Genomic DNA, 115,343 nt, shown 5'->3' with positions numbered 1-115,343 from the left:
CAGCAGTAAGCTCTTCATCCATACCTGGTGATAACACAGAAGCTAACGCCATGCCATCAGGGGTAATGATAATTACACCTTCAACTTCAGCGCTACCAGAGACAAACTTGTGTAACTCATCTTGAAGCATTGAAATTGCGGTCGCGTTTTTTTCCTCAAATATTTCTGATTGAGGGGCTCGAGCATCTTCCGTAAAGGATTGTAAATCTGAGACAGTAGCTGCACTGAGTTCTGTATTTTCCACAGTAGTGGTTGAGGGCAACTCTTCCGTGGTTTGCAATTCGTCTGTTACTTTTGCAGGCTTGGCTGATATTCTTTCAAGTGCTACTAACAGTAGATTGAGAATTTTGCCCAAAGGCATGAGTATAATTCGTAATTCGTAATTCGTAATTCGTAATTCAAGTTATAATTATTACAAATTCCGAGTGGTTTGATCAAGCCTTACTCTTTAAGAAACCAACTAGATTTTGCAAAAACGAAGTAGTGAATTTGAGCGTTTCCGATTCCTTCGATTTTTGGCGTTTTAATTCAGCATCGTCAATTAAGTCCCAATTCAGAGAGTCATCATTTAAATCTGATGTTGATGTCATTTTGGGAACTTCTTCCACCAAGCCCGCAAGCATCAACCGGAAAGTAGCTTGTTGGACTAAAGCAAGAGGTTGATTGATCTGCGTTGCGATCGCATCCAAAGAAACAATACCGTTAGCAAATTCCCACACTTGCCACTCACAAGCGTGCAAGCGAATATGGGGTTTAGCGTGAGAAATACTTTTGACAGCCGAACTGGGATTTGGGAGGATATCTACTAGTGCTTTCCAGTTTTTTAATGCTCTTAAAGCCATAAGAGCCACTTCCGTTGCTCTCAGGCTTAAGCCAGTCATTTCTTCTAAAGGCAAAGCAGCTTTGCTATCAAGTTTAAATACACCTTGTTGAATTTCAAAAAGTTCGCGAACTTGTTGTAATTGATTTGCGAAGAGCAGGTTGAGTTGCTCGGTAGTCAACAGGCTTTCAGTTTTCAACAGTAACCCAAGAGGTATAGCTGTAGGAGTATCAGTACAAACTTTTTCTATAACTTTCAAATTTGCCCAACCTCGCTTGACCATTTTAGAAATTAACTCCTGACCGTGCAGGTGATGGGCAGCAGCTACTACTTTACCTTGTCTAAACCAGATGTAGAAATACTGAGATTTAGACTTAGGAGATTGTAAATCTGGTAAGGTACAAACTGTTAAACAACCAGATTTCCGTCCTTGGTCAATCAGTTGGAACAATTCAGCTAAGGAAAAATCCGTAAAAGAACTAGATAGACTCATTAGTGCAAGTACTCTTTCGATGATTAATTTATATAAACTTGCACCCCGATCGATACTTCGGCTTGTTAAACATCCTGATTAGAAGGATAGATACCCATCTTTAACTTTAAAAAGAGTAATATTACTGATAGAAAATTTTCAGCTGCATATAAATTAGTGATTTTACTTAAACTTATAAAAAAAGAAGTATATTTTATATCTAAAAACTTCCTGCGGGTCGCAGTAGTCACTGCCCACCGTCCTTTATTGGTAAGCACTGTCTGTCCCCGTGCTATCGATTTATGTGTACACCATAGAAAGAGAGCTATGCGTCAATCCCATGACTAAGAAACAGATGTTTGTATTTAGTTTTTTTATGCTTTGGTTAAATTTCATGATAAAAAAGTAACCTAAGTATTTATTAAATGAGTTATCACTCAAATAAAATTAAAATAATTTAACACATAGTAGTCACAATTGTAAAAAACAAAATCCCCGACAACTCCTGCGGATACAGCTAGTCAATGGAGAGACAGACCCCCTCATTGGTACTCTCTCAATCCGGTGGTTATACCTGGGAACGAGGTGGGGGGTCAGATCCTTCATTCTCGACTCTGTATTCTCTAAGAAATTGGGGATTTAAGTCTTTACAATACTCAAAAATACTTTTATGAGAATCATTTGGGCTTGTTGCTTAGTTCTGTTATGTCTTTTCTGGGGTGGAGAAGCAGAAGCTGGAGAATTGTCTCAAAGATTGGCAAATTTCGAGGGTTGGGAAAAACTAACATCAGTACAACCAGCTGTAGGTGATTTAGTTTACCCAGAATGGATGGAGGGTGATTGGGAGGTGAAAAGCACGCTTTCCGATTTGGCTGCACCTTTAGCACCAGACATCGTTACACCCGGATTTGAAAGCAATCGTCAGTACCTCAATAAACCCATAAGTTTCAAAGTGCGATTTGTCAAGTCAAAAGTGCCTGTAACAGCGCTCAAAGCCCTTCCCGTAATCAATAGCAAGTCAGTAGCAGTCATAGCGGATAGAGCTTTCAACGGTTTAAATTTGGCACGGGCTTATCTGAATGATGCCGTGTTATCTGTCAAAGTAGATCCAAAGACTCCCAATCGTCAAATCACCTTTTTACGTGGCGAACGCCAGCTTGTTTCCATAATCAGTGGACGCGCCACAGAAACAACAAGTGATGGTAAATTCATTGGAACGGAAGTATTTCAACAAATATTTAAAGGTGGTGGGCGTCCTTATTTCAACATTGTTGAATCCACCACTGCATATCAGAAATTAGATGGACACAACCCTGTGAGTCCTGCGATAGAAGCAGATCAAGTCACTGCTGTTTACCTGTCACCGCAAGATCCAAATTACTTCCGTGCTGGTTCTCGACCGGTTGCACTTTATCGCTATCGTCTGGAATTTTTTGATGACTGGGGACTGGGGACAAGGGGGACAAGGGAGACAAGGGAGACAAGGGAGACAAGGGGGACAAGGTAGAATAACTCATCCAAAATCCAAAATCCAAAATCCAAAATCCAAAATTTCCTACTCCCTAAGAAAGATTTACATAGCTAACCATTGACTCTTATGTAGTATGTATGTAGTATTAAACTTCGGTTACGGGTTCGCGCTCTAAGAGTAGGTGCATAATGGCTAATTTTAGAGATCTTCTCAACTACTTTCGTCCCTACTGGGGAGTTGGCGCTTTTAGTATCGCCGCCACCAGTATGTATGAGGTCATCGATCTGGTGGTACCTTACGCTATAGGGCAGATTTTAAACGTTTTGTCCAACCAACCACTAGATAAAACACTTCAAGACGCGATCGCCAATCTATCAAACCTGATCGATTACCCAGTAAGCAAACCTTTAGAGTTAGGAGCATTACTGGGTTTAATTTTTCTCGCCACAGTGGTGAGAGCACCAACGCAGCCTTGGTTGAGCAATTGGTTTCACTGGGACATTGCTTTAAGGGCGCGTCAAGCTCAGAGCCAAACAGCCATAGAAAAGATTCTTACCTTACCTTTAGAATTTTATGACGAAAACAACCCCGGACGTATTGCCGGACGAGTAGCAAGAGGAATTGCCAACCACACTTGGACTTACCCTGAAATTTCCGGACAGTTACTTCCCAAGCTGTTTAGGGTGTTGGCTATCTTTGTGTTTATCTGGTTTGTTGAGTGGCGAATCGCACTTCTGTATCTGATTTCTTTTATCTTTATCTTAGGGTTCAGCCTGAAGGAAATACAGAGGTTGATTTGGCACGATAACCTCTTAGATAAGTACATGGAAGATACAGAAAGCCGTACTTCAGAGATTATCAGCAATATCAAAACAGTTAAAGCTTTTGCAACTGAAGCACAGGAGTTAAAGCGGCAAAATGTACGGTTATCACGCGAATTAAAACTCGTTGAATACCGCATTCACAAGGGTTATGTCAGACTGCAAACTTGGCAAAGAAGTGTCATTCAATTTTGTGTATTTACACTCTTGGGTTTGACTTTAGCCGCGACAATTAATGGGAGAATTAGTCTCGGTCACTTTGTCATGACACTCACGCTGTCTAGCATGGCATACGCTGAGTTGGAACCTATCTGCACCCTAGCGGAGATTTTTGCTCGCCGCTATACGTCGATGATACGGTTTCATGATTTTCTGAAAGAACCTTCTGGAGTTGATTCAGAGGGTTTGTTAGAAGAGCAAAATGTTGCAGACAATCCCTATAGATTTACCGGGAAACTGGAGTTTTGCCATGTCAACTTTGCTTACAATCGCGATCGCCCAGTTTTACAAGACATCAATCTCTTGATTGAGCCATATCAAACAGTCGCATTGGTAGGGCGTTCTGGTTCTGGTAAATCGACATTAGTGAAATTGTTACTGCGGTATTTTGAACCTCAAGAAGGTAAGATTCTCATTGACGGTGAAGATATACGCACTCTGAATGTAGGTAACTATAGGCGGAGACTGGCGATCGTTCACCAAGAAGTAGATATTTTCAACGGAACCTTATTGGATAACCTAATTTATGGAAATCCCAATGCGAGTTTTGAGCAAGTTGAAGAAGCCTGCAAAATAGCCAGATTGGATGAAGTTGTACAGCAACTTCCCAAAGGATATTACACAGTTGTAGGCGAGAGAGGCGTGAGACTCTCAGGTGGACAGAGACAGCGTGTGGGGATTGCGAGAGCGTTGATAGTAGAACCAGACGTGCTGGTGTTTGACGAAGCCACCTCCAGCTTGGACTATGAGTCAGAGCGATCGATTCAGTTAGCGATGCGCTCAATTTTAGGAACCCGCACCACAATCATTATTGCCCACCGACTGAGTACAGTACGGGAAGCAGATAAGATTGTAGTTTTGGACAAAGGCAAAATTGTGGAAGTCGGAAACCACCACGAACTCCTGCATCGTCAAGGAATTTACCATCGCTTGCACTCCCTGCAAGAGACTGGGGAATTGGTTGGTTAATGGATAGTGGTTAGTGGTTAGTGGATAGTGGTTAGTGGTTAGTGGATAGTGGTTAGTAGTTAGTGGTTAGTAGTTTTCCTACTAACAACCAACAAACAACCACCAACCACCAACCACCAACCACCAACAATTAACCACTAACAACCAACAACTAACACCCAACAAAAATTTTTTCCAAACCCCCTTGCATTTCCAAAAGCTTGTGCTAACATTAGTAATCGTGGGTCACAAGGGTCGGTGTCCGAGTGGTTAATGGAGGCGGACTGTAAATCCGCTGGCTTACGCCTACGCTAGTTCGAATCTAGCCCGGCCCACCTTCGAGAGAGTTAAGAGGGATGAGCAATAAACAAAACTCCGATCTCCTAACTCTTAACCTCCAAGTAAAATTTGCCCGTGTAGCTCAGTGGTAGAGCACACCCTTGGTAAGGGTGAGGTCATGAGTTCAATCCCCATCACGGGCTTTGTGAAATCGTAGAAAAATCAATGGTTTCGCGCAAGTTGCATAAGTTGGCTTTACTCTACCAGTATCGCTTGAGACATATCTAGTTGCATAGAACTTGCATAACAGGATTGCTTATCAATTAACATCATTGTATAAACTACTTTTATAGAAAAGTACTCGTTTTTTGGCTCGTAGTGAGTACTGAATGAGAACTCGCGCTACATCAGCCTGTAACCCCTCTATTTTGAGTTTCAGGAATGACCGCGATAGAACTTTGTTTGGTCTAAAGACGAGGAGCTTTCATGCTCCCGTTAAATTTTTGACTTGACGCTTCACGGTAACATTGTCATCAAGTCGATCGCCTGTATTATTTACGTAATCCAAAGCGCCCAGATCGCCAAGTGTATAAGCCCGCAAAAACAGAGCACTCCAACGACCTATGGTTTCAATCGCTTTATCCTGTGACAAAGTCGGGGTATTTGGGTCTGGTCTAGCCCCAAGGGGATTGTTGTTATCGGTAATGCCATAATGATTGACACCATCAACGGTAATTAATGCTTTGGGAGGTTCTTGGATCAAATCGTAATCTGTTTGTGTTACTTGTGGACTTATTAACCCATCTTGGCTTCCTACTACTAAAGCTATTGGAATACCTTGATTTCTAATAGGTATAAACCGCCCCGCTCCTACAGATGTACTAGTACCAAAGAAAGCAGCTGCTTGTAGCTGTTTGGGACGTTGAAATTGACCCTCACAAAGTGGATAAATACACGAATTATCGATAGCAGCAAGACCGACTGCACCGCCAAAAGAGTGCCCTACTAATACCAATTTCTCTGTATCAATAGTGCCAACAATAGGTGAATCTTGATGGGAATTTTCTGCTACCATAAAAGCTAGGACATCGTTAATTTGTGATGCTTCTGGTAGCAATCCAGTAAATCCGAAAGCTGGTAAAGAACGAATACGTTCAGGAACAACTACTGTAAATCCATAACTAGCTACAATACCAGCAAAACGAGAATATTGCGATGTGTCAACGCGAGAGCCTGGTAAAAACAAAGCGATAGGAGATTTGTGCTGGTTGATATTTGAATTTGTCATGACAGGAAAGTAAATATCCGCAGAATCTCCATTGTTAGTCATAGTAGTTTTATAGCTATCGACTAATGGAAATAGAGGGTCTGGACTAAAACCAACTGCAAGTGTCATTTCTCCATGTACTAGAACCACTAATAACTTTGAGGGTAACATATAGGGCAAACGCATTAAAATTTGTCAAAAATGAACTTGACAAAAGAGGATGGATCGGACGTACAGAATGTATCGACTCAATAAATAGCGGTAGCCAAGCAAAGTTAAAATAATCTACGTCCCCGTTACAGGCTTTGTGAAGTGTAAAAAATAAATACTTTCAATCTATGGGATACTTAGAAAGTTGACTAACTGGGTATCATATTGATGCAGCACATAAATTTAGATACCCAACGGTTATATGGAGTAAAAGAAGCAATGTCAAAGGACAAACCTTTAGCTATTGACTCGACCGTTGAAAATTCACTTTCAAAAATTCTTCCTCATCAAGCCATCCTCTCTAGCTACGGAAAAGGGTGGAATGAGATTAATATTGAGCATCATTCCCAACCAACTCACGAAACTCCCGAACACTTTCACAAGCAGCACATTTTGGTAGTTATAACTAAGTGCGACAAACTGAAAGTAGAGCGGAAGCTAGATGGCAAATTTCATTGTTCCTATATGAACTGTGGTGAAGCTTTTCTGCTTCCGGCTCAAGTTCATCATAGGGTGTGGATACATGGAGAAGCTGAGTATGCTCTTGTCGCCCTCAAACCTGCATTGATGACTCGCATTGCTGAAGAATCGACTAGTAAAGACAGCATTGAACTTGTGCCTCTACATCAAATATCCGACCCTCTAATTCACAGTCTTGGGCTGGCGTTACTGTTAGAACTTGCTTCTCATGAAATACGAAATCGCCTTTACGTTGAATCAGCAGCCAACTTGCTAGCAGTTCATCTACTACAACGGTATTCAACTCAAAAACCAACAACTTGGAAACACAACAACGGGCTTCCCAAAACTAAATTACAACAAATTATTGAATATATTAACGAACACTTGACAGACGATATCTCATTGCAGGCAATGGCAAGCCAAATTGGGATGAGTAAGTATCACTTCTCCCGCTTATTCAAGCAATCTACCGGGCTTACACCCTGGCAGTATGTCTCTCAACGTCGCCTTGAAATAGCAAAGCAATTACTTGCAAAGCAGGAGTTATCGATCGCCGAGATTAGCAATCGCTTGGGGTTTACCAATCAACAACAACTAACAACATTTTTCCGCAAACGTATGGGCATGGCACCCTTTGTCTACCGACAATTACTCTAAGTTATGTTTTGGGGATGGTAATAAATCTATCCCTAGGGGGATTTTATTGGTAAATGCGCCAGATAGCAAGATAGGAGAAATTTTAGCAAGATTTGAGAAAGACAAAGTAAGCCGCGATCGCTACTATTTGTGGGAGTAGTCAATAACTTTCACCTAACAGTCAAACTGACTGGCACAACGCGACTTGCCCAGTCGTAAAAGCTAAGTCAGCAATAGTTGGACTATAGAAAAGAAAATTACATTAACGGGAGACGTGGCATGACTTATGAGATGTTGGATAGCAATAATGCCTGTGCTTTGCTCATCGACCACCAAGCAGGGCTAATGCTTTTTACAGGAGACATTGACCCTATTCATCTACGCAATAACTCGATCGCTCTTGCTAAGGTACTCAAGCTACACAATATTCCCGTTGTTCTTACAGCAGCAGCAATGGGTCCGGCTGGTCCTTTAGGTCCAATTATCCCAGAAATTCAAGAACTCTTCCCAGATGTACAACCCATTTACCGCACTAAGATTAATTCCTGGCATGATGAACGGATTCGGGGAGCGATCGAAGCCACAGGTCGCAAAAAGGTGATTGCGGCTGGTATTACTGCAGATTTTTGTATTGGCATCCCAGCCAAATCAATGGCGAGTGAGGGTTATGACGTGCGTTTGGTGATTGATGCATCAGGTAACTATTCTAACATCGTTTTGCACTCCTCGATCGCCAACCTAACACAGCACGGTGTGAAAGTAACAAACTGGCTGAGTGTTGCTTGTGAATTACAACAAGACTGGGCCATTGAACACACAGCGAAGGGATTGCTAGCAATTTATCAACAACACCTACCTCAATGGGGTATGTTAGAAGTTACTCAATCTACTTGGAAATCTATACAAAATCAACAACATAGTGCTGCCAACCGATAAAGGTTCACCTTACTCACAAAATGCCAAAATGTAGAGATGCGTCATGGCGCGTCTTTACAGAATTTATACGTATCGCGGTCTGGTAATCTTAGCAAGTAAATTTGTCTGCACTGATGCACTTCTAGCGATCGCACCTAAATCGACATCAGGCTTGTTGCGACGTGCTAGAGTTGCTGGTAGTGGGAGAGGATTTTTCCGGATGGGATTGTTTGTAGTCATATATTTTTTCAGGATCTGTAAATTCCAAATTCTTGTGTTCAACTAGCAAACATTACTACAGAGAAATTTTAGAGCGCTACGTAAAATTCTGTTTGTAATATAAGACTCTTTTAAGATAAAGATAATCAGCAAGATTTATCACTTCGAGCCTATCATATTTACAGATAAAGGTTGCTAATAATACCTGCTAAATGCATCATCTGTTTCCACGTGTTAGCACCAATCGTTCCATCTACCAATAATTCTTTTTCTTCTTGGAATGCTTTTACGGCTTGTTCGGTTTTTACACCAAATTTGCCATCAGTAGCCCCGAAGTAATAACCGTTAAAACCCATGTAATCTTGAACGATGGGACTAAATTTAAGAACATTTTGAACCATAGCAACATCCTTACTATAGCTACCGTAACGCAATAGTGGTAAGTTTAGGCGTTCACCCAGGTCAAGAGCCTGCCACGTTTTTAAACCGACAATACCATCATCGTCTAGAAAAACGCGAAACTGGAAAACTTTGACAGCAACTTCAGTCGTTTTGCAAAAGATACCGTTAACATCTAAGTAATCGATACAATCAAGAATAGGAACTCTTTTCTTCAGAAGTTCTTGTAACTCTTCCACTGCTAAACCAGTAGAACCTCGTTTTAAGATAGGTCGGTTAATATAATTTAGGGTTTGCACTGTAAAGCCTCCTTGAAGAATGCTTAATTAATCACAACTTCAAGGAAATTGTAAAGAAATCCGCATTCTTACCAGTACCCCAAGGAGTAATTTTTGAGTTGTAGAAATTTTTTATACTTTTCTAAATGTGACATACTTAGGGTCCCAGAAGTTTTTTGATTCAGGCGGCAATTCCTCATCTTCACTCTCTGCGCTCTCAGCGCCTCTGCAGTTCAAAAGTATGCTTTTTAACCGCCCAGCCGCAGAGTACGCAGAGGTAAGAGAAGAGAGAGTTATTAGGTTTTAGCCGCAATTGCTTCTTTACTCATTCATATTTTTGAGTGTTGCCACTGCTGAAGGTGATATCTGATTCAGATAGCGGAAAACCCAATACTTGAAGATAGTATCCAGAATTACAGGAAATGTTGCAATGAAAAGGAAAATAATATTTCTATCTGCAGGAATACCTAAATGACTTGCCATGCTTTCTAGAATGACTTCCCATCCATGTGGTGAATGGAATCCCACAAAAATATCTGTAAATAAAATAATGATGAAAGTAGGTAGATTAAATTTTATTTAAGTTTCAAATAGAAGATAAAATTCTAACAAGGTTTGGATTAAGCTTTACTCTATTTGTCTACCTACTCAAAAAAATATAAATTCTCTGGAAGATTACCTAGCTTGCAAACAAGCCAAAGGATCGGGAACGGGAAATGGATCGGAACTCAGAGGAACAAACTTACGATTATCAGCATCGTAAGCAACTATTTGTCCTGTTTCTATTTCATAAACCCAAGCATGAAGAGATAACTGACCTGCGTGTAATTTAGAACGAATCACGGGATAAGTTTCTAAATTTTCAATCTGACGGAAAATCCTATCAAGAAAGAGCCTGTTTTGCTCAATTCTTTAATTCTTCTAGCAGCAACTAATCCCATGTCAAGTAAAAAGAATGTCAGCGCACCATAGAAAATTCCTTGAGTGAACGGTTGTAGCTTTTCCCAACCTTTGTCCCCCGTGAGCAATCCCACTATCAAACTACCAACGAGTAGAAAAACAGATCCATTTAAAAAAGCCTCGTGCAGAACTTTACCCCAAGAGAATTCTTCTTCACCTTGTGTTTTATGGGCAAAGGCTCTCACGAGAATTAAGCCAACAATAATCGCCGGGGATTCCATAAGGGCTAATGCTGCAACCATATGCCCTCCGTAAGAAATGTGCAATTTTTCAAGAAACGAGCTAGCAGTAATAAAAGTGACTGCACTGATAGAACCATAAGTGGCTGCGATCGCAGCTGCATTATAGTAGTCAAGCTTGAGTCTCAGGATAAAGAAGGTATATACTGGGACGATTGAAGCCATGACAATAGAGGCTATGAGAGTGAGTGATATTTGCAAGTTAATTCCACTGTCTGCAAGTTCATGTCCCCCTTTAAACCCAATCGCCAAAAGTAAATAAAGAGAAAATAATTTGGGTAAGGGTTGAGGGATTTCTAAGTCAGATTTCAACAAAACCGCCAACATTCCCATAAAGAAGAATAAAACTGGCGGATTGAGAATGTTGAATAGGATTAAACTACCATCCATTGCTTTTTTTTCCTTTCTTAAAAGTTGTAAAACTTGATGAACTGATATACAAGGCAATACGATTAGCCGCAGAACGTTAAACTACTAGTACACTAAGTTTCCAGTACCACGTAGCTGACGTAGAGAATTTATACAATACGGACAGTCACAACCAAATAATTGAATGGCAGAGTTGCTTTCCTCTTCAGTAAAGTCCAACATAGCTACATTCGAGTCTGATATTCCCACAGTAACGGTTGATGAATTGGTAGCAGATGCTTGCTGGCTCTGTGAAGCTTTAATGCAGACAAAAGAGGTGCTACCATGTGGATGACTGATACAAGTACGACCATCGTTAGTGTGGAGTAATCGCTGAGTTGTAGTAGCAGCATGGGCAGGATTAATGACTGCTAGCGTAGACATGAGTGATGTAAAAATTGTAGAACTAGAAAGCAAATTCAGTACAAGTTTTTTGTTCATATATTTCCTTGAAAAAAGTGTATGGTTCCTCCTAACAAAACCACGAAAAATCTTTAAGCTTTGCGGTTTTGTAGCTTCTTGTTCTTCAGCATCTTCAAAAATAGGAAGGAATTGTAAAGAACTTGGGAATATTTTGTGTGGATCGTTTTGAATTCTTTCGAGAATTATACATAGCAGTCCTAAATGATTTACAAACACCTCTTCCTTGTCCTCCTTGTCCTCCTTGTCTTCCTTGTCCTCCTTGTCTCCCTTGTTTGGATCTCAAATAAGATTGCTATAGCCTATTAACTAGCTAAATAGCCGCGCACCAGATCGCCTTGTAGTTGTAACCGCTTCAAAGCTTGTTTTTCTATCTGTCGTACTCGTTCTCGACTAATGCCCATTCGTCGGCAAATCTGCTCTAGAGAAAATTCATGCCCATCTGCTAAACCAAAACGTAAGGTTAATATTTCTCGTTGTTGGGGAGTCAGTTTTGATAATAACTTTTGCAAGTCTTGGCGAAGAGATTCTTGAGCCGCATAGTTTTCTGGGGAAGGTCCTTTATACTCTAGTAGCTCCTGGAATTCTGTATTTTGTTCCTCTCCAATTGGTAAATCTAGAGAAATTGGTTGACGTGCAGAGAGTAAATAGTCACGAATTTGGTTTGGTGGTAAATTCAATGCTAAGGCAATTTCAGTGAAGGTAGGAATGCGACCTAGTTTTTGAAATAACTCGCTCTGAACACGCTTGATTTTGTTGAGTTTCTCGGTTATGTGAATAGGCAATCGGACTGTGCGTCCTTTATCTGCGATCGCTCTTGTAATTCCCTGACGAATCCACCAGTAAATATACGTGGAAAGTTTATACCCACGGGTTGGATCGAATTTCTCAATTCCTCTTTCTAAACCCAAAGTTCCTTCTTGAACTAAGTCAAGAAAATCTAAATTGCGCCTTTGATACTTTTTAGCGATCGCTACCACAAATCTCAGATTAGCCTGAATGATTTTCTCCTTAGCTTGTTGTCCTTCACTAAGACATTCTAGCAGCCCTGACTCACTCACCCGAGCTGAAATAGCCCACTCTGAAAGTGTCGGTTCTCGTTTTAATTGAACAGTCAGTTCTTTTTTCACGGACTGCAAAGCTATCAAAAGCTGAACCTGCTTGCTTAAATTAATTTCTTGTTCGTAGGTGAGTAAAGGAATGCGTCCTATCTCTCGAAGAAAAGTGCCTACTATATCGGTTTTGTGAGAAAATGAATTTTGTGTGGCGTGGTGAGTAGAACTTGGTTGTGATGTTGAGATAGACATGCTTAAGTAAACCTTTATTGAAGAAATTTATGCTAAATTATCCAAACTTAATGTTTAGAGCATACACACCTAATTGCTATGACTCAATCTATCCTTCTTGCTGAGTATTGGGTAACGCACCTGGTTTGATACCAAGATTGAGAGTTTGACCGTTACGCCGAATTTCTAATTGTAGATTGCTACCAATAGATGTCTCTTCTACAGTTTGTTGCAGCTTGTCCGCTTTATTTATAGATTCATTATTTACCTTCACAATTACATCACCTGCACGAATTCCGCCTTTGGCTGCAGGAGATTCAGGAACAACTTTAACGACTAAAACACCTTGAGATTCGTCAACACTCAGAGGAGCATTAGGATTGTTGTTAATTTGTTGTTTTAACTCTGGTGTTAACGTAACCATTTGAACACCCAAATAAGCGTGTTCGACTTTACCTTTAGCGATTAATTGATTGGCAATATGTTTGGCAGTATTGATTGGGATTGCAAAGCCCAAACCTTGAGCATTTTGAATAATAGCCGTGTTTATACCGATGGCTTGTCCTTGGGAATTGAGCAAGGGTCCGCCTGAATTACCGGGATTAATTGCTGCATCAGTTTGAATAAAGTTAACTCGCTCGCTCGGAACTCCTACTTGAGAACTAGAGCGACCCGTAGCACTAATTATACCTTCCGTGACCGTATTATCCAAACCCAAAGGGTTGCCAATAGCTATAGCCCATTCTCCTGGTTTGAGTTGCTCGGAGTTCCCTAAAGGGATTGTAGGTAAGTTATTAGATTTAATTTTAACAACAGCAACATCCGTAACAGGATCGGCTCCCATCACCTGACCTTTAAAACTACGCCCATCCTTCAAGGTGACTGTGACTGTATCTGCGCCATTAACCACATGAGCGTTGGTTAAAACTTCACCATTAGAATTCAAGATGAAACCAGAACCAACTCCTTGAACAATTTCTTTGGATGGTGGAGAGGGGACTTCAGAACCAAAAAATTCCCGAAAGAAGGGATCGTTAAAAATATCAGATGTGGGATGCTTGACTGTGTGAGTTGAATCAATCCGTACTACCGCAGGACCAACGCGATCGACAACTTCTGTAATAAAGTTAGAAGATCGAGCGGTTGCTAAGTTATCTGGTGGATTTTGAGTCACTGCTAGTGCCGCTTGTGGTGCTTGCAGTGGGTGCATACCTGTAACTGTAATTGCTGTTCCGGCTACAACCAATGCTAAACCCAGGTAAGTCATCGGTTTTTTCCTGTTACGTCCATTCACATGGTTATTTGCGGTAGAGCCAATGTTCGATTTCAAGCGATCTTGAAAATTATGCTTTGAAGTTTTCATAAGCTAAAAATGTCTGGGTTTTACAGTTCTTCATCTTGTAAATTTGCGTCTCTAACAATAAGAAGCAATTGTAAAGAACTTGGAAAGATTGCTGAAAGTGGCAAAATTAGGGTTCGGGGACCCTGCCAACGTTTCTGCCTCTTTTATCGCGTCATCAACTTGTTGGATATGAAGTTGAAGACAAATACTGGTTACTTCTTCAGTTGGAGAATTTTTGGATGGTCGTCCTCGTCCGATATAACGAGTTTGTTGAATGATTTGTTCTGTAATTCTGGTCTGGAAAAAATCTTTGACACGATAGCGCTCAAGTATGTTTTCTACTTTATGCGCTAGTGCTTGTGGATCTGCTCCTGGTTTGGCTGCTAATTTATTGAGAGCCGTTTGAGCATTATTGATGCGTTGCTGTTGACCACGGATAGCAGATGCTGCAAGGCTAGCAGAATAAACTACCAAATAGCGTTCATGCCAACGTACCCACTTGTTAGTTTCTTCGTTGAACCAAAACTTACCTAACTCCACTTCAAAACCCTTGGACGCTGCAGGTTCTTCTTCATCGTGCCCTTGGTAAACGAATCTCCACATTTTCTGTAGGTGGATCTAGTACCCATTGCTGAAGATATTGAGGGTGTTGTCCACTCATGGGAACAGGGAAGCAGTAAATACCTCCATTTGCTGCAATTTGAGCGCGAGTTGCAATCGAACCTGCTTTGCAATCGGCAATAAAGACGAACTTTTTATGCCCAATCACTTTCACCATTTTTTCCCAAGTGGGAAAATATAATGGGTCATCGGCTCCATTCCCTTCAAGGGTAGCGCTAACCAATGGCATTCCCATTGGGTCGAGGGTTGCTAATAATTGACGATACTGTAACAAGTCTGGGCGAAAGTCTTTGGAATAGCCATAACGCAGTAGGTTTTCTTCAACTGAATCTCCTGGAGTATGATTCACACTAAAACTACTTGTATCCGCTCGTGCTACAACAGTTGGCAATTCGTAGGCACGAATTAGATGCCGTCCTAGCTTTATCTCAATTTCCACTCTTGCGTGTGACTGCTTCCCTAGCTCAACGACATCCCTTGCCAATCGGTCATCAGTAGTATCTTTTTCTCCTATTGACCACCCTGTAGTTAACTCTAAAATCCTTCGATGTGTTTGCACCCAAGGTTCCACGGCACTCAACCGATGGTCTGACTGGGTAATGATGTATGTTAATAACAATACACCCAATTGACCGTAACTCAGCCCTTTGTGATTGACCTGTGGTTCACTCAGTTTTTGGTCAATACATTTGGCTAGATCCATCTGTTTGAGCCACTCCACTATCACAGGAATATCGTCAATACGCAAGAGAAGTTATTTCCATTATTTTTTCTGCGCTAATCATGTTGGCAAATACGGATTGTTACGTATACTAGCTTGAGAGTGCCGCAATAAAATAATTGAGGGCTTTCAGTGCTGCTTTATAGCTAGGAGCTTGCTTACCTAATTTTAATTGTCGTAAAACTTGGTCACGTAAAGTTAAGAGTGTTGCTTCCTGCCGTGGCGTAGTCGCAAGTTCAACAACAGTAGCTTTGGCTTGATCTATCGGTTCTTTCTCCCGTGTATTACTTGGATTGACATTACCCTTAATTACCTTTTCCAAGTAATCCGCTCTACTCATACCCAAGCACTCAGCAGCAATCCCCAAAGCCTTCCAGGTTTCATCAGTTAATCTGACTGAGCGCACTTGACGATAGTCATCGTCATGAAGTGCAAACTTGCCTTGAATGTCCCGCTTCAACATGACTCTGATTCGGTGTATTACACCGTAAGTTTAACGTGAAATTGGTGAAGAATAGAATGTAACTTGTGTCTTACACTATAGGTATATTTACAACCAATCCTTACCGTGTATTACATGGAAGGAAGGAAATTAGGTGATTCCATGTAATACACGAATTGGGTTTTAGTAGATTCACAATCGTATTGAAACCTTACCCAGTCAGACATTAATTCCTCTCACCCTTCAAAAATGAGCGAACGTACAGTGATAAATCTTAAATGTAAAACAAAAGCATGACTGAGTTGAGGTAGTAAAATATTGGAGATGATCGTGGAATTGTAAATATCTATTATGTTTTCTTTGCTAATCGGTGTAAAATGAGATAGATTCATGAGAAAAAATCAAATTTATACAGTCAAAGCAGTATGAACACAGGAGGTGATAATAGCGTGGCACTCAGAAAACAGAAGGGACATTTCTTGATTAATGAAGCCATGGTCGGTGTAATTGAAACAAAACACCCTGGTTATGTAGAGGCAACACAAAAGCTATTTAATTCAGTTGTGATGTTTTATGTGAAGGTGATGGGAGTAGATGTAGAAAAATGCCTGAGTGTATCCGTATCAGATTTATACCAAGTCTATGAATCTCTAACTATTACAAATAAAAAACGGGCTGAGGTGCCACATCCGATACCTTTTAAAGATGTTCCCAAAGATTTCAGACGTGCTGCCATCAAAAAAGCGTTCGGCATTGTTAAATCTCATGATAGTAATTTAAAACGTTGGCAACAACGCATTGAGAGAGCAAATCAAGCTAAAACACTCAAGAAAAAAACTCGACTCAAAAAGAAAGCAGGAAAACCGCCAACATTACCGACATCAACTAACTTCCCGACACAGTTTTACTCTTCGATGTTTGGGCAAGATACAGGCGACTCTATAGTTGTAAAGCTGTGGACTGGATCAAGTTGGGTGAAAGAAAAATTCCTCTACAAGTGTCGAGAATTACCATCGGGGTATCAAAAAAGTACAATGTCACTGATGATATCAAATGGGAAACTTAACATATGTTGGGTGATTCAAAAACTCACTCCAAGTCAGGGGAAATTAGATGAGCAGATTCAAGCTTATGGCAAACTCCGAGTTCTCAGCATCGATTTAAATTTATCCGACCCAATCGTCGTTGCCAAGGTGCTAGAAGGGTACGAAGATACGGGCGTTGTTGAAGAAATAACCACTCTTCGCCTTCAAGGAAACAATCGCTTATCTCATCTTAGGAAGCGCTACCTAGGACTAATTGCCAAAGCTAAAAAGCTCACGAATACGCATACAGAGTTAGGGAATTCACCGCCAAAGCGAATGTGTGCGACTTTGTGGGAGCGAATCAAAAATCTTGAGAAAGATTTGATTGAAAAAATCTCAAATACTCTTGTAGAGTTCGCTCTAAAATATCAGTGTCAGTTAATCGTTTTTGAAAACTTAAAAAGTTTAAAAGCTCTCAAAGGTAAATACTCACATCGGAGTAATATCAAGCGTTCAAACTGGATAGCAAAGAAAATTCAAAAACGAACTGAACACAAAGCGCTGGCACGTTATTCGATTTATACAACACGCATTAACCCTGCTTACACTTCAATCACTGATGCGTTTCTGGGTGGGAAATGCCTACGTGGTTCTCAAGTCGGAAGTTTAAACTTATATTTGTGGAGCGAGAGAGGTTTAGGAAAGTTGGTCAAGACTCCAGAGGGGAAAATTTATGACTCTGGGGATAACGCCGCTAGAAACATCGCCTTAAAATATCTAGTCGGCAAGTTTAAAAAGCCTGTGGTACTAAAACACCCTGGTTTGGCATCGGGTTGTGTGGCGTGGTTGCCGTTGCCTGATGCCAAGGGAACTGTGCTGATTCCCAGTTGGTGTGCGCTGTAGTCTAGCTAATTGCTACTAGATACCCAATCAATATAGTAGCCGCCAGTTCGGTCGTCTATGCTTGGGTGTATCAGAAAGGCCAATTAAGATGAAATATTTGATAAGGTTTGTCAACTTTGTTAGGTATTTTTACAGCACTGGTGCAGAGGGATTTGCGTACTTGGTTGTGAGAAACATATTCTCAAGCTTGTCCGTCTCTTGAAGCAAAGGAGGAGCTAGATGACTGTACTCCGTAGCTGAAGAAGCTATCTCAAGACGGTTTATCAACCCATCGAACTTGTGTGTTTGAGCAATTCCTCCACGAACTAAAATCGCAGGACGTACTGTGTACCAAGTACGACGCATATGATTGGCAGTTTTATGCAACCAAGCTTTGTTCCCTGTCGGTGCCCAAATTTCTAACTCGTGAGCGTAGTAGTTGAGTTGTGTTACCTCAATGGGAACTTTTTGCTGAAAGTGTGTAGCGATCGCACCAGCAATCAGAGTTATTTGATTGGCATGATGCATTGCCGCTAAGTGATTTTTATCCGTAATAGTAGCTTTCAGGGACGCAATTTTGGTATTTAGCGTTGGGAGCAGTAATTTTTCACCGTTGATTTCGGTATTCAAACCCTGTGCTGCATCTTCTAACAAAAAGATATTATCTGTAGCGTTTTCCCAATCTTTTGCTTTAACAATAGTGTATATTATTTCACTGTATTTACTTACCTTCCTTAAAGAAACAGGCAGAGGGGAGTTGTTGGGTTCAAGTTTGGTTTTTCTGAATGAATATGGTTTTTCTGCAACCTCGTTGAGATAGGATGTGCTAGCTCTATTTTGAGCAGTTAAGAAACTACGATCGTGTTGGGGCATAATGGCAACAGGTTGTGGAGGCTTGCTTGCATCATTCGTTCTTAATAACTCACCTATGCCTAAACCAACCAACAATGAAGCTGTGAGAAGAGTTTTGATTGAAGTGCTCATGGTGATGACTGTTTGGGTAAAAGCCCCAAGATATACAAAATTTGTCAAGAACTTGGGAAGATTTTGAGTGGAGTGTCAAATAGCAACCAAAACGAGGGATATAAAAAATTTGGGATTTGCCATTCAATCTTTCCGATTTCTTCACTTTTACCTTCTACATTAAGCATATCAAGACAACAAACCCAGATGACGGAGAAGTTTTGAGAACCATGAAAAGTACAACTAGAAATGTTTTGGTTCTAGGTTTAATGAGTCTTTTGAGTCTTAACGTAATGTCACAAGGTGCTTTTGCTGCTCAAGCTCAAACCCCAACCTCAAAAAACGACAAAACAAGTACAGCAGTCAATGCTGTTCATAAAAATACACAACAGTCCCTAAAGAAAAAGACATCTCAACAAAACTCTAAAAAACCTGCAAGTCATATCCAATCTCGCAAGCCGACAAATCTCAAACAAACAACTACCAAAGGAGCATCAGATAATAATGTAGTAGCAAAACCAACCACTCCTATCAAGAAGTAAATTTAGTAATTATATCAATTTTTTCTAATGAAGTAAAAAATAGCTTGGTTTCATGACCTCGGTTGATTCTCCTCTTGCTAGAGAAGTTTCTCTATTATAGAGAACTTCTCGTCCCACATGTTATTTAGGTTGGGTTTCTTCTCTTGATTAAACCCAACTTTTTTTATTCAAATGAAAATAAAAAATCTTCATCTGTGGCATCTCTCCTTACCCCCCTTAATCCCCCTTATAAAGGGGGAAACTAGATTTCTTGTTCCCTCCCCAATCCATCGGGGAGGGCTAGGGTGGGGTAATTTCGACTTGTGTGTACACCGTAGAATGCATCGGGGAGGTTAGGAGGGGTAAAAATAATGTGCAGCTTCATATTAAATTGGTATAAACTCCACTAGCCGGAAGGCGAACTGTAAAACAGCTACCAACACCTAGCTGACTTGTAACAGCAATTGAACCTCCATGATTTTCGACAATTGCTCGGACAATAGATAATCCCAATCCAGAGCCACCGGAATGATACGAGCGGGAACTATCAGCTCGCCAAAACCGCTCGAAAATTTTTTCAAGGTTCTCAGGTGCAATTCCTACACCTGTATCCTGCACTTTTACCAAGATATGAGAACCTGTAAGGTTAGCTCTAATCTCTATTTTTCCTCCATTAGGCGTGTAATGCAGTGCATTTGCAACTAAATTGGTAAACAATCGCATCAGTTGTATGCCATCACCTAACAAGTATAAATGATTACCTATTGCACATTGTAAATGAATTTGTTTAGTCTCGGCTTCAGGTTTATATTGCAGTACTAAGTTCTCTAAAATTTCCGCTAAATTCACTAGCTCCCTTTTTTGATTTGGAATTTTGTCAGTCCGTGCTAAAAATAGTAAATCTTCTGTGAGACTGGACATTTGTTGAGTAGCACTAACAATTGCTTGAAATTTATCAACATCTGCTTCTCGCATCCCTTCTGGATATTTAAGTGCTACCGTTGCATTACTTTTAATTGCCATTAAAGGACTGCGGAGTTCATGAGAAGCATCAGCAGTAAATTGTTTGAGTCGTTGAAAACTATCTTCAATTGGTTGCATTGCCTGACGAGTTAACAAAATTCCCCCAACACCGCTTAAAACCATTGCAATAAGAATTCCTCCACTTAATCCCCAATCTAATTTATGTAAAGTTGCATAAAAATCATTGAGAGACTGGCTTGCTCTTACATACCCAATTAGTTTTCCATCATCACTTCCAATAATGGGTAAAGTCACTGCTTGAATATTTTTTTTATCTGTTTGAATGTTTATGGTTTTATGCTCAACAATAGGTAAATTGAGAACATCATCTCCCTGTTGATCGATTAAATGACCTTGTGGATCGAACCACTGTAATGCTTGTTTTCGAGCGATAATGTTGAGGATAGGAAATTCATTTTCTATTTTTACATGACCATTTTCAAATCGTGCATTAGCAGCAGCGCCCTCTCCTAAATCAATCAGTTTTTCTGTGAATTCTTGATTTAAACTTCGAGTAAAAACAACACGAACTGCTAAGGCAAAACATCCCAGAATTAAGGCAAAAACTCCCATGTAAGATAACAATAAACGATATCTTATTTCTCTAAACATAAATACTTATCAGACTGCTATTGAAACCTCGCTCGCTAATTCACATTACCTTTTTTTTACGTCAGATAAACGATATCCAATACCATATACTGTTTCAATCAAGCTTTCAGAACCTCCCGCATCTTTCAACTTTTTTCGCAAATTCTTTATGTGAGTCTTCACTGTATCTTCTCCTGAAAATTTGTCGAAATTCCACAACTTGTTTAAAATCACCGAACGAGTTAAAACTTGACTGGTATTTCTCATAAAACATTCTAATATCATATATTCTTTAGGTGTTAGTGAGAGTAAGTTATCTAGATAAGTCGCAGTACAGTTACTGGGATCGAGTTGTAGATTTCCATGAACTAATATTGGTTGACGAGTTTCGGGAATTCTACGAAATAAAGCGCGGATTCGTGCTGCTAATTCTTCTAATTCAAATGGCTTAACTAAATAATCATCAGCCCCTGCATCCAACCCAATCACTTTATCTGTAGTTGTATCTCGTGCTGTCATCATCAAGATAAGAGAATTGGATTTGGCAGCACGTAAACGCTTACATAAGCTAATTCCATCTAATTTAGGTAACATCAAATCTAATAAAATAAGGTCATATTGAGTAGATTGCGCGTATTCCCAACCCTCTATTCCATCACAGGCGACATCTACTACGTAATACTGATGTTTTAAATCTTCTGCAACAGGCTTGGCAATGCGATCGTCGTCTTCCACAATTAAAATTCTCATTTTATTACCCTACTTTGGGTATATATCAACAAATAATCAGTATAGTTGTTCTTGAATTGTATCTGCACAAATGCTATCTTCTCATCGTTTGTTTGGGATGTTTGTAGCGAATGACTGGACTTCCACTTGTAGTGCTATTTTTCCTTTCTCGTTCCCAGGCTCCGCCTGGGAACGCACATAGCGAGGCTCCGCCTGGGAACGCACATAGCGAGGCTCCGCCTGGGAACGCACATAGCGAGGCTCCGCCTCGCACTCTATGCTAGAGCAGAGGAGGCGGAGCCTCCCGTAAGGCATTCCCAGGCTCCGCCTGGGAACGAGGTGACACCGCCTACTCCGATAAGTCATCTTCTGACGCTTCGGAAGTAGCAACATCAGCTATGAGACAATGAATTGAGCAGTTCCTTTGAGATTGATTGTCGTATAGGTTTTCTCTGCACCAGGCCCAGGACCTGCAATAGTGGTCTGAGTCGTGGTTGTAATACCAGGGACTTGAATGCGAACCCTTTCAGACGCAGTACTCGGCTTGACCAATGGTAGGATTAAGGTAAACGTAACTGTTCGTAAATCGGGGATTGCTTCCAAAGTGACTGTAATTAACTGACCGAGCTCGGTCTCCTGAACGCGAATTTCCTCTCCGATGAAGGTACGATTGATATTATTGTCACGATAGTTTAATCGCGGACCTCCTAGAACACTTGTGTCAGAGTAACTTACCTCAACAGAAGCCCCACTAAGTTCAAAGACATTGGCTCTACTGGAATTTGTGGACTTGGAGGCAAAATTTTCAATTGTAAGAAACAATTCCTCATCAGCCATCTGGTAGCTGTAATCTATATTAATTTGAGTTGGGTAGCCAAAAGCGGGGTCATATTTCACCTTAAGGCTATCTGCACGACGTGCAATTGCATCTGCGATCGCATCAAAGAGTTTGGGAATCGTATCGTACTTATCAAAAAATTCCCGATTGACGGACTGACCAGTACTTACAGAAGTCACAGAAGTGGTATTCCCATTACTTACCTCTATGACAACAGGTCCTCTAGCATCAGGTGGACAAAAACAACTCTTGGTAAGCGTGTAGCTGTAGTTGAGAACTCCTTGTGTGTTCCATAATTTTTGATTTCTTGCGAGTTCTTCTGAGTTGTTTGCATTTTGTTGATTGGAATTTTTCACTGTTTGTACAAGTTGTACTTGTGCGTCTGTCGGGGTAAGAGCCATAACAAGTACATTCCATCCCAGAAGTAGCGCTAAGCAAGTGCTCATAATCAGTAATAAGCGCATACTTTTTCTGGATAGTATTTTCTGATACATGAAAGGAAATTGAATTTAATCGTTGTCAACCATGATTTATCGTTGATATCTTATGGGTTTACGCAGAATTTTTAAAATATTTACATTTCTTAACAATTTAAACTTGGCAATCGTTTACACCCCAACTAGAAGACCTTCTATGTGTAGAGACTAGCATGGCTAGTCTCTAGGTTTTTGGTATTATTGTACCGATGCTCTAGATATTTTTACGCAGTCATTAAAGACCGGTATATCGAGAATTAACGGTAGTTCTGATTCCTTCGATCGTCATAATACTCTTGGTCAGCTGGGTCGCCATATGGGTCTTGACTTGCGGGAATCACATTACCATACTGCCCGTAAACATCAGCTGGGTCGCCATATGGGTCTTGACTTGCTGGGATAGGGCTGCCGTAATACTCTTGGTCAGCTGGATCGCCGTAAGGGTCTTGGCTTGCTGGGATAGCATTACCATACTGCCCGTAAACATCAGCTGGGTCGCCGTATGGGTCTTGACTTGCTGGGATAGCGTTGCCATATTGCCCGTATTGGTCACCGTAAGGGTCTTGATTTACTGGATTATTTCCATAATATTCTTGGTCAGCTGGATCGCCGTATGGGTCTTCATTAGCAGGACGTACCTGACGGTTATCTTCATCCGATCCAACAAACAAATCCTTTGCTCTTTTTAAAAAGTCGTCTACCATGATGACCTATCTCCTTTTCATTTCTATGGTTGATGATGAAGAATCTACTGATTGAAAATCCCTTAATAAACTTCCTGTGGAACTACGTCAGTTAAAGTGCGACCCGTATTGCGTCCGTTGTAGCCTTGAAAATCCCGATACCGTTCGGCTTCAGACGCCGGAACTCGAATTCCTTCAGATGGAGGTGTTACCCAATGAGCGCGACCTTGAGCATCACGGTAGTAAACACGCCCGTTTTTAGATATATAGTATTTGCCTTGGGGTCCTGTTCCCTGTGCATTCTTGCGCTGGTTGTAGAGGTAGTAAAGAGCAGCTGCACCAGCCAGAATCGCTACTTTCTGTCCTGTTGATAATCCCCTTCTTGCTTCTTGTGGTGGATTTGCTTGACCTGGATAATTCACATTTCTACCGTTAACGGTATCATCAATGGGTGGCGCACTAGTTTGAGGGCTTCCACCACCGCAGCTACTAAGAACTGGGACTGTTAGTAATGCCGAAAGGAAAACAGCAACTGGAAAAGAAGTAAGTTTGCGCCCTGAGAAATTTATGTTCATAGTGTTTTTTCAATTGTCCTGCATTTGCTAAATGCCCTGCTGTTGCAACAACAGTATTGAATTCCTGCTGCTTCCAATGGCATAGTGTAAGAACAATTGCCGCTCCGTCTACAACAGCACAGGTAAACAGTATGAGTGCAATGATGATGTAATTTCTTAAGAGATCCATCTTGCCTTTGAAAGAAGCTGTTTTCGTCCACAGGAAATATACAGAACTCTACGTAAGTAACTTCAGGTAATAGGTAAGAAACTACTTGAGATTTTTCAGTATTTCCCCAACAGTGAAAAGCTTAGAGTCAAAACTATACTGGTTCTGGCGAAGATAATCATTGATTGACAGTCACAAAGCTTACAACTTATGGAAACTCAAGCAACTACTCGTCTCCTTCTCGCATTGTGGGATTTAGGTGGAGCAAAGCAAGAAGTGAAGAAAGGCGAACTCACTAAGCGTATTGTATCAAAAACCAAGAAAGTAGCAGACTATCAGGGTGTTTTTAACGAATTGCAACAACAGGGTGCGATCGCTATCTCGAAAACAGGCTTTTCTCTAGTATCTCCCAAAGGTTTAGAGGTTTTGGGTGAAGGTCTAAAAAGCCCGAATTTCAAATTTGAAGGTACTATTGTCGGAACTTGGACAGCGAATGCACTACTGAAGTGGATAAGTCAGACAAACAGTGTGGTTAGTTTTCAAGCTGCATTGACTAATGGGGTGAAAAGTGCAAACCCTAATGTTGGTAAAGCGATCGCATCTTACGACGAGTTTAAGCTAGTAACGCTAAAAGTTTACGAGCAGCTTAACCGTGACTATAACTTGAATCATTTAGTGCCAATTTATCGGATAAGACGAGAGATTGGCGATCGCATTAGCCGTTCTGATTTTAACGAATGGTTGCTGGAAATGCAGGAAAAGGACATTTTGCAGCTTATGGCAGGAGAAATGCGAGATATTACTCCGGATAAACGTGAGGACTCAATCATCGTCCCCGGTGGTGGATTGCGTTACTACGCTAAGCTTTTAAATTCCTAATTTGTTCTAAATCCTTATGTAGTTCCTTACCTCAGACTGAAACAATATGGACAGTTCTGCTATTTCGCCAATAGAAACAATCAACATCGCTATCCAAAGTCACAATCCATTTCTTAATGTTGGTATAGTCAAAGAACAGGATGTCTGGGGAAAAGGGTTCCCCGATTTACCTACTTTGAATGCTCACGCTTCTGATGCAGTTTTTCAAGCTATTGAATTGTTGCGTACTAGTCAATCTAGTCAAGACAAGGTGACATCAATAGCCATAACTGCTGCACAGGGAGTGGGTAAAACTCATATTCTGAGTCGCATTCGCCATCAACTGAAAGCCAATGGAAGTGCTTTATTCGTTTATGCAGGCGTAAATAATTATACAGATTTAAATTTGGTTAAATACCAATTTCAACAAACTTTGGCAGATAGTCTCAGCAACACTGGTAGCCAAGGGGTAATGCAGTGGCAGCAAGTGGCAGCAGCAATGGCAAATGAAGGTTTCAAAGCTATTAATGCTGATGCTCCTAATCTTTCTGCCAAGCATCTGCTTGAACGTTTTGACAAAGTATGCGCTACTTGGTCAGCTAGGAACAAAAATTTAATGGATAGGCTGACCAAAGAGGTACTTAGAATAAAACCCAATGCAGATCCTTATATTGTCCGGGCAATTTTATGGACGCTTTCAGAAACTCAAGCATCTTTTGCCATCAAATGGCTATCTGGGAATGAGCTAGCAAACTCTCATGCCGACGCTTTGGGATTACCAAATCCCAGTAAAACCAATCAAGATAGAGAAGCTGAAGCCCTAAAATCTGTTCAGCAAATATTGAATTTAGTGAGTTATTATAACCCTATCGTTATTTGTTTTGACGAAATAGATGTAGAAAACAACTGTAATGCTGATGGGTTTACAACTCCACAAGTAATTGCTGATTTAGTTAAGCGTCTACATGATACTCTCGAACACTCAGAACTTGGTCGAGGGGTGGTCATTCTTACAGTTATGATGCCTGATACATGGACTAATAAGGTTGATTTGATGACTGCTGGCATACCAGACAGAATTTCAAAATATACTCAACGCAAACCCATAGATTTAAAATCTCTTAGTGGCGATTCTATGGTTGAATTAGTCACCTTGTGGCTCAAAGAGTTTTACGATGTCAAAAATTTAACACCTCCCAATCCTTTTTACCCATTTGAAGAAGAGGAATTGAGAAAATATGGTAAAAATAAACTGACCGTAAGGGAAGCTTTGAAATGGTGTGCAGAGAACTTTAAGGTTTCTGAGGAGAGATTACCAGAAGACCCATATGAGCGATTTAAGCTTGCATTGCAAAGGGAAATGGCAGTTGAACGTGTAAATTTCCTAGAGGATAATTCATTAATCGCTAATGTATTACTCTTTAGTTTTCAGACCTTAAAAGGAGAAAAATTTGAGGGAGAGACTTTCACTGGTGAAAAGTTAAATGGAATAAAAATTGAAGATGTTGTTGAAGTATATCCAAAAGCGCCTAATAATGGCTATATCAATTTCAAAATTCTTGCTAAAGAACAAGATAAAGATGTCAGAATCGGAATAGCCGTACTTCAACCATCAAAATCTCTACTATCAGGATTAAATCGATTAACTGAATATCAAAAGTTTGACATAACTCGTGGTTGCTTGCTTCGATCTAAGTCTAAAAAACTGAAAACGAAAGGAGAATCTTACAAGTTGCTAGAACACTTTATATCAAATTTAGGAGGAGAATGGGTAGATTTAAGAGAGGAGGAAATCAGACAACTCATTGACATCTATTTTGTTTATCAAAAGCGTAAATATTATCAACTTGACGATGAGCAACTCCTGAGCTTATCCCAACCAATAACTCGAGAAAATTCTTTACTACTAGAAATTTTAAGTGCTCCTTCAGGTCAAATAGATATAGAGACTATTGAGGGAGAGGAACTATTAAACGACTTCCTCAACCCTTCTAGTACTGAGGACGCAGAAAACTTAGAGGATCTGAGTGAGTTGTTGAACTAACCATGAGTCAATCCATTTTGCTTCAAACGGCTCTGTGTTTACCTGTTCTTGATGTTGAAGCATTAATTGAAGGGCAAATGATTGCTGCAATGCCTCGGAATTTTATCAATCCGGGGCAGCAATTCGCTCTATATCCAGTTAATGTTTCGATTAACTTATTATCTCCTGAGCAATACTACCGAGCAGGTTTTTTACCAACTGCCCAAAAAGTTTTTATTAATTTAGAGTCTGAAAAAGTTGTGATTAAAGCTTGGGCTAAATGCGAAGGTTGCAAAATGCATCTTCCTGAATCATTTGAGGCTTTGTCACAATTAACGGTTTGGACAAAAGAAGCATTACAGCAAGCGCTGGGACAACGACCTCATATTTTTTTGGCTTATTTGCGCGTTTACCAGTTACTTGAACCACGTGAAATTTTAGGGCAATTTCAAGGTCGCCAATTTGCACCTTTACCTAATTCTCTCATTATATCTGAAGCCAATCCTGTATTGAGCGATCGCATCTTTGCCCTTCGCAAACAACAACTAGAGAAACTTCAACCACCGCAACATCCTGAATTAGAGGAATTGCAGGCTGCATTAGCCGCCCTTACTATAACTAACCCAGCTACTCAACAGTTAGACAAAGAAGTCAAAGTATTATTAGGCTGGGCTAGTGAAGACAATACTTTGCAAAAGAACCCAGATTTAACTTGGATAAACAATATTGCAGCACTAGGCGATCGCAGCATAGAGCAGGATGAAGGCAAAAGCAACTATCAAGCAGGGACAGACTTTGAAAACATAGTCCGTAAAAGCTTGGAATTCTTGGGATTTACAGTAGATTATTTTCATAAAGGCGGTGCTGGAGGTGTAGATGTCTTTTGTTCAAAACCCTATCCTCTTGTTGGAGAATGTAAAGCAGGTAAAAAAATCCCCAATCCTACTGCAGTACAATTACTCAATTTGGGAACCCTACGTTTAAAAAGTCAAGAACTATTTAAGCAATCAGCTAAATTAATCATCGGTTCCGGAGAACCTACTACTCAATTAAAAGATGCAGCAACAATACAAGGTATGGCAATTATTAATCCAAAAACTTTAGAACAATTAGTAAAGTTGCAAAGTAATTACCGTGGTTCGGTAGATTTATTTAAGCTTAAAGAATATCTCAAACCCGGTTCTGCTGATGATGAAGTAGAAAAATATATTCAACTAGTATATAAAACCATTAAATTGCGATCGCATCTCGTACAACTTGTCAAAAAACACCAAGAAAACACGGGTGATAACAATGTTGAGGTTGCAACTCTCTTTGGAGCTTATGGTTACTCCAACCCACCTCAAAGTATAAGTCGTGAAGAAATGCACGAAATTTTGCTTGAACTTTCCTCACCATTAACAGGGTATTTAGGACGAATAAAAGGCAGTGATTGGAAAAGCGATCGCTTTTATTTCCTTCGAGACTTACCAATAGTTTAACTGCTCACAAATCTGTGATTAACCTTGCTTTTCTCAACAGATATTGCAGTACTGTTTCTTCTTTGGAAAGAAGATCGGCTGTAGCAGCCATTCCAGCTTGAAGATGGCATTTATATTCGCTAGCTCCGAAGGTAAGTGTTTCCGGTTTGATTGTGACTTCAAAATAGTATCGTTTACGCATCCGGCAGTTGCGCCTCTAGCAGCCGTAGAGGTGGGTATAGATAGCCCGCAATTGTTGTTAGCATAGTGAGCATTCCCATCACAACAAATAATAAGGCAATGCCATGTCCTCGCCCTACACCGATAATCCGTCCAATGCTTGCAGCCAGTGGTCCTCCGACAGCAAGCAATGGCTCGAAGACTCGATCGGCTAACGGTCCAGCAATAAGATAGGCGAGCGGTAGAGATGCCCAGGAGAGCATACGCCGCACGGCAAACACTCGTCCCTGCACAGCAGGAGCAACTTTACTTTGCCAAATCGCCCGATCGCAGCCGTTGATAACTGCCAAGCCGAAGAAGTAAATAAAGATAGCAGCAAAGAAGACAGGAACTGAGGGCATAAGCCCAGCAAGTAGTATGCACAGCCCGCCTAACAGCGTGAAACCGAACACACCATAGATGCGGTTATTTGGACCACCCCAGGTGCTTATCGCCAGACTGCCAACCAGCATACCGCCCCCACCAATGGACAGCACGCTGCCGAGCACAGTAGTCGAAGCGAAGGCCAGCACCAGCGGTGTAACTAGCACGCTGACAACTCCTATGAAGAAATTGCGGACTGCGTAAAACATTAACAATCCGAATAGTGCAGGTCGAGCAGTGATGTATGTCCAACCATAAATGATTTCGTGCAACAGCGAGTTCTTCTGTACTTTATTTTCTAAGGTAATTTGCGGTTTGGGGAATCGGACGAGCAGCCGCGTAATGAGGGCAAAAAGAAATGTAACGCAATCGAGCAGAATCACGCCCTGAATCTGAATAGTTACAACTAGCGCACCTGCTAGTATTGGTGAGATCAGCCGTGAAGTCGCCTCTGCCATCTCCACCATACCGCTGGCGCGACTAAGGTGTCGCTTGGGAACAAGCAGCGTAGTGGTCGCGGAAAAAGCTGGCCACTGGAAAGCACTGAAAATCGATCTTAGCGCTACAGCAAGGTAAATGTGCCAGACTTCAAGCCGATTGGCAATGAGCAACAGCGCAATAGTCAATGCACTCAGTCCTCCCCCTGCATCCCCAAGAAGCATAGCCCAGCGTCGATCCCAGCGATCCACAACTGCACCAGCCAAAGGTGATATCAAAATGCCCGGCAGCATACCGAACACAGAAATCAGTGCGAATTGGGTGACTGTCCCAGTAACTTGGTATACCCAGACACCTAGCGCGAATCTAGTGAGACCGGAGCCGATCTGCGAAACAAGTTGACCAAACCAGATCGGAATAAATACTTGCATTTACTATAAGACCTTAGTGGACAGAATTAGTTTAGACATTGTGTTGTTGCCAGCTGGATGGTAAATGTCTGTGAAAGGCTTCGACTGCCTTTGCTACTCCGTCCTCTGCTTGAATGCGTTTGCCTATTGCCGCAGCACGCTCTTTCATTGTTGTGTCGTTGATGGCAGTTCTAATAGCAGCAACCATTTTCTCTACTGAAGGCTGTTCTTGCACAATCGGCGATGGACCTAAACCTAACTGGGCTACTCTACGCGCCCAGAGAAACTGGTCCCCGTTGTAGGGGATGGTAACTGTAGGAACGCCAGCACGTATACCATTTAACGTTGTACCATGACCACCTTGATGCATTACCGCTGCCATTTGCGGAAAAAGCCAATCGTGGGGCACGGATTTGATAGTAAATACCTCATCCTCTGGAAAATGGGCATCCCGAAGACCACCTCTTACGGTTCGCACAATAGCTCGTTGCTTTGTCTGTGATAGGACTTTCCGAACTGTCTCTACTCCGATTTTCTCATGCCAGGTTTCAATGTAAATTGGCGGTGGTCCAGCAGCCAGAAATTGTATCAAGTCGCTGGGCGGCTGCCAGTTCGACGGACGTCTAAGAAACCAGTAGCCAGTGACGTACACCCAGCCAGGCCAGTCATAAGGTTTAGGGAGAAAAGAAGGACTACAGCTGTAAAGACATGGTATTTTTTGTTGCTGCATTCGCCCCAACACACCTGACAAAGAGGGAAGAGGAGGCAAGTTTAAAGTTTCCTGTCGCCACTGGTTAATCGGTTGCCGAACAGATTGCCAGAGGAGTTGATCGAACAAGGAGTAGGTCAGCCAGTTGTAGATGCCTATCTTACGCGGAACAGTTGGTGGGTGTATGTGAGGAAAATGAAAATAAGGAAAAACATGGGTTTGGTGGTGGGGTTGGGCACAGGCGGCGTAGCAAGGTATGCCTAATTTTTCAGCAATGTTATAGCATACAAACGTATTTTGGTTAAAAACAATTGCGTCTGCATCTTGACAAAGTTGCCAGAGTACAGGTAGCAGACTCTCGTTGAGTGGTCGCAGCAAATTGCCAATATTGCGGATCAAACGAAAGGGGTTGTTGCCGAAAGGTGTTGGACTTCTCTTTTTCAAGTTATTACACTCTACAGGTGCAAAGTCCAATCCCCAGCTGCTAACCAACTCTTGTAAGAAAGGAAAGGTAGCTATTTGTACTGAATGACCAGCCTGTTGCAATCCTAGCCCAAGGGCGACGTAAGCTCGGGTGCCGCCAATTGAATCCAATGCCACAATTTTTATACGCATACTTCCTGTGCTGTTATCTTTGAGTTGTAGAATCAGGTTGTTGTTTAAGCCATGACGCCTGTCAATTTATTCACTACTACAATGTAACTTTATATGTTTAGGACTACTGACTCCTGGGTTGTGTACCCCAAACCGAATCAAAGAGCGAGCTTGCGTCTATTCTGCTTTCCCTATGCTGGTCGTGGAGCCTCAATTTTCTATGATTGGTCAGAAAGCCTTCCAATGACTGTTGAGGTCTGTTCCCTTCAGTTTCCTGGAAGAGAAAGTCGGATTAAGGAGGCTCCTTTTACCCAGTTTACTCCCCTCGTCCAAGCAATTACTCAAGTTCTACTTCCACACCTTGATAGACAATTCGCCTTCTTTGGTCACAGCATGGGTGCATTAGTATGCTTTGAAGTTGCCCGTCAACTACGCAAACAGTATGATGTAAGCCCAGTTCACCTATTCGTTTCTGGTAGTGGCGCTCCTCAAACCCATAAGCCTTCCTCTCTCATCCATAATCTGCCAGAATTAGAGTTTATAGAAGAACTGTGCAGACTTAACGGCATACCTAAGGAGGTAATGGAGTATACCGAACTGATGCAGTTGATGCTCCCGATCCTGCGGGCAGATTTGGCAGTCTACGGAAGCTATGTTTACTCAAATGAGCCTCCCTTTGACTTTCCCATCTCGGTCTTCGGTGGCTTACAGGATAAGATAACCCGCGATCGCCTTGAGGCATGGCGTGACCAGACGATCGCTTCCTTCTCATTACAAATGTTTCCTGGTGACCACTTTTTCCTGCATACGACCCAGGTGCTCCTGCTTCAAAACATTTCTCAAAAGTTGTCTCAACAATAGAGTTATTCATACTACATCTTTTTTGTCAACCTTTATTTTTTCACCTTTGTACCACCTCGTTCCCAGGCTCCGCCTTGCAGTCTGCATTCCTAGCCTCTGGCTAGGAACGAGAGAGGAAAAATCGTTTCACCCCTCAAAATTAATGTGGCAAACCACTAGACAATACTGAGACCAGAGATCTGATAGTGGGGTATTCAAACAACTTCACAACGGCAATCTTGTTGTGAAAAATTTCCTGTAACTTCCTGTGAATTCTAACTATGTGTACCGAATTTCCGCCTAAGTCAAAGAAGTTGTCGTGAACACCCACCTTGTCAATCTGCAACACCTCTTGCCAGACAGCAGCGATAATCCGCTCGACCTCGTTTTGCGGTTCTACATACACTACCTCCGATTGGACTACAATTTCCTCCGGCTCAGGCAGGGCTTTGCGGTCTACCTTGCCGTTATGAGTCAACGGTAAAGCATCTAGCAGCACAAATGCCGAAGGTACCATGTATTCGGGCAGCTTTTCTTTCAGATAAATTTTGAGTTCTGCGCTAAGATTGCTGCTTCCTTGGGATTGGCTGTATTGCAACTTCTCAGAGGACAAGACTGGGGATGGATTTTCAAGGAACATCTTATTTTTTGTCTCCTGTGCTCGACCACCAAGGAGGCTGTAAAGATACTCGTGGCTCTCATCAAGGGCAAATAGATGGCGCACCCGCTCGAAATCAAAGCCTCCAATCTGGCATAACCCAATTTTATAATTAGGAGCCGAGGTCTCAAGAAGTTGGCTAATCAATCCAGCCTCAATCAGACAAAAGTCTCTTGCTTTGTTACCGTACATGGGAGTAATGGCGTTAAGTTGTGCGATGAGGAAAAGAGAAAATGCTGATTCATCAAAGGTGGTGCGATTGGTCAACCCATGGATATTGCCGTTGATTTTAGCCCCGGCTGATAGTAATATTAATCGGTGCTGCTGCGGATGGTAATAATATGTCCCGCCAGCAAGCCCTTCTACCCGCTCGGGCTTGATGTAAAGGTAGATCTGAACCGGGTATAGTCCGCTAGCAGAGCCATAACGGTACTTTGGTAACACTGCACTGTCCAATTTGAGTTGCACTAGACAGCTCAGAAACTGACTGAACTGCTCAAAACCAATTGGCTCTTGTACAAATCTCCGATGGCTGCGCCGCTGGGTATAGGTTTCTCGCAGGCTCTCATCAAGCTTGGGTTTGATAAGTTGGGTGAAAGGTTGGTTGCTTAGATCTGCTCGCAGCCCAGGTTTTTTAAGCTTGAACTCCAAACGCTGGTAGCGGTCAATTAGAACTCCGTCCAATTGCTGGAATGGGACATCGCCCTCTGCAACTTTGTTGGATGCCAAATCTTGGTCACAAACCAGGTAAGCCACCAAGCGTCTGTTGTTTGCCGACTTACCTACAGCAACAACCACTGCTGAGCGTACTGCTGGGTGCTGTGCTAAAACTGACTCGATTTCCCCTAGTTCAATGCGGTGACCCTGGAGCTTAACTTGGAAGTCCTCCCGACCCAGAAACTCGATATTGCCATCAGGAAGATAGCGACCAAGATCCCCTGTACGGTACAAACGCTCCTTCGTTCTAGGATGAGTCAGGAAGCTAACGCGGGTTTTGTCCTGGTTTTGCCAGTAGCCCTTGGCTAGTCCGACTCCTCCAATGTAGAGTTCACCAGGAACCCATACAGGGCAGGGATTTAGCGCCTCATTAAGCACATAAAAGCGCTGGTTCCTTAAAGGCTTGCCGTAAGGAATGCTCTTCCAGGCAGGGTCAACAGTCTCAATGGGGTAGAGGATAGACCAGATAGAAGCTTCGGTGGCACCTCCCAAGCTCACCACTTGAATGGTTGGCCACAGTGCTTTCATTTGGTCTGGTAAACTCACCGGCAACCAATCACCACTCAGCAGGGCCAAACGTAACGATGGAGGTACTTTTTCCGGGGACGATACCACATATTCGACCAGCATCTGCATAAAAGCTGGTACTGAGTTCCAAAGAGTGACTTGGTGTTGTGCCATTAACTCTGCCCAGCGAGCTGGGTCTTTTGTCCCTTCCATCTCCGGCACAACTATAGTTCCTCCAGCCGCCAAAGTACCAAAAATGTCGTAAACCGACAGGTCAAAGCTCAAAGCCGACAGCGCCAACACCCGGTCTTGTGGGCCAACGTCAAAGCGCTGGTTGATGTCAAGGATGGTATTAACTGCACCTCGATGATCGATCGTTACCCCCTTGGGCAGACCTGTGGAGCCGGAGGTGTAGATGACGTAGGCTAAATCCTCTGGACTCTGCACTGACTCCAAGGGACTGTTGTCTACAGTTACTAACTCCTTGTTATTTAAACATAACAGCTGAATGTTTGATGGCCATTCCAGGTTTTCTTTTAATTTAACTAAAGTAAGAACTAATTTGACTTCCCCTTGTTTTAACAGATGCCATCGGCGCTGAGTCGGCAGTTCTGGGTCAATAGGCAAATACGCAGCGCCTGACATCAATACTCCCAGTACGGCAACGACTTGTTCCCAACCCTTCTCCATCACAACAGCTACCAACTGATTGGGAGTTGCTCCCAACTGCCGCAATCTGCGACCTACTTGATTCACTAGTGCGGATAACTCTAGGTAAGTCAATGTTCGATTCGGTGAAATCAGAGCACACTCATTAGCTCGCACTTCTATTTGTGCTGCAAACAGCGTGTGCAACATCTGCTGAGAAATTGGTGCGGCTTTGGTATTGATAGCAGAGCGCTGGTTTAGCTGATTGGGAGGCACTAATTGCCTAGTTGGCTCTAACCAGACCGATTCCTCCGTGGCTAGTTGCTTTAGGAAACGGTTGTAGGCATCAAACATATCGTCGAGCAGACCCTCAGGAAAGAGGTCTTCTACCGCATCCCAATTGAATACTAGTCCCCCGTCTTGCTCGGTGACTTGATGATCCAGCCAAACTTGGGGAGTTTGGCTAATGCCGTAGACTACATCGCCAAATCGATTCACCCCCGCCGCCTCACTAACTGTACTCAAGCCCAAAGTGCTGGTAAAGACGACTGGCATAAGCGCTCTTTGAGTACCTCCTTGTCTGCAAACCAGTTCTCGTAGCACGCGTACTCCACTGAAATAGCGGTGGTCTAAATCCTGCCACATTTGCTGCTGTATTCGTCGAGCACGGGTAGTAAATGCCTCAGATGCTGAGTTGTCTATAGCCAAAAGAGTTAGGGAGGTGAAGTCCCCAACGATGTCATTCACTTGGGGGTGGAGCGGCAGACGATTGAACAGGGTAAGATTAATGGTAAACTGGGGATTCTTGCTCCATACGGTTAAAATTTCAGCAAAAGCCGCGAGCAATATTCCAGAGGCGGTCAGATTTGCTTTGGTGCTTCGTTGCTGCAATTGCTGCCAGAGTTCTCGGTCTAGATGTCCACTGCGACGTTGAAACTGAGGTTGTTTCAGGGAACCGGGATGCTTCACTAGGGGCAACTCTGGAGCAGGTGGTAGCGTGTCTAGACGGCTGAACCAGTAGTCCTGCGATCGCTGGTACAACTCTGTTGCTTGCAGCCGTTGCTCTGTCAGGACATAGTCCCGGAATGACAGTTCCAGTGGCGGCAATGATAGATCGAGATTCTGGTAAAGTTGAACCCATTCTTTGACAAGACAACGCTTACTCCAGGCATCAGCCAACAGAGCATCAAAGCTAATATGCAATCGGAGGCGCTGCTCGTCTAAACGAGTTGCTCGGATCTCAAACAGGGGCCACTTGTCTGTAGGTAATACCTGATGAGACATCTGTTGGCGAATCGACGAAAGTTTGGCATTGACGGCTTCATCATCCTGTCCGCGCAGGTCAAGAACTTCTATCTGATAAGGAGGCACAAGTGAGAGAATCTGCTGCTGACCATCTGGTAACACCACCGCCCGCAACATATCGTGACGCTCAATTAATTTCTGCCAGACGAGGTTGAGCCGTTCCAGATTTAAATCATGGCTTTCTATCTCAAAGTAGCTGTGGGTAGCAACATTGCCTAGCTCGAAAGCTTCAGAACGACCTACCCAGTAAGCTTGTTGGATGTCAGTCAGGGGGAAGGGGTAGTAGCGCTGTTCTGGGGCGGGTACGATAACTGGTAAAGGAACGACAGATGCTTCATCTCCCTGTTGGTTTTTTTCAATGTGCTCGGCTAGCTCGGCGACAGTTGGGAATTCAAACAAACAGCGCAGGGGCAACTCAACACAAAAGGTCGATCGCAACTGAGCTATGACTTGAATCGCCAGTAAAGAATGTCCCCCTAGTTCAAAGAAATTGTCATAAATGCCCACTTGCTCCAGTCCCAGTCCTTTAGCCCAAATAGCAGCTAAACTCTTTTCCGTAGGGGTGCGTGGAACACAGTTAACTTCTAGACTTCTCTGGGATATATCCGGTGCAGGCAATAAGCGCTGGTCTACCTTGCCATTGGGTGTCACTGGCAAAGCGTCTAAGAACACAAAGGCACTAGGTACCATGTATTCGGGCAGTTTTTGCTTGAGAAAGTGGCGCAGTTCGCTAATTGTTGGTATTGACTCCTGATTTGGTACAACGTAAGCGACTAAACGCTTATCGCCCGCAACCTCACCTCGTGCCACAACGACCGCCTCCTTCACCCCTGGAATTTCTAGAAGCCGTGTCTGGATTTCGCTCAGTTCGATTCTATAGCCTCTAATCTTGACCTGAAAATCTTTTCTGCCGACAAATTCGATGCTACCATCTGGTAGTAAACGACCCAAATCTCCGGAGCAGTATATCCGCCGATTCGACCGTTGCGGATCGTTGAGGAATACCGCCTGTGTCATTTCTGGCTTTTGCCAATAGCCCAGTGCCAAATAAGGGCAAGCGATCGCTATTTCCCCAATCCCATAAACTGCAACTTGTTCCCCTGCTTGATTGAGCAATAAAATTTCGGTGTCATTAACTGGGTAGCCAACAGGAACTAAATTCCGCGTGATTTCTGTCTGCTGATTTAAGAAATACTGCAAGCTGAGAGTTGATTCTGTCGGTCCGAGTCCGTTGACCAAAATACACTCGGAGTCAAAATATTTTTTGTACAGTTCAATATCTTGTTTAAAAACCTCTTCTCCGCCAAGGACAACTAAACGCAGTTTGGGAAATTTATCTTTTAGGGTCAGAGTGTTGACAAAATATCGATAAACACTGGGAGTGGAATGGTAAATTGTAATTCCTTGCTGGATTAACCATTCAGATAAGTTAACCATTCCTTCTTCTTTGATATTGATTGGATACAGTGTCGCTCCGCTTAACAAAGCGCCAAAAATATCCATAACCGCCGCATCAAAGCTATAGGAAGAAAAGAGTGTGAGTTTATCTTGTGAACTGATATGGAGATTATTCACATAAGTTCTGATGTGATGTAGGACGTTCCGATGGTTTTGGAAAACACCTTTTGGCTGTCCTGTAGAACCAGAAGTATAGAGAATATAGGCAACTGTATCCGCCATTGCCAAATTTGTATCACCGGACGCATTGACAACGACTTCGTCAATATTAATGAGATAGAAAGTATCTTGATTTAATGCTTGAGCTAAAGTTAGATTCACGTTGTTGGTAAGAATAATACTCGCCTGTGAATCTGCCAGCATATACGCCAGTCTTTCCTGAGGATAAGAGGGATCTAACGGCACATAAGTTTTGCCAGCCTTCAAGATTCCGAGAATAGCAGCTATTGCAGGCGCATCATGTTCAAACAACAATGCCACCCTTTCAATACCACTTCCGGTGATGCTCAAGACGGTTTGCGCTACTTGATTTGCTGCTGCATTCAATTCCTCATAAGTCCACTCATACTTCTTTGTTTTGACAGCAATGTTTTTCGGGTATTTCTTGACCTGCTGTTCAAAACGAGCACAAATCGATAGCTCAATTTCCTCAAAGTTAAATTCGATAAAGGGTTGGGTGAGACGGATGAGGTTGCATCGGGTAGAGCGTTGATAACGTTCTGCTTCAGTTAAGAGTGGCAATGTCGTTATAGACTGTTCTGGATTGGCAATGATGTTCTCTAGCAACGTAGAAAAATGCCCCAACATCTCAACTATTTGAGCTTGTTCAAAGAGATCGGTGTTGTAAACGAGTTTCAGATGAATTATTTCATTCTGTTTTACAGCATACAGAGTTAAGTCAAACTTTGATGCCAGTTCTTCTGGCGCGGAGAGATTCTTTACCGTCAACCCCGGTAGTTCGATTCGTTCTTCTGCAAAGTTAAGCAGATTAAACATCACTTGAAAGAGCGGGTTACGGCTTAAGTCTCGCGTTGGCTGCAATTCTTCTACCAGCAACTCAAACGGCAAGTCTTGATGAGCATAAGCGCCCAGAGCCACTTCCCGGACTCGACTCAGTAATTCCCGAAAACTGGGATTGCCTGACATATTAGTACGCAACACTAAGGTATTCACGAAAAACCCTATTAACCCTTCGATTTGGGAGTGATTGCGGTTAGCAATGGGCGTGCCCACTAGGATGTCTGATTGCCCAGTGTAGCGATAAAGCAACGTTCCAAATACCGCCAACAGCGTCATGAACAAGGTGACTCCTTCACGCTGACTCAGGCTGGCGATCGCTTTGCTGAGTTCTTTGGAAAGTACTAAAGATTGATGCGCCCCCCGGAAGGTTTGAACAGCAGGTCTTGGTCGGTCACCGGGCAGTTCCAAGAAAGTTGGTGCGCCGTCGAGTTGTTGCTTCCAGTAAGCGAGTTGAGACTTTAGCACCTCTCCCTGCAGCCATTGACGCTGCCAAACAGCAAAGTCCGCGTACTGAATGGGCAGTTCAGGTAGCGTTGAGGAATGACCAGTGCAGAAGGTTGAGTAGAGTGTTGCTAGCTCCCGCACCAGTACGCCCATTGACCAACCATCGGATACAATGTGGTGCATCGTTAGCAGTAAGACGTGTTCTGCCTCTGCAAGCTGTAGCAATTTTGCTCGTACTAACAGATCGGTAGCTAGATCGAAAGGACGCACTGCTTCTTGGGTTGCTAATCGCTGGGCTGAGAATTCTTTTTCACTTTCTGGTAAAGTTCGCAAGTCCATGACTGGCAACATCAGGCTCCGGGTTTCAGCGATGACAGCAATCGGTTGTTCCTCTACTGTTATGAAGTTAGTGCGTAGGGCTTCGTGGCGGCTGATGATTGCATTGAGGCTGCGTTCTAGGGCAGCTTGGTCGATCTGCCCGCTCAGCTGCACAGCAACAGGGATGTTGTAAACAGCACTACCAGGCTCTAATTGCTCAAGGAACCACAATCGCTGCTGGGCAAAGGACAGTGGCAGATCCCCATCCCGCCGTGCAATGGTTAACACCGGCGGAGTTAACATAGCTTGCTCGAGCTTGAGATCTGTCTCAATGCACTCAGCTAGTCCGGCAACAGTCGGTTCTTCAAACAAGCTACGTAATGGTAATTCGACTGCAAAGGTGGCTCGTATTTGTGAGATGATTTGGGTTGCTAGTAAGGAATGTCCACCCAATTCAAAAAAGTTGTCATAAATGCCCAGTTGTTCAACTCTCAGGACATCTGCCCAGATGAGAGCTAACATCTCTTGGATGAGAGTTTGAGGGCTTACAAAGGTTTGTGTTAGTTCTGTTCGTAATTGGGGTGCAGGCAATAAGCGCTGGTCTACCTTGCCATTGGGTGTTACTGGCAAAGCGTCTAAGAACACAAAGGCACTAGGCACCATGTATTCGGGCAGTTTTTGCTTGAGAAAGTGGCGCAGTTCGCTAATTGTTGGTATTGACTCCTGATTTGGTACAACGTAAGCGACTAAACGCTTATCGCCCGCAACCTCACCTCGTGCCACAACGACCGCCTCCTTCACCTCTGGAATTTCTAGAAGCTGTGTCTGGATTTCGCTCAGTTCGATTCTATAGCCTCTAATCTTGACCTGAAAATCTTTTCTGCCAACAAATTCGATGCTACCATCTGGCAGTAAACGGCCCAAATCTCCGGAGCAGTATATCCGCCGATTCGACCGTTGCGAATCGTTGAGGAATACCGCCTGTGTCATTTCTGGCTTTCGCCAATAGCCCAGTGCCAAATAAGGGCAAGCGATCGCTATTTCCCCAATCCCATAAACTGCAACTTGTTCCCCTGCTTGATTGAGCAATAAAATTTCGGTGTCATTAACTGGGTAGCCAACAGGAACTAAATTCCGCGTGATTTCTGTCTGCTGATTTAAGAAATACTGCAAGCTGAGAGTTGATTCTGTCGGTCCGAGTCCGTTGACCAAAATACACTCGGAGTCAAAATATTTTTTGTACAGTTCAATATCTTGTTTAAAAACCTCTTCTCCGCCAAGGACAACTAAACGCAGTTTGGGAAATTTATCTTTTAGGGTCAGAGTGTTGACAAAATATCGATAAACACTGGGAGTGGAATGGTAAATTGTAATTCCTTGCTGGATTAACCATTCAGATAAGTTAACCATTCCTTCTTCTTTGATATTGATTGGATACAGTGTCGCTCCGCTTAACAAAGCGCCAAAAATATCCATAACCGCCGCATCAAAGCTATAGGAAGAAAAGAGTGTGAGTTTATCTTGTGAACTGATATGGAGATTATTCACATAAGTTCTGATGTGATGTAGGACGTTCCGATGGTTTTGGAAAACACCTTTTGGCTGTCCTGTAGAACCAGAAGTATAGAGAATATAGGCAACTGTATCCGCCATTGCCAAATTTGTATCACCGGACGCATTGACAACGACTTCGTCAATATTAATGAGATAGAGAGTATCTTGATTTAATGCTTGAGCTAAAGCCAGATTCACGTTGTTGGTAAGAATCACACTCGCCTGTGAATCTGCTAGTATATATGCTAATCTTTCCTGAGGATAAGAGGGATCTAACGGCACATAAGTTTTACCAGCCTTCAAGATTCCGAGAATAGCTGCTATTCCTGGCGCATCATGTTCAAATAACAATGCTACCCTTTCACTACCATTTCCGGTGATGCTGAAGACGGTTTGCGCTACTTGATTTGCTGCTGAATTCAATTCTTCATAAGTCCACTCATACTTCTTTGTTTTGACAGCAATGTTTTTCGGGTATTTCTTGACCTGCTGTTCAAAACGAGCACAAATCGATAGCTCAATTTCCTCAAAGTTAAATTCGACAAAGGGTTGGGTGAGACGGATGAGGTTGCATCGGGTTGACCGTTGGTAACGTTCTGCTTCAGTTAAAAGCGGTAGTGTAGCTATGGGTTGTTCTGGATTGGCAATGATGCTCTCTAGCAACGTAGAAAAATGCCCCAACATTTCAACTATTTGAGCTTGTTCAAATAGTCTACTGTTATAAACCAGTTTTAGTTGAATTGTTTCATTTTTTTGTGAAGCATATAGACTTAAATCAAATTTTGACGCAAATTCTTCAGATGAGGAGAGAGGCTCTACTGTCAACCCCGGTAGTTCAATTTGTACTTCCGCAAAGTTGAGCATATTAAACATCACCTGAAAGAGCGGATTACGGCTTAAGTCTCGCTCTGGCTGCAATGCTTCTACCAGCAACTCAAACGGCAGGTCTTGATGAGCATAAGCTTCCAGAGCCACTTTCCGAACTCTACCCAGTAGTTCCCGAAAACTGGGATTGTCACCAAGGTAAGTACGCAATACTAGGGTATTGACAAAAAAGCCAATCAGCCCTTCAATCTCCGCCTGGTTGCGGTTGGCAATTGGTGCGCCTACAAGAATGTCATCCTGATTAGTGTAACGGTAGAGCAACGTCTTAAATGCTGCCAGCAAGGTCATGAACAAAGTCACCCTCTCCTGACGACTCAGTGCCTTGAGCGCCTGCGTGAGGTGAATGGGTAGCGATAGAGATTGAGCCGCCCCACGGAAGCTCTGAATTGCAGGACGAGGACAGTCAGTGGGCAACTGTAGCACAGAAGGGGAGCCACTCAGTTGCTGCTGCCAATACGCTAACTGCGCTGCCAAAACTCCCTGTAGCCATTGACGCTGCCAAATGGCAAAATCGGCATACTGGATAGGGAGATCCGACAACGGTGAGGGCTTTCCACTACAGAAGGCTTTGTACAGCGTTACTATCTCCCGGATGAGAACCTCGACCGACCAGCCGTCGGAAACTATATGGTGTATTGTGAACAATAGTACGTATTCTGTTTGGCCTAACTGTAGCAAAGTCGTTTGCAACAATGGACCTTCAGCCAAATTGAAAGAACGCTGTTCTTCCTCAGTAGCCAGTCGTAGGACTTCGGCTTCGCGCTCTAGCTCAGACAAATCCTGTAAGTTCACTACAGGCAACGGCAGGTTTAAAGTGGGAGCAATTACCTGGGCTGCTTGCCCATTGATGGTTACAAAGGTTGTTCGTAAGACTTCGTGTCGCCGCACAATTTCATTAAAGCTCTGTGCCAGTGCAGTTATGTTGAGCGAGCCCTTCAAGCGCAGGGCAGTTTGTGCGTTGTAAAAAGGACTGTTAGGTTCTAACTGGCTGAGAAACCACAGCCTAGCTTGAGCAAAGGAGAGCTGGCAGGGGCTGGTCTCTGTCCTCTTAGGAATCGTTCCGATGTAGAGGGTATCATTTGGCATTTGCTTGACTCACTTATTTACTAATTTTGCACCAGTAAAAGCTACGCTTAGTAACAATTATTTAAACCATGCCCTGTTAAGGCTTACAACCAAAGGTGGAAAAGCCTGTAATGGCGCAAAAGAAACGACCAGCCTGACTTGCTTGCTCTAAATGACTTATCCAGTTGGCAGTCTCGTTTGTTGAGATTACACCTACTTGTTGCGCTCTTATAGCGGCACTAAGGACTCCCAAGTGTTTATCTGCTGAGGTACAATCGGTTAGCATCAAAGTATTGGTATCGACACCGATGTCCTTCAACCCAGTTTCCTTGAATAGAGCAGGTAATTGCCGTCCAATCCAGCCGTTACAAGAACTATCACAATGAAAGTTTAATATCTTACGGGTTAAGGTGCGATCGCTAGCATCTATTACCAGAGTTTCCCAATCAGGCTCAGAGATGACAATTCGCGCTCCTGAACGGACTACGCGCACTATTTCAGCTAAAGCTTTGCGAGGATTTTTCAAATGCTGGAAGGTTCGGTCAGCACGACAACAATCAAATGTATTATCGGGAAACTCAAGACTGTGAGCGTCGCATACGCGGTATTTAACTGGCAAACCTAACCCTTCGCTTCTTCTTTGGGCTTCTGTAACCATTGTCTCACTGTTGTCTACTCCCACAACATAACCAGTGTTTCCCACTTTTTGTCCTAGCCTTCGCACGTCATCACCCGTTCCACAGCCTACGTCAAGAATGTGATGACCTTCTTTTATCTCTAAACAAGTAAATGTCTTTTCTTTGTAAGCCTGCACAGATTTCAGCGCGCCGATCGCGTCTAGGTAAAACACAAAGCAGTCCGGGTTTGCTGTATCATCAAGGTTGCCAAAACCAGTTAGTTCTTGTTTTTTCATTCTTTTCATTATTTTAGTGACTTACGACTCACAATCTTCTTGCGTAAAAGCTTCTCCCATAGCCACCACAATCTTTCGTGTCCCCACAAATGGCTTTCGTCCATGTGCCACTAACATATTGTCAAGCAATAACACATCTCCTTCCTGCCAAGGGAAACTCATAGATGCTTGCTGATAAGCCTCACGAATTTCATCTAATACAGAGGTTTCTATGGGAAAGCCGTCACCATAATAAGTATTACGTGGGAGATCCTCCTCTTTAAACAGTTCTAACAGCGCTTCACGCACTTCTAATTCCAAGTTTGATATATGAAATAAGTGAGCTTGATTAAACCAAACCATTTCTTGTGTCTTTGGATGCCTTGCAACACTTGGACGCACTTGACGAGTTCTCAAACGATTGTCATCTTTCCACTCAAATTCCATTGGAGCTTTATGGCAATACTCCTCAACGAGTGACTTGTCTTTTGTCTGAAATGCTTCTTGCCAGGAAAGGTCTATACCACTACCGTAGTTTCGGACGTACATGACCTTTTGTTGTATAAATCGTTCTCTAATTTTTGGGTTAATTGCTTGAAAAACCTTCCGACAATCAGCGATAGGAGTTTCACCTCCCTGAGTAGCTGACTTAACACAGTGAAAACAAATTTTCATTGGCCAAGTGTAAGCATATGAAAATTCATTATGTAAGGCGATATGTTCGCGAGCAGGATATTCAGTTGAGGTATAAATATTGCTTTCAAGTTCTGTTCGAGGTGTTGAGCGTTCTCGGTATTCCAGTAGTTCTGGAGAAATCACTCGCATAAACTTTTCAAATACCAATAGGTCGTTAACATCAAAATTTCGGAAGAGAATTGCTCCGTGCTTTAAGATTTGTTTCTCTATGAATTCTATATTACTTTGAGTCCACGTAACCAGATCGAAATTTTGCCCCTTTGGTTGTATAACTAAAGGGAAGTACTTAAATGGCTGTAGATAGTCTATAGTATTTTCAGCTTCCATAGCTGAAGCTCCTTCTTGCTTGGGCATGCTTTTAAATACGTTTTTTGAAAAGCTTACTGAGTTATTCCTGACTCAACTCGGCTTCTGGGAAGTTTGTTGGTGTGAAACTTTCTGAATCAGTTGATTGGATAGGTATCACAGGAACCTCTTCCGGCTGTGGATCGCGTTCTCCCTCACGAAACAAAGTTGTATCCACAACTGTTGCCAACTCCGCAATTGTTGGATAATCAAAGATATCATTGATACTCAATTGGATACCTGCTTTAATAGCTTTGGCAGTGATTTTAATACTTTGAATTGAATCTCCTCCCAATTCTATAAAGTGATCGTGTATACCTACCTGCTTTAGCCCAAGTACTTGAGCCCAGATATTCGCCAGTGTCTCTTCAACAGGTGTGCGGGGTGCTACAACAGGTGCTTGTTGTTCTGTCGCTTCTTCCTTCATCAGCATTTCCAGAAGTTCACGCTTTTCTGGAGAAAGCTGAGCAAAACGTTTTAATAGATCGTCGCTCATTTTTCGTTTCCTTTGTTCTCAACAATAGTCATAAGTTTTAATTAACTGTTGGCTTCTTTTTAGAAAGCATTGCTCTGACTTCTTCTTCTGAAAGCTCCTCTAGCCTTTTTAAAATTTGAGCCATTGTTTCATCCTTAGACTGTGTCCTCTCAGGGGCTGGGAGGTTTTGGCGATCGACTTTACCGTTTGGCATTAATGGCAAGGCATTTAAAATCACAAAAGCAGTAGGTACCATGTACTCCGGTAGCTTTTGCCTCAAAAAGCTTCGCAATTCCTCAGTTTTAGGAACAGGCTTGCCTTTTGGCACTACATAGGCAATTAAGCGTTGGCTGTCCGACTTATCCTGCCGGATCGAAACAACAGCTTCTTTAATAATTGGGTTTTGGTGCAACATTGTTTCAATCGCCGTCAGTTCGATGCGGTACCCCCTGAGCTTGACTTGATGGTCGATGCGCCCGATAAACTCAATGTTGCCATCGCTCGTGTAACGTGCTAAATCTCCTGTTTTATATAAGCGTTCGCTTGGTTCTTTACTAAACGGATTGGGAATAAACTTTTCAGCAGTTAGTTCAGGGCGGTTGAAATACGCTCTAACCACACCAGGACCACCAATATGCAGTTCGCCGAGAACTCCTATTGGTACTGGTTGTCCATAAGAATTCAGCAAATATATTTGGGTGTTGGCGATTGGGCGACCGATAGGAACAGTATTCTTCAAATTATGGTTTTGACAATTATATACACTGCTCCAGACTGTTCCTTCTGTTGGACCATATTCATTGAATAAAGATGTATGCTGTAACAGATCCTGGTGACGTTTAACTAACTCAGGTGAACAAGATTCTCCAGCAACAATAACGGTGCGTAAAGAAGTAAGCTCAATAGGTTCTATGTGTGCTAAAAGAGCCGCATAAAGAGAAGGAACGCTTAACCAGTGTGAAACCTGATGTTTCTTGATTAGTTTTGCTATCTGCCAAATGTCTTTTTGCAAACCCTCCTTAAGCAGCACTAGAGTTCCTCCTTGACAAAGTGTCCAGAAGATGGTACCAACTGAACTATCAAAGGCGAACGAGGGAATTAATAAGAAATTAATAACAGACTCTAAATAATAAGTTATCCGAGCATTAGTGGAGTGGACTAAGTTCTGGTGGGTAACCTGCACTCCCTTGGGTTGACCCGTAGAGCCTGAGGTGTAAATTACGTAAGCAAGATTTTTTGTAGCAGTGTTACAAATGGGGTTGTCTGAGCTTTCTTGTGCTGGAATAGCACGCTCTGAGTCCAAGCATACGATCCGAGTTCCATGAGTAGAGAGTTCAGTGACCAACCGTGCCTGAGTTAGCAGAACTGGTGCCCGAGCATCCTCCAGCACAAAAGCGAGGTGAGCCTTTGGATAAGCTGGATCTATAGGAACGTAAACTCCACCTGCCTTGAGGACTCCAAGAATTCCTACAACCATCTCTAAAGAGCGCTCCACACAAAGAGCCACCGACACATCGGGACCAACTCCGATACGCCGTAAGTAATGTGCAAGTGCATTGGCTCGACAATTCAGCTCTTGATAGCTCAGTTGCTCATCTTCAAAAACCACAGCAATCGCATCGGGGGTTCGTTGTACCTGCAGCTCAAACTGTTGGTGGATACACAAGTCTTCCGGATATTCAGTTGCGGTGTCATTCCAATCGACTAGTAACCGATTTTGTTCCGAAACTGGGAGAAGACATTTATCTTCATGGTGTTCAAAAGGTTTTGCCGCCATTGCAGTCAAAGTTTCGATGTAATAGCTACCAATAGCCTCTAATTGTTCGCTGTTTATGTCCGCTAATTTGCACTCTAAGTCGAGTTGTATGCGATCTGAAACATGGTTTCGATTGAACTCTACTCTAAGGGTGAAATTGCTTTCTCCAAAACCCTGTCCCCCTAAAATTTCCACATCTTTCAAATCTTTAAGGTTCTGATAAACATGAAAATGAGTATAATTAAAAACAGTCTCAACAAGGGGCTGTCGGGGCTGACGTCCACCAAGCTTTTGCAAATCAGAGTAGGGATAGCGCCGGAAGGGTAACAGTTCTTGTTCAGCTGCAAAAACCTGTTGCACTAAGTCGATCCAAGTTCCGACCGTCAACTTTAGGCGAAGAGGCACAGTGTTAGTATGGGTTCCCAGTGTCTTTTCTCCATCAGCCTCCTCTAGCCGACTATTAGACTCAAGACCCGTCAGGACATCCGCTTCACTGCTAAGCAAACTCATGACTTTAAGGTGTGCAGCAAGCAAAACGTTTTTAAGTGGAACTTCTGCTCTACGTGCTAGTTTCTTGAGTCCATTGGAAACATCCGGGGAAATGGGGACATCTAGAACTCCAATTTCGGACTGGTCTGTTACAGATCGAGAAGAAGACCATCTCGGCAGTTTCGTCGTGATAGAACCCTTTAATTTTTGAGTCCAATAAGCCTTATGTTCTGGAGACTCAAGTATCGTGCGTTCTAAGGCAACAAAATCTCGGTATGAAATTGTCGGCGGTGATTCTATGGAATAGACTTCTGCCTTCAGAAAAGCACAATAACAGGGCAGCAATTCTGTGAGCAAAGAAGCTTTGCTCCATCCATCAAGAATAGAGTTGTGGCAGCTCAAAGTTAAATAAAAGGTGTCATCCGTGAGGCGATGAACGAAAAAGCGGATAAGTGGCGGGCTGGTTAAGTCGAAACGCTGGTTTTTTTCAGCTTCTATCCAGGTTGCGATCGCAACATTTTGTTGATTTGGTAATAAAGAGCGCAAATCCTCCACCTGCAAAGGGATACAAACCGTCTTATGGACTAGTTGCAGAGGTTCGGTGAAGTGGATCAAATCAAACGAGGTACGTAAGATAGGGTGGCGATTGACAAGCTGCTGCACAGCCCTTTGCAATAACTCAACGTCGAAACGGACGCGTAGATGGTATTGAAAGACGTCATGATACATCAATGAGTTAGGGCTGTACTGGCTGTGGAAGATTATACCAGTCTGGACTCTGCTTAAGGGATAGGCATCTTCTATATCACTGGGTAGTTTTTGCCGCTCAACTTCAGATATTAAGCTGAACGCCTCTGTTTTCCCAATTGAGAATGAACTGAGTTCAGCAAAAGTCAGTTCAAGAGCCAGTTTGTGAATCGTTTGATGCTGGAAAATTTGCTGAAGCGAGAAGACTAAACCTCTTGCAGTGGCTCTGGCTACCACTTGGATGCTACGGATAGAATCCCCTCCCAACTCAAAAAAGTTGTCGTGAATCCCTACCTGGTCAATACCAAGCACTTGGCTCCAAACTTCTGCTAATATTTTTTCTATTTTATTACTAGGAGCTACAAATGCTTTTTCCAGTTCAGGTCTGGCTTTACTGGGATCTGGTAGCGCGAGCCGATCTATCTTTCCATTTGGTGTCAACGGAAGTGCATCTACCATTATAAAAGCCGCAGGAATCATGTATTCAGGCAGTTTTTCTCCGAGAAAGCGGCGCAATTCCGAAGTGGTGGGTACTGGCTGATAGGTGACGCAATAAGCAACAAGTCGCTGGAGAGCAGGCTTCACCTCAAATTCAGTCAATTCCCCTTTTAAAAAGCGCCGCAAACTAGTGATGCCATTCGTCTGTTTGGTAAGCAGAGTGAACTCTCGGCGTTCTTCATTATAATTAGTTTCTTGCACAAGCAGAACGACTTCCCGCACGGCTGGGTGTTGACTCAAAACGGCTTCAATCTCCAACATTTCAATGCGGTAACCTCGAAGCTTGATTTGGTGGTCTCCTCGCCCAAGATACTCAATGGTGCCATCCGGTTGGTAGCGTGCCAAGTCACCCGTTTTATACAAGCGTGCTCCCAGTTCGTTACTAAAAGGATTGGGAATGAATTTCAGAGCCGTGAGTTCTGGTTGGTTGAGATAACCGCGTGCTAGACCTGCGCCACCGATATGCAGTTCTCCTTGGACGCCAATGGGAACTGGCTGTAAGTGAGCATCTAGCACATAAATCTGCGTGTTGGCAATGGGGCGACCAATGGGGACAGTGCGTTTGCGACTCTGTTGCTCGCAAGCCCAAAAAGTGACATCAACAGCAGCTTCCGTCGGTCCGTAAAGATTATGCAATTGTGCATTCAAACGTGCAAAAAAGCGCTCTTGCAGTTGGAAAGGTAGTGCTTCTCCACTACACATAACCTGCCTTAGACTGTTACACGTCTCAACATCCGATTCCTCTAAAAACAGTTGCAGCATGGAGGGGACAAAATGGACTGTTGTGACTTGTTGCTCTTGCACGAGCTTAACGAGGTAGTTACTATCTTGATGACCTCCTGGGCGAGCAACCACCAAACGCGCTCCAGTTATCAGTGGCCAAAAGAATTCCCAAATCGAGACGTCAAAGCTAAAAGGTGTTTTTTGCAACACCCCATCTACCGTTGTTAATTGGTAGGTATTTTGCATCCAAAGCAAACGATTACAGATTCCTCTGTGGGTGTTCATGACCCCCTTAGGCTTGCCGGTCGAGCCAGAGGTGTAGATGACATAAGCCAAATTGTTAGTCGTTACCGGGCTGACCGGGTTGTCCGCGTTTTCCAGGGCGTAAACCTCACCGTCTTTGTCCACGCAAACTACAGGTACTTTGTGCTCGGGCAATTCCTCAACAAACTTCTCGTGAGTCAACAGCACCGAAACCTGGGCATCCTCCTGCATAAAAGCCAAGCGTTCCTTAGGATAGGTGGGATCTAGAGGGACGTAAGCCCCACCTGCTTTGAGAATTCCCAAGATACTTACCACCATATCTAAAGAGCGCTCTAGGTAGACGCCAACCAAGACTTCCGGCTTCACTCCCAAAACTTGCAGATGGTGCGCCAACTGATTGGCTCGCTGATTGAGTTCCTGATAAGTCATTTGTTTTTCTTCAAACACCACCGCCACTGCATCCGGTGTCCGCTCTACTTGAGTCTCAAACAATTGATGAAGACAGGAATCTATATTATAATCTGCTAAAGTAGCATTCCACACCCGCAGTAGCTGGTGCTGCTCAGACTCAGTCAGGAGTGACAAAGCACAAACACGCTGCTGTGGAGCGGCGACAATACCTTCTAATAAAGTTTGAAAACAATCTGCCATTCGGGCAATGGTAGCAGCATCGAACAAGTCTGTATTGTATTGCCAAGAAGCAGATAGCGCTCCCTTTACCTCAGCCGTCATTAGGGTGAGATCGAACTGAGCAATCCGCTGTTCCAAGCCTAGGGACTCCAATTCAAGCTCCCCTAGTTTTATTCTTACCCCTGTTTCCCCTAGGGCTAAGGCTGCCAAACTTTCTTGCCCATGCAGGTGTGTTTTTTGCAAGACAAACATCACTTGAAATAGCGGTGACCGACTTGGATCTCGCATCGGCTGTAATTGCTCAACGAGTCGTGCAAAGGGGTAATCCTGGTGCTTGAAGGCATTGAGTACAGTGGAGCGCACTTGAACGAGAAACGCCTCAAACGTTGGGTTTCCAGAAAGAACTGCTCGCAGAACTACTGGATTAACAAAGTATCCCACTAGCTCAGCCAAATCAGCTAGATTTCTACCGATTGTAGGAGATCCCACCAGCAGATCTTCTTGACCTGTGTAGCGGTAAAGTAGCACTTGAAAGGCTGCTAGCAAAGTCATGTAGAGAGTAACTCCGCGATCGCGGCTGAAGTTTTTCAGCTTTTGGGTCAGTGCGGCGCTCAACTTGCAACTTATAGAAGCACCGCAATAGGTTTGGATGGGTGGTCGAGGTCGGTCAGTGGGTAGATTCAGCACTGGCAATTCCCCAGCCAGTTGGTTCTGCCAGTATGTCCGAAGCCTTTCACCTTCTGGGCTTTCCACCATAGCTTTCTGCCAGCAAACATACTCGGTGTACTGTAGCGCTGTTTGACTAAGAGTCGCTGTTGTACCAGCCTTATGCGCTTGATACAGTCTTCCCAGCTCGTGCATTAACACTGCACCAGACCAGAAGTCAGCGATAATGTGATGCAGTACTAGCAGTAAAGTATGTTCTTGTGGCGATCGCGCATGGCACGGCTCCTCTTGGAAGTATCGCGTGAATAAGCTGACCCGTAACAAAGGGTTCTGCTCTAAATTAAAGGGACGATGGGCTTCTTCAATTAGGCGATCGTTCAAGAATGCCTCGTTCCAGGTTGAAACATCTTCGTGCTGGAAACAAACTTCTAAATGTTCGTGAATCAGCTGAACGGGTTCCCCTGAGACACTGGTGAACGTGGTTCGTAATGTTGGATGACGATTCACCAAGCTTTGAAACGCACGACCCAATGCCGGAATATCTAAATCTCCCTGAAGGCGGATTGCACATACAATATTGTATGCTGGGCTTTCTGGTGCCAACTGGTGCAGAAAATATAAGGCTTGCTGACCGTAGGAAAGAGAATTTTCAGCATTTGCTTTGGAGGTTGGAACGAGAGCCGTTTGTTGGGGAAAGCTAGATGCCATTAACTGGGCAAGTACTTCGTTTGCAAGCTGGTCGATACTAGAACCCTGTAAGAAATCGGTTATGGATAAAACCCCACCCAGATTTGTTTCAATGTTGTTTTTGAGTTCAATAGCCATTAAGGAGTCAAGACCTAAAGTACTCAAGGGCTGCTGAAAATCCAACTGAAGCGGGGTTACCTTAAGAACCTGAGCCAAGAGCGCCTGGAGATAAGACGCTAGTTTTAGAAAACGCTCTTCAGGTTTCAGTGCCAAGAGGACTTCGCTCTTTAACGTTGTTGTGTTTCCTGGAGTATACGATTCAAAGACATTGCTTCCTACAACATTTAAACTTCCATTCATAAAGCCAGCTTTACAGGCATATCGTTGAATCTTGCCACTGGAAGTTTTTGGAATGCTTGCAGTTTTAAGCAGCAACACCCCGTAAACTTGTAGCTCGTGTTCTTCAGCCACCGCCTGACGAATGGCTTTAATGACTTCATCAACTTCCAGATTCCGGAGGTAATTGCGCTTCACTTCACCAGCCACTACCAACCGCTCAACACCTGCAACCTCAATTGAAAACGCCGCACAACCACCAGGTTGCAGTGCGGGGTGGCTTTGTTCTATCGTCCATTCAATATCTTGTGGGTAATAATTGCGACCTCGGATGACGATTAGGTCTTTAAGGCGACCAGTCACGAATAGTTCGCCCTCCCACAGAAATCCCAGGTCTCCAGTGCGTAAAAACGGACTTTCTCCTCTAAAGACGCTCTCGCAAACCCGACTCTCTGTTAGGTATGCTCGGAAAGTTTGCTCGGTTTGCTCGGTTCGGTTCCAGTAGCCACCAGTCACACTAGGACCCGCTACCCAAATCTCACCCACTTCATCCGGGGCGCAACGGAGCGCCGTATCGGGATGGGCAATAACAATCTGTAGATCTTGCAGGGGTTGACCGCAACCCACGAGCGTTTGAGCACCTACCTCCTTTGAAGTTACGGGAACAATCCGATTTTGCGCCAGTGCTGTTTGTTGGACAGACAGAATCACGGGTGGAGCCGCCTTGAAGCCACCAGAAACAATTAGAGTTGTTTCTGCCATGCCGTAACAAGAATAAAAAGCTTCGCGGCGAAACCCACAAGACTCAAAGGTTGTGGCAAAGCGATCGAGGGTTTGGGCACGGATATGCTCAGATCCGTTAAAAGCCACTTCCCAGCTGCTAAGGTCGAAAGACGCTCGCTCAGAGGGAGTTATCTTGCTGACACACAGGTCGTAGGCGAAATTGGGACCACCGCTTGTCGTCGCTTTGTATCGGGAAATAGCTTGTAGCCAGCGTCCGGGTTTTTGTAGAAAAGCCACGGGAGACATGAGAATGCACGGAATCCCCAAGTACAGGGGCTGAAGCATATTTCCGATTAAACCCATGTCATGAAAAAGGGGGAGCCAACCCACGAAGATTGTTTTCTCCGTGTGCTGCATGGCTTGTTGGATAATGCGTTCGTTATGCAGAATATTACCATGGCTTACCATCACGCCCTTTGGTGTCGCCGTGGAACCCGACGTGTACTGAAGAAAAGCTAAAGTATCTTTATTTACAGCAGTCTCCTGCCAGCTTTCTTCTAAACCGCTCGGAATACTGTCAATGGTTAGCCACTGTATATCATTGAGTTCTGGAGACTGGATCGACTGACGCTCCATTTCAACCAAAATCTTCGTGGTTGTGAGTGCTACAGTTGCTTGTGCATCTGCTGCGATCGCTTGGAGCCTGTAATGGTGCTGATTGCGTCGAGGCGGATAAGCAGGTACAGCAACCACCCCTGCATACAGACAGCCGAAAAACGCAGCAATGTATTCTAATCCCGCAGGGTAGAGCAGCAAGGCACGCTCTCCACTGACGACTCCACAACTTTGAAGCAAAGCACCAATTGCTCGAGCTTGACAATCGAGTTCACCGTATGTAATATGATTTCTTTCTACCTCGCCATCAATTAAAAAAGAATAGGCTTTCTGCTTAGGCTGCTCTTGCGCTCTCCAATGGAGAAGTTCGATCAACGTGGAAAACTGAACTGGTAGCTCGAAAAGGTGTTTGCTCATGGTTAATAAGAGTCTGTTGCGTACAACGTACCGGAAATAGAAATATTAAAGATAGCTAGAGAATTGAAAATATTTCTTGGGATATAACTGTAGCTAGTTACAAAGAACAGTTGGTCTTCAGCTTGAGAGAATTTAACCTATGAAGCAGCAGAAATGCGAGTTTCTACTGAAGGTTGAAAGAGCAACTTCACTGCACTAACTTATCTCCTAAAAGTACCATCCTACTATGTTTAAGTTAGAGATTAGAGAGAAATCAGTTATCCTTCATAAAAAGTATTGCCTTGACTATTTAAACTTCTTGCAGAATAACGCATAACAAGAATGATGAAAACTTGCTATCGAGTGATAAAGATATTAGAAAATCTCAAATTCTGGAAAAATTCAGCGATTTGTTATCTCACCGTTATTGTTAATGATGCTCCTGCAATAATATTTTCCTTTCAGAGAAAAATTACAAGGTCGAGATTTAAGGCTTTTTAGCAACCTTAATGATGGTATGACAGATTTCCTGTATTTAGCAATCTTTCATAGAGAATTGTTATCACTTTTTTAATTTTCATTTCTTTTTTTTATAAACAAGATAGTACGATCGACTAGAAACTCATAGCAAGTAAAGAAAAACCCTAGCCAGAGAAAACCTCAACAGCCAATATTGCTCCTCAAAGACGCTATACTCAAAATAACATCAAGTTTGACAGCTTGTCTTTTGACATAGACAACAGCTTAACTTATAATGAAATATTTTTTGCAACTAGGAATAGTTAAAAAAACTATTTGTTAGTAATGTCTTAGATTTCGTTCTAAAATTTTGATTGCTTGCTATTTGTTCTGTGAATTTCAAAGTTATGTAAAATAATTCTCATTCTGGGCAAGCGTGATATAAATATAGATTGAGTAACAGAGCACGCATTATATCTGTTAACGCCAACCAACTCCGTTTAGGGGTTGGATGTTCTTTTTTGTTCAAACAATTGTGGTGTGAGAACTTGATGAATCAATTGCATCTACTGAAGAATTTAGGGCTAGCTGTAGTCATAGTAGCGATCGCCAATCGGCAAGTTTTGGCAGGAGATAACATCGCAAAAACAAACAATAGAGCAGAATCTTTTGTTCCTATCACACAGATACGCCGTTTATCACATATCGAACATCCTTACAAGAGTGTTAAGGAGTGGGTAATAGCACAGCAACAAGCTCCAACAAGTCAGATTATTCAAGTGACAGGGGTGAGGCTGAAGCCAACTCAGAGCGGTTTAGAAGTGATTTTAGAAACGTCTATCTCTGACAAGCTGCAAACAACACTCAAAAGTGAAGGCAATACCCTGACTGCTCTGATCCCCAATGCTCAATTACAACTAGCTAGTGGTAATTTCTTACGTTCGGAAAAGCCAATTGCGGGAATTGCTGAAGTAACAATCAAAAATCAGGATGCTAATAGTATCTTGCTAACAATAACAGGTGAAACCAATTCACCAAAAGTTGAGTTGTATGACAGCGATGAAGGCTTCATCTTAGCGGTGATAGCATCTGCGTCCTCAGCACAGAAACCTACCCCTAGCCCCTCCCCACCTATAGAAAGAGACGAAGAAGAATCGCCTCAGCCAAGTAGTGAAACACCACCATCTAAACCATCGGCTTCTGGTGAAGAACCAATTGAACTGGTGGTGACAGGTGAGCAAGACGGATATCGACGTTCTACAGCGACAGCTGGTACAAGGATAGAAGTACCGTTGCGAGATCTTCCTTTATCCATTCAAGTCGTACCGCAACAGGTACTTCGAGACAGAGGATTGACACGCGTGGAAGACGCCATTGATAACGTGAGTGGTGTCAGGCGATTCGTTGGCTTTCCATTTTCAACTGGCTACCGAGTGCGCGGTTTCGCTCGGGGTTATAGGAATCTTCGCAATGGTCTTCCAGACGAAAGTACTCACGGCTTTGCAAATGTAGATCGCATAGAGGTTCTTAAAGGTCCCGCTTCCGTACTTTACGGCGGAAATATTCCCTTTAGTGGTGTGATAAATACAATTACAAAAAAGCCACTAGACGATCCGTTTTATGAGATTGGGTTCCAGGTTGGTAGTTATGATTTATATCGACCAACGCTGGATTTTGGCGGTCCTTTAACGAACGATCGCTCTGTGACTTACCGTCTGAATGCTTCTTTTGAATATTCCAATAGCTTTGTCGATTTTCTTTATAACAGAGATTATTTTATTGCGCCTGCAATTACTTGGCGTATAAGTCCGCAAACAACACTCTCCTTAGAGTACGAATACTATCAAACAACCAACAGACTCTTCTCTGCGGGGTACGGGGGGAGCATATCAGCACAGCCAGAGTATCTAGATTTACCCAGAAGCCGGAATTTTAGCGAACCAGATTTATCACCAAGTACGACGGTGACAAATTGGATTTCTTACAATTTTGAACACCGCTTCAGTGACAATTGGAAAATTCGGCAAGGGTTTGCTGCACTCATTTCTGACATCGATATTGGAGCAGAACGAATAAGTGGAGTTCTGCAACGGGATCGGCGAACGCTGAATCGTACATCTATACGAGGACCTCAGAAGAACGAACTGTACACCCTGCAAAATGACTTAATTGGCACATTTAATACAGGTTCAGTGAAGCACAATCTTCTATTTGGCGTGCAATTAAGCAAATTCTCTTATCCCTTTGAGAGAGAGGACGCTCGTCTTGCTCCCCTCAATATCTTCAATCCCGTCTACGGTGCTAGACCTGGTAACTATACCCTAACTACCGATTCAGAAAATCGTGACAGTAGTGTGGGCGTTTACTTGCAGGATTTCATCGAGCTGGCTCCTAACCTGAAACTGCTGGCTGGTATTCGTTTTGACTCTGCTCATCTTTTCAGTGTAAATCGACTGCCGGAGCCGGACGTGCGAAGAGAACAAACAGACACAAAGTTCTCTCCTCGCGTCGGTATCGTCTATCAACCAACAGATTCCACTTCCGTTTACTTCAACTACGCCCAGGGATTCTTTCCTGTTCGAGGGTTAAGCCGAACGGGAGATACTTTTCAACCGGAGATTGGAGAGCAGTTCGAGTTTGGCGTCAAACAGGATTTCGGCGAACAACTCTCAGCAACTTTAGCACTATACCAAATTACTAGACAGAATGTGTTGACACGTGACCCTGAAGATCCAACTGGAACTTTTAACATCCCAACGGGCGAACAACAAAGTCGCGGTGTTGAATTGGATATTGTAGGAGAAATTTTGCCAGGATGGAATATCATTGCTGCTTATGCTTATACAGATGCTAAAGTCACAAAAGACAATCGAATTCCCGTAGGCAGGCGTCTACCTGGCGTCCCGTATAACAGTGCTAGCCTCTGGACGACTTATAAACTTCAAAGCGGCAATTTAAAGGGATTGGGATTTGGATTGGGGCTGACGTATGCAGACGAAGTAGCTGTTAACTTGGTGGAGAATCAGTTCGATGCTCCTTCTTACCTGAGAACGGATGCAGCAATTTTTTATAATACAGACAACATTAGAGTTGGTTTGAATTTCAATAATATCACCAATGCCAAGTACTTTGATACAGATAACTCTTCTATAGTACCTAAGGCTCCCTTTACAGTTTTAGGCTCGGTAATCGTACAATTTTGATGCGAGAACAACTATGGAAGCAAACTCAAAGTTAATCTCTACTCTATTTGCCCTACTGTCAATGGGATTGGCTGGCTGTAGCGCCGTCTTGCAAGAACCATCAACAGTGCGAGCCAATCGTTCTAGCGGTCAAATTGTCGTGGATCTGGGATGGGATAAGTACGACGGGTTCCGAAGAGGTTTCGATCCCACACTCGGTTGGAGTTACTCGAATCCTCTTTTGTTTCAAAGTACATTACTCAGCCGCAATGAAAAATTAGAACTGGTTAACGATTTGGCACAGAGTTATTCCATCAGTCGCGATCGCAAAGTCTGGAAATTTACTCTTCGTAAAGACGCTCAATTTACAGATGGTCAACCCCTCACTGCAGAAGATGTTGCTTACACCTACAACAAGACAAAAGATAGCCCAGGAAACAGAGATTTACGGATTTTAGAGCGAGCCATAGCCACTAACAAGTATGAGGTCGAACTGCATCTCAAGCAACCTCAAATTACGTTCACACAGGAACTCACAACTTTGGGTATTGTTCCCAAACACGCTCACAACACAAACTATGCTCGCAATCCTATCGGTTCGGGACCTTACAAATTAGTGCAGTGGGTTGAAGGGGAACAGGTGGTAATCGAAGCAAATCCCAACTATTACGGCGAGAAGCCCAAGATTGAGCGCGTCGTCTTTCTCTTCAGTCGAGGTGATGCTACATTTGCTGCCGCCAGAGCAGGTCAGGTACACGTTGCTGATGTTCCCTACAGTTTAGCACCAAAGCCAATTGAGGGGATGACGCTCTATCAAAGCAAAAGTGTTGGTCATGCAGGGTTGATGTTTCCTTATCCTCCTAACACTGGGAAAAAGACTCCTCAGGGCTATCCCATTGGGAATGATGTGACCTCAGATTTGGCAATCCGACGAGCGGTTAACTACGCCATCAATCGCAAAGTCTTGGTCAACTCTATCTTAGAAGGAAATGGTTCTCCGGCGACGGGTCCTGCTGATGGAATGCCTTGGTCTGAACCCACAGCAGCCATTGGTGATGCTGATGTCGATAAAGCAAGGCAGATCTTAGCAGAAGCAGGATGGAAAGATACCAACAGTGATGGAATTTTAGACAAAGGCGGATTAAAAGCAGAATTTAAGCTTCTTTATGCAGCCCAAGATGCTCATCGCCAGGGATTGGCTCTAGCTGTCGCTCAAATGGTTAAACCAGTAGGTATCAGAATTATTCCCGAAGGGAGAAGTTGGGCAGAAATCGAACGACGAATGCAGAGCAATGTGGTTCTCTATATGACTAGCAATCGCGGACCACAGCAGTTGCATTTTTATTATAAAAGTACGGAGGCGCGAGGAAAATCTCAAAACCCTGGTTACTATGCCAATCCAGTTGTTGATGCAGCCATTGATTCGGCAATGACATCTCAATCCGAGCAACAAGCAAATGCATTCTGGAGACAAGTGCAGTGGAACGGGCAAACGGGTGTAACTACTAAAGGCGATGCAGCTTCTGCGTGGATGGTCAACTTCGACAAGACTTATTTTGTCAGTAACTGCCTGGATATTGGCAAAAACAAACAACAATCAAATCGTTATCGAGGGTCAATTTTTTCTAATCTTCCTCAATGGCAGTGGATTTGTCAATAAGAATTATTATGAAATTTTTCCTACGATTTATTCTCCAAAAATTCCTGCACCTGCTGTTGTTACTAGCAACGGTTTGTGTTTGCACATTCGTTTTGGTGAGTTTATCCCCTATCGATCCTATCAATGCTTACATTGGTGCTGATGTCTTTCACGTTGGCGAGGAGCAACGGCAATTAATTGCCGAGCGTTGGGGACTAGATCGGCCAATGACAACGCGCTTTTTTCTGTGGTTGGGACAGCTACTGCAAGGAAATTTAGGGACTTCGATAACTTATAATCAATCGGTGGCTGATACAATTGGCGATCGCTTCGCTGCATCTTTGTGGTTGATGGCGCTAGCATGGGTATTTTCTGGGATTTTGGGATTCGTGCTGGGCATTCTTGCGGGAATGAAAGAAGGGTCAGGGATAGATCGGGCAATTCGCCTTTATGCTTACACGCTAGCATCAGCTCCCGTTTTTTGGATAGCGTTACTATTGCTGGTTGTATTCTCAGTGAATTTACATATATTTCCTATCTGCTGCGCCTCGCCACCTGGAGTTCTCTTCAAAGATGTCACTATTTGGCAGCGACTGCATCATTTACTCTTACCTGCTCTTGCATTGAGCGCGATCGGGGTTTCTAGTATGACATTGCATACACGCGAAAAACTGATTGAAATTCTTAACAGTAACTACGCTCTTTTTGCTTTTGCTCAGGGAGAGACAAAGCTAGGATTTATTCTGCATCACGGTTTACGCAATATTGCCTTACCTGCTGTATCTCTACAATTCGCATCTCTTAGCGAACTGTTTGGCGGTTCTGTACTGGCTGAAAAAGTCTTTGGTTATCCCGGCTTGGGAGATGCTACAACTGAAGCGGCGCAAAGAAGTGATGTCCCTTTATTAGTGGGCATTGTTTTCTTCAGCGCTATCTTTGTTTTCACTGGCAATCTATTAGCTGATATCATTTATCAAATTGTCGATCCTCGCATCCGTATAGGAAAGACTCTCTCATGAAACTATCATTTCCTCAATCCTTACTTAAGCGATCGCTCGCTTTAGGCAATCGTAGAAGTCGCACGCTGATACTCATTGGTCTGTGTGTCATAGTTCTGAGTCTACTGCTACTGGGCACTCAAATTGCTGATAAAGTAGGATTGGAGATTAACTTGCTCTGGCAAAATCAGCCTCCTTCCTTGGCTCACCCATTTGGTACGGATTGGCTGGGAAGAGATTTGCTCACCCGTACCCTGCACGGGTTGAGTTTTAGTTTAACAATAGGACTGCTAACAGCACTACAAAGTGCTGTTATTGCTTTAGCCATTGGCACAATCTCTGCCACAATAGGAGGTAAAGTAGACGCTGTTATCACCTGGATAATAGATGTGTTTTTTAGCTTGCCTCATTTGGTATTGATTATTCTGATTGCCTTTGCAGTTGGAGGTGGTGTACCGGGAGTATTCATCTCCATCACTTTCACTCATTGGATGGGTTTAGCTCGATTGCTACGAGCAGAGGTGCTGCAAATAAAAAGCTCTGACTACGTGCAACTTTCAGCCAAACTGGGACATTCTCCACTCTGGATTGCTCGCCATCATATGCTTCCTCATCTAGTACCACAGTTTTTGGTGGGATTAGTCTTGTTGTTTCCCCATGCAATTCTCCATGAAGCAGGGCTGACCTTTTTAGGGCTGGGTCTTCCCCCAGAAACGCCTGCAATTGGAATTATACTCTCAGAAGCAATGCGCTATTTATCAGCCGGTTATTGGTGGCTAGCAGTACTACCTGGAGTCACTCTGCTAATTGCAGTACAGACTTTTGATATTCTAGGACAAAGTTTGCGTGCTTTGCTCGACCCTAAAACTAGCCAAGGATGAAGGAGAAATCAGAGATAAGGAATAACCTAGTAGTTAGTGAAAAAACAACCAACAACTAACCACTAACCACTAACAACCAACCACTAACAAATTATGCTATCAGTTCAAAACCTAAATGTTACCTTCACAATGTATGACGTGGGATTAACCCAGAAGCAACTCACTGCGATCGTCGATCTGGATTTGGAGGTTAATGCAGGTGAAGTTGTAGCTGTAGTCGGCTCTAGTGGTTCTGGAAAGAGTTTGCTAGCTCATGCAATAATGGGCATCTTACCTCACAACGCACAGGTTAGTGGCAGGATATTGTTCAAAGGCTCTCCACTGACGCCGCAACGTCAAGCAACGCTGCGTGGCAAGGAAATTGCTTTGATCCCGCAATCTGTGAGTTACCTCGACCCTTTGATGAGAGTGGGTACACAAGTGTATCGGGCTGCACAGTTAAGTGGGTTGTCTACAGCAGATGCAAGGCAAGCTGTTGACCAGGTTTTCTCCCGCTATGGGCTTGACTTACAGGTAAAACACCGTTACCCATTTCAAATTTCTGGGGGAATGGCAAGGCGAGTTTTGGTGGCAACAGCAGCAATTGGACGGGCTGATTTAGTCATTGCTGATGAACCCACTTCTAGCCTCAACCCCGAACTGATTGTAGAAACGCTCAACCATTTGCGTGAATTAGCTGCCTCTGGTAAAGGTGTCATTTTGATTACCCACAACCTAGAAGCCGCTTTACAAATTGCCGACAAGGTAGCAGTTTTTTATGCGGGAACTACCTTAGAAATCACCGCTCCTCGTAACTTTACTCAGGGTAATTTGTATCATCCTTACACTTACGCTTTATGGCGAAGTCTCCCGCAAAATGATTTTATCCCAGTACCAGGGGCACAGCCTAGCCCCGATGGGCTCCCAACTGGGTGTTTGTTTAGCGATCGCTGTGAGCTTGCAACTGATGATTGTCTTATAGCCCGTCCGCCACTTCGTCAAATACAGAATGCTCAAGTGAGGTGTATCCATGCTAAAGGGTGAACAATTATCGTTTCGGTATGGAATCAACAAACCTTGGATTCTGCGAGACTTTAACATAGAAATAGCCAAAGGCGAAATCGTGGGTTTGAGTGGGTCAAGCGGTCTTGGCAAAACAACTCTTGGCAAACTACTAACGGGGTATCTTCAACCTACAGAGGGTCGTATTACAGTAGAGGGACAGCCCTTACCGACTCGCGGTTATTGTCCAGTACAAATAATTTTCCAAAATCCTGAATTGGCTATGAATCCTCGTTGGCGGATTGAAAAAATCCTCTTTGAAGGGCAGACTCCATCTCTAGAACTCCTTCAAGCACTAAGCATTCATCAAAGCTGGCTCCATCGCTTTCCCCACGAGTTAAGCGGTGGTGAACTCCAACGGGTGGCGGTTGCTCGCTCTTTAGTACCAAGGACTCGCTACTTGATTGCTGATGAGATGACTGCCATGCTAGATGCAAACACTCAAGCACTGATTTGGCGTGCAGTTATTGACTACGCCAGCCAAGTAGGAATAGGCATTTTGGTTATCAGTCATGACTTTGGGCTGCTCAATCGTCTATGCGATCGTCGGATTGATTTAACAGTGAACAGGGAACAGTTACCAGTTGGTTTTGAGCAATAAGTACTAATAACTGAATAACTGTTTTAAAAGGGGTTACTCTATCAAAGTCTGGAATCCCGTCACGCACTGAGTTTCTCCAGAACGTACATCATCTGTTCGGCGTATCAAATTTGCGTTTAGTACTGAATAAAATAGAGTAGCTTGATTTTCTAGAATCACATTTGAGGTCTGCTTCCTAAGTTGCGTCGTGCTGGTAACTGGCTTGTAGTTTCTTTTCGACCAAACGCTAGACCCTTTCACGCTTTAGCTAGCACGTTGCTGAATCATTTAGAACCACAAACAAGTGGAGAAGCAAAGCTACAAAAAATCGAAAATTTGGCAGCCCGATTGCGGAAGGCAAATTCTTTACGGAACTTTGCAGGCGATATCGTTAAAAGAAATCCCATCTTTAGCCGTAAGGCTTGTGGCAGGGTGCAAGTGAGAGCGATTCTCTAAAGAAGTAAACTAATCTCAAGGCATCAGTAATCGTAGCAAATGTCTATGTAGAACCTCTTGATTCAATTAACTCTAAACTTACTATATTTTGACTATAATTAGCGACTAAGATAAATAATTTCAGCCATCGAGAACCTAGTAAAATTTCCTGAATTTCATCTCCAGCAAATACAGGAATTTCCCACTCTTGACTATCTATTATGACCCTACCACTATAAACATCAAATTCAGTTTCTCCTTGAGCAGTTCTTAATTTATTTTGACGCTAAAAAGACCAATCAAGACTTTGTACATCTTGTTTGTTCATAGCTAAAAATTCAGTGAATCCTGTATCTAACATTGTTTCTACAGGAAAGCTGAAGTTATCCCCTCCAATTAAATCAATTTCAAAGTAAACTTGTCCTTCATCTCCAAATCTCCCCTCAATCATATTCTGCCACTAACTCCGGTTTCATTAATGCCAAAAATATGATGAATCACATGAGGATATTTTTCTTTGGCCATTTTACTGGCTACCTCTTGATCCCGATCGATAAAATAATCACCACTATCAGGTTCAATGGCAATATACCAACCGTAATATTTATCTAGTATTTCTGGTTTTAAATGCTCAAAAATTAGCCAACAACGCTCATAAAATGCCTGTCTTCTGGCTTTTTCTTGAGCTTTCTGTGCTGGAGTCCATTGAATTTCCGGAAATACTCTCCCGCATCTGACAATTCTTTCTGGTGAAGAGTGTGTCATATTTTTGACATCCTGAAAATTTATTGTCCATATTTCATTATAAAATGCCAAATGGCAACCATTGGTTATATACACATTTATAAAAAAGTAAAACAACAACAACGTCTTGCTTGGCAACAGGCAGTAAAGCTTGCTGGTGGTAAAATTCCCTCTGGTCGTGATGCTTTGTCCGCTTGGATTCTGAGGAAGCCTGCCAATCCAATTATATTGATGTTGACCTAATTGTACAGACCGATCGATTAGCGCCTTTAAAGGACGTTGAAGTTCGTTTCATCACTAAAAGTCCTCCTCAAGTTATAATTACTGATGCTAATGGATACTCAAGGCTCCGAATTACCAGTAGGGGAGATGCAGATCTCATTATGAAAACACAAATTCCGGATTTGGATGACGGGCTAACGAAAGGTTGCTCTCAAGTGAGAGACTACCTTAAAAAATGTCACATCTAAGCCATAATCATTGTAGATGCCTGTTGCGATCGCCTTGAGTGAAATTCTGAACTTCCCCCTGCTTTCTTTATTCAAGGATGGAACTAATCCCATTTTTTGGGCAAAGGTATTGTAAATTAGGAAATACTTGTTTTACCCAAGAGAATCTGTTAATTCAATACCATTTGGGTTGTACTTCACCGATTGAACAAGCTCTTTTTTTGCACGAGCTGTAGATACATTACGTCCTTCAAGTTTATCGTGGTCTGTCCTGTCAACCCGGTAAACTTTCCAGTTCAATTCATCAGCAGTGAATTCCGCGATCGCATATCCATTAACCCGTGAATCATAATGTTCAATATGTGGGCTTAAACTCTTGATCGGACTGCCCGTAACAAACTTATGCTGCCAACTCTGTTGCTGATGCACACTATTGTCTGTAAAAAGAGCTAATTTTTCCAGGATTTTAGGAATATCTACAGGTAGCTTGCTTTCCAGTTTTTTGAGAATACCTTCTGAGATCCCTGGTGAAGTCACCGACGGAGTCATGAATTCCACACCAACTAATTTGCTGTAGTCATAATTAAAACTATTTTTTACTGTTTCTACAGCATTCTGTGCTGTTTCTATGGGATGTATTATTCCTGACCCTATCCCAGACAGTGCGTCTCCTCCTACCTTTAATGCTCCTAGACCCAAATTTAATGCTCCTTTACCCAAATTCAATGCTCCTTCACCCACATTTGTCGCCGCTCTTCCCAAATCCGCTGACAGCAAATTTAAAGCCCCTGATGCTAGCTTTGAAGCCCCTGATGCCACATCTGAAACCCCTGGTTGAAATTTATCCACAGCCCCAGATGCCAAATCACTCTGCAATGTTTCAGTTTCAGTCTTTAAATAGGCGACTAGAGATGTGTGCATATCTCCCGTAAAGACCACAAAACGACTGATTTGATCTGGTTTAAACTTCAATTTCTGAATATCTTTTTCAGTTTTATTGGTTTTCTTGTTCAATTCCTCAAGTTCTTTGGTATTCTTTAAGGTCTCGCTATCCTTAACGCGCTGCAATATCTCATAGCGTTCCGCCTTAAACCCATGCCAATCGTCAATTTCTCCTATCATCTCATTTGCCAATGCTGTAGCGAGGAAGGTTTGATTGCCCCACACCCTCCAAGAAGCATTTGACTTTTCGATGTCACCAATCAACGCGTTTTTTTGATTTTGGCCCAGCATACTTGCCTTCCACTCAGGCAGCTTCAAATCATTACGGGCTTTAGCGATCGCTCTAGCAATAGGGTAAGATTTCTGATATTCCTTGACTTTTTTCAAAATTTGTGAATTAGTTTCCAGTTCGGGTTTATCCCTAAAGCTACGGCTATCAGTCAAGAAGAAATCAACCAATGAACCAAACTGGAATTTTCTGTAGAGATCGTAACGGGGATCTTCGGATTTATTCAGTTTTTGGACTCGAGATGGAACATATTCTCTCCAAGCTTGAGTTGCATTTTTATAGAGATCGAGCATCGCCACCCTTGCGTCTTCTTTGGGCTTATCCTTAAGATTTTCATAAATGGGATGGGGTGGATCGTCAACACTTACGTCCATCTTGTTATCTTCGTAATTCCAATAGCAATTGTCAGCAATTTCGTGATCGTCGAGAGCAACGATCCAAGTATGATTTTCCATCGCCTTTTGCAGAGCAGGGTCTTGACGATATGTCTGATAAATATGCCGGAAATGTTCTAGTGAAGTGGCTCTGTCACAATTGGCTGGATCTTTATGTGGGTATTTGTTATTTTTTATAGTAAGGTCTGTACGAACAATATCGCCATAACCTGGTGGATACTGTAGATACTCGTAAATAAAGTCACCCAAGTGAATTACAAAATCCACATTTTCTTCGGCTAACTTATACAAGGCATTAAAGTAGCCTGTGCTGTAATCGTTGCACGTTAAAACTGCCAGAGAAAGTTTGTTCAGTTCTGTATTAGCATCTGGCAAAGTTTTGCAATGACCGATTGGACTATATACGTTCTTGTAGATAAAACGATATAAATAGGATTGATTGGGTTTGAGCTTGCCATTGAGGTCTACATGAACTGTATGGTCTTTTTCCGAATTAAACTGCGAGGCTTTTACCTCGTCTTCTAAGACGACTGAATTAAAACCAGAATCATCTTTATTAGTCACCTGATACTTAAGAGAAGTCGTATCGTCATAATCTTTTGGATTCACACGAGTCCAAAGAATGACACCAGTTGTAGTTGGATCGCCGGAGGCTACCGACCAGCTGAATATATCAGAAGATTTAGGGCTACTAGGTTGAACATCACTAGATGGAGTAGCCTTAGCAGGCTCTAAAATCCACGAGTCCCCAGCATTTTCCACCGTAGTTATATAACCCTGATACTTTGTATCAAGAGCTAATCTTTGATTATGGTAGGAGATGTTGGTGATGTGAACGCGCTCGCCATAAAAAATTGGGCCTGCATTGCCAGAAGCTTTAGTAATCCGCCAACCCTGTTTACCGTCATCATAGCCATCTTTCCAATAGTAACAATTATGGCTATCAGCAAAAGCCCCCAAAGTATCATTGTTGAACACTGCCTGTTCTGTCGTTTTGATTTTAATGTAACTGTTAGAAGTAACCTCTCCCTCACCTCCGTCTATTTTAAGTTCTACATGTCCTGTATTGCTCAACTGCGGCCAGTTGCGTCGTGAGGAATTAACATTAACGAGGTATTGTTTGCTACTCTCGTGTTTGAGATAAAAGGTATCACCAAATCTAACGATATCTTGATTAGCCATGAGGATGCTCTCCTGATTAATTACACAGTTGTGTTGCCAAAACTTATCGAGTTAATCGAATATGAACTAGCAATCTCCTCAATACAAATACTTAAAAGAGACTTGTAGGCATTGTGATTCGTGTCTGTGATGGAACTGAGTGCAGTGAGATAGAAGGGCAAAGTGTACAGTTCTACTAACACCGCTGTTTTGGCACCATTCTGGACAAGTTCCTTAGTCCATGTGTTTGTAGTAGTCATTGTCTCATGGTACTTAATGCTTTTTACTTGAGAGAACTTCATGTGAGAGATTTATCTGCAAAATTTGGGTGTTCAAGGACTATTAAGCTGTAAATCAGTTTAAAGGCTCCCTTTGCACCAGGTGGAAGTGTAAAAATGCTTTTCCAAACTACTATACACAGATTACAGTACTAAGTTCTAACACAGAAGAATCTTTAATAAAAATACAATTAGCTTTGATAAATTAAATCATTATAGCAGTCCTATTTGAGATCCAAACAAGGGAGACAAGGAAGACAAGGAAGACAAGGGAGAGGTGTTTGTAAATCATTTAGGAGGTTTATACAGGGCGGATGATGAAGCTTTCCCATAGTGGAATTGGTGGAGGTTCCACTAACAGTGAATTTGATGCTTGTCTGGGTAATTTTAATCGCCAACTAACTAATGCTCCTATCCCAGACCAAAACAAAATCCATAAGCTCTCCCATGTCTCAGACCAAGTCCGTAGCATTCCTCTTCCTTGCAGTGCTGCTGTTAATCTTTGGCTGGTAATATTAGCATGAATAAATACTCCTGCCATTTATTTTGATGACCAAAATAGCTGATTATTATAAGGTGTTTGAAATAAGTCATTAATACTTTCAGATGTTGCACTGCGATCTCATTAACAAAACTTCTCTTGCTGAAAACTCCTCAACCCAACCTACGTGTTTTCGTATTTTTAGTTTTCATCTTTTACAACACTTTCATGCCAGTTTTTTAATATAAAATCAGATAAAGCACTCAAGCCAATAAATATCAGGATACCTAACCCTGTTGTCAGAAATAATGCTGCAAACATCTTGGGAATTTGTAAATTATAACTAGAGATTAATATGCGATAAGCTATCCCCGCTTTTGCTCCGCCTGTCCCTGCAACAAATTCTGCTACAACTGCACCTATTAATGATAGTCCGCCACTGATTTTTAAACTGCCTAAAAAATAGGGCATAGCGCTAGGTAGGCGCAGATGTATTAATGTTTGCCAAGGAGATGCTTTATAAAGTTGGAAGAGGTTGAGTAAGTTTTTGTCTACGCTTTTAAGACCGATTGTGGTGTTGGAAACAATGGGGAAAAATGCCACAATCCAAGCACACACAATCAAAGCAGCAAAGGTGTTATTTTTGAACCAGAGGATGATGAGGGGAGCGATTGCAACAATAGGAGTTGTCTGTAAAATGACTGCGTATGGGAATAAACTTCTTTCAATCCATTTACTTTGAATAAATAATATTGCGATGAGTAAGCCAGAGATAGCCGCAGCGACAAACGCAACTACAGTAATTTGGAGTGTAATTAGCAATGATGGGAAAAGCTCGTTCCAGTCTGTTATTAGAGTCTTGAATACTAATATCGGTCTCGGAAATATATAAGGTGGTAAATTGCTGACTCTTACTAGAGTATCCCATAGTATTAATACACATATACCTACTACTATCGGTGCTAAAACATCAACATTAATGAGTTGATTCAGTAATTTTTGCAACTTCAATTTACGCTGAAACACGATTTTAATTCTTACTTGTTAATTGTGAACTGTCTCACCCATTGCTTCACTCAAACCTTTAGCAACTTCACGGCAATATTCGTTGTATTTTAAGGAATTACGAAATGCGTTGTTACGCGGGTATGGTGCGTCTATTTTGATTTCTGCTACTACACATCCGGGTTTTGCACTCATCACAAGTACGCGATTTGACAAGTATACAGCTTCATAAATATTGTGTGTAACAAAAACTACTGTCCAACAGTATTGATTGTATAAATCAAGTAACTCAATATGAAGCTTAGTGCGGGTAATTTCGTCTAGCGAGCCAAATGGTTCATCCATGAGTAACATATCGGGTTTTTGTACTAGCGCTCTGGCAATAGAAACCCGCATTTTCATCCCACCCGATAGTTGACGGGGGTAGTTATCCTCAAACTTCTCTAACCCGACTCGTGCAATTGCTTGCTTAACCTGTGGCATTGCATCTTTTCTTGGCACTCCCGCTAACTTCATCGGTAAGTATACATTTTCCATGACATTAGCCCAAGGCAGAAGTGCAGCATCCTGAAAGACAAACGCCAATTTCTGCTGTTTGCGATCGCGACTCCAATGAATACTGCCAGAGCTGAGGTGGACAAGTCCAGCAATGATACGCAGTACCGTGCTTTTACCACATCCAGAAGCACCCACACAACTGACAAATTCTGACTCTTGGATGTTTAAATTCAAGTTCTGTAAAGCAACTGTTCCATTAGCATATATTTTGCTTACATGACTGAGAGTAACAGCAGGAGGGTCATTTAGCATACTCAATTTAAATTTTAAGTTTATGATTTATAGTAAGCTAAGCCTTTATTAACAAAGTTTAGTGTAAAAGCATCTTTGTAATCAACACTGGTATCAAAGACACCAGCTTGCACCATGTTATTAAAAAAAGATTGCCAGCGTTCAGCAGTCATTGCCCCTATTCCCAATTTCTCTGCATCACCAGAAACGATCGCGCCATATTCTTTAAGCTTTTGCAAACCATATTTGATTTGCTCGTCCGTCATTTCTGGATTATCTTTTTTGATTAATTGATTGCCCGGTTCGGGATTTTGCAGATAACTATACCACCCTTTAATTGAAGCATCTACAAATCGCTTAACTAAATCGGGATTTTTGTCAACAAGTTCCTTCTTCGTTTCAATAGTAGTCGCATATGCAGTGTAATCATAATCTGCTAACAAAAACACTACTGGTTTGAAACCACCCTGTTTTTCAATTGCAAAGGGTTCGGAGGTTATGTAACCCTGTTGGGCTGATTGTTTATCAGCTAAAAAAGGACCTGAATTGAAGTTATAAGGACGCTTTTGCTCATCAGTAAACCCATACCTAGCTTTGAGGAGAGGCCAGTAGGTGACATTAGCTGAGACACTAACATAAATAGGTCTACCTTTGAGATCTGCCAGAGTTTTGACTCCCGTATTCGGATGGGCAATTATACATTGGGGATCTTTTTGAAAAATAGCCGCTACCGTAATTTTAGGGATTCCTTGCGCTATAGCATTAATTGCATCAATTCCTTGTCCCATAAAAAAATCGACTGCGCCCCCCAGTAATAACTGAGTACCGCTAGGAATTTGGGGACCACCCATTTTTATTGTCACATCTAAGCCATAATCATTGTAGATACCTGTTGCGATCGCTTGATAGAATCCCCCGTGTTCTGCTTGTGCTAGCCAATTTGTACCAAAGGTTATTTTATCCAGTTTTTTCGACTGTTTTTGATTTTCTGTTTCTCTACCCGACATTGCTGATGGTGTTTGACTTCCATGCGTACAAGCAGATACAATGCCACCTCCTAAAAATAACGAGCCATACTGAATAAATTGGCGACGTTTGAGCCTGTTCTTTATTGCTAGATATCTTTTTTCCATATATTGGCTTCGTATATTTACATACACTACAATTATGGGTATTCAATAAGTACATTATTTAAAGGGGCGATCGCAATAAAATTTTGCTTTACCACGGGTAGCAATGACTAGAATAATCTTCCTTGACCAGGTATGGCTTTTTGCACTCTTGATTTGCTCATAGTGTTGAAATACATTGCTCAATTTACTATCATAATAATCAATAGTATATTATTACGCGATCGCGCTAGAGCAAAATACTCTTATATTATTAAAATCACACCCAAGATTCTAGGGTAAATATTCTGACCTGTTGAATTCTTAAAAAATCGCTATCTCTAGAAACAACAGTTAGATTATTTTGCAGCGCAATAGCTGCTATCCAAATGTCGTTTTCATCAAAACCTAAATCAACAATTTTAGTTTTTCTTTGTTTGCTTTTATCTTTAGGTCTAAATTGATTAAATAAAGCTGCTTTTAACTGACCAGAAATAGTAGCAGTGGAGGCATCAATATTGTATATGTATATACCCAGAAGAAACCTGTGAATCAAGTCTAAGTTACTTTCCTTATATTGAGAACGTTCTGCCATGTCTACCAGTTCTCCTTGAACAATGACGCAGGTTGTAATTAAGCTGTTTTCTACTTCTGCAATGCGACGAAGTAGATTCGCATCGCCCAAAATGGCAGCACTACAATGATTTGTATCCAACAAGTACATTATTCAAAGGGGTTATCGTAATCAAATTTTGCTTTACCACGGGTAGCAATGACTAAGCGAAGACAATCTTGTAAATCATCACCTTCCCATTTTCCAATTGTTTTCAAATGTTCTAAGAGTGAGCGTCCTGTGGAATTTACTGGGATATGAACAGCAGATTCTGGGGCTTCTGGTTTCGCTTTTGTTACAGTTTCTTTTGTTTTTAAGCTGCGTAAAAAGTCTAGAGTTTCAGCCAGAATAGTATCTGGGCTAGATTCAATTTCCTGTAGCAGTTGTTCCTTGATTGTCATAGTTACTTCTGATTTCTAATTATTCCCTCCTTTATTGTATCAGGAAGTTTACGAATTGCTTGATAGAAAGCAAAAGGGAAACTCTTTCAAGGAAGAGACGCGGAGACTGTGGGACGCACCAGACGCGGGGACATCACGTAGGGGGATTGAACCCCCACTATTTAATGTTGTAGGGCATAGCCCCACCTACAAAAGCAATTAATTCAATTTCAAAAAATAGCTCTCCTTTGCTACCAAATGCTCGAAAATTATCCAACACCGTTGATAAAATTCTTCATTTTCTGCTTTACGTTTAGCTAATTCTTCTGGTGATATAGTGATTTCAGGAAAAATTCTGACTCTACGACGCGCAGGTTTTTGCGATGTTGTTTCAGTCATAGTTGGGTTTCGTTCCTCAACCCAACCTACGTTCTAATAATAATCTTTTTCCATTCTTGCGATCGCATTCACAAAATTTCTTCTACTGTGAACAAAGCTGTCCATTGTCTCCAAATTGACCCTGAATCATATTCTGATGGCATCTACGGGAAGATTTAATCCATTAGCTGTAATCAAATCTATCTCAAAAAATAACTCACCCTTAACGCCAAACTGACCATGAATCATATTCTGCCAGAAACTCCTGTTTCATTAATACCAAAAATGTGGTGAATAGCATTCGGATGCTTGTGACGTGCTTTGAGGAGCGCCACTTCTTTATCTACATCAATAAAATAATCTCCACTATCTGGTTCGATAGCAATGTACCAGCCATAGTATTTATCGATTATTTCTGGCTTGAGTCTCTCAAAAATTGCCCAACAGCGTTGACTAAATGCTTCTCCTTCAGCTTTATGTCTGGCAAGTTCTTCTGGAGATATAGTAATTTCAGGAAATATTCGTCCTCGACGACGTGCAGGTTTTTGTGATGTTGATTCACTCATAGTGTTCAATTCATTTATAATAACTGATTATTCCAATAGTAAACTAAAAGGCTCTCTAAATATCAAATTAACACTACAACGTTCTGCCTGTAGCTCCTGTTTCATTTAGGCAGAACATCAAGTGAACAAAGTTCAGATGCTGCTGACGAGCTTTTCTGGTAGCAATTTCTTTATCTTCATATACAAAATAATCTCGGCTATCTGGCTCAACAGCTATATACCAACCATAGTATCAATCTATAAGTTCGGAACGTAGATGGTCGCTTTGTGAATATGACGAAGAAGATGAAAGTATAAGCTTTACTTCAATTCCGTTTCAGATTTCCTTAGCAGATATTTACAACAAGGTTGAATTTCAAGCTTTGTAGGAACGTAAATTCTTTTTCCATTCTTGCGATCGCATAAACCAAATTTCTCCTACTGTGAACAAACAAGTAGATGCATTACCTGATTCAAACCCTTCTTTAGCCCAAAGTCAGTATTCCTGCTTGATAATTAGCTGTTAAAGGTAGAATCTTTAACCACTCTGAACCCAACAAAACCTCTGTCAGTACTTCACCTACAAAAACAGGTATTTCATACTCTTGTTCATCTAACAGTACCTTACCGTAGTAAATGTCAAAAAGGGTTTCGCCTTGTGCTGTTCGCATTTCTTCCTCACGAATAAAACCCCATCCAAGAGCATCTAGATCCTGTTTATTAATAGCGATAAAGCCTGTGAAGCCAGTATCTAACATAACATCCACAGGCAAATTTAATCCATCAGCAGTAATTAATTCAATTTCAAAAAATAGCTCTCCTTTGTCACCAAATTTACCCTGCATCATATTCTGCCAGTGGCTCCAATTTCATTTAAGCAAAACATACAGTGAACAGCATTTGGGTACTTTTGGCGTGCTTTCAGGCTTGCTGCTTCTTTATCTTCATCAATGAAATAATCACCACTATCTGGTTCAACAGCTATGTACCAGTCATAGTATTTATCAATCAGTTCCGGACGTACTCTTTCAAAAATTGCCCGACAACGTTTATGAAATACTTCTCGTTCAGCTTTTCTTCTAGCAAGTTCTTCTGGAGATAAAGTCCGTTCTGGGAATAATCTTCCTCGACGACGTGCAGGTTTTTGTGATGTCGGTTCATTCATAGTGTTAAATTCATTTTAGAGTAGTATTTTAATACTACTCTAAATGCTTGCAAACCTATAGCGTTTCCCAGTCTGCTGAGATACAAATTTATCGAAGAGACGCGGGGCGTAGAGACACACCAGACGCGGAGAGTTTGCACTCCGCCGGTCCGGGGCGACAGCCCCAAGCGGTTTAAACCGCCAATTTCTATAAGTTGACAACTAGGTTGGGGTTCAATCCTCATCTGAGATGTCTCCGCGTCAGAGCGTCCCACAGTCTCCGCGTCTCTTCCTTGAACTCCGTCCGTCTGCTACAGGCTGCGGTTAATTATTTCTTTTTGTACCCAGCATTAAATATTCTAAAGACTAGCCATGCTTGTCTCTACATTGATGAATACTTATGCCAAACTACTGACTTGTTTTCTCTCCTCTAAGTTTTTCAATGCTGCTTTTGCTGCTTCCAAATCGTAAGGAAATGGTCGCTTTTGTGGAATATAATCTCGTTCCACAGGTGGCTTGTGACGCAATAACGCATTCACCAAAACAACGGGTTCCGAACTGAGATTTATTGCTCCATGTAAAACACCTGGTGGAATGATGACCATAACAGGATGGTCTTCACTTAAAGGAAGATACTGATACTGCTTGTTAAGTAGGCTTACAATGACAAACTTACCTTTTACTACTAGTAGTTGGTCGGTATGTGTTTTGTGAACAAATAAATCATCTATAGTATTTGGTGGAATCTGTACCAGCATAGTTTCATCACTGGCTTGTGCTGTAAAAAAGTGCAACATTCCGCCTTTGCTGGACTCCAGCTTGCGGATTTCTATCCCCCGGTATTTACTCATATCAATATCCTAAAAGAGCATCTAAGATTGAAGCTTTATCTTCAATCTTAGATGCTCTACATTAAAAAAATGTTACTTTAACAACAAAAGATGCATGAGATGTGATATGTGATGCTTCTAATGTCAGTGAATGATGCTGGAGATGCAGTATTCTTTGTTTCTCGCTCCGGTGCTTCTTGCTGGGAATGCCTTGAGGGAGGCGGAGCCTCTAGATCTGCATTCCCAGGCTCCGCCTGGGAACGAGGTAACCGGAGGCGGAGCCTGGGAACGAGGTAAGGGGAGGTGAGTTCGGGATTGAGATGAACTTAGGCGATCGCAACTTTTAAACTGCTGGGTTGTCCAAGGTTTCCTTCTAGCACTACGCCACGCTGATTTGTGTGTAAATGTCGCAGAATCTTGTAAATCGCTTCAACTTGCTCGGATGCACCTGCTTTTGCTGCTATTTCTTCTATAGAAAGGGCTGCTTTTTCATTTTGCAGGACTTCCACAACTCGTTTTTGCAATTCAAGAATTGTAGCGGCTGCTTTTTTACCAGCTTCTACCCCTGGTTGATGGTAGGCGTTGATGCCAACTAGGCTGGCATAATAACCTACAGCGCGATCGTATAATGCAATCAATGCACCTACTGTACGGGAATTGACTTGGGGAATGGTGACTGTAATTGAATCCCTCTGGTTTTCATACAGTGCTTGGCGGGTTCCTTGGAGGAAACCGGATAAGTAATCGCCTGCTGTGATTCCGGGTTCTAATTCTGGAGATGCACCTTTGCGATCTTCCAAAACTTCAATAAAGGTGACAAAGAAGTTTGGTACACCGTCTCGCAGCTGCTGAACGTAAGCGTGTTGATCGGTTGAACCTTTGTTTCCGTAAACGGCTATTCCTTGGTGGACGATATTTCCTTCCAAGTCCTTTTCTTTACCCAAGGATTCCATCACTAGCTGTTGCAAGTAGCGACTGAATAAAAGCAAGCTGTCCTTATAAGGTAGGACAACCATGTCTTTTTCTCCGCGTCCATTGCCTGCAGCATACCAAGACAATGCTAACAATGCAGCTGGGTTCTTTTTCAAATCGGGAATTCGGGTGGCATCATCCATTTCTTTTGCCCCCTCTAGCATTGCTTGAATATCTATTCCTTGCAATGCTGCTGGTACAAGCCCTACTGCTGACATCTCGGAAGTTCTTCCTCCTACCCAGTCGAACATGGGGAATCTAGCCAACCAGTTTTCCGATTTTGCTTGTTCGTCTAGCTTACTCCCTGGCATGGTGATGGCGATCGCATACTGGGTAAAGTCCAAATTCTGTCCGGCGTAAGCTTTCTTAACTTCGAGCATGCCATTGCGGGGTTCTGGAGTTCCCCCAGATTTGGAAATCACCAGTACCAAAGTACTAGCTAGGCGATTTCTCACTTGAGTTAAGATGCGGTCAATTCCTGCTGGATCGGTATTATCGATAAAGTGAATTGCCAGTGGTGGGAAGTCTGGGGCTAAGGCTTCTGCAACGAATTCAGGACCCAAGGCAGAACCACCTATACCAATGGAGATAATATCGGTGAAGCGGGGAGCTTTTGGGGGATGAATTCCACCTGTGTGAATTTTATCAGCAAAATCCTCGATTTGCTCGATTGAATCGACAATTTCTTGGGTTAGCTCTGGATAAGGCGCTAAATCCGGATTTCTCAGCCAATAATGCCCAACCATCCGGTCTTCATCTGGATTGGCGATCGCACCCTTCTCAAGTTCCGCCATATCCGCAAAAGCTTTTTCAAACTTCGGCTGTAACTTCTCGACAAAGGCATCGTCAAAGCGCATCCGGCTAACATCTAAGTACAAGCCCAATCCTTCATGGAAATACAACCATTGCTGGTATCGCTGCCAAAGTGCCGTAGCGTCCATAGGGAAATCTCAAGTAAAGTGATTTTCACAAACAAGTTTAAGCCAAGGTGCTCTCGTTCCTCGGTCTCTCTTATACAGTTTTAAGTGTTTGCCCAACTCTATAGCTTAAACATCTGGCATAGGTATGACCCTGAGGAACTTGACAATTTCCCCTTTAACCTCTAAACCTATCAAATAATCATCTACGGTAAAACGGTAAAAAATCCCCTCGCTGTCAATCTGGCGCATCTCTGGCAAACCGTGCAGCAGCCCCTTCTTAGCAAATTCAATAAAAACAAAATCATAGACCCGCTGGTATGCCGCAGGTTCTAAACTCTTAAGATCTTTTAAAAAAGACCTCGCATAGCGCACTTCCATTCTCACAAATCATTACTCACTTGTCATTTGTCATTGGTCAAGTGTCATTGGTCAAGTGTCATTGGTCAAGTGTCATTGGTCAAGTGTCATTGGTCAAGTGTCAAGTGTCATTGGTAAATCACAAAGGACAAATGACTACGGACAAATGACAAACGACATTTTATGAAAAAATCAACAGTCGCAACGCTTCTTCATGGGTTAGAGTATCCCAAGGTTGCTGCGATCGCTTGACTTCTTGTATGGCTTTTAGCATATAAAAGTCACAATGCATTGCGTGTACCGAATTCCAAAAACTCTCCAAATCCTCATCAGCTAACTGCTCAATTAAATGATGTATCCTAATCCGCAGCAAATTCATACGTTTTACCCCAACCACAGTCCATTATAGTGTTCCCATAACAATGGCAATGTTTAACAAATTTGGTTAGTGGTTGGTGGTTAGTGGTTAGTGGTTAGTGGTTAATTGTTACAAAGTAATAATCGTTACTTTTTTTACGAACAACAACCTGCCAACCACTCACGATAACAGGCGTTTCGCCTGTCCTACACCACCAACTACCAACCACCAACCACTAACAACTAACAACTAACAACTAACAACTAACGTCCTATGGCAGAATACCTAATTTTTCTCACAATTTCTACGTCAATCTTTGCTTTGTTCAGTTTGGGACTGAACTTACAGTGGGGTTTTACAGGCTTAGTTAACTTTGGTCATGTCGCCTTTATGACACTGGGTGCTTACACCACTGTACTGTTAACCCTTATGGGCATCCCCATCATCCTCTCAATGCTGATTGGATCTGTTATTGCTGCAATTTTGGGACTCATCATCGGTTTCTCAACGCTGCGCTTGCGAGAAGATTACCTGGCAATTGTGACTATCGGTGTCGGCGAACTGATTCGACTGGTGGTTAATAACCAAGATTTACCTGTGGGCAACCAATGGAGATCGGGTGCTTTTGGCGTACAAAGTTATCCCATCCCTCTAGCAACTCTTGCACCAAATATATTTATCAAACTAGCAATGATTGCACTGTTAACTCTGCTCGCTGTTATCAGTTTATGGCAGTTATGGCGATGGATTCGCGCTTCCCAAGTCACACACCGCAATTCAAATAACAAAACAGTAAAAAAACAAGAATTTATCTCGCGTCTCATCATCGGAATTTTCTTGGCACTGTTAATAGCAGCAATTTATATTTCTGGTGTTATTAAATTGTATGATTATGACCCAAAAGCAGGTCTAATGCTGCTATCACTTATAGTTTTAGCTTTTGTATTCTGGCGGTTGGAAATTTTAGTGCGATCGCCTTGGGGTCGCATCCTAAAAGCGATCCGCGAAGATGAGGAGATTCCCAAAGCACTGGGAAAAAACGTTTTCTGGTATAAAGTACAATCCCTCATGTTAGGAGGTGCGATCGCAGGAATTTCCGGTGCTTTTATTGCATGGCAAATTGCAGCAATTTACCCCAATAATTTTGAACCACAAGAAACTTTTAACGCTTGGATTATGGTCATTCTCGGCGGTTCTGGGAACAATCTCGGTACAATCCTTGGCGCAGTCATTTACTTTATTTACTATGAAGGTAGCCGCAATTTAGACAAAATCATTCCCCTCAATTCAGACCAATTGAGTGCGCTTCGTATCATGATTATTGGTTTACTTTTGATGGTACTGATGATTTGGCGTCCTCAAGGTATCTTAGGGAAAAAGGAGGAACTTACCCTTGGTAAATAAAGAGCCATCTCAAATTCAATTACTATCAGCCACCGGGCTTTGTAAAAATTTTGGCGGTATTCGAGCAGTTGATAATGCTGAGATTCACGTAGCAGCTGGTGGTATCACTGGCTTAATTGGTCCTAACGGTGCTGGCAAAACAACTTTATTTAACTTACTCTCAAACTTTATCCGCCCAGATAAAGGACGGGTGATTTTTGATGGAGAACCCATTCAGCACTTACAGCCATATCAAATTGCTTGTGCTGGTATGGTACGAACTTTTCAGGTAGCCAGAACACTGTCGCGGTTGTCCGTGTTGGAAAATATGCTGTTAGCAGGGCAAAAACAAACGGGCGAAAACTTTTGGCAAGTGCAATTCCAACAACATAAAATCGCTCAAGAACAAAAAGAACTCAAAGAACGAGCCATGGTCTTGTTAGAATCTGTAGGGTTGGCACACAAAGCACAGGAATACGCAGGGGGTTTGTCCGGCGGACAACGCAAGCTTCTAGAAATGGGAAGAGCACTAATGACCAATCCCAAGTTAATTTTACTTGATGAACCAGCAGCTGGAGTGAATCCCAGATTGATAGATGAAATTTGCGCTCGCATCAACTCTTGGAATGAGACGGGGATGACATTTCTAATTATCGAGCATAACATGGATGTCATCATGTCCTTGTGCGATCGGGTTTGGGTGCTTGCAGAAGGGAAAAATCTTGCTGATGGAACACCAGAGGAAATTCAAAACAATTCAAAAGTTTTAGAAGCTTACTTGGGCAAATCGGCTTAGCTCGTTGCATTCGTTCCCAGGCGGAGCCTGGGAATGCCTTCTTTAGAGGCTCCGCCTCTATACAAGCCAAGCGAGACTTCGCCCTCGCATAGCTCATTCTCAACTCAATACTGTAAGGGCTCTCGGAAATTCTAGATTGGGCTAGAACACATAAACGAAACCCAACAAATGCTGATAAATGTTGGGTTTCGTTCCTCAACCCAACCTACTGTCCGCCAAACGCATTAATGTTACAGCGACAAGCATGAACTTCAAGCTTGCTCAAAACGCGCCAAGTTCGTGATTCAATCTTGCCATTACTAACCAAATAATTCTCTGATTGAAATGCCCGAACTGCGTTCTCAGTTTTCGCCTCAAAAACACCATCGACAGTTCCATAATAATAGCCGCCTGCTTTGAGTGCTTCTTGAACTGCTTTCACTACAGATCCGTGACTGCCAACACTAAGTTGTGGTAAGCTATCAGATCCTTTGTACAGGTAGTTCCACGTTTCTTCTCTGACAATTCCATCCACGGTTAAAAAAGCAAGGCACTGCAAATACTTCACAGCATTTTGAGTTTGTCGATCAAAGTAGCCTGTTGTAGAAACTGACATCGGACAAGCTGATACAGTGTCCAATTGAACCAGTCTTTGGTTTAAAGCTTTCTGCATTTCTTTGACAATTTGACCGAAAGCGCCAAACTGTAAAGTGGGTCGCTGAGTAGGGTAAGGAATGATAGCAGGCATAAGTAGAAGGTTTTTTATGTGAAGGAGATTTTTTAAGACTTATAAAACAGACTTCAGAGTTCCCTACAAGCAACACAGATAGAAAAGAGTACCTTCGAGGGTGATTTTTTTCAGGTTCAATCGTGCTAACCACCTGACAAATGACACTTGACAAATGACACTTGACACTTGACCAATGACACTTGACACTTGACCAATGACACTTGACACTTGACCAATGACAAATGACATTGCTCTTGTCATAAAATTTAACTAGAATTATCCAAAAATTTTCGAGGGAACTACCAAATTCACAGGCTATGATTTCTCATAAAGCTTCAAAAATTGTTCTCATTGTTTCCATCCTTTGGAGTTCCACTTCATTGACTCAGGTCGAAGCTAGCCCCAAACAAATAGATTCACCTCCTGAATTTGGGTGTCGTTCTACAACAACAGATACTCCTCTGTTTACACAACGCACAACGACATCACAGCAAATTGGCAGTGTTAATAAAGGTGGTCGAGTTTTGCTACAAGAATCCCCTCGAAAAGGACTTCAACTTATTGCAGTCTTTGAACCAGAATCAGAAAAATATGGATATATCCAAACCAAAGTACTGGATTTTTGCGATTCATCTAAAAAACCTAGTAACGGAAAGCCACCTATTGCCATAGCTTGCAGAAGAATCAGAGGAGTAGCAAACGTACAATATGAGGTTTATCCTGAACCCGATAAGAACTACACACCAATTGCAACAGTTAGAAGCGGACAAATTGTCATGGTGAGATTAAAACCAGATCGCAGTGTTAGTTCTTATCGGAATAGAGATTTAATCTGGATAGAAATTGACCTTTACAAAACCCCTATGCCTGAAAGATACGATTTTTCTTATGGGGAGACTGGATGGATCGAGAATCAAGACCAAATTGGTTATTGCGATCGCTAAACACTCGCTCGTAAAACATCAATATTCAAACTATCCCCAATAATTTCTGCCAAAATGTTCTTGGTTGAATCTTGGGGTAATAAATTCTTCTAACTGCTCTAAACTGGGCTGTTGCTAATTTTTTTGGTTCTAACTGAGCCAGATTGGGATGTATAATTTCGGGTAAATCTTTGTCTAAAGATTCTTGAACCTCTGGTTTGAGGATGAACAACAACTTACTACTATTAAAAGCACAGGAATCGTCGGGTTGCTCAGTTAAGCAAACTCTCGTTTGAGGAGCAAATGAATCACCATCAACTGCTGCAAGAAACTCCTTTCTTGCATTGTAGTGGTTTTGTAATGTTTGAGCAGCGCTCTCACAATCTTTGACGATATCCTTTGACACGATATACTTGCTGTTCCAATAAATCAATGGTTCTGGTTTCGGTTTTGCCTTGTTATAAATAACAATAGTTGGTATCTCTTGATTACTGTTACAACGGAAATTAACACTACTATCAGAGCTAGACTGGCTGAAAGTTGGGGTTGTAGTAAGTGCGATCGCCCCACCGGTCAAACCAAGCAAGCATAGTTGTTGGAATTTCATATAGCTTTACGAAACTAAATTATCCTAAATTTTACCTTGATTATTTGACCTCAGTGATTTTTCGTAGTATTTTTTTATAAAGTTACTGATGTCATCACCATCTAGCGGCTAATATGTATCAAATCATACCGAAAAACTTCCCTTTTTGGCTTGTTTGTAGTTCTTCCCTGTGCTTGTTGATGACAGTAAATTCCACAGTGGCGCAAATAGTTCCTGATAACACCCTTCCTATCAATTCAGTTGTCACACCTCAAGGGAATATCAACGTTATTGATGGGGGAACTGTTGCTGGAAGTCATTTATTCCACAGTTTTCAAGAATTTTCCGTCCCTACTGGTGGAACGGCTTTTTTTAACAATTCCCTCAACATTCAAAACATTCTAACCAGAGTTACAGGTAAGTCAGTTTCTAACATTAATGGTGTGCTCCAAGCCAACGGTAGCGCCAACTTATTTCTACTTAATCCTAATGGAATTATTTTTGGTCGCGACGCCGCATTAAACATTGGTGGATCGTTTGTCGCTAGTACAGCCAGTAGCATCAAATTTGCTGATGGTAGTGAATTCAGTGCTATTAATCCTCAAAACACGTCCCTGCTAAGTGTCACTGTTCCCTTAGGTTTGCAATTTCCAGGCATACCAGCAAACATTATCAATCGTTCTACAAACCTACAAACATTGCCTGAGAAAACCATAGCCTTGGTAGGTGGGGATATCACCTTAGAAGGTAGTCAGCTGACAGCAGCACAAGGACGAATTGAACTGGGCAGTGTAGGCAGTAACAATCTGGTCAGCTTAAACCCTACAGCCAGTGGTTGGACATTAGGATATAACAATATAAATGATTTTGGCAACATTCAATTACTGTCCCAGTCCACAGTCAGTGGTGCTGGTGGTGGGAGCATCCAAGTACAAGGTGGACGGGTGGCGCTTACAGATAGCTCGAACATTATTGCCGATACGTTAGGAAATCAAAACGGTGGTGAAATTTTTGTTCGAGCCAAAGATTTGAGTGTGACAAATGGTTCGGCAATTTCCGTACAAACTTCTAGTGTAGGGAACGCTGGTAGAATCAATTTGCAAGCTGATACGCTAGAAATTAGCGGTGCATCGGCAAAAGGTCAGTTCAGCACAATTGCAGCTACATCAAGAGGAAGTGGAAATTCTGGGAGCATAAATATTACAACCAATCGGTTAACTGTTAGAGATGGTGGCGATGTGTCGGTGACCACTTTTAACTTAGGACAAGGAGGAAACCTCACCGTTAACGCTTCTGAGATAGTAGAACTAATTGGTACTGGCACTAGTTTAGATGGTCAGAACTTCAGTCGTAGTGGTTTATTTGCCGCTACTGAGGGAACAGGAAAGGGCGGAGACGTAAGAATTGATACTCCCAAATTGCAAATACGTGACGGAGCGAGGGTTTCTGTTTCTACACGTGGTATAGGGCAGGGTGGCGTAAGAGGGGGTCAAGGCGGTAATTTGTTTGTCAAGGTAAGGGAGATAGACCTAAACGGTGTCAGTGCTGATGGTCGATTTTCTAGTGGCTTGTTTGCTTCTTCTGGAGAGGTAAGACCAGATATTCCGAATCCCAGCCAAGCCACAGGTAATGGAGGAGACATTAGAATAGAATCTGGGCAGTTAATTATTAGAGATGGAGCGCAAGTATCAGCTACGACTGAAGGTACGGGTCAGGCAGGAAATATTACTGTTGTGACTGATATCTTGAATGTCACTGGAGCATCAACTATTAATCAGCAGCTCAGTACTTTATCTGCCACCTCCCGTGGTACGGGTAACTCTGGTAACATCACAATTGATACCAAACATTTAAGAGTAACTGATGGAGCAGACATTTCGGTTACCGCTTTTGGAACTGGACGTTCGGGTAAGATTGATGTCAGCGCTTCGAGCTTCATAGAACTGATTGGATCTCGCATTAGTCCTGATGGTCAAAACTTCAGTCGTAGCGGTTTGTTTGCCGCTACTGACGGAACTGAAAAGGGCGGTGATATAACAATTAATACACCTAAGTTACGCGTACAGGACGGGGCAAGGGTGTCTGTTTCTACACGTGGTAGAGGACAGAATGTTCAACCAGGGGGTCAAGGCGGTAGTTTATTTATCCGTGCTGGAGAGATAGAACTAGGCGGTGTCGGTGTGGATAGTCGATTTCCCAGTGGCTTGTTTGCTTTATCTGGAGAGGAAAGACCAAATATTCCAAATCCCAGTCAAGCTACGGGTAATGGAGGAGATATCACAATTGTTGAAACCGGACAGTTAATTATCAGAGATGGGGCGCAAGTGTCAGCTGCTACCCTAGGTTCAGGTAAGGGAGGGAATATTACTGTACAAGCTGATGCGATAGAAATAACTGGAGCGTCATCTAACGGTCAGATTTTCAGTACTTTAGCTGCTACTTCCCGTGGTACAGGTGACTCAGGCGACATCACCATTAATACCAGACAGTTAAGAGTGACTGATGGAGCAGACATTTCGACCACCAGTTTTGGAACCGGGCGTTCAGGCGATCTCAGCATTAACGCTTCCAACCTAATAGAACTGATAGGGTTTCGCGTCAGTCCTGATGGTCAAAACTTCAGTCGTAGCGGTTTGTTTGCGGCTACTGAGGGCACTCAAGACGGTGGCTCGTTAACTGTCAACACAGCTAGGTTGGTGATTGGGGATGGTGCAAGGATTTCGGTATCTACTCGCGGTCGGGGTGAAAACGGTAATCCTGGAGGTAGGGGAGGTAACTTGATTGTAAATGCCTCAGATAGAATCGAATTGAGTGGTATCAGTGCTGATGGTCGGTTTCCCAGTGGTTTATTTGCATTGTCTGGAGAGGAAAGACCGAATATTCCCGATCCCAGCCAAGCTACAGGAGCAGGCGGTAACTTAGAAATTACCACTGGCTTATTGAGTATACGAGATAATGCTGAAGCGTCGGTGAGTGCCAGAGGTTTAGCCCCATCTGGTAACCTTCAAGCACAAGCTCGCTCAATCAGACTACAGAACGGCTCAATTACAGGGCGAACAGTACAAGGTAATGGTGCTAACATTACGCTACAGGTTCAGGACTCTTTGCAGCTGCGCGGTACCTCTCAAATATCCACCACCGCTGGTGCAAATGGGAATGGTGGCAACATTAGAATCACAGCCGATACAATTGCCATTATCGAAGGTAGCAGTATCAGAGCAGATGCTGGTTTACAAGGAGGGAATGTACAAATTGCAACCCAAGGACTTTTTGCTCGTCCCGGCACTATCTCTGCTAGTTCTGCCCTTGGGACTCAATTTGACGGGCTGATAGATATTGATATTCCAGATGTTGACTCGAACCAAGAACTAACCAACGTATCAGATGGCTTCCTCAATGCTGAAAACCAAGTAGCCCAAGCTTGTGCATCGGAACAAGGGAAAAATCGCAACCAATTTTTGATTACTGGACGGGGTGGACTACCACCCAGCCCGACTGAACCACTCAGCAGTGAAATTGTGAAGAAACATTCGACACTACCGCAATTAGAGAATTCACTTAGGAATGAGCAAGTTACAAAGCGCGCTCGAACTCTCTCAATAAAGTATCCACGTCCAGCCACAGGTTTAAGTGTTAATACCAAAGGTGAAGTCCTTCTTACGGCTAATGCATCCAATTTTATACAAAGTTCCCGCTTACCTGCGGCTAACTGTCATGTGCGTTAAACGTCCTTATAGCCTGTGGTTTTTTTGCAAGCCGTTGGTGGTAAGCCTGGGATTATGGACTATAAGTAGCGTATCTTTGCCAGCGCGATCGCAGTCCCCTCTCCCTGCTCAAAGTCCCTCTCCTGTGACTCCCAATCGTTCACAACCTCAGATTCCCGAGCTTCTGTCTCCTCAAGAATTTCTGCCAATTCCACCCTCTGCACCTACCTCACCCGAACAAATTCCAGATTTTGCCAGGGAACTAACTGTTAAACGGTTTGATTTTGTTGGCAACACAGAAGGAATATTCAGCCAAGATTATTTACGCAAACAATTGGGAGAGTTCACCAACAAATCTATTACTTTTGCACAACTGCTCCAAGCTGCTTCTAAAATCACCGAGCTTTACATCAAAGAGGGATATGTTACTTCCGGTGCTTACATTCCAGAACAAACCCTAAAAGATTGTCTTGTCCAAGCAAAACAGACTCTCAAAGGTTGTGTTGTCACAGTACAAATTATCGAGGGTTGGTTGCAAGATATTCGGATTACAAGAGAAGCGAAAAGTTCCAGAAGGCTGAATGATAATTATGTGCGATCGCGTTTGGAGTTAGCCAATACCAAACCTCTCAATATCAAACGTTTAAGAGAAGCATTACAATTGCTACAACTAGATCCCTTAATTGAAAGCATATCAGCAGAACTATCAGGGGGAACCAATCCTGGTACAAATTTACTAAAAGTTGAATACAAGGAAGCAGATTCTCTAAGCGTCAGCGTCTCTGCTGATAATAGCAGAAATCCTAGTGTCGGAAGTTTCAAACGGGGAGTAGAGATAGAACAAGCTAATTTAACTGGGCTAGGAGATAAATTGTATATAGCTTACAACAATACTGATGGTAGTAACGCTATAGATGCGAGTTATACTATACCCCTGAATCCACATAATGGTACTCTCAGTTTCAGCTATAGCAACACCTGGAATAACATCATTGAGCCACCATTCGATAAGTTGGATATTGAGTCAAACTCTCCTAACTATGAAATCACCTTTCGCCAACCAGTCGTGAGAAAAGCTAACCAAGAATTCACCCAAGAATTGGCACTTGGTTTGACAGTGGCTCGACGAGAAAGTAATACTTCCGTTTTGGGAGTAGGCTTTCCCATTTCTGTGGGAGCAGATGCACAAGGAAACACCCGTATTTCCTCACTGCGTTTCTTTCAAGAGTGGACGCGGAGTAGTTTTCGACAAGTCTTTGTTGCTCGCTCTCAGTTTAGTTTTGGTATAGGTGGATTTAATGCCACAATCAATGACAAAGCTCCCGATAGCCGTTTTTTTGTATGGCGAGGACAGATGCAATGGCTGCGTTTGCTTGGTTCTGAAACTAGCAATCCACGGATAACTCCTAAACTTTTATTGCGTTCCGATGTGCAACTAGCCAGTAGAGCGCTTGTACCTTTAGAGCAGTTTACATTGGGTGGTATTTTCAGCATCAGAGGTTACCGTCAGGATGCTCTATTTCGTGATAATGGCATTTTTGTTTCCGGAGATTTGCAATTGCCTATTTACAGTAGAGGTAATGGAGAAAATGTTTTACAGTTAATTCCATTTATTGATTTTGGCACTGCTTGGAATAGCTCTGGTAGAGATGCTCCAAATCCTAACACTCTAGTTTCTGTTGGTTTGGGTTTGCAGTGGCAAATGGGTGAGAAATTTAGTGCTCGCTTGGATTATGGCATTCCTTTAGTTGATATTGAGTCGAGGGATAGAACATGGCAAGAAAAAGGTCTATACTTTTCTATACAGTACAACTCACTCTAAAACAAATCTTTTTGCGGAAATTACGGCAAAAATTCCTATCAATATTTTTAGCATCATTAACGTTTCTTTTAAGTTTAATTGCTTCTCCTGTAGTAGCAGAAATTTCATCAAAACAAACTTCATTTCTCCTTTCTCAAGCATCCAATGCCTCAATATTAGAACAGCAGGGTAAAAAATACTATGAAACCGGACGTTTTGCCGAAGCTGCTGAAGTTTGGCAAAAAGCAGCAGACGCTTATGGAAAAGATGAGGATGGCAAAAACAGAACTCTAATTTACAAAGCAAAAGCTTTGCAATCTCTGGGGCTTTATCCTGAAGCATGTAGCCAACTTCTGAAAACTTTTACAGGGTTAAATTTAACTTGTGAAAAATTAATTAATAATCAATCAACTTCTCTGATATTTCTAAATTTTTTAGAAAAGCCACCAGAATATTCCTCAAATAAGGTAATTGGCTTGCGTCTTATTGGTGAGTTATTACAACGGCTTGGCAAGCTAAATTTGTCTCAAAAAGTTTTAGAGAAAAGTTTGCAGGCGTCGGAAAACTATCCACAAGAAAAAGGTGCAATTTTGCTGAGCTTAGGGAATATAGAACGTACCCAAGGTAATAAAAAAAGAAATCAATTAAATTACGAGCAACAAATTATAAAATCTTTGCGTAATAAGTGTGATATATTTGATATTAATTCAAAGCAAGAGCTTAATCAAAGAAATAACGAAAACTGCGATATAAATGATTTAAAACTGTACAAACAAGCCTTCAAACATTATCAACAAGCCTTCAACTATTATCACAAAGCAGCAAATACTCAGATACCCATTACACAAATTCAGGCAGAACTGAATCAACTCAGCCTGTTAGTAGACATGAAAGAATGGTGGGCTGAACAAATTAGTAGAAGTAAAGTGGATTGGCCTGAATTACAACAGGAACTGAATAAGAGAGTAAATAATTTGTTGTCCCAAATCCCGTCTCGTTTGAGTAACTTGCCTCAGAGTCGTGAGACAATCCGTGAGGTAGTCTACGCATATATTAATTTTACTAATAGTCTGATTCGTCTCAAGAGTAATCTTAGAGAGGACTACCTTTTGCAACAAATTACTGAACTGTTATCCGAGGCGGTTCCACAAATTCATAGTTTGATTCAACAGGCTAATAGTTTGGGAGAACAGGGAGACAAGCAAGCACAGGTAGAAGCTTTAAATCATCTTGCTAGGCTCTATGAATCACAAATATCAGACGCAGAGACGTTAACAGAACAAGACAAAAACTATCTTGCTCTAGCAAAAAAATTAACTGACCAAGCTCTAGGTCTATATGATAATACTAATATTGATAACCGTCAAATTTTATATCATCAAAGACACGTGTTAGGACGCATTTTGAGAGCTTCAGGAGATATTAAAGGAGCATTAGCATCTTACGCTGAAGCGTGGAACATACTCGAGTCGCTCCGTGCTGATTTAGTAACTAATGCTGATAACCAGTTCTCCTTCCGTCAAAATGTAGAACCTGTATACCGAGAATTCATTGAATTACTATTGCAACATAAGGATAGTGAAGTTGATTTTAAAAAACTAGTTTTGCTGAAGAATATCACGGGAGTATACAATCCTGCGGAAGGCGAATCACAAAAAGAATCTTTAAATAATCCCTTGAAGATAGCTCGTCTTGTCATGGAATCTCTCCAATTAGCAGAGCTAGACAACTTCTTTCAAGAACCCTGTTCGCCATCACTAGAGAAACTAGTACAACTTGAAGAGATTGGTGAAGATGCAGGTGAAGATGTAGCAGTTATCTATCCAATTATTTTAAAAAATAGTTTAGAAATTCTTCTTTTTAGGAAAAACCAATTATCCTATCATCATTCACATCCTAAGCTTCCTGAGGAAACAGTTAAGAAAACTTTAGAAAATTTGGCTGAACTTATATATAATAAAACCCCCGATCGAGTCCGATCTGCTTTTGAGCGAGCTCAACGAGACGAGAAACTTGATGATAATAAAAAAGAAATTTTGAGCCTTTCTCAAAACGTATATAATTGGTTAATAAGACCTTTAGAGGAAAAGCATCAGTTAAACAAAAAACAAACTCTAGTATTTGTTCTGGATCGTCCCTTCCAGAAAATACCAATAGCTGCTCTTCACGATGGCGATCGTTATCTGATTCAAAACTATAACATCGTTGTGAGTTTAGGTCAGCAATTGAAAAAGCCAAAAAAACTTAAACCAGAAAATATACAAATTTTAGCAGCAGGTGTTAGTAAAGCAGTCACTGTAAAGGGCGTCCCATTTAAGGCACTCGAAAATGTCAAGCAAGAATTGGAAAATATTCAAAAGTTGAAAGTAAGAGTGCTGCCTACAATACTATGCGATCGGAAAACACTTTGCGAGGGGGAATTTACCAAAAACAATTTTCAAGCAAAAATGAAATCTTCCCCTAATGTGGTACATTTGGCAACACACGGTGTTTTCAGTTCTAACCGAGAGCAAACATTTATTCTAACTGGGGATACTGGGGATAACAGCATTAGCATAGATAATTTCCAGAATTTACTCAACCCTGAGGGTAAAACTAGGAACAGAAACGTTGAACTACTTGTTTTAAGTGCCTGCGAGACAGCTTCAGGAGATGAAAGATCTGCTTTGGGCATCGCTGGGGTAGCTATGCGTTCTGGGGCAAGTACTACCATTGCTACTTTATGGCCTGTATCGGATGTTGCAACAGCAATGCTGATGGCGGAATTCTATAAAAATTTAACTAGCCCTAACCTTAATGAACACATGACTAGAGCACAAGCGCTTCGCAAAGCCCAGTTATTTCTTATAGAGAAAGATGAGTACAATCATCCTCTTTACTGGGCACCTTTTATCCTTGTAGGTAATTGGCTTTAGTCTGTGTTGGGACAACAACGATAAATTGGCAAAATTGTCACCTTATCGTTGTCAGTGCTGATTGTCAACATATGAAAGTCAATTGTCTGTTGTGTACCACAGTAATTTGTAGCAGGTCTTGTGAACAACTTATGGTTGTCATTAGTACTTGTTGACAAATTCTGGTTGTCAGTCGGGCGCATCTAGCAAAGAAGATCGACGTAAGAATGGGCATTACAGCTTAGTTTTTGCCATCTTATAGTTGTCAATTTTGCCATCTTTTACTTGTTGTCCCATGTGTTGGGACAACAACGATAAGTTGGCAAAATTGTCAACTTATCGTTGTCAGTGCTGATTGTCAACATATGAAAGTCAATTTTCTGTTGTGTACCATAGTAATTTTTAGCAGGTCTTGTGTACAACTTATGGTTGTCATTGGTATTTATAGACAAATTCTGGTTGTCAGTCGGGCGCATTTACCTCAGAATATCAACGCTCATAATAGGCATTACAGCCTAAATTTTTGCCAACTTCTAGTTGTCAGCTTTGCCATCTTTTACTTGTTGTCCCATGTGTTGCCAGTTCGTATTCTCGTATTTTCTAAAAACGCTTTAGGTCTAATCTTGGGTTGAAGGTTGCTGCTTTAGTCTTGCGATCGCATTTTGCTTCCCTTTTTGTGCTGGCTCGTAGTTTTTGTTAACTTGAAGGGCTTCTTCAAATGCTTTCAGGGCTTTTTCAAATTGGGGAGGTCTTTTGCTTATAAGAGCATTACCTATACTAGTCCTAGGAATATGAGAGATCTCTTTATCTATTTTATTGTCAATTGACTTTTGTATTGCTTGTTCATATGCATTGATAGCTTTATCGATAGCTTCATCAGCTTCGTTTTGTTTTGAATTTAATAATTTTGACTTGCTCAAAAATGAGTCCCCTTTATTATTAAATGCCACAACACAATCTTTAACAGAATCTTTATCATTTGAAGCTTGGGAATTACAAGCTAATTCAATAGTTTTTTCAAAGCTTTTGATTGAGTTGTCGTATTTCTTTAAATCTAGTTGAGCAGTTCCTAAACAAAGCCAACCTTTATGATTATCTGGAGCAATTTTAGTTGCTGTTAAACAACACCTAACGCTTTCTTCATAGTTTCCGAGATAAGCATAGGTGTTGCCTTGACCAACCCAAGCTTCTGTATAGTGTGTTGGACTAAGTGCATAGCGTGTTTGACTAATTGCTATTGCTCTATCGTAAGCTATAATTGCACTCTCAAAAAGTGCATTCGCGCTCTGCCTATCTCCCTTTGTGTTCTTCAGTTGTCCCTGACTGGTTAGTGCAATACCTTTGTAAACTAAAGCTTCTGGCAAATTTGGATTCCATGTGAACGCTTGCTCGCAGACCTTGCTGGCTGTCTCATATTCCCTTTTTTCTGTTAGTTCCAGACATTGGTCGAAAAAGTTTCGTGCCTTTACCAAGGGATCTTGCGATCTAGTATGTATAAAATAGGTAAGTCCTATGCTAGCGACACTAAGGATAGCCAAGACTGGCAAATACTTGATAAATATCCGCCAAAACCAATTCTTCAAAGAATTTAAAGCATTTAAAGCATTTAAAGTATCCAGAGCATCTAGAACTTGTCGTACCGATTGGTATCGCTTTTTACGCTCGTAGCTCATCATTTTATCTAAAATTTTTTTTAGATATTGGCTAATTTGTACTCCGTTCCAGTTAATTTCCTTGTTATTTCTAGTGGGAATGTGTCCCGTTAAAAGTTGGAACCCTGTTATACCTAAAGCATAGATGTCACTTGCATATTCTGGTCTTCCTTCTTCTTGTTCGCAGGGCATATATCTCGGTGTACCAATAGGTATTGTTGCTGAAAAAAACGTTTCCCCATGAGCATTAACTACTACTCTACTAGCTTCTTTCACTGCCCCAAAATCAACCAGCACAATTTTACTATCGCACTTCCTCCTGATTAAGTTTGCTGGTTTAATATCACGGTGGATAACTTTGTTTCGATGGAGATAATCCAATACATTTAAAACATCATACAAAATTTCAATAACTTCTTTTTCGCTAAAAAGCTGAGTTTTTAGTTTTGTCTGTAGTTCATCACTGAGATTTTGACCATCAATATATTCCTCAACTAAATAAAACCTTTGTTGTTCTTCAAAGTAATCGTACAGTGTTGGAATTTGGTTGTGATTTCCCAAGCGTTTCAAAATATCTGCTTCTTGCTCGAACTTTTTTTTTGCTACCTCTAATACCGATGGAATATCCTGCACGGGTTTTAGGTATTTGAGCAGGCAAATAAGTCCTGGTGTTTTCATATCTTCTGCTTCATAGGTTTCGCCAAATCCTCCTCGACTTATAAAACGGATGATTTTATAGCGTCCTTGTATCGTATGACCTGGTAGGTGTTCGGGTTGGTGGGGTGAATGCATATTTAGTAAGATTTAGCGTTCATTGACTAATTAATGGCTGTTTAAGTGCTATTTGAATACTTCAACCAGCACCTTCTCAAAAGTTGACAACCAATTATCATTATTTTACTGAACTTAGATTATAGTAATGTTGCTGCTGGCTTCAAATTCCTGTACTAGGGGTTATCGAATAATTCCTGTTTCAAATCTATACTCTGTCCGACACAAAGAATGCGATCGCCATCTATAAGCAGCTAAATGGCTGGAAGGTTGGGCTATGCTACACAACCCTGTCTTGAGACACAACTTGTTGCGTTACTTGATTTCCCTCTTTGAAAGCTAGTACTGTATAGTATAAAAGCAATATTGTCTGCGTAACAGTTGATTAGCTAAAAATAAAACACAGGAACTGATAAGGAAAGCTTTACGACATTTCTGTAGACCCAATACTGCAAGGGATCTCGTAAATTGTAGTAGGGGTAGAGCGCATAAGCGTTACCCAACAAATGCTGATAAACGTTGGGTTGAGGAACGGATGCTGTTGACGAATATACTACATTTTTGTAAATCAAAGTACTACGCGAGTTCAAATCTTCAATCTGTCGTTGTGGCTCTTAGTTGTAACACTTTTGTTTATGGTTTTGTAACACTTTCGCCAACATCATCAGGAACGAAACCCAACCTACGTGTTTTTGTCTTTTTAGGCTTAACCGACAAGTATTGTCTGTAGACCTTCAAGACTCATAGAATTGTAAAAAATATTTTATTTTAGATTCAGGCTTTTCATAAACTTTGGCAATTGGCAGAGAAACAAAAATATGAATTTCAAATACACCGCTTTGATGAGAAGTTTAGTATCTGACTTTTCATGGGCTTTGGAAATGAAAGAGCGGTTCGCGAGTATTGCGACTCGCGAACCAAGTCGAAAGAAAAATAATTAGATAATTTCAGGTATTGTTTCTACCCAGTGTATGCATAAGCCTTATTGACACTCCCTTGCTTGAAAGAGTAGTCAACTTACAGAGGCTTTGTTACCTTTGCGTGTTAACCCCAAAGCAGATTGAGCTGAAGGAAATGCGGAAATAGCCGTTTGCACTGATAACTGATTCAGTGTTATGGGCTGAGTCTCATAAGTGGAATGAGTAATCACTAATGGTTGAGTCTTTTCCTGTATAGCAGTCACTGCTTCTTTAGTTTCAGGAGCAATGGGTGATGCACTCTGTCTGTCATACATGACTGTAGTCGCTTCACTCGGCGCTTTTGTTGGAGTCTGGTTTTCTTCATCTAGAAACCAACTCAATTTAGAGAACATTGGATTAGCTGGTGAAAGTTGAAGGGCTTTAATTTGAGAATCTTTCTCTGTTACCAGATGTTCGAGGTTGAGCACCTTTTTCTCCAACTCAGAAGACTGACGTACTGAGTGTTGCAATCCCACCATTAACGCACCCGCAAGTCCCAATCCCAAACTAAATGCTGCTCCAACTCCAGGAGAAACAAAGTCCTTCAATTCGCCGTAATAAATTTCTTGACCTTCTACTTGAATTTTGACTGGTTTTGACCCTTGTAGGGCTAAAAGCAATAAAAATGATGCAAAGAGCGTACCAGATATAACAACGGTAGGCAGTATGATTTTTTTGAGCATAGAAAAACCTGCTGGTATCCTGTTTTTGTACAACTTAGGTCACCGAACTACTGCACCCTTTAAAGACTTTATCCTTTTGCTGCACTTAAAAACTAAATTTTTTTGATGCAGCAAATACATTGATATGTGGTTTCTACGGAACTTCTTAATCCAAAGTTTGTCAATTTACGCGACAATCTGTTGTGTATTTTTAATGAATTATACAAAGAATCTGTAAATTTTTATAGAGTAACCCAGAAAACATTGTCTTTTTAGTATGAAAATTTTGTTGATAGTGCTTGATAATAAATCTCATGCCCTACGTAAAGACCCTTCCGTATTTAGTAGGGCGAGCAATACCTACCAACATTAAATGGTGGGTTTTAGCCCTACCTACGCCTACTTTCATATCTAAGTATGGAAGGGTTAACAACAGGTAACTTTATTGTTCCTCTACAAAACGTCGGTAAACTTCATTCTCTGTTTGCATTAACTGGTGAGCAACTAATTCCCTGCGTAACGTGGCGCAGTCAGGATGGTACTGCTGAAGAATTTTATTCATAGTGTTTTGTGAGTAATTCACTCCTACCTCAAATTTGTTTGCCAACCACTTCAAAATAACTAAGCGTTTTTTACGACTTGTGGGAATTTCTTTGAGGCGATCGCCTTCTGTATATGTACCAAGAACTTTGCTTTCCCATGCTTCGGTATCCACATCTTCAACCAAAGAGGCTATTGTCTCCGGCTTAGCAATCTCCTTGCCAATCTTTTCCAGGGCTTGGTTGTTCAACTGATACAAATGAGTATTTCCCTCCGGACGCATTGTCACTAGGTTTAGCTCTTTCAGTTTTGCAAGATGATGTGACACTGTTGGCTCCTTCAGTTGTAGAAGGACCGCCAATTCTTCAACACTACACTCTTGATTCGCGAGGATACCCAAAATTTTGAGTCGGCTTTCATCTGCCAACGCCTTCAAAAAGCGCAGCAGAATTTGAAACTGCTCACTGTTCATCTTCTGTTATACTGTTATTAGACGCAAATCTAATTAGATGTTCATCAAAATAAAGCTGCTGTTCTCCTTTGACGCAGCACAAAGCTTGTCTTGAGAATTTTTTAGTTAAGTTAATTCTGTTACGAATTACTAAGAATATTTAGTTTTCTTAAGTAGTTCTTTACATTTCGCCATAAATTATCGATCGCTAATACGAATCATGAGCTTAGATTATGATTAAGGCAGGCATTTCACTTGTACAAGCAGCGAAATACTTACAGGTAGAACAATCCACTCTTTACATTGCGTTGCAAAAAGGAGAAATTCCCACTAGTAGAAGAAATGGAAGAACTATAGTAACTCAAGGTGCTTTATTGGATTATCAAGCAAGAAAACGAATCTTATTATAAACAAAATTAAAATTTTATTAACATTGAGTTGGTGGTTGGTAGGGGTGCAACCCCTAGATAAATTGCTATGCATGAATCATATCTTTCTTTACAATCTTGAAACCCATGCCTACAATCCATTCTGGACGCTGAGATTTTCAAAAGACTTGACAAAATGGCACTTATTCTTCTCGCAAAAATTTTATGTTTATTGAGAATGAACAACGAACGAATCAGGGTTAGTGGCACTATCCATCTGGTTCTAAAGACTTGAAACTTTTATCCGGTAGAGAGCAAGCCTCTCAAATACTGAGTTTAAGCGGATTCAAAGAGCCAGAGAAATAATGAGAAAGTAAGATTTAAGCCGATTATTCGGAATTATCCCCATTTCCCGTGTCACAAAACAAATAGTTTAAATCTCTTTCATTCGTGAGATTGAAGCAAACTCAAATTAGCCTTAACCTGTTGATGAAGAAGTTTTTATAAAATTTCTATACCTGGTAATTGAGCGTCACTAATGGAAGAGATGAGGCGTGAACGAGGAGAAATTTTTCCAGCAACTAAAGATTTTGTACGATCGCGTGAGTGCCCTACAAAAGGATACTGGTGGTACATCGCTGTCGGCTCAAGTGTGGCTGCCTACAGCTCTTGAGGAACTTAACACCGCCTTTGAGGAATTAAAGGTGGCTGAGGAGGAGCTGCGAGCGCAAAATGAGGCGCTAGCAACTGCTCGTCAGACAGTAGAAGCAGAGCGCCAGCGCTACCTGGATTTATTCGAGTTTGCTCCAGACGGCTACCTTGTTACTGATGCACACGGAAAGATCCAGGAAGCTAACAACGTTGCTGCCAAGTTGCTTAACATCGCTCCTAAGTTTTTGGTAGGCAAACCGCTCGTTAACTTCGTCACCCGTGAAGAGCGGAAAACCTTTCGTAGCAGACTACACCAAATGTGCCAGGTGAACTGGGTGCAAGAGTGGGAAGTGCGCCTGGTGCCACGCGAGCGAGAGGGTACAAGGGTTCCTTTTGACGCTTCTATGACGGTAAGCGCTATCCGCAATGAGAAAGGTGAATTAGTCGCCTTGCGCTGGTTGCTACGCGATATCACCGAACGCAAACAGGTTCTGGAGCGGTTGCGGTTACTGGAGTCGGTAGTTCTTAACATCAATGAAGCTATTATCATCACAGAAACTGAGCCTCTTGACGAACCAGGTCCGCGTATTGTGTACGCTAACGAAGCCTTTACCCGCATGAGTGGCTACCATCCTCAGGAAGTGCTTGGCAAATCCCCACGCTTTATGCAAGGTCCAAAGACTGAACGCGCCGTGCTGAATACAGTTCGGACAGCTTTGGAGAAATTTGAGCCTGTGGTTGTCGAACTAATTAATTATCGCAAGGACGGCTCGGAATATTGGATACAGATGAGCCTGGTACCGCTCATGGATGAAACAGGGTGTTACACTCACTGGGTTTCAGTGCAACGCGACATTACTCTTGCCAAACGCGCAGAAGAAGATCGCGCTCAGCTGCTTCGCGAGCAAATTGCACGTGCTGAAGCCGAAGCGGCAAACCGTACAAAGGACGAGTTTCTAGCAATTGTTTCCCACGAGTTGCGATCGCCCTTGAATGCCATCCTTGGTTGGGCGAAAATACTGCGTTCTGGTAAGTTGGACTCAGTTCAAACCAATAAAGCAATAGACACCATCGAGCGCAATGCCAAAGCCCAGAACCAAATAATTGAAGATTTGTTAGATGTTTCACGCATCATTCGCGGTCAGGTTCGCTTGCAACCCCATCCAACTCACCTTGTACAAGCGATTGAAGCAGCTATTGATACAGTGCATCCCACCGCCGACGCTAAAAAGATTCAAGTTTCATCCTATCTCGATCCCAAAGTTGGTTTGGTTTGGGGCGACCCCGACCGCTTAAAGCAAATCGTTTGGAATTTGCTCTCCAACGCTGTTAAATTTACGCCTGCTGGTGGAGAAGTTAAGGTTTGGTTAACAAGTCTCAATTCCCAAGTCCAAATTAAAGTGAGCGATACTGGCATTGGTATCAGCCCTGACTTTTTGCCCTACGTGTTCGATCGCTTCCGCCAAGCCGAGGATACAACTACTAGGGCGCACGATGGGTTGGGGCTAGGTCTGGCCATTGTCCGCCAGCTAGTGGAACTACATGGTGGTACAATTCAAGTAGAAAGCCCCGGAGTGGGTCAGGGAGCAACCTTTACAGTGCGACTGCCAGCGCTTGCTGATAGTTCACAAATTCTCCGTTTGGAGCAACTAGCTTGAGAGTAGGGAGTAGGGAGTAGGGAGTAGGGAGTAGGGGATGCGTCACTGGTCACTGGTCACTGTTTCCCAGCAAGCGATCGAACTCAGCTTTGACAATGCCATAACACTCGCAAGTGATGTCTTCTAGACCTTCTCTGTCAAGAATACTCATTTTGCCACGCCTGTAGCTAATGAACCCTGCCTTCTGAATCGTAGCAGCAACTACGCTCACGCTGGCACGACGCACACCCAGCATTTGCCCTAAAAACTCGTGGGTGAGGGGAAACTCGTTTGACCCAACTCGGTCTTGAGTCATTAGCATCCATCGGCAAAATCGTTCTTCAATGGAGTGCAGGCGATTGCACGCAGCCGATTGGGCGATTTGATTAAACAATGCTTGCGTATAGGATTGCAGCAGCTTAAAAAGGGGGCTAGCTGAAGTCACTTCGCGTTTGAATACATCTGCTCTCATCTGGAGAGCTTCACCTGGAATCTGACTAAACGCCTGACCGGGAATTGTATCGGCTTCTAGGAATACGGGTAAACCGACCATGCCTTCATTACCAACCGTAGCCACTTCTATTGCTTCACCATTTTCCATAACAGTCAGCAGGGAAATAACGCCATTGTTAGGGAAATAAATGTCCTGGATAGGTTCGTTTGGTTGGTAGAGGATTTGTTTGTATTCTAGGGAGACAAGTTTTAAGTGAGGCAAAAGGCGTTGGTATTCCTCTGGTGGAATGGCAGCCAGTAGACGATTTACGGGCTTGTGAGAGTTTTGAGACACGGACATCGGAAACCTCTTTGAGCCAGTGGTATATCAATCAGATAGCTCATGGCATCAGTCCATGTCGTCTGGCGAAAGAAAAAATCATTGTAAATAAGTTTTGTACGCAAGCGTACAAAACTTATTTACAATATAATTAAATAATATGTAAACAAGTCAACATAAGCATTTCATCTCCTTCGGGCTAGCAGTTGGTATCTTGCGGAATTAACCAACACAGTTGTTTACAAAAAAATCTCGCAGCCCAGCGTAAAAATAATTTTTTTCTATGTCCAATGCCCAATGCCCTATTTTCAAAGAAAATCATAAGGTTATTTCCCATTTTCCCAATATTGCTTATAACGCAGTCGCAATAGCGGCTTCCAGAGGTGGGCTAAAAGCGATCGGCAAAATTTTGTCAGCATTGCCCGTTAATTTTCCAGCAGCAATTGTTGTGGTACAGCATTTGTGTTCCAAGTACCCCAGCTACACGGCGCAAATCCTTGCTCGCCACACATCTTATGTACAAGATGTGCCCAGAATCAGTAGCTTACAAAATGGTTGTATTGGCATTGATTTAAATGCAGAAACTATTGACATTATTTATGTAAAACGCGATGGCAACCCCGCACGCACATCTGGTAAGCAGATCATCTTAAGTTTTCCCATCCCAACAGGCACAACTGGCCAAAATCAAGCGGCTCTCAGAGATATTGTTTGTGAAATAGTTAAATTAGCATCCATCTATCAATGTCCGATCGCCTGCGAAAATTTAGATTTCTCACTCAAGAAAGCTCAACTACGTCATAGTGGTTCAAAACACTATAACAGAATGCTTTCAAGCTTTATATATGACAAATTTCGGAGTTTTTTAGTTGTCAGAGCCGAAAAATCTGGAATAGAAGTCAAATTTGTGAGTCCATATATGACCAGTGTCATTGGAATGGTCAAATATATGGCGAAATATGGTTTAAACAGCGCTTCGGCGGCGGCAATGGTTATTGCTCGTAGGGCTTTGGGTTTTAAAGAGTATATCCCCCACTTGTGGTTAAAAACGCTTTCTCCATTTTTTGAACCAGAGGATTCAAAGGATGGAGGCTTTGGGGGAGGATGGGGGAAAATTTCATACTGGTTAAAAATTTATTCTATCCGTAGACCCCGATTGTTTCAACCTGATACCGTGTTGCGGTTCCTACTGGATTCCTTGACTGTGGCTAGTCCTAAAAAACCTAGACGTAGAAGGGGAAAAGTTACTGCAATTTCTACAAGTGTAGAAACAGCTTGAAGCTTTTGTTACGTTACAAAGGGGGTTTCACCGATACGGCTCGCCTCCGGCACTGAGAAGCTACTGAATATACCAGTTATGAGTAGATTTTTTCAGGTTATTTGTAGGTGACCACTTAATCAAGGAAATTATGACAGGAAGAGTGGCAGAACAAATTAAGTTGACAGCTTGTTAAATGAGTATCTATTTTTCATCACTTGTGTATCAATCTCATCAGACTTAAATTCTAGATTTTTAGACTCAAGTATAAGCGCATGAGCCTACTCTATAAGAATTGTAGATTTTGCTTTAGTGACGCTAGATTGTTGTTGTAATAGCGTAAATTTACTTTTTAACACTTCTAAACGAACAAGCAAGCTGTTATCTGGATTGGTCAAATAGGTGTCCTCATTTATCTACTTTGGGAGCGACTTTTGCAAAAAGTATATTGACTGCATTAGGCACATAAGCTTCAGTCTAATTCTTGACCACTTGGTTTGTCTGTCCTCTACCGTACCGTTACTCTACAGGACGCACAATCGCAGGTGTTGTGGCTCGATCTGGCTTAAAGATAGCAGCAAGTGCTTGTTCCAAAGTTTCTGCCATCACAATTCGGTTGTTATAAGCGACAATCACCCTCACAAACGTTGGCACACTATTTTGTTCTGCCTCTAAATAGAGAGGCTCAACATAAAGCAAAGATTGCTCAATAGGAATCACCAATAAATTTCCTTGAATTGCCTTTGAACCCTGACGGTTCCATAGGGAAATTTGCTGGGAAATCACGGGGTCTTGATTGATCAAAGCTTCAATTTGTTCGGTTCCGTAAACTAACTGTTGCTTGGGAAATTCGTAAAGCAGCAACTTGCCATATTCCTTTCCATCTGAACGGGCTGCTAACCAAGCAATTAAATTTGCGCGTTGTGTGGGTTTGAAGGGTAGTAGTAAGATAAATTCTTCTGATTCTGCTTGCGGCAGTGCTGTAATGAGATAGTAAGGTTCTACCTGTTGCGGTTTGCTACCGTAAATCTCGTTGGGAATTTGCCACAGGTCTTCTCGATTGTAGAATACCTGGGGATCGGTCATGTGATAAGTTAGCAATCGTTCTGATTGAGTATTAAAAAGGTCTACAGGATAGCGGATGTGATTGCGAAGGGCAATTGGCATTGCGTCTAACGGTTTTAATAAGCCAGGAAAAATGGCTTTGAAAGCGTTGATTATTGGATCTGTTGGGTCAGCGATAAAAAAATTAACCGAACCGTTGTAGGCATCAATGACAACTTTGACGGAATTGCGAATGTAATTAAATTGATTTTTCCCAGGATCGGAATAAGGGTAGCGATCGCTGATTGTATACGCATCAAGAATCCAGTACAGATAAGTTTCTTTGCCTTTGCTAGTTGTTCCTCCCCCATCAGCAGCAACTAGATAAGGGTCGTTGTCATAACGTAGAAAAGGAGCAATGGCTTGTACTCGTTTTTTGATATTGCGGCGAAACAACAGCTTTGTTTGGGGGGTAAAATTGTTTGTCAGCAGCATCTGCCAATCTTTCAAATACTCGGCAAATAACAAACGCTGCCACATCTGACCGATTCCAATACCCCCACGACCATCGTAAACGTTGTACACATTATCATTTCCACCGGGATAGTCTAACTCTTGAGTTCTTGTCCCAGTCATTACATAAGTGTCAGTAATTTCACCATAATAAATGCGCGGTTCTCCGACGGGAAGACTGACTCGAACTGATTCACTTGATACTTGTAACGAACCTTGGTTACCAGTTTCATCAACTCCAATGTCTTTAACGTAGTAATAAGGTAATCCACCGGGACCGACAACATTCACGGGACTGAGCGTAAAACCATAGCCATGAGTATAGATAAGATGTCTGTTTATCCAAGTTTTTGCTTGTTGGGGAACGTTGCTGTAGTCCAGTTCCCGTGCTGCTATAATCGTTTGTTGCTTTTCAGTTGTCGTCCCTCGCTTGAGAGTGTAGCGGTCAATATCAGCACCAGGAAACTTGTAGTAAGGTCGGATTTGTTGCAACTGGCGGTTACTTTCTAAAAGAGGCCGTGTATCCCAAAGACGAATATTGCGAATTGTGAGATTGTTTTCCTGCAAATCTTTGGTTGTGAGTTGACCTTGCGGATCGAAAGTTCTTGCTTCTATAGTGTTTAAATTAAATCCTTCTCGCGTCAGGGCTATAGTACGCTCTATATAAGGACGTTCGCGGATGAGCTCGTTTGGTTGAACTGCCAACCGTTGTATAGCTGATGGCAAAATTTCTCCAGAAATTGCTACCACAAGGACATACAATCCTAATGCGTAGATGAGATGAATTGGGTAGGGAATCGGTTTGAAATGCGTTTTTGTTGTCTTTGACAAAACGATAACTCGCATAATTAAATAGACTGCGATCGCAGCTGCCAAAAGACTTAACCCCGTATAAATCGGCAACAGTACCTTAACATCAGTGTAGCTTGCCCCATAGTTGACACCACGAGTAGAATACAAAAGCTTGTAGCGCTGCAACCAGTAATATAAAGCAATCCCCAACATAAACAAGCTACTTAAAGCATTTAAGTGGAGTCGTTGCGATACAGAAAACCCGCAAAACTCACCTTCACTGAGGCTATTTCCCGAACACAGGTAAGTTAAGGCAACTGAAGCTAAGCTAAACAGAAACAGCCCTAAAAGCCAAAAGACTAACAATTCCCAAATTGGAAGTGAGAATACGTAAAAACTAATATCTTGATGAAATAACGGTTCGACACGGTTAAAACGGACAACATGAAAAGACAGTAAAACCTTATCCCACTGTGCCGATAAAAGGAACCCTAACAATAAACTGATAAGTACAGCAATAGCCCTTAACCAAAACTCGTTATGCCATAGAATTGCAATTGTGAAAACGAGGAGCAATCCCAACTGTACGGGTGGAACAGATAATTGCTGGATACTAAATTGCTGCGTTATCTGCTCTAACCAAGGTGACAATTGCAGGGGAGTGCTTGGCAATTTAATCTGTATTTGCCAAACATCTAAAACCTTTGACTGTAAAAAATCAGTATAGACCCTACTACCACGCTCAAGATGATGACAGTGGCAATAAAAAAGCAGGGGAGACTGGGGGGGGGATGGAGGGAGGAGGGGAGACATTTCTCACGATCTTCCCCGTTTTTCATAAGAGTATTTTAGACGAGACGCTACGGTTAAATTGCCCAGTAAAAAAATAATTGAACAGAAGAAAGCGATCGTCCACAAACCGAGTTGAGTTGCCAAACGCACCCAAAATTCTCTGAGATATCTCACCTCACCAAACCACAAAATTTCTGCTGTTAAATGGCATACTAAATCAAAACACAGCCACAATCCCAACAGAAAAACAATCGGTTTAAAAATACGGCTCATAATTAATGCTAATGGCTAATGGCTAATGGCTAATTGTTCAACAACTATTAGCTATTAGCCATTAGCTATTAGCAATTAGCAATCAGCTAAACGATTCCTCTACATCTAAATTAAACAGCATTTGCAAAGTTTGCATACAGCGACGCCTTGCTTCAACATCTTGTTGTGCTCGTAACTGTACCATTGGGTCATGTAATATTTTATTAACAATGCCTCGCGTTAAAGCTTCGATCACCTCTTGATGTTTCTCAGCAAATTCTGAACCCAATCTCGACAAAGCTTTTTCTAACTCTTGTTCGCGAATAGTCTCTATTTTATCACGCAAACAACTAATAGTTGTCACTGTTTCGAGCGATCGCAACCAAACATCAAAAGCTTCTGACTCTTCTTCCAACAATCCCTCTGCTTCTTGAGCCATTCGGCGGCGACTTTCTTGGTTTTGTGCCACAACTGCCTTTAAATCATCCACATTAAACGCCTGTACGTTTGTCATTTCATTGACATTTGCATGGACATTGCGAGGTACAGAAATATCAATCAGCATCAAAGAGCGATTGGGGTCTAAAACCATTTCTAACTTAGCACGGTCAAGAATAGGTTCCGTCGCTGATGTACTTGTAAACACTAGATCGCATTCAGAAATCACTGTTGTCATTTCCGAAAGCAAGCAAGTTCTAATAGATTCTTCAGGGAACTGCTTTGCCAATTCCTCAGCACGTCCGAGAGAGCGATTTAAAATACAAATTCTGTTATTCCCTTTAGACAGCAAGTGTTGTACCAGCAACCGCGACATTTTACCAGCACCAAGAATTGCCACTTGACAAGCTGCTAAATTGTCCAACTTCATTTGTGCCAGTTCAACAGCAGCCGAACTAATGGAAACCGCACCCGTACCAATACTAGTTTCGCTACGCACTCGCTTGCCAGCAGTCAGGGCTTGTTTGAATAATCGATTCAAAATTGTTTTAATACTCTGATATTGCTGTCCCAGTTTGTGAGTATTTTTCACCTGAGCTAGAATTTGACCTTCTCCAAGAACAAGACTATCCAATCCAGCAGCAACACGCAGTAAATGCATCACAGCATCTTGATGCAGCAAGACAAACAAATGTTGGCGTAAAGAAGGTACAAGCAATTTGCTATGTTCCGAGAGAAATTGAGTCACCTCACGAATACCCTGTTCTGTTTCTTGGGTAACGACATAGATTTCCAAACGATTACAAGTGCTTAGTATTGCGACTTCTTCAATATGGGGATAGCTGAGCAGCTGATTTGTTGCGCTTTCAATTTGTGGTTCTGGAATACTCAACTTTTCCCGCACTTCAACAGGGGCTGTTTTGTGGCTTAACCCCACTACCGCTATATGCATAGTTGTCATTTCTTATGTGGTGTTTATTATTCGTTAATAGCTAATAGCTAATAGCTAATAGCTAATTGTTTATTTTCATTAGCCATTAGCCATTAGCCATTAGCCATTAGCCATTAGCTAATAACTATCTCAATTGCAGAGTTTTTGGCTCATCAAACAAATGGATTGTATCGACAAACCGGGCAGTGCGGGACTGGCTGGAAATAACCAAGCTTTGAGTCCTAGCGCCGCCGTGGAAGAAGCGAACACCATCCATAAGGGTTCCTGGGGTAATACCGCAAGCAGCAAACAGGACAGTTTGACCGGAAGCCAATTCATCAGCGTTGTAAACTCGATCTGGGTCTGTGATGCCCATTTCATTGAGTCGTGCGATGTTACCTTCTTTGCTCTCTCCAATCAAACCAGTTTTTACGACTTCTGGATCGTAAATCAGTTGTCCTTGGAAATGCCCACCCAAACAACGTAAAGCCGCTGCGGAAATAACGCCTTCAGGCGCAGCACCAATACCCATGAGAGCATGAATGTTAGTACCAGCAAAAGCGCAGGAAATGGCAGCAGAAACGTCACCATCGCTAATTAGCCTGACTCTAGCCCCTGCTTGACGGATTTCTTGAATGAGTTCCTTGTGGCGGGGACGATCCATAACGACGACTACTAATTCATCTACAGAACGGTCTAAGCACTCGGATAAGATTTTGAGGTTCTGAGTGGCAGACTTGTTAATATCAACATGACCGCGAGCTTGAGGTGGTGCTGCTAACTTCTTCATGTAAAAGTCAGGAGCAGCAAATAAACCGCCTTTCTCAGAAATTGCTAACACTGCCATTGAGCCGTTCTGACCGTAAGCAACCAGGTTAGTACCTTCACAGGGGTCAACAGCAATGTCAATTTCAATTAATTCATCGGGGTTGCAATAATCTTTGGCATCTGAACGGGTACAGATACCAACTTCTTCCCCAATGTAAAGCATAGGAGCTTCATCGCGTTCGCCTTCGCCAATCACGATGCGACCGCGCATATAAATTTTATTCATCCGTTCCCGCATAGCTTCCACAGCCACTTGGTCAGCAGTGTTCTTCTCACCTTTGCCCATCCAACGGGAGGAAGCAATGGCGGCTTGCTCAACAACCTCAATAATTTCTAACCCAAGTGTATTTTCCACAAACTCTGCCCTCTCAATTGCTTGGTATTACGTTGTTCTGTGAAATCTATTTCAGTTTTCAAGTCTACCAAACGGCGGATACTTGTGGAAAATAGTATCAACTTCCGTCTATGTTAAGTTTTGCGTCTAAGGTGGAGTTAGTGGTTAGTAGTTAGTGGTTAGTGGTAATTTTTAAATAGTAACATCCCCAAGTTATTTTAAGTATTAATACTTATATTAGGGAAAATCCTAGTTCGTTGAAAGCTTTTCCTAGGCAATAATATTGAAGCCAATTCATCCGTTCCACTTAAATTTTTTTAAATCCAAAGCGTAAAATTATTAACTGGTAACTGGTCACCGATCGCTGGTCACTGTTCACTGGTGATAACATACATAAAAAACTGTTAAATGACGAACAATGGTAAACTTTCTTAACTCTCTCTTAGGTCGCCATCCAGAATCCATTAAAGCAAATGTAGAAATCTATACCTGGCAAACTTGCCCGTATTGTATCCGTGCCAAATTGCTTTTGTGGTGGAAAGGAGTAAACTTCACCGAATACAAAATTGATGCTGATGAAACTGCTAGAGCAAAAATGGCAGAACGTGCTAACGGACGCCGCACAGTACCTCAAATTTTTATCAACAATCAACATATTGGTGGTTGTGATGATATTTACGAATTGGATACAAAGGGTCAATTAGATTCTTTGCTCGCTCAACCTGTAACATTATAAAGCTAATAAAAATTGATAATTATGATATACGTATATTTACAGGTGCTTATGCAGTGAGTTTAGAGAGAAGAAAACTATGCAAGAAAAAGTATTAAAAATGGCAGTCTTCGTCGCAGTATCCCTTTTGATACCAGCCTGCGCTGAAGAGCCTTCTCAAATTTTCACTGGAACACAGCAAGCAATTAAACAAGGCTCTCAATCTCATTCCACTTCCAAGTTGGCTGTTGCTAAAGCAGAATTTGGTCTTGTAAAAGTCAACCCGCAAGATTACAAAGTTTCTTTTACACCTACTAACAAAGTGCCATTAGAAAATGAAACGGCTTATGGATGGCGCATTCAACTAAAGGGCTATCAAGGTCAAGTGACATGGCGTGAAGTTTATCGATTGCCAAAAGCAGCACAAAATTGGGGACCTCCTGCTAGCGCTGAATTTTCAGTATCGGGAGACAAAACACAAGCAACAACACTACGTACTGTCTACACAAAAAATGGTGTTATTGGAAATACGTGGACTGTATCACCGGGCGATCCTTCTGGAAAGCACACTATAGAAGTTTTTGTCAATAATATTCAAGTAGGGAAGTTTGAGTTTAATTTGGTTAGTTGATAGTTGATAGTTGATAGTTGATAGTTGATAGTTGATAGTTGATAGTTGATAGTTGATAGTTGATAGTTGATAGTCGATAGTTGATAGTTGATAGTTGATAGTTGATAGTCGATAGTTGATAGTAGAACAACCAACAACCAACAACTAACCACTAACCACTAACAACTAACAACTAACAACTAACAACTAACCACTAACAACTAACAACTAACCACTAACAACTAACCACTAACCAAAATGTTAATTAAACATTTAGATTATCTAACACACCAAAAATGGATGAGTCGCGCTCTAGACCTTGCACTCTTAGCAGGTGATGCAGATGAAATCCCAGTAGGTGCTGTTATTATTGATTCATCAGGGAATTTAATTGCAGAAGGTGAGAACAGAAAGGAGCGTGACAAAGACCCGACATCTCATGCAGAAATTCTTGCTATTAGGAAAGCATCCCAAAGGTTACAAACTTGGCGTCTAAACCAATGTATCCTGTACGTGACTTTAGAACCTTGTCCTATGTGTGCCGGTGCAATTTTGCAGGCGCGTGTGGGTCTTTTAGTGTACGGAGTTGACGATCCAAAAACTGGGTCAATTCGTACTGTTAGTAACATACCCGATAGCGCTGTTTCCAATCACCGACTGCGCGTCATTGGAGGGGTTCTAGAATCTAGCTGTCGTCAACAATTGCAAGCTTGGTTTGCTCATCGGCGACAGGTTTCTAGCTAAAGGACAGAGGTAAAACTGTCCAATTGGTACTACTCAAGTCACGGAAGAAAATCTACGGTGTATCTAATAGGAGTTTCGATCGCATTTTACCTAACAGTTAGCAGCCACCGTCATGATTGAGCAACAGTCTTCCTTGAATCCATCCTGTAACATATCAATTACTATGCCAGCAAACCCTCAAGTGGCTCATTCTACTACCTCTCGGGTTTGTCCTTGGCTTAGCCCAATAATGTATTTACTAGGACGGCATTTTCTCATGCCACTTTTCTTTGGACGAATTAAAATTACCGGACAAGAAAATCTTCCTAAAACAGGTCCCGTTATCCTTGCTCCTACCCATCGGGCGCGGTGGGATGCTTTACTTATACCTTATGTTGCAGGTCGATGTGTGACAGGTCGAGATTTGCGCTTCATGGTGACTATCAGTGAGTGCCAAGGTCTTCAGGGTTGGTTTGTTCGCCGGATGGGCGGCTTTCCTGTCGATCCTCAACGCCCATCAATTTCTACTCTCCGTCATGGCGTAGATCTTCTTCGGGATGGAGAAGCTGTAGTGATTTTTCCAGAAGGTGGTATTTTCCGCGATGATAAGGTTCACCCCCTAAAACCAGGTATTTCTCGTTTGGCTTTAAGTGCTGAATCTAGCGGTAAGCCGGGGGAGGCGGCGCTGCCATGCGATAAGCTGGGTACAGCTTGCGCCAAAGGCGAACGCAGTCTCGGTGTTAAAATTGTACCAATCGCCATTAACTATAGCCAACCATTACCCAGTTGGGGTACAGACGTAACTATTCACATTGGTCGTCCGATAGAGGTAAAAGATTATACTAATGGTTCTGTTAAACAAGAAGCCAAACGCCTCACAACCGATTTAACAAAGGCACTTCAAAAATTGAATCACCAAGAAGCAGAACTTAGCCAACACGCATTTGCGGAAATTGCTAATAGCTAATGGCTAATGGCTAATGGCTAATGGCTAATGGCTAATGGCTAATGGCTAATAAAAAACTGGTAAATGGTAGTACTAGCACTGTGGGAACTTGATTTTATTGATTTTCAGTCTAAATCAAAGAGAGCTTTACTTTGTGAAAGTACAAAACAGAGTTAAGATACCCGAAGTTTCAATACGTGTTTTATTGAGTTAGTACTCCACTTTACCCCATGAAATTTTTTCTCCATGTTCCTTTAATTCGCCTCACTTCTCTAGCAGGGGTGCTAGCTTTGTGCTTGCTATCACCTGTTGCTGCTCAAGTAGAACTTCCTGGGAGTTCTAACCAAGTCCAACCAATCGATCCCAACGATCCCAATACCCTTCGTCCAACAGGGCAAAATAACAGCTTATTAAGCATTGACGGAGGAAAGCGTCTGATGACAGAGGCAAGCAACGCAGTCTCTTCTCAAAACTATGACGCAGCCGCTAAAAAACTTCAAGAAGCCAGAATCGTTTTTAATCAGCTATCCAATTTTTATCAGGATTTGAACTCTAGCTTCTCAGGAATTGACAACAGAGTTGCTGATGCTCAGCGTAAAAAGGCACTGGAAACAGCTCAAATGAGAGATGAAGCAACTTACCAGCTTGCACTCGTACATCGAGCACAAAATAAACCAGAGTTAGCTGTACCGTTACTAATTCAAATCGTTAAAAGTCAAAACCCCACACGGGATTTAGGCAAAAAAGCTTATCAGCAGTTATTGGAGTTGGGTTTTGTGGATACTCCAGCGCGAGGTGGTGGTACAACCTCTTCTACCTCTTCCCCCACCAAAAAGTAATCAAATTCCGACCATGGATGTGTTCTTCATGGTCGGAAAATTTTTGACAAATAAAATTTGCTATTATATAATTAATAATTTATTAATTTCAGAAAACACCTACAGGCTGGAAGTCTGTGGTCACACAAACGAACCCTCCGATAAGGAGATAGGGGAGTTCCCTCCGTTATAGCACCTGCCGTGGGAATTTTACTCGCCAAGGTTTCCAAAAAATATCAGTCGCAACAGTTAAAATCCGTAATAGGAATACTAAATAAAGTAGGGTTCTCAAAAATCGCGATGATTAGTCCGCAGCAAGTTGAGGAAATGATTAAGGCTGAACTGCCAGATGCCGTAGTTCAAGTGCAAGACTTGACTGGAGGCGGTGACCACTATCAAGTCACTGTCGTGTCATCGCAGTTTGCAGGTAAAGGATTGGTGCAACAACACCAGTTAGTTTACAGTGCGGTACGGCAAGCTATGTCTACTGAAGCTATTCACGCCCTAGCACTCAAAACCTATACTCCGGATAGTTGGCAAATAGCTCATGGCTAATGGCTCATGGCTAATGGCTCATGGCTAATGGAAAAAACAATTAGTGATTAGCGATTAGCAATTAGCAATTAGCAATTAACAATTAAACCAAAAATAAGTTAGGAAATAACGAGACAATGACTCCAGAACTCAAAGAGCGAATTGACAGTTTAGTAAAGCAAAACAAAATTTTAGTGTTCATGAAAGGAACCAAACTCATGCCCATGTGTGGTTTCTCCAACAATGTTGTTCAAATACTGAACACATTAGGTGTTCCTTTTGAAACAATTAATGTACTGGATGATTCTGATGTGCGCCAAGGGATTAAGGAATACTCTAATTGGCCGACGATCCCTCAGGTCTATATCAATGGTGAGTTTGTAGGTGGTTCGGACATCTTACTTGAACTCTACCAAAAAGGTGACTTGCAGCAAATGGTAGAAGTCGCATTGGCTTCTTAGAAGGGAATACGGGTTAGGAGTTAGGGAATTGGGAAGATGAAGAGCGACTACATTCTGGACTCACTTCCCCAATCCAAAATCCAAAATCCAAAATCCAAAATCCAAAATCCAAAATCCAAAATCCAAAATCCCTCAGCAGATTTTTCAAACCAGAGTTTGCTGAGGGGGATAAACTTAGCTAAAAAAATATCTCTAAAATTCTCCAAAATTTATATTCACTGCTACATGGTAACAAAGCAGATAATATGCTATAATTATCTGCGTTGATTTAAGATTGCTGCTGATACCTGCACCCAGCGTTAGTAGTAATCTGGTTGGGGCTGTGTTTGTGTCATTGTGAAGTTTGAAACATCGTGTAAGTAGCGGCTTGCTTCCTCCTCTAAGCGATGAATCAGATACGGTTCAATGGCATTACCGTGACGCAGCGCGGCTAGATAGCCATCCAAATACATCCGCATATCATCCATGCGATAACCGCGATTCCATAGCTCGACGAAGGCGTCGGTTAGTCTTTGGTAATAGCGGATGGTTTGTGTGTCTTGGAGCATAACGGCTGTTGAAATTTGTTTGGAAAAAAAATTGTAGTCGATCTAAAACCAGATGTGAAGTCTCACCTCTAGTTTTGCACTGGCTAATGGGTGTTGATATCTTCCTCTTTGGGGAAACCCCAAGAGCTAGCTACAAATTATTTAGATCCTATTCCAAAAATTAGGGAATAGGGTTAACTGGTAAGTTATTGTTATAATTCAAGGGAACAACGGCATAAGTCATGTTGGGGGGTAGAGTACATTAGTAGGAGATTCTTTGCTATTTGTTGCGATCGCAGGATCGGTAAGCAGCACTCTATCCATAGCAGGCTATTTCACAAAAAGTGGTTTTGATAAGTCTAACAAAAATTTAAGAATATTACTAATGTGGCTTGTAACAAGGCATTGATTAAGCACTTTGCCCGTATAAGTATTGGTAAATTTGAAGCTAATAGCAATTGAAGTAACAAGGGTTACAAAACCTAGGACATATGCTTTGTTACCTTGAAAGTCATACATAATAAGGGGTCTTGCCACCGTGGGTTCGGTTTGTATTGAAATCGTTGAGGGAAATCCCCATCTGAGGTCACTGCTAGGCTGGCACTTGCAACAACTGGACTATCGGGTGCATCAAGCTGCAAGTATATATCAAGCTAGGGAAGTATTTTTAAGCAACCAGCCAACACTAGTGATTCTTGATGCCGACTTACCTGATGGTGATGGCATTGAGTTTTGTCGTTGGTTGCACCGTCAGCAGCAGCCTTTGATTCTGATGCTATCTGCGCGAAGTAATGAGGCTGACATAGTTGCTGGGCTAAAAGCAGGGGCAGATGATTATCTCAGCAAACCTTTTGGGATGCAGGAATTTTTAGCACGAGTGGAAGCACTCATTCGTCGAAAACGCACACCTGTTGCACCTGCTTATCTAGATTATGGTGCTTTGCAAATTGACCTGGTACAGCGTCGAGTTCGTTACCAAGGTGAGTTCATTGACCTAACACCGCAAGAATTTAGTTTGCTTTATGTTTTAGCGCAAGCTGGAGGAGTGCCTTTGAGTCGGTCAGAACTTTTGCGCCGTGCTTGGCCTGATGCGATCGATAACCCCCGCACTATTGATACACACGTTTTATCCTTGAGGAAAAAAGTGGAATTAGATCCACGCCAACCAAGTTTAATTCAAACTATCCGTAATGTGGGTTACAGATTTAATATGGAAGTTCTTAACGCTAACAATCCACAATCAACAACAAAAATACCTAAGGAACGATTTCACAATCAACGTTCGACGGTTAGTAGTTAGTTGTTAGTGGTTAGTGGTTAGTGGTTAGTGGTTAGTTGTTAGTTGAATTAATGACAAATGACCAATGACACTTGACAAATAACTAAAATTCAAATTCGTCTTGAGCTTTGGCTTTTGTTAAATTCTCTTTTACGTTAGCCCAATTGATATGGGGTTCTTTTTGATTGCTTATTAAGCGACCCTGCTGTAAATATAACAAGCACGTACAGAACCCCTGGCATAGATCCAGTTGGTGATTTACCATCACGATAGTTGTTTGCTGGTTTTGAGCAAGCTGGCACAGAACTTGCACCAAATCTTCTGCCCTGGCAGCATCTAGGGCTGATGTTGGTTCGTCTAATAACAAAATTTTTGGTTGAATGACTAAAGCACGGGCAATTGCCACAAGTTGTCTTTGTCCTGCTGAAAGTTGTACCTCAGCCCGCCCCAACCAATCATCTGGAATTTGTAACTGTTCTATCCAATGTGTTACACGTTGTTGAATGGTCTGTTTGGATAAACCTCGTAAAATTAGGGGATACGCCAACGCTTCTCTCACTGTCATCCCCAAAAGTTTGGATTCTTGTGGTACTAATGTGACTGATGAACGAAGCTGTAATACGGGAATTTGACGATATTCTTGATTTTCTAGATAAATTTTGCCACTAGAATATTCGCTTAAACGGTTCAACACGCGTAATAAATAAGTTTTGCCTGCACCAGACGCTCCAGTAATAGCTATGCGATCGCCCTCAAATACCTCAAAAGAAATATCCTTTAGTATGGGGTACCCTAACTGTTCGCCTTTTTTCTGAGTTTTCAATCTAGCAAACAAGCTGACTTGTTCCAAGCGCAGTAGTACTTTGGGAGTAGGTTGTCCCATTTGCGAGTCTTGCTGAGTTTCCAATTTTAACCTTATCTGTAATATTTTTTTGTTATCTCACGCCAAGACGCGAAGACGCAAAGAAAAAGTTAGCGTCTTTGCGTCTTCGCGTGATGCTTATTTTATGCCAACTCCAGCAACAGCTGTAGTAATTGTCCAGGCATCAACTAATAACAGCAGTAATGTAAATCCCAATAAAATCAAATACATCCAAGGTTGAGCCAAAGGATATACATCTGCTGTGTCTATTCCCGTTTTTTCTTGGACAATTTGAACTAAACGGGCAAATCCCACGATACGCATTGGGAGTAAATACGCTTTACCATCCTCAGAGAGAAAATAGTAAACTAGCCCGCCTTGTCCCGTGGTACGGGGTTTTAAGCTTTTAACCTCTGCCCAAGGTAAAGACCATCCTTTGCGAAAAAAACGCGGTACCCATTTAGGATAAGTAACCTGAATTCCTTGGTCATCGACAATCACACGTTCGCTTAATGCTGCGTATAAGGCTATCAACCCGATAGCAATGCCTACCCACAGCAGTGCTGGTGGTATAGGCGCATCTGTAACTTGCGCTAAGAAAGGCAATGGTGTAGTCAGTGCTACGTATAAAGCTAAAAGAGTGATTCTAATTAAGGGCGAGAGACGAAAAGTAGAGGATGATTCCATTTTTGGATTTGGCTTGCTATGACACTCCTAATCCCACACTAGCTAAAAACGAGCGCTTTCATAATATGGTTCCACAGAGCAACCCAAGACTAAGGTAAATACTTTTGTACTACATTCCATCCAGTCAGAGACACCCAGACAAAAGCAAAGAACAGAACGATGTTGGTTCCAACATGGAGGCGCTTAACCCAAGGACGTTTGGTATGAATCAGCAAAGCGCTTCCTGCGGAAAGTAAAACCAGTAAAACTACGATAACTCCTGCATAAAGATGTGGAGAATGACCCAAAGAACCGAAGTGACCGAGAGTGCCAATAATGCCAATCAGCAACAGCAGCAGTACTAAACTTACCATACAACCGCCGATGAGCAAGTGAAGAGCGCGTATATCCGTATTATCTGTAGAACCCTGAAAGATAAAAGGAAGACGTTCTGATGTTCTGTGAAAAAACATCCAAACTCCCGTAAATGCTAGCAGCATATAAGCCAGTAACGACAAGCCCATCGACCATGCTGCTATTTTCCATAACCAGATAAAAGAAGGTAGATCCATATTTAATGGGGACTAGGGACTAGGGACTAGGGACTGGGAATTGGAGACAAGGGGATAACAAAAACAATTTAATTGCTGCTCTATCCCCTATCCCCTATCCCTTATCCCCTATCCCCACAAATAAAAGGGCTGCTGAGTACAGCAACCCTCAAACTAAGCAAATTTGTTTTCTTAATCAACGGATACTAAACCAGCGACGTTTAAGGATTTTATAGAATCTCCGGTTTTTGTATGAATGGATTGAACAATTGGTTTTTTATGAAAAGGATCTATTTCTGACTGAGAGTTTGTTGCTAACTCGTAATTGCTAGCTTCACTAATGACAAGGCGATTGCACGGAATTCTATCCGATAAAATTGCACTAGCCATCATACCCGTATGAATCTCTAAGTGAGCTTCTCTAGGTGCTTCAAACACTAACCGTTGTCCGGGAAAAACAACCCTTTCAAAGTACCAATTAGGAATGTTTGATATGCGTGCCACTTGTATTTTACTTGTGGCATTCACGTAGCAGCAGAAAAGTGTAGCCGATTGCTCGGATGGTAGAGGATCTAGTATTTGAGCCATAACTGCTGAGGAGCTTTATTTACGCCACTATTTTATATTACATCACATAAAGCTAACACCGATTGATCCCCATATGCTGTAACTCCGACTACCATATGAACTTTTACACACGATCTCTATCTTAAGGTATGCCAGAGATATGAAAAATTTGTAAAAATTTATGCCTTTTATGCAATTCTACATTATACGCAAGCAAATACGATCTCCGTATCTCTTAAAAATTAAATATAGCCATGCTCTAATTGTCTGTTTTGTAGCTGAACTCTACAAGCAACTACTGTGGATCGTTGGATTTCTTAAATGAGCGGGGATGTTATTGTAAAGATATAAATATATTTTTTTCGCTCTTCTATGTCTAAAGGCTATGCGTCCAAATCAATGACTGGTGACCAGTGACTGTTGAATTCTCATCCTAATTAAGTTAGGAAATTTGAATATAGCAATCCTAAATCATTCATGAAAAATTGAACTACGTAGGTAGGGCTAAAGCCCACCACTTATTGTATTTGG

Annotated in this window: 92 protein-coding genes, 2 tRNA genes and 6 pseudogenes (1 of these 100 running past the window's edge); 37 read left to right on the top strand and 63 right to left on the bottom strand. The window is 42.1% G+C overall.

The window, feature by feature from the left end; translation table 11 throughout:
• Nucleotides 1-361, bottom strand: partial view of a roadblock/LC7 domain-containing protein gene (locus F7734_RS07190; RefSeq protein WP_155744024.1) — the 5' portion only. It extends 224 nt beyond the left edge of the window; 361 of the gene's 585 nt are visible here — the first part of the coding sequence; the start codon lies at nucleotides 359-361; its stop codon lies off the left edge, out of view.
• A 73-nt stretch (nucleotides 362-434) separates the two neighbouring features.
• Nucleotides 435-1,313, bottom strand: coding sequence for a DUF4388 domain-containing protein (locus F7734_RS07185; protein WP_155744023.1), 879 nt, complete (start codon nucleotides 1,311-1,313; stop codon nucleotides 435-437).
• Nucleotides 1,314-1,962: 649 nt separating this feature from the next.
• Here F7734_RS07185 and F7734_RS07180 point away from each other — a divergent pair.
• The 4 genes from F7734_RS07180 to F7734_RS07165 all read left to right on the top strand — a co-directional run bounded on the left by F7734_RS07180 (nucleotide 1,963) and on the right by F7734_RS07165 (nucleotide 5,233).
• A complete protein-coding gene (locus F7734_RS07180) occupies nucleotides 1,963-2,799 on the top strand; it encodes a DUF6816 family protein (protein WP_243146737.1) in 837 nt (278 codons plus the stop codon).
• A 152-nt stretch (nucleotides 2,800-2,951) separates the two neighbouring features.
• Nucleotides 2,952-4,772, top strand: a complete 1,821-nt coding sequence (locus F7734_RS07175; RefSeq protein WP_155744022.1) for an ABC transporter ATP-binding protein — start codon at nucleotides 2,952-2,954, stop codon at nucleotides 4,770-4,772.
• Between the two features lie 231 nt (nucleotides 4,773-5,003).
• Nucleotides 5,004-5,086 (top strand) — tRNA-Tyr (locus F7734_RS07170).
• A gap of 75 nt (nucleotides 5,087-5,161) precedes the next feature.
• Nucleotides 5,162-5,233: transfer RNA gene (locus F7734_RS07165), tRNA-Thr, on the top strand.
• 281 nt (nucleotides 5,234-5,514) lie between these two features.
• Here F7734_RS07165 and F7734_RS07160 read toward each other — a convergent pair.
• A complete protein-coding gene (locus F7734_RS07160; RefSeq protein WP_166481777.1) occupies nucleotides 5,515-6,426 on the bottom strand; it encodes an alpha/beta hydrolase in 912 nt (303 codons plus the stop codon).
• A 249-nt stretch (nucleotides 6,427-6,675) separates the two neighbouring features.
• Between F7734_RS07160 and F7734_RS07155 the strand changes: the two genes are divergently transcribed.
• Both F7734_RS07155 and F7734_RS07150 read left to right on the top strand, forming a co-directional pair.
• On the top strand, nucleotides 6,676-7,626 hold the full coding sequence (locus F7734_RS07155; protein ID WP_155744020.1) for an AraC family transcriptional regulator: 951 nt from the start codon (nucleotides 6,676-6,678) through the stop codon (nucleotides 7,624-7,626).
• Between the two features lie 258 nt (nucleotides 7,627-7,884).
• Nucleotides 7,885-8,541 carry an isochorismatase family protein gene (locus F7734_RS07150; protein ID WP_155744019.1) on the top strand — a complete coding sequence of 219 codons (657 nt, stop codon included), beginning with the start codon at nucleotides 7,885-7,887 and terminating at the stop codon, nucleotides 8,539-8,541.
• A gap of 63 nt (nucleotides 8,542-8,604) precedes the next feature.
• Here the strand turns inward: F7734_RS07150 and F7734_RS07145 are convergent, their stop codons facing one another.
• The 11 genes and pseudogenes from F7734_RS07145 to F7734_RS07100 form a co-directional block, all read right to left on the bottom strand.
• Nucleotides 8,605-8,760, bottom strand: a complete 156-nt coding sequence (locus F7734_RS07145; protein ID WP_155744018.1) for a hypothetical protein — start codon at nucleotides 8,758-8,760, stop codon at nucleotides 8,605-8,607.
• Between the two features lie 158 nt (nucleotides 8,761-8,918).
• Nucleotides 8,919-9,437, bottom strand: coding sequence for a peptidoglycan-binding protein (locus F7734_RS65980; protein WP_166481776.1), 519 nt, complete (start codon nucleotides 9,435-9,437; stop codon nucleotides 8,919-8,921).
• 300 nt (nucleotides 9,438-9,737) lie between these two features.
• Nucleotides 9,738-9,974, bottom strand: a pseudogene (locus F7734_RS07135) (proton extrusion protein PcxA); the annotation flags it as partial.
• 117 nt (nucleotides 9,975-10,091) lie between these two features.
• A pseudogene (locus F7734_RS07130) lies at nucleotides 10,092-10,286 on the bottom strand (carbonic anhydrase); the annotation flags it as partial.
• Nucleotides 10,286-11,005 (bottom strand): annotated as a pseudogene (locus F7734_RS07125) (sodium-dependent bicarbonate transport family permease); the annotation flags it as partial. The pseudogenes F7734_RS07125 and F7734_RS07130, both read right to left, overlap by 1 nt.
• An 84-nt stretch (nucleotides 11,006-11,089) precedes the next feature.
• Nucleotides 11,090-11,464 carry a hypothetical protein gene (locus tag F7734_RS07120; RefSeq protein WP_155744017.1) on the bottom strand — a complete coding sequence of 125 codons (375 nt, stop codon included), beginning with the start codon at nucleotides 11,462-11,464 and terminating at the stop codon, nucleotides 11,090-11,092.
• A 284-nt stretch (nucleotides 11,465-11,748) separates the two neighbouring features.
• Nucleotides 11,749-12,750, bottom strand: a complete 1,002-nt coding sequence (locus F7734_RS07115) for an RpoD/SigA family RNA polymerase sigma factor (protein ID WP_155744016.1) — start codon at nucleotides 12,748-12,750, stop codon at nucleotides 11,749-11,751.
• Between the two features lie 88 nt (nucleotides 12,751-12,838).
• On the bottom strand, nucleotides 12,839-14,092 hold the full coding sequence (locus F7734_RS07110) for an HhoA/HhoB/HtrA family serine endopeptidase (RefSeq protein ID WP_155744015.1): 1,254 nt from the start codon (nucleotides 14,090-14,092) through the stop codon (nucleotides 12,839-12,841).
• Nucleotides 14,093-14,143: 51 nt separating this feature from the next.
• Complete coding sequence (locus F7734_RS61750) at nucleotides 14,144-14,674, bottom strand: hypothetical protein (protein WP_207714038.1); 531 nt, start codon at nucleotides 14,672-14,674, stop codon at nucleotides 14,144-14,146.
• Entirely contained in the window at nucleotides 14,643-15,440 is a 798-nt protein-coding gene (locus F7734_RS61745) for a hypothetical protein (protein ID WP_207714037.1), read from the bottom strand. The genes F7734_RS61750 and F7734_RS61745 overlap by 32 nt, the downstream gene beginning before the upstream one ends.
• A gap of 64 nt (nucleotides 15,441-15,504) precedes the next feature.
• On the bottom strand, nucleotides 15,505-15,876 hold the full coding sequence (locus F7734_RS07100; RefSeq protein WP_155744014.1) for a hypothetical protein: 372 nt from the start codon (nucleotides 15,874-15,876) through the stop codon (nucleotides 15,505-15,507).
• Between the two features lie 428 nt (nucleotides 15,877-16,304).
• Here F7734_RS07100 and F7734_RS65975 point away from each other — a divergent pair, with 428 nt between their 5' ends.
• Nucleotides 16,305-17,783, top strand: a complete 1,479-nt coding sequence (locus F7734_RS65975; RefSeq protein ID WP_166481775.1) for an IS200/IS605 family accessory protein TnpB-related protein — start codon at nucleotides 16,305-16,307, stop codon at nucleotides 17,781-17,783.
• Between the two features lie 129 nt (nucleotides 17,784-17,912).
• On the opposite strand, the gene F7734_RS07090 is transcribed toward F7734_RS65975, so the two are convergent.
• A complete protein-coding gene (locus F7734_RS07090) occupies nucleotides 17,913-18,746 on the bottom strand; it encodes a hypothetical protein (RefSeq protein ID WP_243146736.1) in 834 nt (277 codons plus the stop codon).
• 209 nt (nucleotides 18,747-18,955) lie between these two features.
• Between F7734_RS07090 and F7734_RS07085 the strand changes: the two genes are divergently transcribed.
• Nucleotides 18,956-19,267: a hypothetical protein gene (locus F7734_RS07085; RefSeq protein ID WP_155744012.1), complete on the top strand. Its 312-nt coding sequence runs from the start codon at nucleotides 18,956-18,958 to the stop codon at nucleotides 19,265-19,267.
• 360 nt (nucleotides 19,268-19,627) lie between these two features.
• On the opposite strand, the gene F7734_RS07080 is transcribed toward F7734_RS07085, so the two are convergent.
• The 5 genes from F7734_RS07080 to F7734_RS07060 form a co-directional block, all read right to left on the bottom strand.
• A complete protein-coding gene (locus F7734_RS07080; protein WP_155744011.1) occupies nucleotides 19,628-20,881 on the bottom strand; it encodes an ATP-binding protein in 1,254 nt (417 codons plus the stop codon).
• A gap of 45 nt (nucleotides 20,882-20,926) precedes the next feature.
• Nucleotides 20,927-21,610 (bottom strand): response regulator transcription factor, encoded by a 684-nt coding sequence (locus tag F7734_RS07075; RefSeq protein WP_155744010.1) that lies wholly within the window; start codon nucleotides 21,608-21,610, stop codon nucleotides 20,927-20,929.
• A gap of 375 nt (nucleotides 21,611-21,985) precedes the next feature.
• Nucleotides 21,986-22,828 (bottom strand): DUF6174 domain-containing protein, encoded by an 843-nt coding sequence (locus tag F7734_RS65970; protein WP_207714036.1) that lies wholly within the window; start codon nucleotides 22,826-22,828, stop codon nucleotides 21,986-21,988.
• Nucleotides 22,829-23,160: 332 nt separating this feature from the next.
• Complete coding sequence (locus F7734_RS07065; protein ID WP_155744009.1) at nucleotides 23,161-23,607, bottom strand: hypothetical protein; 447 nt, start codon at nucleotides 23,605-23,607, stop codon at nucleotides 23,161-23,163.
• Nucleotides 23,608-23,669: 62 nt separating this feature from the next.
• Nucleotides 23,670-24,161, bottom strand: a complete 492-nt coding sequence (locus tag F7734_RS07060) for a hypothetical protein (RefSeq protein ID WP_155744008.1) — start codon at nucleotides 24,159-24,161, stop codon at nucleotides 23,670-23,672.
• A 358-nt stretch (nucleotides 24,162-24,519) separates the two neighbouring features.
• Here F7734_RS07060 and F7734_RS07055 point away from each other — a divergent pair, with 358 nt between their 5' ends.
• The 3 genes from F7734_RS07055 to F7734_RS07045 are packed head-to-tail and all read left to right on the top strand — an operon-like array spanning nucleotide 24,520 to nucleotide 28,671.
• Nucleotides 24,520-25,188 (top strand): hypothetical protein, encoded by a 669-nt coding sequence (locus F7734_RS07055; protein WP_155744007.1) that lies wholly within the window; start codon nucleotides 24,520-24,522, stop codon nucleotides 25,186-25,188.
• A 46-nt stretch (nucleotides 25,189-25,234) separates the two neighbouring features.
• Nucleotides 25,235-27,211 (top strand): P-loop NTPase fold protein, encoded by a 1,977-nt coding sequence (locus F7734_RS07050; protein ID WP_155744006.1) that lies wholly within the window; start codon nucleotides 25,235-25,237, stop codon nucleotides 27,209-27,211.
• A gap of 2 nt (nucleotides 27,212-27,213) precedes the next feature.
• Entirely contained in the window at nucleotides 27,214-28,671 is a 1,458-nt protein-coding gene (locus F7734_RS07045; protein ID WP_155744005.1) for a DUF1802 family protein, read from the top strand.
• A gap of 4 nt (nucleotides 28,672-28,675) precedes the next feature.
• On the opposite strand, the pseudogene F7734_RS07040 reads toward F7734_RS07045, so the two are convergent.
• The 3 genes and pseudogenes from F7734_RS07040 to F7734_RS07030 form a co-directional block, all read right to left on the bottom strand.
• Nucleotides 28,676-28,837, bottom strand: a pseudogene (locus F7734_RS07040) (hemolysin D); the annotation flags it as partial.
• A gap of 7 nt (nucleotides 28,838-28,844) precedes the next feature.
• Nucleotides 28,845-30,122, bottom strand: coding sequence for an MFS transporter (locus F7734_RS07035; protein WP_155744003.1), 1,278 nt, complete (start codon nucleotides 30,120-30,122; stop codon nucleotides 28,845-28,847).
• Nucleotides 30,123-30,153: 31 nt separating this feature from the next.
• Nucleotides 30,154-31,425: a glycosyltransferase gene (locus F7734_RS07030; protein WP_155744002.1), complete on the bottom strand. Its 1,272-nt coding sequence runs from the start codon at nucleotides 31,423-31,425 to the stop codon at nucleotides 30,154-30,156.
• A gap of 93 nt (nucleotides 31,426-31,518) precedes the next feature.
• Between F7734_RS07030 and F7734_RS07025 the strand changes: the two genes are divergently transcribed.
• A complete protein-coding gene (locus F7734_RS07025) occupies nucleotides 31,519-32,265 on the top strand; it encodes a thioesterase domain-containing protein (protein WP_155744001.1) in 747 nt (248 codons plus the stop codon).
• Nucleotides 32,266-32,404: 139 nt separating this feature from the next.
• Here the strand turns inward: F7734_RS07025 and F7734_RS07020 are convergent, their stop codons facing one another.
• The 5 genes from F7734_RS07020 to F7734_RS07000 form a co-directional block, all read right to left on the bottom strand.
• Complete coding sequence (locus tag F7734_RS07020; protein WP_155744000.1) at nucleotides 32,405-42,844, bottom strand: non-ribosomal peptide synthetase; 10,440 nt, start codon at nucleotides 42,842-42,844, stop codon at nucleotides 32,405-32,407.
• A gap of 76 nt (nucleotides 42,845-42,920) precedes the next feature.
• Entirely contained in the window at nucleotides 42,921-43,736 is an 816-nt protein-coding gene (locus F7734_RS07015; protein ID WP_155743999.1) for a class I SAM-dependent methyltransferase, read from the bottom strand.
• Between the two features lie 21 nt (nucleotides 43,737-43,757).
• Complete coding sequence (locus F7734_RS07010) at nucleotides 43,758-44,765, bottom strand: TauD/TfdA family dioxygenase (RefSeq protein WP_155743998.1); 1,008 nt, start codon at nucleotides 44,763-44,765, stop codon at nucleotides 43,758-43,760.
• Nucleotides 44,766-44,799: 34 nt separating this feature from the next.
• Nucleotides 44,800-45,252, bottom strand: coding sequence for a phosphopantetheine-binding protein (locus tag F7734_RS07005; RefSeq protein WP_155743997.1), 453 nt, complete (start codon nucleotides 45,250-45,252; stop codon nucleotides 44,800-44,802).
• Between the two features lie 37 nt (nucleotides 45,253-45,289).
• Nucleotides 45,290-53,782, bottom strand: a complete 8,493-nt coding sequence (locus F7734_RS07000; protein WP_155743996.1) for a non-ribosomal peptide synthetase — start codon at nucleotides 53,780-53,782, stop codon at nucleotides 45,290-45,292.
• A gap of 989 nt (nucleotides 53,783-54,771) precedes the next feature.
• Between F7734_RS07000 and F7734_RS06995 the strand changes: the two genes are divergently transcribed.
• The 7 genes from F7734_RS06995 (at nucleotide 54,772) to F7734_RS06965 (ending at nucleotide 62,997) form a co-directional block, all read left to right on the top strand.
• Nucleotides 54,772-57,423 (top strand): TonB-dependent siderophore receptor, encoded by a 2,652-nt coding sequence (locus F7734_RS06995; RefSeq protein WP_155743995.1) that lies wholly within the window; start codon nucleotides 54,772-54,774, stop codon nucleotides 57,421-57,423.
• Between the two features lie 13 nt (nucleotides 57,424-57,436).
• Nucleotides 57,437-59,062 (top strand): ABC transporter substrate-binding protein, encoded by a 1,626-nt coding sequence (locus tag F7734_RS06990; protein WP_155743994.1) that lies wholly within the window; start codon nucleotides 57,437-57,439, stop codon nucleotides 59,060-59,062.
• 8 nt (nucleotides 59,063-59,070) lie between these two features.
• Nucleotides 59,071-60,060 carry an ABC transporter permease gene (locus F7734_RS06985; protein WP_155743993.1) on the top strand — a complete coding sequence of 330 codons (990 nt, stop codon included), beginning with the start codon at nucleotides 59,071-59,073 and terminating at the stop codon, nucleotides 60,058-60,060.
• Nucleotides 60,057-60,920, top strand: a complete 864-nt coding sequence (locus F7734_RS06980) for an ABC transporter permease (RefSeq protein ID WP_155743992.1) — start codon at nucleotides 60,057-60,059, stop codon at nucleotides 60,918-60,920. Before F7734_RS06985 ends, F7734_RS06980 begins: the two co-directional genes overlap by 4 nt.
• A gap of 93 nt (nucleotides 60,921-61,013) precedes the next feature.
• Entirely contained in the window at nucleotides 61,014-61,943 is a 930-nt protein-coding gene (locus F7734_RS06975) for an ABC transporter ATP-binding protein (RefSeq protein ID WP_155743991.1), read from the top strand.
• The gene (locus F7734_RS06970) at nucleotides 61,930-62,562 is read left to right on the top strand and encodes an ATP-binding cassette domain-containing protein (protein ID WP_155743990.1); all 633 of its coding nucleotides are present in this window, start codon (nucleotides 61,930-61,932) and stop codon (nucleotides 62,560-62,562) included. Before F7734_RS06975 ends, F7734_RS06970 begins: the two co-directional genes overlap by 14 nt.
• Nucleotides 62,563-62,742: 180 nt before the next feature.
• On the top strand, nucleotides 62,743-62,997 hold the full coding sequence (locus F7734_RS06965) for a hypothetical protein (protein ID WP_155743989.1): 255 nt from the start codon (nucleotides 62,743-62,745) through the stop codon (nucleotides 62,995-62,997).
• Between the two features lie 43 nt (nucleotides 62,998-63,040).
• Here F7734_RS06965 and F7734_RS06960 read toward each other — a convergent pair.
• Nucleotides 63,041-63,427 (bottom strand): annotated as a pseudogene (locus F7734_RS06960) (aspartyl protease).
• Complete coding sequence (locus F7734_RS06955; protein WP_155743988.1) at nucleotides 63,424-63,741, bottom strand: hypothetical protein; 318 nt, start codon at nucleotides 63,739-63,741, stop codon at nucleotides 63,424-63,426. The pseudogene F7734_RS06960 and the gene F7734_RS06955 overlap by 4 nt, the downstream one beginning before the upstream one ends.
• Before the next feature lie 51 nt (nucleotides 63,742-63,792).
• Here F7734_RS06955 and F7734_RS06950 point away from each other — a divergent pair, with 51 nt between their 5' ends.
• On the top strand, nucleotides 63,793-63,963 hold the full coding sequence (locus tag F7734_RS06950; protein ID WP_155743987.1) for a hypothetical protein: 171 nt from the start codon (nucleotides 63,793-63,795) through the stop codon (nucleotides 63,961-63,963).
• Nucleotides 63,964-64,322: 359 nt separating this feature from the next.
• Here F7734_RS06950 and F7734_RS06945 read toward each other — a convergent pair whose 3' ends face one another.
• The 17 genes and pseudogenes from F7734_RS06945 to F7734_RS06865 all read right to left on the bottom strand — a co-directional run bounded on the left by F7734_RS06945 (nucleotide 64,323) and on the right by F7734_RS06865 (nucleotide 77,136).
• A complete protein-coding gene (locus F7734_RS06945) occupies nucleotides 64,323-66,977 on the bottom strand; it encodes an alkaline phosphatase D family protein (RefSeq protein WP_155743986.1) in 2,655 nt (884 codons plus the stop codon).
• Nucleotides 66,978-66,997: 20 nt separating this feature from the next.
• Entirely contained in the window at nucleotides 66,998-67,216 is a 219-nt protein-coding gene (locus tag F7734_RS06940) for a ferritin-like domain-containing protein (protein ID WP_166481774.1), read from the bottom strand.
• A gap of 319 nt (nucleotides 67,217-67,535) precedes the next feature.
• Nucleotides 67,536-67,775: a CHASE2 domain-containing protein gene (locus F7734_RS06935; protein WP_155743984.1), complete on the bottom strand. Its 240-nt coding sequence runs from the start codon at nucleotides 67,773-67,775 to the stop codon at nucleotides 67,536-67,538.
• A gap of 141 nt (nucleotides 67,776-67,916) precedes the next feature.
• Complete coding sequence (locus tag F7734_RS06930) at nucleotides 67,917-68,741, bottom strand: ABC transporter permease (RefSeq protein WP_166481773.1); 825 nt, start codon at nucleotides 68,739-68,741, stop codon at nucleotides 67,917-67,919.
• A gap of 18 nt (nucleotides 68,742-68,759) precedes the next feature.
• A complete protein-coding gene (locus tag F7734_RS06925; protein ID WP_155743983.1) occupies nucleotides 68,760-69,530 on the bottom strand; it encodes an ABC transporter ATP-binding protein in 771 nt (256 codons plus the stop codon).
• A 20-nt stretch (nucleotides 69,531-69,550) separates the two neighbouring features.
• Nucleotides 69,551-70,642: an ABC transporter substrate-binding protein gene (locus tag F7734_RS06920; RefSeq protein ID WP_155743982.1), complete on the bottom strand. Its 1,092-nt coding sequence runs from the start codon at nucleotides 70,640-70,642 to the stop codon at nucleotides 69,551-69,553.
• A 256-nt stretch (nucleotides 70,643-70,898) separates the two neighbouring features.
• Nucleotides 70,899-71,342, bottom strand: a complete 444-nt coding sequence (locus tag F7734_RS06915) for a type II toxin-antitoxin system VapC family toxin (protein WP_155743981.1) — start codon at nucleotides 71,340-71,342, stop codon at nucleotides 70,899-70,901.
• Entirely contained in the window at nucleotides 71,342-71,632 is a 291-nt protein-coding gene (locus tag F7734_RS06910; RefSeq protein WP_155743980.1) for a DUF2281 domain-containing protein, read from the bottom strand. The genes F7734_RS06915 and F7734_RS06910 overlap by 1 nt, the downstream gene beginning before the upstream one ends.
• Before the next feature lie 198 nt (nucleotides 71,633-71,830).
• Nucleotides 71,831-72,010 carry a hypothetical protein gene (locus F7734_RS06905; RefSeq protein ID WP_155743979.1) on the bottom strand — a complete coding sequence of 60 codons (180 nt, stop codon included), beginning with the start codon at nucleotides 72,008-72,010 and terminating at the stop codon, nucleotides 71,831-71,833.
• A gap of 135 nt (nucleotides 72,011-72,145) precedes the next feature.
• Nucleotides 72,146-72,238 (bottom strand): annotated as a pseudogene (locus F7734_RS63165) (aspartyl protease); the annotation flags it as partial.
• Nucleotides 72,235-72,555 (bottom strand): hypothetical protein, encoded by a 321-nt coding sequence (locus tag F7734_RS06895; protein ID WP_155743978.1) that lies wholly within the window; start codon nucleotides 72,553-72,555, stop codon nucleotides 72,235-72,237. The gene F7734_RS06895 and the pseudogene F7734_RS63165, both read right to left, overlap by 4 nt.
• A gap of 464 nt (nucleotides 72,556-73,019) precedes the next feature.
• Nucleotides 73,020-73,382, bottom strand: coding sequence for an aspartyl protease (locus F7734_RS06890; protein WP_155743977.1), 363 nt, complete (start codon nucleotides 73,380-73,382; stop codon nucleotides 73,020-73,022).
• Nucleotides 73,379-73,699 carry a hypothetical protein gene (locus tag F7734_RS06885; RefSeq protein WP_155743976.1) on the bottom strand — a complete coding sequence of 107 codons (321 nt, stop codon included), beginning with the start codon at nucleotides 73,697-73,699 and terminating at the stop codon, nucleotides 73,379-73,381. The genes F7734_RS06890 and F7734_RS06885 overlap by 4 nt, the downstream gene beginning before the upstream one ends.
• 377 nt (nucleotides 73,700-74,076) lie before the next feature.
• Nucleotides 74,077-74,529 carry a dTDP-4-dehydrorhamnose 3,5-epimerase gene (locus F7734_RS06880; RefSeq protein WP_155743975.1) on the bottom strand — a complete coding sequence of 151 codons (453 nt, stop codon included), beginning with the start codon at nucleotides 74,527-74,529 and terminating at the stop codon, nucleotides 74,077-74,079.
• A gap of 305 nt (nucleotides 74,530-74,834) precedes the next feature.
• The gene (locus F7734_RS06875; RefSeq protein WP_155743974.1) at nucleotides 74,835-76,421 is read right to left on the bottom strand and encodes a glucose-6-phosphate isomerase; all 1,587 of its coding nucleotides are present in this window, start codon (nucleotides 76,419-76,421) and stop codon (nucleotides 74,835-74,837) included.
• A gap of 105 nt (nucleotides 76,422-76,526) precedes the next feature.
• Nucleotides 76,527-76,778: a cytotoxic translational repressor of toxin-antitoxin stability system gene (locus F7734_RS06870; RefSeq protein WP_155743973.1), complete on the bottom strand. Its 252-nt coding sequence runs from the start codon at nucleotides 76,776-76,778 to the stop codon at nucleotides 76,527-76,529.
• Nucleotides 76,779-76,938: 160 nt separating this feature from the next.
• Entirely contained in the window at nucleotides 76,939-77,136 is a 198-nt protein-coding gene (locus tag F7734_RS06865; protein ID WP_155743972.1) for a hypothetical protein, read from the bottom strand.
• A gap of 252 nt (nucleotides 77,137-77,388) precedes the next feature.
• On the opposite strand from F7734_RS06865, the gene F7734_RS06860 reads away from it, so the two are divergent.
• Together F7734_RS06860 and F7734_RS06855 are read left to right on the top strand one after the other, a co-directional pair.
• Nucleotides 77,389-78,519 carry a branched-chain amino acid ABC transporter permease gene (locus F7734_RS06860; RefSeq protein ID WP_155743971.1) on the top strand — a complete coding sequence of 377 codons (1,131 nt, stop codon included), beginning with the start codon at nucleotides 77,389-77,391 and terminating at the stop codon, nucleotides 78,517-78,519.
• Nucleotides 78,509-79,294, top strand: a complete 786-nt coding sequence (locus F7734_RS06855) for an ABC transporter ATP-binding protein (RefSeq protein WP_155743970.1) — start codon at nucleotides 78,509-78,511, stop codon at nucleotides 79,292-79,294. Before F7734_RS06860 ends, F7734_RS06855 begins: the two co-directional genes overlap by 11 nt.
• Before the next feature lie 205 nt (nucleotides 79,295-79,499).
• On the opposite strand, the gene F7734_RS06850 is transcribed toward F7734_RS06855, so the two are convergent.
• Nucleotides 79,500-80,021, bottom strand: a complete 522-nt coding sequence (locus F7734_RS06850) for a peptidoglycan-binding protein (RefSeq protein ID WP_155743969.1) — start codon at nucleotides 80,019-80,021, stop codon at nucleotides 79,500-79,502.
• 63 nt (nucleotides 80,022-80,084) lie between these two features.
• Nucleotides 80,085-80,264, bottom strand: a complete 180-nt coding sequence (locus F7734_RS06845; protein WP_155743968.1) for a hypothetical protein — start codon at nucleotides 80,262-80,264, stop codon at nucleotides 80,085-80,087.
• Nucleotides 80,265-80,320: 56 nt separating this feature from the next.
• On the opposite strand from F7734_RS06845, the gene F7734_RS06840 reads away from it, so the two are divergent.
• Entirely contained in the window at nucleotides 80,321-80,947 is a 627-nt protein-coding gene (locus F7734_RS06840; protein WP_155743967.1) for a hypothetical protein, read from the top strand.
• 25 nt (nucleotides 80,948-80,972) lie between these two features.
• Here F7734_RS06840 and F7734_RS06835 read toward each other — a convergent pair whose 3' ends face one another.
• The gene (locus F7734_RS06835) at nucleotides 80,973-81,533 is read right to left on the bottom strand and encodes a COP23 domain-containing protein (protein WP_155743966.1); all 561 of its coding nucleotides are present in this window, start codon (nucleotides 81,531-81,533) and stop codon (nucleotides 80,973-80,975) included.
• Nucleotides 81,534-81,712: 179 nt separating this feature from the next.
• On the opposite strand from F7734_RS06835, the gene F7734_RS06830 reads away from it, so the two are divergent.
• The 3 genes from F7734_RS06830 to F7734_RS06820 are packed head-to-tail and all read left to right on the top strand — an operon-like array spanning nucleotide 81,713 to nucleotide 89,932.
• Nucleotides 81,713-85,237: a filamentous hemagglutinin N-terminal domain-containing protein gene (locus F7734_RS06830; RefSeq protein ID WP_166481772.1), complete on the top strand. Its 3,525-nt coding sequence runs from the start codon at nucleotides 81,713-81,715 to the stop codon at nucleotides 85,235-85,237.
• Entirely contained in the window at nucleotides 85,179-87,038 is a 1,860-nt protein-coding gene (locus F7734_RS06825; RefSeq protein WP_243146735.1) for a ShlB/FhaC/HecB family hemolysin secretion/activation protein, read from the top strand. The genes F7734_RS06830 and F7734_RS06825 overlap by 59 nt, the downstream gene beginning before the upstream one ends.
• Nucleotides 86,990-89,932 (top strand): CHAT domain-containing protein, encoded by a 2,943-nt coding sequence (locus F7734_RS06820; protein ID WP_155743964.1) that lies wholly within the window; start codon nucleotides 86,990-86,992, stop codon nucleotides 89,930-89,932. Before F7734_RS06825 ends, F7734_RS06820 begins: the two co-directional genes overlap by 49 nt.
• Nucleotides 89,933-90,528: 596 nt before the next feature.
• Here the strand turns inward: F7734_RS06820 and F7734_RS06815 are convergent.
• From F7734_RS06815 to F7734_RS06805, 3 genes are all read right to left on the bottom strand, one after another.
• Nucleotides 90,529-92,355, bottom strand: a complete 1,827-nt coding sequence (locus F7734_RS06815; protein ID WP_155743963.1) for a serine/threonine-protein kinase — start codon at nucleotides 92,353-92,355, stop codon at nucleotides 90,529-90,531.
• 991 nt (nucleotides 92,356-93,346) lie between these two features.
• Complete coding sequence (locus F7734_RS06810; protein ID WP_155743962.1) at nucleotides 93,347-93,976, bottom strand: hypothetical protein; 630 nt, start codon at nucleotides 93,974-93,976, stop codon at nucleotides 93,347-93,349.
• Nucleotides 93,977-94,397: 421 nt separating this feature from the next.
• Nucleotides 94,398-94,967 (bottom strand): metalloregulator ArsR/SmtB family transcription factor, encoded by a 570-nt coding sequence (locus F7734_RS06805; RefSeq protein ID WP_155743961.1) that lies wholly within the window; start codon nucleotides 94,965-94,967, stop codon nucleotides 94,398-94,400.
• A 212-nt stretch (nucleotides 94,968-95,179) separates the two neighbouring features.
• Between F7734_RS06805 and F7734_RS06800 the strand changes: the two genes are divergently transcribed.
• Complete coding sequence (locus tag F7734_RS06800; RefSeq protein WP_155743960.1) at nucleotides 95,180-95,356, top strand: helix-turn-helix domain-containing protein; 177 nt, start codon at nucleotides 95,180-95,182, stop codon at nucleotides 95,354-95,356.
• Between the two features lie 512 nt (nucleotides 95,357-95,868).
• Entirely contained in the window at nucleotides 95,869-97,623 is a 1,755-nt protein-coding gene (locus F7734_RS06795; protein WP_155743959.1) for a PAS domain-containing protein, read from the top strand.
• Between the two features lie 49 nt (nucleotides 97,624-97,672).
• On the opposite strand, the gene F7734_RS06790 is transcribed toward F7734_RS06795, so the two are convergent.
• Entirely contained in the window at nucleotides 97,673-98,395 is a 723-nt protein-coding gene (locus tag F7734_RS06790) for a Crp/Fnr family transcriptional regulator (RefSeq protein ID WP_155743958.1), read from the bottom strand.
• Nucleotides 98,396-98,657: 262 nt separating this feature from the next.
• Between F7734_RS06790 and F7734_RS06785 the strand changes: the two genes are divergently transcribed.
• Entirely contained in the window at nucleotides 98,658-99,653 is a 996-nt protein-coding gene (locus tag F7734_RS06785; protein WP_155743957.1) for a chemotaxis protein CheB, read from the top strand.
• Nucleotides 99,654-100,151: 498 nt separating this feature from the next.
• On the opposite strand, the gene F7734_RS06780 is transcribed toward F7734_RS06785, so the two are convergent.
• The 4 genes from F7734_RS06780 to glpX all read right to left on the bottom strand — a co-directional run bounded on the left by F7734_RS06780 (nucleotide 100,152) and on the right by glpX (nucleotide 105,577).
• Nucleotides 100,152-102,794, bottom strand: coding sequence for a UPF0182 family protein (locus tag F7734_RS06780; protein ID WP_243146734.1), 2,643 nt, complete (start codon nucleotides 102,792-102,794; stop codon nucleotides 100,152-100,154).
• A 3-nt stretch (nucleotides 102,795-102,797) separates the two neighbouring features.
• Nucleotides 102,798-103,046: a UPF0182 family protein gene (locus F7734_RS63160; protein WP_243146733.1), complete on the bottom strand. Its 249-nt coding sequence runs from the start codon at nucleotides 103,044-103,046 to the stop codon at nucleotides 102,798-102,800.
• An 82-nt stretch (nucleotides 103,047-103,128) separates the two neighbouring features.
• Entirely contained in the window at nucleotides 103,129-104,415 is a 1,287-nt protein-coding gene (locus F7734_RS06775) for a glutamyl-tRNA reductase (RefSeq protein WP_155744042.1), read from the bottom strand.
• 124 nt (nucleotides 104,416-104,539) lie between these two features.
• Nucleotides 104,540-105,577 (bottom strand): class II fructose-bisphosphatase, encoded by a 1,038-nt coding sequence (gene glpX, locus F7734_RS06770; protein ID WP_166481771.1) that lies wholly within the window; start codon nucleotides 105,575-105,577, stop codon nucleotides 104,540-104,542.
• 397 nt (nucleotides 105,578-105,974) lie between these two features.
• Between glpX and grxC the strand changes: the two genes are divergently transcribed.
• The 7 genes from grxC (at nucleotide 105,975) to grxD (ending at nucleotide 110,360) form a co-directional block, all read left to right on the top strand.
• Entirely contained in the window at nucleotides 105,975-106,292 is a 318-nt protein-coding gene (grxC, locus tag F7734_RS06765; protein WP_155743956.1) for a glutaredoxin 3, read from the top strand.
• Between the two features lie 76 nt (nucleotides 106,293-106,368).
• Nucleotides 106,369-106,899 carry a hypothetical protein gene (locus tag F7734_RS06760; protein ID WP_155743955.1) on the top strand — a complete coding sequence of 177 codons (531 nt, stop codon included), beginning with the start codon at nucleotides 106,369-106,371 and terminating at the stop codon, nucleotides 106,897-106,899.
• A gap of 237 nt (nucleotides 106,900-107,136) precedes the next feature.
• Nucleotides 107,137-107,622: a tRNA adenosine(34) deaminase TadA gene (tadA, locus tag F7734_RS06755; protein WP_155743954.1), complete on the top strand. Its 486-nt coding sequence runs from the start codon at nucleotides 107,137-107,139 to the stop codon at nucleotides 107,620-107,622.
• Between the two features lie 112 nt (nucleotides 107,623-107,734).
• A complete protein-coding gene (locus F7734_RS06750) occupies nucleotides 107,735-108,568 on the top strand; it encodes a 1-acyl-sn-glycerol-3-phosphate acyltransferase (RefSeq protein WP_155743953.1) in 834 nt (277 codons plus the stop codon).
• A 209-nt stretch (nucleotides 108,569-108,777) separates the two neighbouring features.
• On the top strand, nucleotides 108,778-109,386 hold the full coding sequence (locus F7734_RS06745) for a hypothetical protein (RefSeq protein WP_155743952.1): 609 nt from the start codon (nucleotides 108,778-108,780) through the stop codon (nucleotides 109,384-109,386).
• A 279-nt stretch (nucleotides 109,387-109,665) separates the two neighbouring features.
• Nucleotides 109,666-109,920 (top strand): BolA family transcriptional regulator, encoded by a 255-nt coding sequence (locus tag F7734_RS06740; RefSeq protein WP_155743951.1) that lies wholly within the window; start codon nucleotides 109,666-109,668, stop codon nucleotides 109,918-109,920.
• A 116-nt stretch (nucleotides 109,921-110,036) separates the two neighbouring features.
• Entirely contained in the window at nucleotides 110,037-110,360 is a 324-nt protein-coding gene (gene grxD, locus F7734_RS06735) for a Grx4 family monothiol glutaredoxin (protein ID WP_155743950.1), read from the top strand.
• Nucleotides 110,361-110,659: 299 nt separating this feature from the next.
• On the opposite strand, the gene F7734_RS06730 is transcribed toward grxD, so the two are convergent.
• The gene (locus F7734_RS06730) at nucleotides 110,660-110,908 is read right to left on the bottom strand and encodes a DUF6761 family protein (RefSeq protein ID WP_038079370.1); all 249 of its coding nucleotides are present in this window, start codon (nucleotides 110,906-110,908) and stop codon (nucleotides 110,660-110,662) included.
• A gap of 517 nt (nucleotides 110,909-111,425) precedes the next feature.
• Between F7734_RS06730 and F7734_RS06725 the strand changes: the two genes are divergently transcribed.
• Nucleotides 111,426-112,187, top strand: a complete 762-nt coding sequence (locus tag F7734_RS06725; RefSeq protein WP_166481770.1) for a response regulator transcription factor — start codon at nucleotides 111,426-111,428, stop codon at nucleotides 112,185-112,187.
• An 82-nt stretch (nucleotides 112,188-112,269) separates the two neighbouring features.
• On the opposite strand, the gene F7734_RS06720 is transcribed toward F7734_RS06725, so the two are convergent.
• From F7734_RS06720 to F7734_RS06705, 4 genes are all read right to left on the bottom strand, one after another.
• A complete protein-coding gene (locus tag F7734_RS06720; RefSeq protein ID WP_155744040.1) occupies nucleotides 112,270-113,049 on the bottom strand; it encodes an ATP-binding cassette domain-containing protein in 780 nt (259 codons plus the stop codon).
• 117 nt (nucleotides 113,050-113,166) lie between these two features.
• Nucleotides 113,167-113,715, bottom strand: a complete 549-nt coding sequence (locus F7734_RS06715; protein WP_155743949.1) for a hypothetical protein — start codon at nucleotides 113,713-113,715, stop codon at nucleotides 113,167-113,169.
• Nucleotides 113,716-113,804: 89 nt separating this feature from the next.
• The gene (locus tag F7734_RS06710; RefSeq protein ID WP_155743948.1) at nucleotides 113,805-114,266 is read right to left on the bottom strand and encodes a DUF4079 domain-containing protein; all 462 of its coding nucleotides are present in this window, start codon (nucleotides 114,264-114,266) and stop codon (nucleotides 113,805-113,807) included.
• A gap of 171 nt (nucleotides 114,267-114,437) precedes the next feature.
• Nucleotides 114,438-114,833, bottom strand: coding sequence for a DUF1830 domain-containing protein (locus tag F7734_RS06705; RefSeq protein WP_155743947.1), 396 nt, complete (start codon nucleotides 114,831-114,833; stop codon nucleotides 114,438-114,440).
• Nucleotides 114,834-115,343: the final 510 nt, after the last annotated feature.

It is taken from the genome of Scytonema sp. UIC 10036 (assembly GCF_009725235.1).
Note: the sequence above shows the minus strand (reverse complement) of the source record. Positions and strands in the feature narration are given on the sequence as shown.

What these genes read in the sequence shown, in the direction of transcription:
- F7734_RS07185 (WP_155744023.1), bottom strand. Translation starts at nt 1,313, where the DNA reads ATGAGTCTATCTAGTTCTTTTACGGATTTTTCCTTAGCTGAATTGTTC.
- F7734_RS07180 (WP_243146737.1), top strand. Translation starts at nt 1,963, where the DNA reads ATGAGAATCATTTGGGCTTGTTGCTTAGTTCTGTTATGTCTTTTCTGG.
- F7734_RS07175 (WP_155744022.1), top strand. Translation starts at nt 2,952, where the DNA reads ATGGCTAATTTTAGAGATCTTCTCAACTACTTTCGTCCCTACTGGGGA.
- F7734_RS07160 (WP_166481777.1), bottom strand. Translation starts at nt 6,426, where the DNA reads ATGACACTTGCAGTTGGTTTTAGTCCAGACCCTCTATTTCCATTAGTC.
- F7734_RS07155 (WP_155744020.1), top strand. Translation starts at nt 6,676, where the DNA reads ATGCAGCACATAAATTTAGATACCCAACGGTTATATGGAGTAAAAGAA.
- F7734_RS07150 (WP_155744019.1), top strand. Translation starts at nt 7,885, where the DNA reads ATGACTTATGAGATGTTGGATAGCAATAATGCCTGTGCTTTGCTCATC.
- F7734_RS07145 (WP_155744018.1), bottom strand. Translation starts at nt 8,760, where the DNA reads ATGACTACAAACAATCCCATCCGGAAAAATCCTCTCCCACTACCAGCA.
- F7734_RS07120 (WP_155744017.1), bottom strand. Translation starts at nt 11,464, where the DNA reads ATGAACAAAAAACTTGTACTGAATTTGCTTTCTAGTTCTACAATTTTT.
- F7734_RS07115 (WP_155744016.1), bottom strand. Translation starts at nt 12,750, where the DNA reads ATGTCTATCTCAACATCACAACCAAGTTCTACTCACCACGCCACACAA.
- F7734_RS07110 (WP_155744015.1), bottom strand. Translation starts at nt 14,092, where the DNA reads ATGAAAACTTCAAAGCATAATTTTCAAGATCGCTTGAAATCGAACATT.
- F7734_RS61750 (WP_207714038.1), bottom strand. Translation starts at nt 14,674, where the DNA reads ATGTGGAGATTCGTTTACCAAGGGCACGATGAAGAAGAACCTGCAGCG.
- F7734_RS07100 (WP_155744014.1), bottom strand. Translation starts at nt 15,876, where the DNA reads ATGTTGAAGCGGGACATTCAAGGCAAGTTTGCACTTCATGACGATGAC.
- F7734_RS07090 (WP_243146736.1), bottom strand. Translation starts at nt 18,746, where the DNA reads ATGAGCACTTCAATCAAAACTCTTCTCACAGCTTCATTGTTGGTTGGT.
- F7734_RS07085 (WP_155744012.1), top strand. Translation starts at nt 18,956, where the DNA reads ATGAAAAGTACAACTAGAAATGTTTTGGTTCTAGGTTTAATGAGTCTT.
- F7734_RS07080 (WP_155744011.1), bottom strand. Translation starts at nt 20,881, where the DNA reads ATGTTTAGAGAAATAAGATATCGTTTATTGTTATCTTACATGGGAGTT.
- F7734_RS07075 (WP_155744010.1), bottom strand. Translation starts at nt 21,610, where the DNA reads ATGAGAATTTTAATTGTGGAAGACGACGATCGCATTGCCAAGCCTGTT.
- F7734_RS65970 (WP_207714036.1), bottom strand. Translation starts at nt 22,828, where the DNA reads ATGGCTCTTACCCCGACAGACGCACAAGTACAACTTGTACAAACAGTG.
- F7734_RS07065 (WP_155744009.1), bottom strand. Translation starts at nt 23,607, where the DNA reads ATGGTAGACGACTTTTTAAAAAGAGCAAAGGATTTGTTTGTTGGATCG.
- F7734_RS07060 (WP_155744008.1), bottom strand. Translation starts at nt 24,161, where the DNA reads ATGAACATAAATTTCTCAGGGCGCAAACTTACTTCTTTTCCAGTTGCT.
- F7734_RS07055 (WP_155744007.1), top strand. Translation starts at nt 24,520, where the DNA reads ATGGAAACTCAAGCAACTACTCGTCTCCTTCTCGCATTGTGGGATTTA.
- F7734_RS07050 (WP_155744006.1), top strand. Translation starts at nt 25,235, where the DNA reads ATGGACAGTTCTGCTATTTCGCCAATAGAAACAATCAACATCGCTATC.
- F7734_RS07045 (WP_155744005.1), top strand. Translation starts at nt 27,214, where the DNA reads ATGAGTCAATCCATTTTGCTTCAAACGGCTCTGTGTTTACCTGTTCTT.
- F7734_RS07035 (WP_155744003.1), bottom strand. Translation starts at nt 30,122, where the DNA reads ATGCAAGTATTTATTCCGATCTGGTTTGGTCAACTTGTTTCGCAGATC.
- F7734_RS07030 (WP_155744002.1), bottom strand. Translation starts at nt 31,425, where the DNA reads ATGCGTATAAAAATTGTGGCATTGGATTCAATTGGCGGCACCCGAGCT.
- F7734_RS07025 (WP_155744001.1), top strand. Translation starts at nt 31,519, where the DNA reads ATGTTTAGGACTACTGACTCCTGGGTTGTGTACCCCAAACCGAATCAA.
- F7734_RS07020 (WP_155744000.1), bottom strand. Translation starts at nt 42,844, where the DNA reads ATGCCAAATGATACCCTCTACATCGGAACGATTCCTAAGAGGACAGAG.
- F7734_RS07015 (WP_155743999.1), bottom strand. Translation starts at nt 43,736, where the DNA reads ATGAAAAAACAAGAACTAACTGGTTTTGGCAACCTTGATGATACAGCA.
- F7734_RS07010 (WP_155743998.1), bottom strand. Translation starts at nt 44,765, where the DNA reads ATGCCCAAGCAAGAAGGAGCTTCAGCTATGGAAGCTGAAAATACTATA.
- F7734_RS07005 (WP_155743997.1), bottom strand. Translation starts at nt 45,252, where the DNA reads ATGAGCGACGATCTATTAAAACGTTTTGCTCAGCTTTCTCCAGAAAAG.
- F7734_RS07000 (WP_155743996.1), bottom strand. Translation starts at nt 53,782, where the DNA reads ATGAGCAAACACCTTTTCGAGCTACCAGTTCAGTTTTCCACGTTGATC.
- F7734_RS06995 (WP_155743995.1), top strand. Translation starts at nt 54,772, where the DNA reads ATGAATCAATTGCATCTACTGAAGAATTTAGGGCTAGCTGTAGTCATA.
- F7734_RS06990 (WP_155743994.1), top strand. Translation starts at nt 57,437, where the DNA reads ATGGAAGCAAACTCAAAGTTAATCTCTACTCTATTTGCCCTACTGTCA.
- F7734_RS06985 (WP_155743993.1), top strand. Translation starts at nt 59,071, where the DNA reads ATGAAATTTTTCCTACGATTTATTCTCCAAAAATTCCTGCACCTGCTG.
- F7734_RS06980 (WP_155743992.1), top strand. Translation starts at nt 60,057, where the DNA reads ATGAAACTATCATTTCCTCAATCCTTACTTAAGCGATCGCTCGCTTTA.
- F7734_RS06975 (WP_155743991.1), top strand. Translation starts at nt 61,014, where the DNA reads ATGCTATCAGTTCAAAACCTAAATGTTACCTTCACAATGTATGACGTG.
- F7734_RS06970 (WP_155743990.1), top strand. Translation starts at nt 61,930, where the DNA reads ATGCTAAAGGGTGAACAATTATCGTTTCGGTATGGAATCAACAAACCT.
- F7734_RS06955 (WP_155743988.1), bottom strand. Translation starts at nt 63,741, where the DNA reads ATGACACACTCTTCACCAGAAAGAATTGTCAGATGCGGGAGAGTATTT.
- F7734_RS06950 (WP_155743987.1), top strand. Translation starts at nt 63,793, where the DNA reads ATGGCAACCATTGGTTATATACACATTTATAAAAAAGTAAAACAACAA.
- F7734_RS06945 (WP_155743986.1), bottom strand. Translation starts at nt 66,977, where the DNA reads ATGGCTAATCAAGATATCGTTAGATTTGGTGATACCTTTTATCTCAAA.
- F7734_RS06940 (WP_166481774.1), bottom strand. Translation starts at nt 67,216, where the DNA reads ATGACTACTACAAACACATGGACTAAGGAACTTGTCCAGAATGGTGCC.
- F7734_RS06935 (WP_155743984.1), bottom strand. Translation starts at nt 67,775, where the DNA reads ATGGCAGGAGTATTTATTCATGCTAATATTACCAGCCAAAGATTAACA.
- F7734_RS06925 (WP_155743983.1), bottom strand. Translation starts at nt 69,530, where the DNA reads ATGCTAAATGACCCTCCTGCTGTTACTCTCAGTCATGTAAGCAAAATA.
- F7734_RS06920 (WP_155743982.1), bottom strand. Translation starts at nt 70,642, where the DNA reads ATGGAAAAAAGATATCTAGCAATAAAGAACAGGCTCAAACGTCGCCAA.
- F7734_RS06915 (WP_155743981.1), bottom strand. Translation starts at nt 71,342, where the DNA reads ATGTACTTGTTGGATACAAATCATTGTAGTGCTGCCATTTTGGGCGAT.
- F7734_RS06910 (WP_155743980.1), bottom strand. Translation starts at nt 71,632, where the DNA reads ATGACAATCAAGGAACAACTGCTACAGGAAATTGAATCTAGCCCAGAT.
- F7734_RS06905 (WP_155743979.1), bottom strand. Translation starts at nt 72,010, where the DNA reads ATGACTGAAACAACATCGCAAAAACCTGCGCGTCGTAGAGTCAGAATT.
- F7734_RS06895 (WP_155743978.1), bottom strand. Translation starts at nt 72,555, where the DNA reads ATGAGTGAATCAACATCACAAAAACCTGCACGTCGTCGAGGACGAATA.
- F7734_RS06890 (WP_155743977.1), bottom strand. Translation starts at nt 73,382, where the DNA reads ATGATGCAGGGTAAATTTGGTGACAAAGGAGAGCTATTTTTTGAAATT.
- F7734_RS06885 (WP_155743976.1), bottom strand. Translation starts at nt 73,699, where the DNA reads ATGAATGAACCGACATCACAAAAACCTGCACGTCGTCGAGGAAGATTA.
- F7734_RS06880 (WP_155743975.1), bottom strand. Translation starts at nt 74,529, where the DNA reads ATGAGTAAATACCGGGGGATAGAAATCCGCAAGCTGGAGTCCAGCAAA.
- F7734_RS06875 (WP_155743974.1), bottom strand. Translation starts at nt 76,421, where the DNA reads ATGGACGCTACGGCACTTTGGCAGCGATACCAGCAATGGTTGTATTTC.
- F7734_RS06870 (WP_155743973.1), bottom strand. Translation starts at nt 76,778, where the DNA reads ATGGAAGTGCGCTATGCGAGGTCTTTTTTAAAAGATCTTAAGAGTTTA.
- F7734_RS06865 (WP_155743972.1), bottom strand. Translation starts at nt 77,136, where the DNA reads ATGAATTTGCTGCGGATTAGGATACATCATTTAATTGAGCAGTTAGCT.
- F7734_RS06860 (WP_155743971.1), top strand. Translation starts at nt 77,389, where the DNA reads ATGGCAGAATACCTAATTTTTCTCACAATTTCTACGTCAATCTTTGCT.
- F7734_RS06850 (WP_155743969.1), bottom strand. Translation starts at nt 80,021, where the DNA reads ATGCCTGCTATCATTCCTTACCCTACTCAGCGACCCACTTTACAGTTT.
- F7734_RS06845 (WP_155743968.1), bottom strand. Translation starts at nt 80,264, where the DNA reads ATGACAAGAGCAATGTCATTTGTCATTGGTCAAGTGTCAAGTGTCATT.
- F7734_RS06840 (WP_155743967.1), top strand. Translation starts at nt 80,321, where the DNA reads ATGATTTCTCATAAAGCTTCAAAAATTGTTCTCATTGTTTCCATCCTT.
- F7734_RS06835 (WP_155743966.1), bottom strand. Translation starts at nt 81,533, where the DNA reads ATGAAATTCCAACAACTATGCTTGCTTGGTTTGACCGGTGGGGCGATC.
- F7734_RS06830 (WP_166481772.1), top strand. Translation starts at nt 81,713, where the DNA reads ATGACAGTAAATTCCACAGTGGCGCAAATAGTTCCTGATAACACCCTT.
- F7734_RS06825 (WP_243146735.1), top strand. Translation starts at nt 85,179, where the DNA reads ATGCATCCAATTTTATACAAAGTTCCCGCTTACCTGCGGCTAACTGTC.
- F7734_RS06820 (WP_155743964.1), top strand. Translation starts at nt 86,990, where the DNA reads ATGGCAAGAAAAAGGTCTATACTTTTCTATACAGTACAACTCACTCTA.
- F7734_RS06815 (WP_155743963.1), bottom strand. Translation starts at nt 92,355, where the DNA reads ATGCATTCACCCCACCAACCCGAACACCTACCAGGTCATACGATACAA.
- F7734_RS06810 (WP_155743962.1), bottom strand. Translation starts at nt 93,976, where the DNA reads ATGCTCAAAAAAATCATACTGCCTACCGTTGTTATATCTGGTACGCTC.
- F7734_RS06805 (WP_155743961.1), bottom strand. Translation starts at nt 94,967, where the DNA reads ATGAACAGTGAGCAGTTTCAAATTCTGCTGCGCTTTTTGAAGGCGTTG.
- F7734_RS06800 (WP_155743960.1), top strand. Translation starts at nt 95,180, where the DNA reads ATGATTAAGGCAGGCATTTCACTTGTACAAGCAGCGAAATACTTACAG.
- F7734_RS06790 (WP_155743958.1), bottom strand. Translation starts at nt 98,395, where the DNA reads ATGTCCGTGTCTCAAAACTCTCACAAGCCCGTAAATCGTCTACTGGCT.
- F7734_RS06785 (WP_155743957.1), top strand. Translation starts at nt 98,658, where the DNA reads ATGTCCAATGCCCAATGCCCTATTTTCAAAGAAAATCATAAGGTTATT.
- F7734_RS06780 (WP_243146734.1), bottom strand. Translation starts at nt 102,794, where the DNA reads ATGTCTCCCCTCCTCCCTCCATCCCCCCCCCAGTCTCCCCTGCTTTTT.
- F7734_RS63160 (WP_243146733.1), bottom strand. Translation starts at nt 103,046, where the DNA reads ATGAGCCGTATTTTTAAACCGATTGTTTTTCTGTTGGGATTGTGGCTG.
- F7734_RS06775 (WP_155744042.1), bottom strand. Translation starts at nt 104,415, where the DNA reads ATGCATATAGCGGTAGTGGGGTTAAGCCACAAAACAGCCCCTGTTGAA.
- grxC (WP_155743956.1), top strand. Translation starts at nt 105,975, where the DNA reads ATGGTAAACTTTCTTAACTCTCTCTTAGGTCGCCATCCAGAATCCATT.
- F7734_RS06760 (WP_155743955.1), top strand. Translation starts at nt 106,369, where the DNA reads ATGCAAGAAAAAGTATTAAAAATGGCAGTCTTCGTCGCAGTATCCCTT.
- tadA (WP_155743954.1), top strand. Translation starts at nt 107,137, where the DNA reads ATGTTAATTAAACATTTAGATTATCTAACACACCAAAAATGGATGAGT.
- F7734_RS06750 (WP_155743953.1), top strand. Translation starts at nt 107,735, where the DNA reads ATGATTGAGCAACAGTCTTCCTTGAATCCATCCTGTAACATATCAATT.
- F7734_RS06745 (WP_155743952.1), top strand. Translation starts at nt 108,778, where the DNA reads ATGAAATTTTTTCTCCATGTTCCTTTAATTCGCCTCACTTCTCTAGCA.
- F7734_RS06740 (WP_155743951.1), top strand. Translation starts at nt 109,666, where the DNA reads ATGATTAGTCCGCAGCAAGTTGAGGAAATGATTAAGGCTGAACTGCCA.
- grxD (WP_155743950.1), top strand. Translation starts at nt 110,037, where the DNA reads ATGACTCCAGAACTCAAAGAGCGAATTGACAGTTTAGTAAAGCAAAAC.
- F7734_RS06730 (WP_038079370.1), bottom strand. Translation starts at nt 110,908, where the DNA reads ATGCTCCAAGACACACAAACCATCCGCTATTACCAAAGACTAACCGAC.
- F7734_RS06720 (WP_155744040.1), bottom strand. Translation starts at nt 113,049, where the DNA reads ATGGGACAACCTACTCCCAAAGTACTACTGCGCTTGGAACAAGTCAGC.
- F7734_RS06715 (WP_155743949.1), bottom strand. Translation starts at nt 113,715, where the DNA reads ATGGAATCATCCTCTACTTTTCGTCTCTCGCCCTTAATTAGAATCACT.
- F7734_RS06710 (WP_155743948.1), bottom strand. Translation starts at nt 114,266, where the DNA reads ATGGATCTACCTTCTTTTATCTGGTTATGGAAAATAGCAGCATGGTCG.
- F7734_RS06705 (WP_155743947.1), bottom strand. Translation starts at nt 114,833, where the DNA reads ATGGCTCAAATACTAGATCCTCTACCATCCGAGCAATCGGCTACACTT.